Here is a 115,343-nt window from a genome sequence, read left to right as displayed (position 1 = left end):
TCATGGACATGATTGACACCAGAAGAAAGCTCAACAAGGAGGATGATATTGCCAAAAGAGCCAAAGGATACTGTGATAATGTCAAAGAAGCTTACTTTGATAAAATCAGGTATGCAGTGGACAAGCTAGAACTATTGGTTGATGATGAGTATTGGCCACTTGTGAAATACAGAGAGATGCTTTTTATTAAATAGACAAATAAACAATTCAAATTTAAAGCCTGTGGTTATTTTTTGCCACAGGCTTTTTTTTGATAAAATTCATTTTTGTTACCTGACTAATAAGAATAAAATAATTTACTTTTAAATCTTTTAATAAAAAAATAATTTATATGATTAGGTTTTAATAAAAATTCAATAAAGTTAAAACCTTCTAAATCACTCTAAAATTATTCACTAAATCGTTTTACTAATTGAAATATATTTTTTTATATGCAATACTTAATTAAAAAATTTAGTCAATATGTTTTTATCAAATATTATTTTTTATATTTTTACTAATACAAAATATCGTTTAATTTTCTCTCTTTTAAAATAAAATTCTCTTATAGAATGTTTTTATAAAATATAATACTACGTTAACACGTAAATGGCAATAAATTTGAATTTTAATAAGGATTTCAGACCACACAATAATTAATAGATCAAGTTAACCCTAAATTAAATTTTATGAACAAAGTTTTACTTATGATGTTCGTGATGTTTTTGGGACTTACTTTACACCAAGAAGTATATTCTCAGACACGCGTTCTCTCCGGAACGGTCCTAGATCCCTACGGAGAGCCTATTCCAGGGGTCAACATCCTGGATAAGCAAACCAATACCGGTACTACCTCAGATATGGACGGTAGGTATTCCATTACTGTGAGAGAGAATACAAGATTGTCTTTCTCATTTATAGGTTTTGATACGCAAGAGATTGTAGTTGGCAACCGAAGTACCTTGGATGTAACCCTTCAGGATGATGTGTCAGACCTGGCGGAAGTGGTGGTTACTTCCTTTGGTATGGAAAAGGATAAAAAAGCATTAGGCTTTTCAGTAACTCAGGTAGATGGAGATAAATTCACAGAATCTCGTGCTGTCAACCTGGGTAATGCCTTGACTGGTAAAATAGCCGGTGTTAATGTTTCTCCTCCATCATCAGGAGCGGCTGGATCAACGAGAGTAGTGATCAGGGGAGGGTCATCCCTGACAGGTAATGATCAGCCATTATATGTAGTAAATGGTATGCCAATCGAAACAGGCAACCTTGGAAGTGCAGGTATGTGGGGTGGTAATGATTCAGGGGATGGCCTTGCTTCTATCAACCCTGATGATATCGAAAGTATTTCAGTTTTGAAAGGAAATGCAGCCGCTGCACTTTATGGAGCAAGGGCAGCAAATGGTGTGGTATTGATCACAACTAAGTCCGGTAAGGCTAGAAAAGGAATCGGGGTTTCATTAAATAGCAATGTGACTTTTGATAGGGCTTGGGATTTGACAGATTTCCAAAGAGAATATGGCCCAGGCCGCGATGGTGTCATTCCAAGTACCGCGAATGAGGCTAAAGAAATTGGAATTGGACATTGGGGCGGTAGATATACTGGCAACAATTCCATTCAGTTTGATGGTGCTTCCAGGCCATATGCGCACACTGGAGAAGGTCTTAATGATTTTTACAGAACAGGAGTTACCGTCAATAATTCCGTTGCGCTTAGCGGAGGAAATGAAAATGCAACTTACAGATTTGCATATTCAGATCTTGTTAACGAAGACATTATGCCGAATGCCGGTTTCAAAAGAAAAGTTCTTAATGTCAACATCAACAGTAAGCTTGGAGAAAGATTGACTTTAGACTTTAGTGGTCAGTACTCTAATCAGCTTGGAACAAATAGGCCTAGATTATCTGATTCTCCAGGTAATGCGAATTTCTCTGTAATTACAAGACCTGGTAATCTGCCATTCTCAGCAATGAGAGGTCCTGGAGACAAGCTTGGTGCTAGAGAGGATCTTTTTGAATTAGGGTATACTGATAATCTATTTATGACCAACCCTTATTGGGCAGCACATCAGTTTTTCAGACAAGACCTTACAGATAGGGTTTTAGGTAAATTCTCCCTTCGCTATGATATTACTGATTGGCTTTATATCATGGGTAGGGCAGGTACGGATTTCCAGTCAAGAACAGATGATACTTCTGAGCCTTATGGTACAGCTTATAAGCCAAGAGGAGATTATAACGTTATCAAACGAACCCTAAGGGAAGATAACTTGGATTTATTCATAGGAGCCCAGAAAGATCTAGGAGATTTCTCTATTGATGCTATGTTGGGAGCGAATAGAATGAGAAGGACTTCAGAATCTTTATCAGGAGGTGGTAATGACCTTGTAGTACCATTTTTCCATAGCGTAAGAAATGTTGCCGCACCTCAAGTAGGATATGGATTTTCAGAATGGGGAATCAATTCTTTCTTTGGTTCTGCGAATTTCGGTTATAAAAATTTCTTGTTTATTAATATGACAGCAAGGCAAGATCAGTTTTCTACCTTGTCTCCGGATAACAGCAAGTTGTTTTACCCTTCAGTCGGTACCAGCTTTGTTTTGAGTGACATCGTCGAAATGCCTAATTTCATCACATTTACCAAGTTTAGAGCTTCATGGGGCCAAACAGGTGGAGGTGCTCCGAATCCATATGCGCTTAACTTGACTTATGGTTTGGTTGGTGCAGGCCACCTTGGAGGTAGCTTAGGACAGATCAACAATGGCTCTATTCCGAACTTAGGGCTTCAGCCTTATTTGTCTACAGAATATGAATTAGGATTTGACTTTAGATTCTTCAACAATAAAGTAGGTTTGGATGTAGCGTACTACGATCGTAATACTACAAATGACATTTTGGCCACAGGCATTTCAGCTACTTCTGGATTTGGTTCTACCATTATCAATATTGGTGAGTTGAGAAATAGAGGGGTTGAATTATTGTTAAATGTGAATCCTGTGAAAACTAGAGATTTCAGCTGGGATTTCTCACTAAACTACGCCAACAACCAAAGTATGGTACTTAGCCTTGGCAACAATGCTGCAGGTGACCCAATTGAATTTATCAATTTAGATGAGTCTAGAAGACAGAGAGAAAGAATAAGACATATTGTTGGTGAGCCGTTAGGTATGATTTCTGGTTTTAGACACTTGACCATAGACGGTCAAAAAGTCTACGATGATGATGGACTCCCTGTTTGGACTGACGGTTTAGAGACTTTAGCTGAAGGTAGACATCCTGTATCCGCTGGTCTGTCTAACAATTTTACCTACAAAGGCTTCAGATTAATGGTATTGTTTGATATGAGGTATGGAGGGAGCATTATGTCAGGAACAAATGCTATCGCCTATGCCAATGGTTTACACAAAGAAACTTTGCCTGGAAGGGAAAATGGCTTGACCATAAACGGAGTTGATCGAAATGGTGAAGCAAGGACTTGGAATATCCCAGCGACTCCTGGAGACCCTGATAATTATTGGGTAAATAATTATTACTCCAGGTACGCAATGGTTACCGAAAACGTGGTATATGATGCTTCATTTATTCAATTGAGAGAGCTGTCGTTTGGATATTCACTTCCAAATAGCATCCTGGCAAAAACACCTTTTGAGGCAGCTTCAATTTCAGTGGTAGGAAGAAACCTTGCCCTACTTTGGTCTAATGTACCAAATATTCACCCGGAGTCAGGTTATACGGTGTCAGGGAATGCGCAAGGATTGGAATACTTTGCTATGCCTTTGACTAGGAATCTAGGATTCAATATTAATCTTAATTTCTAAGCTGGATTATTTAAAAATTAAACTTGAAAAAAATGAAAGCTATACATAAAATAACAGGACTGTTCTTGGCGATTGTGTTGGTATTTTCTTCATGTGATGAAGATGCCTTGCTAGACTTGAACATTGATCCCAACGCAGCTACAGAAATGGATATGCAGTATCTGTTTTCCTTGGCTACATTGAGGATAGCTGGAGAATATGAAAATACCAGGGCTAATATGCTATATGCTGCACCTGCAATTCAGCATACGTCATCCTTGGCCGCCTTTTTTAGCGGAGATAAGTATTTCTATAACGCCCAATACAGTGGTGCCTACATGGAGACCCATTATACTGGTGTGATCAGGTTATTGGCTCATGTTATTTCAGAAACTCAGGATGATCCGAATGAAGCCAATGTACATGCCGCCGCTTCTATTCTAAGAGTTTTTGACCTTCAAAGAATGACAGACCTCTATGGTGATGTGCCATATTTTCAAGCAGGAAGAGGCTTAGAAAGTGAAGACAATTGGTTTCCTGCCTACGATAGTCAGAGGGATATTTACTATGATATGGTAGAAGAATTAAAGTCTGCCAGAGATCGTTTTAGTCCTTCGGCTAGAGGTCTTGGAAACCAGGATTACATATACAACGGCAATATTGATCAGTGGAAAAAGTTCGCCAATTCGCTGTTGTTGAGAATCGCCATGCGAATGAGCAATGTAGATCCAGAGAAGGCAAGGCAGGTATTTACTGAGGCAGCAACGAGTGGAGCTTTTGCATCCAATGCAGACAATGCCATGATTAAATTTGATACAGGTCCAATCGGGGTAAATAGAAATGGCTTGAATGATGGTTATTGGAATACATATAAGTATTCAAGGTTTGCCAAAGTCAGTAAAACGTTCGTTGATTGGATGAAGGAAAATGATGACCCTAGGCTGATGATTGTTTCAGGAGGTATTGGAGATCCTGATGCTGATCCAAGTACATGGAATACCGATCCTGCAGCACAAAGAGGAATGCCTAATGGTTACAACTCAACAACAATCAAAAATGTATTGCCAGCTGGAGACATACCTCTTTTTGATGAAGTAGGTAACAGAATGTTCTCTATGCTTAACCTTAAATATATGGATTGGGAAGATCCTTATTTTCTAATTACATATGCTGAGACAGAATTAATGAAAGCTGAAGCGGCAGTAAAAGGATGGATATCTTCAGATGCCAGTGTACACTTTGAAAATGGTGTATCAGGAGCCATTAATTATTGGACTGCTTTTGATGCTTCTTTTGCAAGAACAGGAGCAGAGGTAGATGCTTATATACAGGGAAGAGGTTTTGCATCCGCTTCCACTGAGGATAAAATAAGGTTGATAGCCGAAGAGTATTGGGCAGCTACTTGGTTGAATGATATTGAATCTTGGTCTAATTGGAGAAGAACAGGATACCCTGTTCTAGAACCTACTCAGGATCCAAACAGATTTGAGGCCAATGAAATTCCAAGGAGACTTCGCTACTGGGAGGCTGAAATCGGAGCAAACCCTCAAGAATATGAGCAAGCAAGAGCTAGAATAGGTGGTGACTTTCTGATGACCAGAGTATGGTGGGATGGAGGCAATTAATCTTAAAATTTACACTAATCAAAAAGGTGCTCAAGGGCACCTTTTTTTATTAAACCAGCACTATGAAGACATTTAATCTTTCAATAATTTTAGTTTTGTGCATCAGTTTTGGCTCCTGCTCAAATTCAAACAATAAATCGTCGGAAAAGGCGGAAAAAAGTCTTTCTAACAAAAAAATCATAGGGTATGTGGCTGGTTGGAAAGGGGTAGATACTTCCTTGATTCAAGCAGAAAAGCTCACTCATATCAATTATGCCTTTGCCAACGTAGTAGATGGTCTGGTGACAGAAGGTGAAGGAAGGTTTGATCAAGACAAAGAGAATATTGAAAAACTCCACTCTTTAAAAATCAAAAATCCAAACTTAAAGATTTTGATATCAATCGGAGGATGGACTTGGTCTAAGGGTTTTTCTGATGCGGTTTTGTCTCCTGAGTCCAGACAGGTTTTTACCAATTCTGCGATAGAGTATTTGATACGCCATGACTTAGATGGTTTAGATTTCGATTGGGAATATCCGGGGATGCAGGGTGATGGGAATGTTTACAGAGAAGTAGATAGAGAGAATTTTGTCTTTATGCTACAGTCCGTAAGAGAAGCGCTGGATAGTTTAGAAGATATAAGCGGCAAATACTACCTGAGTACAATCGCTTCCGCTGGATTTAAATCATACCTTGATGTCAATGATTTAAGAAGTGCCCAGCAATATCTTGATTTTATAAATATAATGACTTACGATTTTGTCGGTCCAGGTACAGATACGACAGCACATCATAGCAACCTTTTTAATCCAAAAGAAAACGGTAGATCTGCAGCTCAAGCGGTATTTGATCATGTAGAAGCGGGAGTACCTATAGAGAAACTGGTTTTGGGTATAGCATTTTATGGGAAAAGTTGGAAAAATGTACATCCGGAAAATAATGGGCTCTATCAGGTAGGGGAATGGAACAGGACTTTCCCTTTCAAAGAAATCCAAACGTTTGAATCACAGGCTGGTTTTCAAAGATTTTGGGATGATGAATCCAAAGCACCATTTTTATGGAATTCAGCTCAGAAAATATTCCTCTCATATGAAGACCCAGAATCAATAGCAGCAAAAGTCGATTTTATTTTACAGAATAATCTTGGTGGCGCGATGTTTTGGGAGTACAATGAGGATTCTGATGACAAATCATTGCTCAATGCCATATACCAAAATATGCATAAACCTTAATCCTTTCTCTTTTGATTTTAATTTATTAAAACCCCATATTGCTTTATTAAGTGAATGGGGTTTTTATTTTATGGCAAAAAAGAGAGTTTCAATAAAGGATATTGCAAAAGCCTTAGGTGTTTCAATTACTACGGTGTCTTTTATCATTAATGGCAAGGCCAGAGAGCAAAGAATCAGTGATGAGGTAACTCAAAAGGTCAAGAAGTATATCAAAGAAGTTGGCTATAAGCCGAGTCACATTGCCCAAAGTTTAAGGCTCGGTAAATCCAAGATTATTGTTTTTATGGCAGAGGATATCTCCAATCAGTTTTTTGCTTCGATTGCCAGATTTATTGAAGAAAGAGCATATAAGAGTGGATATAAAATAATCTATTGTAGTACGGATAATAACTTTGAAAAAGCCAAAGAATTGATTTCAACTTTTAAGAGGCGGAATGTAGATGGCTTCATCATCACACCAACCCCAAATATTGAGGAGTCCATACATGACTTGATTGAAGAGGAGTTTCCTGTAGTTTTGTTCGATAGGTGGCTGCCTGAAGTTAATTGCAGTTATGTAATTGTAGAAAACAAAGAAAGTGCTTATGAAGCTACCCAGCACCTTATTGAAGAAGGTTGTAAGAATTTGGCATTTGTTACTGTAGAGTCTGATCAGACTCAAATGATGGATAGATCTAGCGGCTTCACAGAAGCTGTTAAGGAAAGTGATGTGAACGCTTTTGAGTTTCGATTAAAATTCCATAACCTTTCAGAAGTAGGTCCTTACGAGGAGTTATTGGACTTTTTTAAATCTAAAAAAGAGATAGATGGGGTGTTTTTTGCAACAAACTACTTGGCCTTTGAGGGCCTTCAAGCACTAGACACTTTGCAAAGGAGTATACCTCATGATGTCAAGGTGGTTTCCTTCGATGACCATTATTTTTTCAATTTGTATAAGCCAAAAATAACTGCAATTGAACAGCCGCTTGAATTATTATCTGAAAAATTAATGGAAACCATGTTGTCTCATTTAGATGAGTTAAACCTTGGATACTCACCAGTTAGGCTAGTACTTCCAAACAAGCTTAACAAAAGAGAGTCTACCGAAAACTAAATTAGTTGAACAATTTTCAATTAGTAAAATGAGAAATTAATTATTTTTTATAATTTTAGATAAAACCTTTTAGCATACTTGTTAGCTAGGTATGTTTATTAGGTTTTAATGACCCAAAGTAACTTTTAATTATTTTAAAATGACATATAATAAAATTTTGGCGGGGGATATTGGAGGATCGCACATTTCTATCGCACTGTTTGAAAATTCAAATGATAAAATATCATTAATTAATATGGGGAGGGAGGGTGTAGACTCTCAGGGTTCCAAAGGAGAGATTTTAGACGCTTGGGCCAGCCTTATGTTGAAATTTGTAGAGCCTAAAAGTAAAGTGATGCTGGGTTTGGCCATGCCTGCACCATTTGATTATGATAAAGGAATATTCTGGATCAAAGATCAAGGTAAATTTTTGGCACTTTACGGAGTAGATCTAAAAAAGGAAATTTCAGAAAGACTTGAAATTTCGACTGACTGTATTTATTTCGTTAATGACGCGGAAGCTTTTTTGAAGGGTGAGAGCAACTACGGTGAAGGAATTGGTTTTGAAAATATACTAGGCATGACGCTTGGTTCAGGGCTAGGTTCGTCCTTCAAATTCGGGAATAGTTTTGCTGATGCAGCCCTTTGGACGGAACCTTTTAGGGACGGTATTGCTGAGGATTATCTAGGTACTGTGTGGTTTGTTGATTGGGCTGAAAAAAACCTCAAAAAAAAATACAAAGGTCTCAAAGAAATACTTCTTGATGTGAAAGATAAAGAAATGATCAAATCAGCATTTCAAGAGTATGCATCCAACCTAGCCGAATTTATTTTTGAATATGATCAAAAATATAACTTTGACCATGTAGTCATAGGAGGTAATGTTACAAAAGCAAAAACCCTGTTTGAAGAGAATCTCAATTTGAATCTAAAAAAATTAGGGTTTGAAAAGTCTGTGGGATTTTCAAAAATGGGAGAAAAATCTGCACTTTATGGTGTATTGGCTTCACTAGAAGATGAAAACAATCAACTTATAAAGTCTGTGTTCTAAGAATATTTTGACTTTAGATTAATTACCTGCGAGTGTAGATTTTATGGAAATCACTTTTAGAATTGAATTGCCAATGGCTGTTCCTTGGTGTACCCCTTCTTCGATAGCATCTCTAAAGTGAATTCCTCCATAAAGTCTCGAAATAGCTGCTTCTCGTGCTGCTTCATCAAATGAGTTGAAATGGCGCTCGGGCAAACCAAAGTATACTTCCGATGTATCCAGAAATTCAAAATTGTCCCCAAAATATGCTGTCAGAATCAATGCACTGGTAGTAGAAATGACAGAATGTCCGCTGGTGTATTCTGGGAATGGGGGTGTTTGAAGCAAAGGTCTCCATGAGTTATCTAGGTATTTGGTGATTGCTGACTCTGGTCTTATTCGGTCAGAATCATATTTTTCTTCCCAACAGCTTACAAATGCATCGTGGAGACTCATAGCTAGTAATGCATGGATATAAAGGTTTTGAGACCAATCCAAATCTGCTTTTTGAGCAGCAATTCCTGTAATGCCCATCCAATGGCCACCTGGTGAAATCTTTTTGATACCGATGGCCATATGCCCAGAGTACTGTACCATAAAAGGATTGCAATCCCAGAAATTAGCAATTAGTTTTTGGGTATCATCAAGTTCAGAAGTGACCTCATATACTTCCTTAAGTTGTTTATAAAAGGCACTATTGGGATCGAGTGAAAATTCGGCTGGGGGAGAAGGTTTGTATTGTTTTAGATCTGATAGAAAAAATGTTTTAATTGTTCTCCATTCTGGTTCAATTGCTGCCATGTAGGCAGGAGGTGTTGGGTACCAATACCCTTCTCCTTTTTTTGGGCTGTAGCGATTGAGTGTGCTTAATTGTGAGTAGTTGTCATTTTTAGCCAATTCCAAAACTTTTTCTGCAATGTCAAGAGCAAATGATTTGCTCTTTTCAAGATGCTTTTTTTTAATCCATTTGTTTTTTTTAGCCTCCTTTTCTAGGTCATCGATAGCTTGTGACAGCAAGTAACCTGATGGCATAGATCTTTTCCCAACCTCCAACATCGCATACACAGATGCAAAGTGAGGGTTTACGCCATTTGTATCATACTTTTCAAATGAAATATGTTGGTTGATGGCCGATAAGAGACTGTTATCCGGATTTCCGTTTTCAATTATTTCCCAAGTCAAGTGTGCAGCAAGGGTAGGATAAGCATAAAACCTTGCGGCAGCTGGAGGTGAGGCCACATCTGTCACCATTACCTCTGTGATTTTAAATAAATTGTCTATATATAAATCAATTTCAGGATTACTTTGAGCATGTATTCCATTACTGAAAAAGGAAGCAAGTAGTAATGTAAATAAGAAATTGCGGAGATTAATTGACATAAATTCTATTGAAAGTCAAAGACTTTTACACTTTGGTTGTTGATTCCAAAATATAATCTTTTTGGTTCTGAAGGCAAACTTAATATGGATTTTACATCACCTTTAACATCTAATCCTGAAATTGATGGAGGAATAAACTCAAATTGTCCTTTTCCATTTCCTTTGAAGAGCTGTCCAAAACTAGCATCAATTACCCCGAGCCGGAGTCTGATTTGTGATTGGTTACCAGCTAGAAGGAAATCCAAGTTACCATCTTCATCATAATCAAACACATGAATAGCATACGTAGGAGCAAATTGAGCTTCTATTGGTAAGGGTATAACTTCAAACTTTCCTCCTTGATTTTGAAGCATCACAGAGCGTAATTCATTTGCATGTAATTTGGAGGCGTTTTTAGCAACATCTTTTCCAAGTACTTTTTCTATACTGGCTATGGAATATGATTCATAATCAGTGAATTTGCTCCTCATGCTATACATTTGATCCAGTAATTCATCCCTGCTTGGAAATGGATACTCTTTTCCCTGAATATAGTAAGTAAGAATAGGATCTATTGAAGAATTCTCATCAAAATCACCATAGTAAAGTGTCAAAGGTTCTTGGTCAGAAGGCTGGAACTGTGAATTAAGTCCAAAATTTCCAATTATAAAGTCTATGTTTCCATCGTTTGTGAAGTCCCCAGCTTCTATCTTAGTCCACCATCCTTGTGGGTTATTTGGTAAGTACTTGTCACTTTGGTCAACTAACATTCTACCACTTTGATTTTCGAGAAATATGATGGGCGTGAATTCTCCGACAAGGATCAGATCCATGAACCCGTCTTGGTTCAGGTCTATACTAAGCACATCCCGGATCATCCCTACTTTTCCATTTTCCGGAAGATATTCTTCTGTACGGTCGGTAAAATTCCCTTCCCCATCATTTATTAAAAGATAGCTTTGAGGAGATTCAGGATATTTACCGGGGACAATCCTTCCAGCAATGAATAAATCTGGATATCCATTGCCATTGAAATCAGCACTGATAACCTTAGAAGCACTAGATCTTAATCTTGGCAGCTTTTCAATATTGTGTCGTAAATTCCCTTCCCCATCATTGATATAGAGTCTATCTTGTAGGGATTCGTCTTTGCTTAGATAGTCGTGATAGCCACCGCTAGCAAGGTAGAGGTCTAAATATCCATCACCATTGGCATCAAAAAATAGAGCTGAAGCATCTGTAAACTCATCACCTGAATCGAAATTTTTCATGGGTTTCCAATCCTCACCTTCTTGGTAGTATATTTTCCCGGGGTATCCCTTAGAGCCGCCAACGAAAATCTCTTCTTTTCCATTACCTGTAATATCTCCAGCTGCCATCGTGGGGCCCAAATAAGTGGGCATTTCTAAGAGAAGTGGTTGTCTTTTAAAATCATTAAATCCATACTCTTCATGAATGAATGGCAGTCTGGCTTCGGACTCTGTAAAAACTCGACTGGTCTCAGCAATTGAATAATTGTTTTTATTGGCGACAGATGCATCTATGGTGATTTGTTTGTCTATTTCAGGATGTATTGCGATGGAGGAATTCCCTCCAGGCCAGATGACCACCACAGAATCTATGACGGTAGTATTTCCAAGGCCAAAATGCAATGTGGAGGATACAGAAGATTGAAAACCCCTGACAGGACTTTGTTCTTGAAGATACACTCCATCTTGAGTATAAACCTTCACTTTACTCCCAAAACCAGAAGTATTTCCTTTTTCACCCTTTAGTTGTATTTTGAGGAAATGACGTTCTTTTTGGCCGGTGTTTTTAAAGATAGATGCCGTCTGATTGATATTATTGACGACCAAATCCAAGTGACCGTCATTGTCTAAGTCTACATATACTGCACCACTCGAAAAGGAAGGTTGGCCTATACCGTTTTCTTTGGATTTATTTTCAAATCGTAGGTTTCCTTTATTTTCAAAAAAATAGTTTGAGAGTGGGGTAGAACTCATAGAAGTGACCAACTCAAGGGTATCTGCCTTATTTCCAGCCACGGCGGATTTGAAGTAATAATCTCCTTTATATTTTAAAAAATCCCTGTTGGTGTAATCTCTGTAGTAACCATTACTGACAAACAAATCCTTGAATCCACTATTTGTTGCGTCAAAAAACAGTGCTGACCAAGACCAATCTGTATTTGAAATCCCAGCTAATTGACCTATTTCGCTGAATAGGCCATTACCTTGATTCAGGTGTAGCATATTGCGCATGTTTTGATGGTAAAAGCCTCTGTTTACCATCAGGGCGTATTGTTCATAGTTTTCTGGACCATACAACAGCTTCTGTCTCTTATTGTCTTCTGGAAGCATGTCCAAAGTAAAAATGTCTACAAGACCATCATTATTGATATCTGCAATATCCAAGCCCATAGAGAAATGGGATATATGTTGAAGATAATTGCTGAGCTGATCTGTAAATGTACCATCTCCATTATTTATATAAAGGTAATCGGGCTCGATATAGTCATTGGAGACATATAAATCAATCCAGCCGTCACCGTTTAGATCCGAAGCTACAACCCCAAGTCCAAAGCCTAGGGCAGAACCTTTGATTCCGGCTTCCTGGCTGATATCAATGAATTTGCCATTGTCATTTCTGAATAGCTTGTCACCGGCAAATGGATGTCTTTTTCCCCTAGCTTCATCGAATTCAATTTCATTGATGACTTCGATATGGTGATTAAGAAGAAATAAATCAAGGTCTCCATCATTGTCAAAATCAAAGAATATCGCTTGTGTGGAGTTTGAAGGGTCATCTAGGCCATACTCACTGGCAGATTCTTCGAAAGTCAGATCGCCTTGGTTGATGTAAAGCTCATTTCTTCTGCTGTCTAGATTGCCATTTCCTGAATAGCAAACATAAATATCCAACAGCCCGTCCCCATTGATATCTACTACACTGACACCAGTAGTCCATGATTTTTTGCCAGCTACTCCTGCGGTTTTGGTAATGTCCTTGAATTTAAAATCCCCCAGATTCTGATACAGTTTGTTGTCAGTCATATTGCCGGTGAAAAAAATATCTTCCAACCCGTCATTATCAAAATCGCCAATGGCTACTCCTCCACCATTGTAAAAATACTCGTAGGTGAGAATGTTATTGCTTTTATCCTCAGTCAGTTTGTTATTGAAATTTATGCCTGATTTTCTCGCTGGTATAGACTCGAATAGCGGAGTTTTATTATTTGATTCCTGCTTAGGTGAAAGAAGGTTAGCAAAGAATAAAAACGGAATAAATAAGAAAATCTGTAAAGATTTCATATTGTATTTCTTTCATTTTGAAGCGTGGAAATTATCTTAAGCTTGGAAAATTTCCTCAAATATTTTTTCATTTACAACCGCTACCCCACCCAAGAGCCCTACTTCTTTGCCTAATTTATATGTTTTTAACTCAGTGCTTTCTCTGGTCTTTGGCATACTATAGATATTTAAGGCCTGTTGTATGGGTATAGTAAGGTATGATTTCGCCTCGGCAACCGATCCTCCTAAGATTATCAGTTCTGGATTCAGCAATTGTAAAAGGATGGAAATGCCTCGTCCTAAGAAAAGACCAGCTTCAGAAAGAATTGTTATAGCTCTTTGATCTCCAGTCAAGGCAGCTTCTACTACAAGTGCTGGTTCGATTTCGTTATTGCTTTCCTTTACCATTCTTGCAAGAATTGAATCTTCATCCAATTGAATGGCTTCTTTTGCCATTTTTACAATAGCGGTTCCTGATGCTACAGTCTCCAGACTTGTGTTTTTATTGATTAGATTATTGTCATGGCTTTCAAAAATAGGGGAGTGGCTAAATTCACCTGCAAATCCGGAGGCTCCATGATAAAGTTTGCCGTCTATTATGATTCCAATACCAATGCCCCAACCGATAAAAATTCCCAAGACATTTTTGTATTCCTCATTCTGACCAAATTTGAATTCAGCTAAAGTCATCGCTCTGGCATCGTTTTCCAAAAAGACCTGCCGACCGAGTCTTGTTTCGAAGTTTTCTACCAAACTTTTTTTCCCAAACTTGAGGTAAGTATGGTTAATGCCATTTGCAGAATCGATCAAGCCAGGCATTGATATGCCTATTGCTATTATTTTTTGATCATCTAAACCTGATTTTTCTTTGTATTGAAGTATAAAATCACAAATGGTATCAAAGGTTTCTTTCTCGTTGTTCAGTTGAAGTTTAAGAATTTCAGGTTCAGCAACTGATTTGTTGAGACTATTATAAATAGAAACTCGAGTTCTGAATTTATTGATGTCTATTGATATAATATAAAAGGCATCTTCGGCAAGTCGATATAAATCAGGTTTTCTTCCGCCTTGGGATTCAGCTCTGCCATGTTTGATGATCTCTCCTGAGTTCATTAGGTCACCGAGAAGCGAGTTGACTGTAGGAAGGCTAATACCTACTTCAGTGCACATTTCTCCGGCGGTGTTACTGCCTTTGGTATAGAGGTTTTTGATCAGCTTGAGCTTGTTTATGTAGCTTTTCATTTCGACTACACCACCGATCTTTTCTATTGATTTTTTTGGGTTGATTAAATTCATAAATAAAAATTTAAATAAAATAAGTAAAATTTTTAGATAAATAAAAAAGCTTTAGTAAAAAAATAGGTGATATATCCTTAATGAGGGTAAATATATGTTCTAATTTTATTGAACTTTTAGATTATAGCGAAAAAATTGAAGAAGAAACCTAAAAAAGCTATCCCAGCATGGGATAGCTTTGATGTTTAATTACCTCCTCTTCCACCTCTGCTTGAAGATGATCTGGAAGTAGTTCCCCCAGAAGAGCTTCTACTTGGTGCTGATCTTACTGTAGAGGAACTTTGCCTGCTTGAAGATCCGCTTCTCACAGCGGGACTACTTTGCCTGCTTGAAGATCCACTTCTTACAGCAGGGCTACTTTGTCTATTTGAAGATCCACTTCTCACAGCAGGGCTACTTTGTCTGTTTGAGGATCCACTTCTCACAGCCGGACTACTTTGTCTGCTTGAAGATCCACTTCTTACAGCCGGACTACTTTGCCTGTTTGAAGAGCCGCTTCTCACAGCGGGACTACTTTGTCTGTTTGAAGAACCGCTTCTCACAGCGGGACTACTTTGTCTATTTGAAGATCCGCTTCTCACAGCAGGGCTGCTTTGCCTACTGCTTGATCCTGAATTAACGGCTGGCGAATTTGACCTTTGGTTTGTGCCTGACTGTACCCTCGCGTTACCTCTCTGAGCAGGAGCATTGATAGTTTGATTGCTTCTACTGTTTGCATTACCCAAGTTTGCATTTCTATTCTCTGTTCTTGCATTGGGTTCAGCAGTTCTTGTTGGGGCTTGTCTTGCACTTTGAGATCTTGTAGCCGCACTGTTTCCCAATGTAGTAGAACCTGCACTCCTTGTACCTTGGGTATTTCTGTTATTTACAGCGGCACTATTTGCTCTACTTCTTGCTTCAGCCTTATTATAGTCTTCAGCCCTTATCGCTCTTTGAGGCCTTGCAGCTTCGTTTGCAGATCTCGATGTCGCTATCTGTGGCCTGTAGACATTAAGTGAATTATTGTTTAAACTAGCTCTACCAGGTCTATCAGAGTTGTTAACTTGATACACAGGAACATTGGATCTAGTGGCTCTCTGAAGTTCTGTTCTAGAAGGCCCAGTGTAATAAGTTGTGTTGTTGTTAACGTATGTATTGTTGATGATTGTGGTATTGTTATACACATTGACCACATTGTAGCTTGGAATAAAATACCTGTGGAAGTATCTGGCTCTGAATCTTCTTTGGGGAAGGAATACCCAGTGTCTTGCAGGAAGATAAATTCCAACATTTACATGCATTCCTGGACCTAAAGGAGCCCACCCATAGTAGCCGCCTCCAGTTCTCCAGCTTACCCAAGCGGGTCCCCACTCATATCCAGGTACCCATGCCCAACCATAGAAGTCACTCCAAAACCACCTGCCATAATGAAATGGAGCCCAGCCCCAATTGTAATTGGATACCCAAGTGTTGCCGAAATTAGTCATCGTCCAGTAACCATTGGTGACATATGGTTGAAAATTAGCTTCTACGTAAGGTACCCAAACATATCCATGATTTGGATCCATTACCCAATCTCCAAATGGCGCTAACTCATTGTAGAATACTTGAAATGAAACACTTCCATTATGAGGGGATGCATGAGCCCTGTTTACCAGAGCAATACCAATGCCTAGCATCAGCACTATGCTTATTCGATATAGGATTGTAGTTTTCATGATAATAGGATTTTGGTGTTTGATTGTTTTTACGCTAAAAAAAGAAATTAAGTTTTGATAAAAATTCAATAAAAAGAATAAAAATTTAGCAAAACCGTTTTAGCAAAATTTTTATATTGCAACCTGTTTTAAGGTCAAAAGATTTATATCATCTGATTGTTAGGGTATTGTGTGTCTTTATTTCTCTATAAAAAAGTTCCCAAAAAAAATGCCATTTTTACAAAAAAAGACCGGCTAAGTGCCGGTCTACATGTTATTTTTTCTTCAGAGCATCTATTTTTAATGCTACTTCCTCTGCCTCTGCCATTAATTTATCGGCTTCGGTTCTGTTACTATGGGAAATTTTATGAGATTTCTCTAACAGCTCCTTATATTTTTCCTGGAGTTTTTCCAGTTCTGTCTTCTTTTTGAATAGTCCAAACATATCTTTTTATTTAATAACTCCTATTGGCCTGTTTGGTTTATTTAATCAAAGGTATTAAACCTTATTTCATTTCGCATTTCATCTTCCTCGGTTACAATTTCATCATCTTTAAAGTTGATAATTTGCTCTAATCTGCCATTAAGATTGTAATACCTCCAAGCGCCTTCTTTTTTCCCTTCTACCATTTTTCCTTCAGAGGCTTTGTTTCCATTTTCATGAAAATAAGTCCATGTCCCTTCTGGCTTTCCTGACTCATAGGTACCCTCTGATTCTTTTTTTCCATCTGTATAATAGGTGATTCTTGTGCCATTACCATCTTGCAAGGTCCCTTTATCCAGCGTAGAAGTACCATCATAAGTATTGTATTCTGTAATGTTCATCAATCTCCCATTGCTCCAAATCTCTTCTTGGGTCAATTGCTTGTTGTCATAAAAAAGCCCCCAAACGCCATCCTCAAATCCGAGAAAATAACTACCAACAGATTTCAATTGACCTCCATCGTAATAATAGATCCATTGACCATTTTCCGACCCAAGGTTGTATTCTCCCTCAGCAATCAGAACACCTATTTTATTGAAGTATTTCCAAAGACCGGTTTTGAGGTCATTCCTATATTCACCAATCGAATAAAGGTTACCTTCTGGGAAATAATTCCGCCACAATCCATCCTTTACACCACTCTTATATTGGCCTTTAACAGAGATCTTACCATTAGGATGGAATTCCTCGTATTCTCCAATCGGCAGACCCAGTTCATATGTTTTTTTCTTGGAAAGGTTTCTGTTTGGGAAGTATTCTTCCCACACCCCTACAGGGATATCATTTTCATATCTTTCAATCCTTGCCCTTCGCCTGTTTTCGTAGAAAAATTTCCACTCGCCTGTTTTATTACCTCTTTCGTCATAATTTTTTTCTGATTCCAACACCTTCGTTCCAGGGAAAAAGGACTCCCATTTGCCAACTCTCCTTCCTTCATTGTACTCTCCTCTTTCTTCTACGATCTTGTTGAATGAATACCTCACGAAAGGACCATGAGGTCTGTTGTTTTTGTAGTTGACACTGACAAGCAGATCGCCTTCGACAGAGAATTCCTGATAGGTTCCTTCTTGATTTCCTTTTTCAAAATTCTGAATGACAGCAGGCTCCCCATTATTGTAATAAGTGACCCATCTACCTTGTTTTTTACCTTCCGCATACTGCCCTTCGACTTTAACTTGTCTCGGGTTAAAAAAATCGGGGTGGCCGACTCTTCCATAGTATTCTTTGTATGGTCCTATAGCTACACTGTCCTTAAATACCCTATCCAATTTCATGGCTCCCGTGGAGTCGTACTCCCTAAAAACACCATTAAGCTTATTGTCCCTGTATTCAGCCTCTAGTTGCCTGTTACCGTTGCTATGAAAAACTATTGCTAAGCCATCCCTACTTCCGGAGCGAAAAGTGATGGTTTGAATGAGCCTGTTTGTTTTTGGGTTTTCAAATTTCCATAGGCCTTCCATTAGTCCGTTATTCATTATTCCAGTCCCCATTAAGGTGGAATCTGCATTGTAAATAGACACAACATTGGAATTTCCCTGTCCCCATGCATTTAAACAAATGAAACAAAAGGACAGAATACCAAAAATATATTTCATATAAGGATGTTCTTTGTTTGATTATGATTACGAAAACTTCGCAAGCCGGTTCTAAATTAGGTTAATTTGTCGGAAAAATGAAAACTTAACGGGTATATTCAAAGGCTCTATTTATCTTATCTACCAATATATTTAGGTTTTCATCGAACCTTTCTTGTAAATCAATTGATTCCCAAAAGACTGATATATCTTCTTGGTTTGACTGATCTATTGTTTTTTTAGTTTCCTTAGATTCCCTGATGATCTCACTGTACCTGAAGGGGTGAATTCCCAAGTAGGCATTTGGCAGGTCTTTTGAACCTGAAAGGTTTTCCAAAAAAGACTCAGTCAAATCCCATCCAACATACACAAATATAAACAGACCCTTGCCCACCCAATTCATTATCCTGACATTGAAACCCTGTTGACTATCAAAATCTCGGACAAGGTCCAAAACTTGGTAGGGAAACCCATCAAGATTATAGCCTTGACTCACTTTATTTCCTTTGGTAAAAGTGAAATACTGTTTTTGATTTTCTACAGGAAAGGAATTCGATACTTCTTCAAATAGCCTTAAGACCTCATTTTTTTGTTGGTAGTATTTTTTGAAAAAAGAATAAGAACTTTCCCAAAAAGCAAGGTCAAACTTCTTTTCATTGTTCATTTACCAATTGAGTAAAGCGGAGGCCCATGTAAACCCACTGCCAAAAGCTGCCAGACACAACAAATCACCTTCTTTGATTCGGCCTTGCTCCCAAGCTTCACTTAAAGCAATAGGTATAGTTCCGGCGGTTGTGTTTCCCAAATGCATGATGTTATTGAATACCTTTTCATCAGGGAGACCCATTTTTTGTTGGATATAATTGCTTATCCGGAGGTTAGCCTGATGAGGGACAAGAAGATCAATGTCTGATTTATCCTTTCCATTGGCATCTAAAGCTTCCTGAATCACCTCAGAAAAACGGACTACGGCATGTTTGAAAACTGCATTCCCATTCATTTTCAGAAAAAAGTCACCTGCATCGATCATTTCTGGGGAAATCCGGACTTCTCTACTGCTTCCCGGATCGCTACAATATAGTTCTTCTGCATGGTCACCATCTGCATGCAAGTGTGTAGAGAGTATCCCTGACTTGTCAGAATCACTCACACTCAAAACCGCTGCTCCTGCTCCATCTGCAAAAATTACAGCGCTAGACCTTCCTTCATCGCTTTTATCCAGAGCTGAGGATTGTATTTCAGCCCCGACCACAAGTATGTTTTTGTACATGCCGGTTTTGATAAATTGATCTGCTATCGAAAGTGCATAAATGAATCCAGAGCATGCGTTTCTAATATCCAATGCGCCAATACCCTGTAATCCCAGTTCTCTTTGAAGTAGTACCCCGTTGCCTGGAAGAAAGTAATCAGGAGTGATGGTAGCAAAAACTATAAAATCAATATCAGAAGTCTGTAAACCCGCCCGTTCGATAGCCATTTTAGACGCCTCTACAGACATGCTTGTAACGGTGTCCTTTCCAGGAGTAAACCACCTTCTTTCTTGGATGCCTGTTCTTTCAACAATCCAATCATTGTTGGTATTCATGATGGAAGAAAGGTAATCATTGGTAATGACACGATCAGGGACATAGTGTCCCACTCCTTTTATTTTGGATCTATTCATATATCAAAGTTATTTGGGTCAAAAGACTGAAATGATTGTTACACTACAAATATCCCATTTAAAGAGGGTATTCGCAAAACAGTGAGTTGTAATAAGGAATTCATATTTTACCCAGACTTTTTAGTTTCCAATATCTATATAGTCCAGCCACGGACATCCAGCTGGGATTGGCGTACTCATACACTTGGATCAACTCTTTATTACAACCTTCATCCCTTAATTGTTGTTGGGTAAATTCCATAAAAATCGGGATCACTTCCTTTTGGTCAGTATTTTTTTCGAAATGAGGTTTGATCCAATTTGACCAACTGTCTAGCATCTTCTCCAGATAATCCAAATGATCTTTTACATTTGAAATTTTCCCGAAATGTGTCAAATATAGGTGTTCTGGATTTTCATCTTTGATCAGCTGGATTGAACGCTTCCAGTCATCCAAGTTGATGTCAGGTGGAGGACAAGGGGGGACTGCAGGCCCATCGGCAATTTTGACTCCTGCCACATCTCCTGTAAAAATACAATCATCAAGTTTCCATGCAATATGGTGACTGGCATGCCCAGGGGTATGTATGGCTTTGATAGCTAAATCTCCAAATTTCAGTACTGATTGATGTGCTACCGAGACAAGTTGATTGAGAGGGATTGATTCCATGTTGCCCCACAAGTATTCCATTTGGTCGCCATAGATCTGGGCTGCCGAATTCCATAGTTTCGAAGGATTTTCTAAATGAGGAACTCCAACAGGGTGGACGTAAATTTTTGCTCCCAAGGATGCGAACTTCCAAGCCGCACCTGCATGATCAAAATGAATATGGGTAAGCAACACATGTTTGATGTCAGTCATTGCAAAGCCAAGCTTTCTTATACCACTTTCAAGTTGGTCACTTGTACTTGCAGGACCTGTCTCTATTAAAATCGGACCCTCTGAAGTTTCTACCAAAAAGCTGGCAATTGCTTCATTGGTTTTTAAAAATTGCAAGTCTATAGTGTGTATTTTCGTCATTATCCAAATAAAGTATAGTTTCCGAATTGATCCATAGGGGAAGTTTTTTTGATCAATGTAGGGTTGTCATTTTTGATTTGATTAACCTGTTGTGACACGGTGTAGCTATGCATCAAATCAACAGGATATGTTTTAAGCATATTTAGCAAATCGCTTTCTGATGCATATTTATCTAGCCATTTTTTCTCATTTTCCTTATCAAGGATTACAGGCATTCTGTCGTGGATATCACTCACAAGTGAATTGGGTTCGGTTGTCAAAATAAGGAAAGTATGTTTGATTTTCCCTGATTCATTCTCGTACTCTTCCCAAATTCCTGCAAAAGCGAATGTTTCTTCCTCTCCGACAGTAAAACGATAAGGGATTTTCGTCTTTTTACCTACTTTTTTCCATTCATAAAAGCCATCGGCAGGTATCAAGCATCTCCTGGACTTAAAAGAAGACTTGAAAGATGCTTTTTGGTCTATTGTTTCAGCTTTTGCATTGATAAATTTTTGTGAAACAGGTTTATTTTTGGCAAAATCAGGAGTGATTCCCCAATAGAAAAAGGAGAACCCTTTGGGACTATCTGAGGTGATTACAGGCACCAATTGGGTTGGAGCAATATTATATCGAGGCTGAAAGTTACCCAGCATTTCTGCCTGAAACCTTTCCTCGAGTTCGATTTTACTTTTGCTTAGAGAGTATCTTCCGCACATGTGTTTGATTGGTTTTTTGAAAATTAACGATCTCTTGTGATAAATTCAAATGCCCGCTTTTCTGACCAGTAGATGTCTTCTCTTTTCCTAGGGCTAAATCCAACGTGACCTCCAGTCCTCGGGAATTCCATCCAGACCAGGTCTAGTTTTCTGCCCAGTGATACAGGGAAGCATTTTTCACTCAGGAAAGGATCATTTTGCGCATTCAGAATGAGAGAAGGAACCTCTATTTTGTCAAGAAACTTTAAAGAAGAATTTTTCTCATAATAGTCATGCGCATCATCAAAACCATGCAGGGGGCCTGTGAAATGGTCATCAAAATCTTTGAGCGTTTTAATGTTCCTCAAGATGCCTAGGGGAATGTCATTCGGGAATTTTTGTGCTTTAAGAACCACCTTTTGTTTGAGCGTACGAAGGAATCTTTTCGCATAAATAATATTTTCCCCTGTAGATATTTTGATGGAGGAGGATTCCAAATCCAAAGGCACACTTATGCCAATACCTTTTTTTATTTTGGGCGTCCGATTTCTTAGTTCACCAAGGTATTTCAAGGTCAGGTTGCCTCCCAGACTGAAGCCAATGAGGTAGATTTCTTTGTATTTTGGCTCTGCATGGGTGACCACTGTATCTAGGTCATATGTGGCGCCTGAGTGGTAAAATATTGGCTTTTGGTTCATTTCCTCACCGCATCCTCTGTAGTTCCAACTCAATACATCAAAGCCATTCAAAAAAAAATGTCTTGCCATTCCAATCATGTACGGTCTCCGGGTATTGCCTTCCAAACCATGACTGATGATGACCAGTTTTGAAGCATCATTTTTTAACCAATCCAAATCCAAGAAGTCACCATCAGGGGTATTAACTCTTTCTCTTTCAAAAGGTAAGGGCAAGGATGTTCTGAAAATACTCGGTATTATTGTTTGAAGATGGCCATTGAATTGCCATCGCGGATGGTCGTATTCAGTTTTTTTTACAATCGGCATTTGAAATCAAAATGAGGTAAGCTGGTGTTTTCAATCCTGAAAATACTACTATTAAATTTGAATGTAGACATTTTAAGAACTATTTTTGGGTTGCTTAATTTTAAGAATTGGATACAAATATCATATGGCCGAGATAATACGAATGCCCAAAATGAGTGACACCATGGAAGAAGGTGTTATTGCAGCATGGTTAAAAAAAGTAGGTGATTCTGTAAAGCCTGGAGACATACTAGCGGAAGTAGAGACTGATAAGGCAACTATGGAGCTTGAGTCCTATGAGGAAGGAATCCTACTGCATATAGGAGTTCAAGAAAAAGACGCTGTGCCTGTCAATGGAGTCATTGCTATCATTGGGGAAGAAGGTGAAGATATAGAAGCTTTACTGAAAGATGTGGAAAGTGGTGATTCTGGTTCTTCCGATGCTTCTGAAAAGGAAGAGAAGAAAACAGAAAAAACTTCAGACTCATCTGATGAAAAGAAATCAGAAGTTAAAGAAGAAGCTTCTAAAGAGGAAATTGATACTTCTGGTATCAATGCCACCGTGATCACAATGCCAAAGATGAGCGATACCATGACCGAAGGTACCATCGCTTCTTGGTTGAAGAAAGTAGGTGATGACGTAAAATCAGGAGATATCATCGCAGAAGTGGAAACTGACAAAGCGACAATGGAGCTTGAATCATACGAGGACGGAAATTTATTGTACATCGGTGTGGAAGCTGGTGACTCTGTAGATATAGATGGTGTCATCGCTATCATTGGTGAAAAGGGTGCTGATTATGAGACTTTATTGAAAGCCCATAAATCAAAATCAGAAACCTCCGAACCATCGTCTAAAGCGGATAAGACAGAAGAAAAGAAAACGGAAAAGGCTGATTCTCCGAAAGCAGAAGATAAAAAAGAAGAAACAAAACCAAGTCTCAGTTCTTCCACTACAGAAGATGGAGCTCGTCTCAAGGCTTCTCCTTTAGCCAAAAAGATGGCATCTGATAAAGGGATTGACATTTCTTTAGTCAAAGGATCAGGTGAAAATGGCAGAATTGTCAAAAGAGATATAGAGAACTTCACACCAGCGGCAGCACAGTCTGCTACGCAAAGTGTTGAAGGAAGTGCCGCTCCTGCAGTAGGTCAAGAGTCATACAAAGAAGAGAAGGTTTCTCAAATGCGTAAGGTGATCGCAAAAAGACTTGCTGAAAGCAAATTTACGGCACCGCATTTCTACCTTACCATGGAAATCAACATGGATAAGTCGATAGAAGCCAGAAAAAGCATGAATGAAGTAGCACCTGTCAAGATATCATTCAACGACATGGTGATCAAGGCTGCAGCTGCAGCACTACGTCAGCATCCTAAGGTGAATGCGGCTTGGTTGGGAGATAAGATCAGATACAATGACCACATCCACATTGGAATGGCTGTAGCTGTGGAAGAAGGTCTACTTGTACCTGTCATCAGGTTTGCAGATAGTAAGTCGCTTTCTCAAATCTCCAATGAAGCCAAGTCCTTAGGTGGTAAAGCCAAAAACAAGGAGCTTCAACCAAAAGATTGGGAAGGAAATACTTTTACTATTTCGAATCTAGGAATGTTTGGTATTGATGAGTTTACAGCCATTATCAATCCACCTGATGCCTGTATTCTTGCTGTCGGAGGTATCAAAGAGACTGTGATTGTCAAGAATGGTCAAATGCAAATAGGAAACGTGATGAAAGTTACGCTTTCTTGTGACCATAGGGTAGTGGATGGTGCTGTAGGATCAGCTTTCTTGCTGACGCTTAAAGGCCTTTTGGAAGATCCTGTGAGAATTTTGATCTAATAGAAAATATAATCTGTCAAAAAGTCCTGAATTTTCAGGACTTTTTGCTTTTAGTACAGTTATTGGAGAAAATTACTTCGTGATATATAGTTGAAATATACGTCGGGAAATAAAATTGAAATATGGTAGAAATAGGCCTTGTACGATACAAGGTTGAAATATACCGTGTGAAGTAAAGTTGAATTACATTTCAGGAAATAGTATAATTGGTTTTTAGTTAAATCTCAAAGGCTCCATAATATTTAGACTTATTTCTATTGTATTCCGTCACGGGCATATATCCAACTATTTCATTTCTTTAGTCAAAAAATTAATATGGAAAAATTAAAATCAACAACCGTAGTTGCTATCAAGCACAACAATGAAGTTGTCATCGGTGCGGATGGTCAAGCTACTTTAGGGAATACTGTTGCCAAAAGCTCAGTCAATAAAATCAGAAAGCTACAAAACGGTAAAATCGTTACTGGCTTTGCTGGATCAACAGCTGATGCTTTCACACTTTTGGAAAAATTTGAAGAAAAACTCGGGGCATACGGAAACAATATGAAACGGGCTGCAGTAGAACTAGCTAAAGAATGGCGAACAGACAGGATGTTAAGCAAGCTGGAAGCCATGATGATTGTCGCAGACAAAGAAGATATTTTAATCATCTCTGGTACAGGTGATGTGATTGAACCGGATTTGGGAATTGCTACCATTGGTTCAGGAAGCATGTATGCACAATCAGCTGCAAGGGCCTTAAAGAAGTTTGCACCAAATCTTTCTGCGGAAGAAATGGTAAGAGAAAGTTTGGGTATCGCTGCAGATGTCTGTATCTATACCAACCATAATTTGGTGGTGGAAAAAGTAGTCAATTGATATCAAAAAATGATCAAAAAGCCTTCTGAATTGATTTTTGGAAGGCTTTTTTTATAAAAAAAATGATTGTGAATTGATTGCTTAAAAACATTGGTAGTGATTTTTAGCATAATGAAACCTTTGAATTTATGGATTTTCAAATAAATGTATGCTTTCAACAATAGGGGATAGCGGTCCTAAATAGAATGATATCATCTATGTTATTAACATCTCATTTATATAACTAAACTATTTTTTAATAATCCAAACTGATTTATTAAGGTTTTCTAAACTTCATATCCCTTTTCTAGGTTATGTCTCTAGTAAACAAATTCAACATGGAAAAAGCAAAGCCAAATAAAACTACGAAAGTAGATTATAGGACTAAAATAATTACTGGATACGTCGAATATATCTTGGAACATGGCCAAGAACCGGCTTCGGTATTTAAGTTTGCCAAGGAACTGAAAATGAAAGAGGAGGATTTTTATTCCTATTTCACTTCTTTCGAAAGTATTAAATCAGCAGTATGGACTAAACTTTTTGATGACACGCTAAGCAATCTTGAATCTCAAGAGGTTTTCAGAGAGTACAGTGCTAGGGAAAAGCTACTGGGTTTTCTATTCACCTGGATAGAAGAACTTAAGAAGAATAGGTCTTACGTACTTGTCTTGTATCAGAACCCCCAAATGCTAAAAGGCATGCTGCCAACAGAAGTGAAGGCATTTCGAGACAAATTTAAGGATTTTGCCAATGAGATTATTCTAGAGGGTAAAGAAACTGAGGAAATCGCCAACAGACCGATTATCTCTGATAGATACGATGAAGCATTATGGTTGCAGGTTTGGTTTGTATTCCAATTCTGGTTAAAGGATACTTCACCTGCTTTCGAAAAGACAGATGCTGCTATTGAAAAATCAGTAAACCTTGCTTTTGACCTGATGGGTAAAAGTGCATTAGATACCTTCGTAGATTTTGCGAAGTTTTTATACCAAAACAAATAAGAATTGTGAAGGAGAATAAAGTGAAAGAGCAAAGCAGCATCCCAACATCAAAGGTGCAACGTGCTGCGAAATTTATCAGTACTGGTGCCAAAGTAGGAGGGAACTATGTAAAGCACTATGCAAAAAAGGTAGTAAACCCTTCTATGACCAAGGAAGAGTTGCATAATAACAACGCGGAGGATATTTACAACTCACTCAGTCAATTGAAAGGCTCTGCCCTGAAGGTAGCTCAGATGATGTCCATGGATAAAAATATTCTGCCCAGAGCATACCAAGATAAGTTTACCATGGCGCAATACAGTGCACCACCATTGTCTTATCCTTTGGTAGTGAAAACCTTTCAAAAATACTTTGGTAAAAGTCCTGAGCAGATGTTCGATACTTTCACCAAATCAGCTGTAAATGCAGCTTCTATTGGTCAGGTACATCAAGCTACAAAGGATGGAAAGAAACTAGCGGTTAAAATCCAATATCCGGGAGTCGCGGATTCCGTAAGTTCTGATTTGAAATTGGTAAGGCCTTTTGCCCTGCGTCTCTTGAATATGAACGAAAGGGAACTTGACCATTATATGGAAGAAGTTGAGAATAAGTTGCTGGAAGAAACTGATTACGAGCTTGAAGTTCTTCGCTCTAGGGAGATTTCAGAAGCTTGCAGCCATATTGAAAATCTTAATTTTCCTGGTTATTATGAAGACATGAGCTCCCAGCGAATTATCACTATGGACTGGATTGAGGGCAAGCATATCAAAGAATGGTTGGACACTAATCCGAGTCAAGAAGATAAAGATAGAATAGGCCAAGCCCTGTGGAATTTCTACCATCATCAAGTACACAACCTGATGAAAGTCCATGCAGATCCACATCCAGGTAATTTTATTATCCAAAGCGATGGTAATCTGGGCATCATAGACTTTGGCTGTGTGAAAGTAATTCCGGAAGATTTCTATAAAGGTTATTTCTCACTGATCAAAAAAGATCTTTTGATCAACGAGGAAGAGTTGAATGAAATATTCTATAGCTTGGAGTTTATCAGTGACAAGGATACAGATGTAGAGAAAGTTTATTTTATAAGTGTGTTTAAAGAAATGATATCTCTGTTAGGGAAACCGTTTCATGTAGATTCCTTTGATTTTGCAGATGACGATTACTTTGAACAGATCTTTAAGCTTGGGGACAGAATATCTAATGATAAGATGTTCAAAAAATCAAGACAGGCACGTGGTTCCAGACATGGTCTTTATATCAACAGGACTTATTTTGGATTGTACAATCTATTGAATCAACTTCAAGCAAATGTGAAAACGACCAAACCGGAGTGGTTGGAATCTCATAAAACTGAAAATGTTGAAAGCTGATTTGAAAACCTCCCATTGTGGAGGTTTTTTTATTAAAACCCTCTTATGGAAAATAATATGGCAGTGATCACCAGCAATACACCCATCAGGTCAGCGACTCTTTTTATGGTTCGGTAAAGGATTTTTGTGTGTTTCTTCATATTTATACAAAATCAAATCTTTCGGCGTATATGTTTTTCCAGTCAACACCAGAGTCCCTAAAGGTCAATTCGGCTTCATCCATCATAGGTGCTGGACCGCATATATAATAGTCAAATTCATTACAATTTTCAGGAAGGTATTTGCGTATCAATTCTTCAGAAATCAGCCCTTTTTCACCTTCCCATCCTTCATTTGGTTCTTCTAATACATGGATCAATTGAAGGTTGAGTTTCTTTTCCAAAGTAGCTAGCTCATCTCTAAATGGAATCTTTTTCCAGTTTTCATTTCCATAAATCAGGATGCACTTTCTATCATCCTTTCTGTCGTACAATGTTTTTAAGATAGAAATTGCTGGAGTGACGCCAATGCCACCCATAACCATAAAGCAAGGCTTGTCTTTCAGGGTAAATGAGCCAAAAGGACCTTCTAAGAATGCAGTCTGTCCCGGTTTGAGGTATTTCCAAGTTTTGGTAAAATCTCCGAGCCTTTTCGCAGTGATTTCCAGAAGCCCAGATGCTGCACTGGAGGAGAAGGAAAAAGGATGTTGTTGCATGGAAAAAGAAGTGTCGGCTATCGTAATCCACGTAAACTGTCCAGGTTCAAAGCTGAATTTCTTTGAGCCATTATTTTCAAGCTTTAAGGTATAACAATCATCTTTTTTAGGAACTACCTCTCTGATGACAAATGGATTTTTTCTGGATATCCAAGGCCTTATTATCCTTGTATGGAATACAAAATAGACCATTGGTAAAAAGAAGAGAATCAAGAGACCCACCTTTAATGGACTGTTGAGGTAATGGCCTACTTGAATGCTGTGGACAACTCCTACGAATACCAAGCCAAAACCCAAAATGCCATGCAATAGGCGCCACCATTCATAGTTCAGCCCAGAACTTACCCGCCATAGGCTGGTATAAAGTAAAGTAAGCATTCCAAAAGTAGCAAACACCAAGGCCGAGGCTCTAGGTAAATTTTCTCTGGGATCGTAAAATGCAGCATAATCCCAGTCTGACCATAAAAGCATGATCGGGTGGCAAAGTGTCAATACAATAGCAACAATGCCAATTTCTTTGTGGAATTGTACTACGTTATCGGTTCCAAAAACAGGCACTATTTGCTTGATTCGTCCGGAAAATATAAACTGTAATCCAAATAACGCCAAACCAATGAATCCCAGTGACACACCAAGCTCTTCGAGAAAAAGTCTTTTTGGAGGTATAGTTCCAGAGTAAGCGATGGCAATTGGCAAGATGCTCAATAAGAAAAATAAGGCTAACCAAAATATCCCATTAGATAGGCTGTATCTGTAAGGTTTTTGTGACATATACGAAAAATAAATTTTGTAAGTAAAAATGGATGATTTTGTTTCCTTTTAGCTAGAGGAATCCCTCCTTAAAAAGGAGGGATTCCATCAAAAGTTAAGAACCCTTGTAACTGATTTTGTAAATGCAATTGGCCATATCATCAGAGACCATCAAGCTGCCGTCTGGCATTTGCATGACATCTACAGGCCTTCCCCATACATCTTGACTGTCATGGTCAAGCCAGCCTTCTGCAAATACCTCTTCTTTGACTACATTTTGTCCTTCATCCAAGACCACATTGGTCAACTGGTACCCGATTTTTTTGCTCCTATTCCAAGAGCCATGCTTTGCGATGAAAATATTGTTTTTGTATTCGGATGGAAATTGGTTTGCCGTGTAAAACCTCATACCTAGAGGAGCAACATGTGGCCCTAACTTCAATGCCGGTGCAGTATAGGCAGATTTATCTTTTCCTTTGTTTCCAAACTCAGGATCCTTGACATCACCCGCATGCCAATATGGATAGCCAAAATGCATCCCCTTTTCAGGAGCATGATTGAGTTCACAATCCGGTATGTCATCACCCATCATATCTCGCCCATTATTGGTGAACCAAAGCTCCTTAGTATCAGGATGCCATGCAAATCCTACAGTATTTCTGATGCCATGAGCAAAGATTTCAGGCTTGATATTACCTGAGTTGACATCTATCCTAGTGATACTAGCAAAAATCTCTTCATCTGGATCGCAAATGTTGCAAGGTGCTCCAACAGGTACATACAAGTGACCATCGGGTCCAAAGGCAATAAATTTCCAGCCATGATGCGCTTTGTCTGGATACTTATCAAAAACAACTTCATACTTAGGGTTATCCAAAGTGTTGACGATATCTTTGAACTTGAGTATCCGACTTACCTCAGCCACATATAAGTCACCATCTTTAAAAGCTACCCCATTTGGCATCCGAAGTCCTTCGGCCAAGGTGTATTTTTGATCAGCCTTTCCGTCACCGTTGCTGTCTCTTAGGGCGTACACATTTTTCCCCTGTCTATTTCCTACGAAGACCACATTGCCATCATCACTCATGGCAAGTGAACGTGCATCTGGAACATCTTCTGCCCAAACTTCAATTTGGAAGCCAGGTGGAAGTTTAATGGTCTCCAATTGGATAAAATTATCTTTGCTTTGACCTGTACATGAAATATATATCAGGGTAAAAGCGAAGAAAAATAAAATTTTAAAAATCCCGGTATTGTTCATTTTCATTGTTTTATTTATTGCTTGATTATTTGAAAGTAGGTTTATGCCATTTTGCTACAAAACTGAATTTTGAATCAGTATCAACTTCATCAAAAATGTATTCATATCTGACAGAGTGGGTTCTATTGCTGTTTTATTTTAATAGCGGCAGCCATGCATATAACTTCAAGATACCCAATTTTTCAAAGAGAAACACTTTCTCAGTAATAATCCTGTATAAATCCTTTATAAATGGGAGAATACTTATTTTTGCAGAATGTTATCAATAAATAATCTCTCTTACTTCATAGGGGGAAGAGCATTGTACGAAAATGCCTCCCTACATATCAAACCAAAAGACAAAATAGGACTGGTAGGTTTAAACGGGACCGGCAAGTCCACCTTGTTGAAAATTATCAATGGAGACTATCAGCCAACTTCAGGTGAAGTACAAAAAGCAAAAGATTGCACGATTGGATTTTTGAATCAGGATATGCTTTCCTATCAGTCCGAAGATCCAATTTTGGAAGTTGCCTTAGAAGCCTTTAAAGAAACCTTGGCATTGCAAGCGGAAATAGATAGGGTTTTGAAGCAAATGGAAACTGACTATTCTGATGCTGTCATAGATAAATTGGCCAAGCTTCAGGATAGGTTTGAAGCCAATGAGGGATATACCGTCAAGGCAAAAGCTGAGGAAATTTTAGAAGGGATTGGCTTTAATACCGCTGACCTGATGCGTCCACTTAAGACTTTCTCTGGTGGATGGAGAATGAGGGTGATGCTTGCCAAACTTTTGTTGGAAAAGCCATCCTTGCTCATGCTCGATGAACCGACCAACCACCTTGATTTGCCTTCTATTCAGTGGGTAGAGAATTACCTTAAAAATTATGATGGAGCCGTGGTTGTAGTTTCCCACGATCAGGAGTTTTTGGACAATTGTATTGATACCACAGTAGAAGTCTCTCATGGTACATTGACGACCTATTCGGGGAATTATTCTTTTTATAAAGAAGAGAAAAAAGAACGGATGGAAATTCAACAAAATGCCTATGAGAACCAACAACAAATGATCAAGCAGACTGAAAAGTTCATAGAACGGTTTCGGGCCAAAGCTACCAAGTCAAACCAAGTACAGTCCCGGGTCAAGGCTCTTGAGCGTCTTGATAGGGTCAATGAAGTAGTGGATGATAATATTTCGGTAAATTTCAAATTTAAGTTTTCTCAAAAATCAGGCAGAGATGTCGTAACCTTGGATCATGTATCCAAATCATATGGAGACCTTAAAATCCTCGCCAATACCTCAGCACGAATTGAAAGGGGGGATAAAATAGCCCTGATTGGTGCCAATGGAAAAGGTAAATCGACCCTACTCAGAATAATAGGTGGAGGAGAAAAAATTGATGGTAAGGTTTCGCATGGTCACAACGTAATTAAATCCTTCTATGCACAGCACCAATTAGAAGCTTTGAATGTGGACAATGAGATCCTTCAGGAAATGGTGCAGGCAGGTTCCGGAAAGACAGAGACTGAGCTTAGGGGCGTATTGGGTTGCTTTTTATTTTCAAATGAGGATGTGTTCAAAAAGATCAAAGTATTGTCTGGAGGAGAGAAATCCAGGGTAGCACTTGCCAAAACGCTTATCTCAGAAGCAAACTTCCTCTTATTGGATGAGCCTACCAACCACCTGGATATGCAGTCTGTGAATATTCTGATTCAAGCTATGGAGCAGTATGAGGGTACGTTTATTACTGTTTCCCACGACAGGCATTTTATAAAAGGTGTAGCAAATAAAATCTGGTATCTGGAAAATCATCAGATTAAAGAATACCTAGGCACTTACGATGAGTACATATATTGGAAATCCCAAATTAAGGAAGAGGAATCTCCAACTAACTTTACTCAAAAGGAGAAAAAAGAGCAAAAGAAAAAAAGAACAAATACAGAGTTAGATGAAGCAAAAAGGGAGCTGAAGAAAAAAGGCCAGTTTCTTGCTGATGTAGAAGATCGTATTCTTAAACTTGAAGAAAGAAAATCTACTTTAGAAAAAGAAATGTCAGATGCTGACGTTTACTCTGACGCGGACAAACTTGAAAAGATCAACCAAAAGTATCAAGTTATAAAAGCTGATTTGTTAAAACTGAATCAATCTTGGGAGAGTTTGGTGGAAGAGATCAGCACCTTGGAGGAAACCATATCATAAAAAGAAATGAAGATGAGACGACTTGTATTTTTGATGTTTATTGTATTTGGTCAGATTGCCCAAGCACAAGATGCTTACTATGATAGGATTTTTGAAGAAAATATTCAGTCAGTGCGCCTGTTTCCAAATTCCGGTGACTTCGCAGCTCAGATGAATTCTCCAGTACTTGAACTCAATAGTGGCGTATCTTTCAACCTGACTTTTGATGATTTGGCCTATGATCCGGATATGTATTCAGCCAAGATTATCCATTGTAATTTTGATTGGACTCCTTCAGATTTGAAGGAGAATGAATATCTCAATCAGTATAATGAGTTCAATGTATTGGATTATGAATACTCTATTGATACGAGAATCCCCTACATACATTACAATTTTGTATTGCCTGCGGTGACTAAAACCGGGAATTATGTAGTCATGGTCTATAGGGGGAGAGATCAAAATCAACCTATTTTGATCAAAAGATTCATGGTATACCAAAGAGCCATTAACCTAGCTGCAAGGGTCGTGCCTCCGAGCCAATCTGAAGACAGGCGACGGGTACAGCAGATCAATGTTACTGTCAATTATAAAGGCAGGGAGCTCTTTGACCCAAGAAATAACATAAAAGTCATGATCAGGCAGAACCAAAGGTGGGACAATGCAAAAGTGCTGGGCAACCCTACTATGTTGAGAGAAGACACCAAAACCATCGAATACAACCTTTTTGATGGTAGCAATACATTCAAGGGAGGAAATGAATTTCGATTTCTTGACTTGAGGTTTGTAAGAGCCAGAGGTATGAATGTGAAATCAGTCAGGATGGAAGAAGATGTAGTATATGCAGAAGCCGGATTGGATAAGACTAGACCTGATGGCGTGTATTCAGAATACCTGGATATGAATGGGCAGTATGCAATCATGAATCTAGAAAGGCAAAACCATGAAAGGGAAAGTGAATATATTGTAACTACTTTTTATCTGGATCCGGAGGGTGTTACCGAACAGCCGTATCTAATTGGTTCATTGACTTCATGGGGTTTTTCACCAGATGCAAAAATGGAACTAAACCCCAGCACTAATAAATATGAGACCACTTTGATACTCAAACAAGGATGGTATGATTATCAGTATGCCTACAAAACAGATGGAGGTTGGGAAATGAGTCCATTGGAAGGGAGTCATTTTGAAACCGAAAACGAGTATGAGGTTTTTATCTACTACAGAGATATGGGTTCGCGATATGATGAGCTGATTAGTTATTTCAACCTTAATCCAAATAAGCGCAGGTTGTAAAAAAAAAATAAAAAAGCCGATCCTAACAGATCGGCCTTTTATTTTAGTTTTCTTCTTGACTATCGTCCGAATCCTGAGGTTTGACTTTCTCCCTGTCCTGTTGGGACTTGTAAGGAATAAAACCCTCTCTTTTGAATTTGTACGGTTCTGTTCTTTGGCTTGGAGCATGGTTTGCAAGGTCTAGCATACCAAAACCTTTGTGCGTAAAGGCTCCCAATCCACATTTGAAAACAAAATCCTGTACCTCCGGCGCTGCATAGAGTGTGAAGGGAAGCGTATAGCCCCTTACTTCATATTTCACATCCATGTCATAGACAGAATAGATTCTTGCAAATTTCTTTTGCTGTTCTCTGAGCTTATTTACATAATTCATGTCAGGTACCACCTGAAACTTGTAGAAGGACTCCATTTGCTCCTGATTGTACCAGCCGGATCTTTCCATTCTAGTCAAAGTAGATTCATACAACAAATCTGAAAACTCGTCTGTGTCCGGATTGATGAATCGTTTTCCCGACTCGTCATTGAAAGAAGGTGTAAGCAGCACAAGGGGTGAAATACAAACAAACTTGTTGGATGTTTCCAATTCTGGCTCAAACTCCTGCTCTGTGTACTCTGGAGAAATGATAAGGTTTCCTAACTCAATTTTTGGAGTAGCAAATACTTGTTCCAATAAATAGTCAATAAAATCTTCATTGGGTGATGAAAGCACTAATGTGACTAAACTGGAATAGTAATGCAATCCACTTCTACTTACTTTGGTCTGACCTTTAAGTCCAGAGAAGTTGAAGTAATTGTAGTTGAAAAACTCTTCACGTCCACCTTTCACGATCAATCCCTTCAGGAACTGCGCCAAGATGTACTGATGGTGGAAAGGTAAATAAGCACCTTTGTTTTTTAAGGAAAATATTAATCTTACTCTCACGGTGTTAAAAATAAAATTTAAAACAATTATTTAACTCAATCATATATATTTACTTTATATCTGATTTCAAGCAAAAGTACAAATATTTTTCACAATTTATTATACATTGAACCTAAAATGCATAATATCTCCATCTTTTACGATGTATTCTTTGCCTTCTATCGCAATTTTTCCATTTTCTCGGCAAGCTGCTTCTGTTTTGAAATTTTCATAATCATGTAATTTGATTACTTCAGCTTTGATAAAACCTCTTTCAAAATCCGTATGAATTACTCCAGCTGCTTGTGGAGCCTTCCACCCACGCTTGATAGTCCAGGCACGAACCTCCTGAACTCCAGCTGTGAAGTAGGTGATCAAGTTAAGTAATTTATAGGCTCCTGAAATAAGTTTATTCATGCCACTTTCATCCAAACCGTATTCAGAAAGGAACATTTCTTTTTCCTCGGCATCATCAAATTCTGCAATCTGTGATTCAATTGCAGCACACAGAATGATAACTTCAGCATTCTCGTCCTTGATATCCTCCTTGAGTTTGTCAACAAATGCATTTCCCGTTAAGATACTGCCTTCATCAACGTTAGCTACATACAATACTGGTTTGATTGTAAGAAGGTGTAAGTCTCTCAGTACTTCCAGATCTTCCTTTTCAGCTTCTATGGCACGTGCATTTTTTCCAGCTTGAAGTCCTTCTTTAAACCTCATGAGTACTTCAAGCTCCTTTCGGGCTTTGGCATCACCTGATTTTGCTATTTTTTCCAATCGGGCAATTTTTTTATCTACCGACTCAATGTCCTTGAGCTGTAACTCAGTATCTATGACTTCTTTGTCAAATACAGGGTCTACACCACCCGCAACGTGGACTACGTTGTCATCTTGAAAACACCTTATAACATGAACGATAGCGTCTACCTCTCTGATGTTGGCCAAGAATTTATTGCCCAGGCCTTCTCCTTTGCTTGCACCTTTGACCAGACCTGCAATATCTACAAATTCAATCACGGTAGGGATTACCTTATGAGGTTTTACAAGTGATTCTAGGGTTTTGAGTCGGCTGTCAGGTACTGTTACTACGCCTACGTTAGGTTCTATTGTACAAAAAGGGAAATTTGCTGCTTCTGCTTTAGCACTTGAAAGTGCGTTGAATAGTGTTGATTTTCCTACGTTGGGTAAGCCAACGATGCCACATTGTAATGCCATTGAAGATGGTTTTTTTAAACTTTGAATATTCTATATTCCTTATATCCTCTGAAGAATTCCAAAAATGAAACTCTAAAAATCGTATAAACAGGAATTGCAAAAATCATCCCGAGTATACCGGCGATTTTTGCACCGGCAAAGATAACAACAAATATTTCAAGTGGATGTGCTTTTACAGATTTAGAAAAAATAAGGGGTTGTAAGATCACATTGTCAGTAACCTGGACTACAGAAAAAACCGCCAAAATTCTGATGATCATGAAAACTATTTCATTTGATCCAGTATAATCGCCCGTAGAAAGACCTACAATGACCCCGAAAGTGGCACCTAAGATCGGCCCTGCATAAGGTATCAAGTTCGCGACGGCCGCAAACATGGCTATGGTCAAAGCATATTCTATCCCCACCAAAGTCAATCCAATTGCTGCAATGGAAAATATGCAGATCAACTGAATAAATAATCCCACAAGGTAATTTGACAGCAACCGCTCTACTTTGTTGAATGTGGATACAGCTAACTCAAAATATGAATTAGGTATAAGGTTCATGATGTTTCTCCTCAAAAGACCATTTTCCAATAGCAAAAAAAACGTTATGAAAGTGAGGGCCATCACAGCAATGAAAAATGAGCTGGTTGTATTTACTATCGTGTTTAGTATACCCTGAATATTGATAGCTGAAAAACTTGATATCAGTGTCTCCCTTACTTGAGTGATCAAGAAACCGGGTTCGCTGGAGACAATGTCATAACGAATCAATATATCCTCAACTTTTCCAACAGGATTTTGTATTTGTTCGTAGATGTAATCCATGTCATAAGAGGCAATATTTTTGACCTGTGCACTTATCAATGGAATAAATAGAAGACCTACAAAAAATATGAAAAGTGCAATGAATAGGAAAGAGATGATAATTGCTATCCACCTTGGGACATTCTGACCCAAAACATGAAAACCATTGATCTTATTGGTAAGCGGCCTCAGGATGGCAGCTATTACCAATGAAAATATGAAGTATAGCGTGATGTTGGAAAAATACCAGCCTACTATAAAGAGCAGCAAGATGGTGACAAGTAGATATACAATGGGTTTTTTCATATACAAGCAAAAAGAGAAAGAATTTCAACACTACCTAATTTATGCATTAAGTGATCAAAGACAAAACGAATTTGTCAATGTTGAAATTCTTTCTCTAAAGATGAACAAATACAGGAATTAATCCCACTTTAATTCATCGTCAAATTCTGTTTCTGATTCTTCTTTGTCAAATTGTGAAAAGTCAAAGTCTGACATCAAGTCGTTTTTCACATGATCCACAGCGTCTTGAAGGGCTTCTAGAAATTTACCAAAATCTTCTTTGTAAAGGAAAATTTTGTGTTTTTCGAAAACAAAACCATCATCTTTTAGCTTTCTTTTGCTTTCTGTTATTGTCAAATAGTAATCATTTGACCTGGTTGATTTAACATCAAAAAAATAAGTCCTTTTACCGGCTTTAACCCTTTTAGAGAAGATCTCTTCTCTGTCATTTCCTCTGTTATCTTCCACTTTCCAAAGAATTTTGTTGTTTGTGTTTGGTATAAATTGAGCTCCAAGTTAAACCAATTCACAAAATATATTCAAGGTATTTTATAGTTTTTTTAAATGAAACAGGCATTAGGTGGAATAAACAGCTTAAAATCAGGGGTGTTTACACCGTTTATTTAAAAAAATAAAAGAGGCTAAGCCCCTTTTATTCACCATGCATATGTATTTTCTTCGCAAGAAGCGATTCTTCACTTTCTCGGTGATCTGGATCATCTACGCAGCAATCTACTGGGCAAACAGCAGCACATTGAGGCTCTTCATGAAAGCCAGTACATTCTGTACACTTATCAGTCACGATGTAATAAAATTCATCTGAAACAGGTTCTTGCTTTTCATGAGCATCTACCACCGTACCATCTTCAAGAGTTACCTCTTTCAAATTGGTGCCACCAGCCCAAGTCCATTCTATGCCACCTTCGTAGATTGCTGTGTTTGGACACTCAGGTTCGCATGCACCACAATTGATACATTCGTCAGTTATCATTATAGCCATATCAAATTCTTTTTTTATATCAGCGCAAAATTAATAATCAAATAACCAATGAAGCAAAAAAAAAGTTGTCATGCTAACTAATTTATATTGATTCTAGCAAAGTACGGTTTCTTTTATAATCAATATCTTTGCAACTCAATGTTTCAAAATATGCTTTTAAAAGAAAGAATCAATGCTTTTGCAAAACTTGGAGATAGGGTTTCCACTCTGTCTGGAGAAGAGTTTGAAGAGCTTTCAAGAAGAATCAAAAATAATAATAGCTGGTTTACACAAGAAAATGTGAAGGAAGCTTTTTCAGGTTTACAGTTATTTTTGAAGAAGGAAAGCCTGGAGGATTGGATCAGTCCATACAAGCTCAATCCTGATATGGAACCAAAAACCATAGGTTTGATGCTGGCAGGAAACATTCCTGCCGTAGGGTTCCATGATTTACTTTGTGTGTTGATTACTGGGCATAGGGCAGCGGTAAAACTCAGTTCTTCTGATTCTGAATCCATAAAATGGTTGGTGTCAACCCTGATGGAAATTGAGCCGCAGTTTGAAGAGTTGGTAACTTTTGAAGAAATGCTGAAAAATAAAGATGCCTACATTGCTACGGGAAGTGATAATTCTTCAAGGTATTTTGATTATTATTTCGGGAAGTATCCTCATATCATCAGAAAAAACAGGACATCGGTAGCCGTGCTGAATGGAGAAGAAAAACCAGAAGATTTTCTATCCTTAGGGAAAGATATTTTCCAGTACTTTGGTCTTGGTTGTAGAAATGTATCTAAGGTGTATATTCCAAACAGAGATATTCTAAAAGATCTGTTAGACGCTGTTGAGGAATTTAACTCTCTAGCAGACCATCACAAATACAGAAATAACTACGATTACAATAAATCAATTTATTTGGTAAATGGCGAAGATCATCTAGACAATGGATTTTTGCTCCTGAAAGAGAACGAAGAATTGGTATCACCAATATCTGTTTTATATTTTGAAGTGTATTCAGATCAAAACAGTCTAGAAAAGAAAATGAAGGAAAAGTCCACCAAAATCCAGTGTATTGTCAGTAACAAGGCTTGGTATCCTGGCAGCTTTGATTTCGGACAGGCCCAGTGTCCTTCTTTGTCTGACTATTCCGATGGAATAGACACGATTTCTTTTCTGAAGGATTTATAAGTCAGAATTGGAAGTGTTTTTGGGAAGACGGAAACTGAAAAGACTTCCTTTGTTCAATTCACTTTTGATAATCAGATTACCTCCATTTTTTTGAACATACTCCTTCACCAGGATCAAGCCTAAACCAGTTCCCATTTCCTGATTTTTCCCGGAAGTCGTAAACGATTCACCGGAATTCAATTTTTGCAGGTTACTTTCTGAAATTCCCATTCCAGTATCTATGATTTCTATCAGCACATCATCGAGTGCCTCAGAGGCTGAAAAGAGGATCTGATCTCCTAAGCCTGAGAATTTGACCGCATTACTTAATAAGTTTCTAATTACCAGATCTATCATGTTTCTGTCTGCAAATACTTTAAGATTCCCTGCTTTTTCTAGCTTGAGGTTGATTCTTTTTTCTTTTGCTTTTTTATGAAATAAGGAAAAATGGTGATCAAGTAATGGTCCTAGGTCAAATTCTTTTTGGTCAACAAACTCACCTCTCAACTGCGAAGAGGTCCAAGCTAGAAGATTTTCCAGCAGGGTGGATACGGAATTTATATTCTTCGATATATCAGGTATTATTTCAAAAAACTCGTCTTTACTGACAGAGCCTTCCTCAGTCAGTTTGAGCAGTTCCTGGATTCCGAATATAGGCCCCTTCAAGTCATGGGAAATAATGCTGAAAAGCTTGTCTTTCAGCGAATTCATTTGTTTTAATTCTTCGGCATTAGTATTAAGCTGTTTTTCCTTTTTGCGGCTTTCCGTAATATCATTAAATATGACCAACAAACCTGTAAATTCATTTTTCCGGTTGAAAATGCAGGATGTATCTACAAAATAGCTCAATAGCTGACCATCATTTCTTAGATCAATGTTTGTGTTCGAACTGGTCTTTGAGTCTAACAGGTTTAAAAATTCTATTTGATCGGGAAAATATTCCTGAACGTACATACCAATAGGTTTTTCCGGGTTGTTTAGAATGCTGTACATTTTAGGGTTTAAGTCGATTATTCTATTTGTACTGTCAAGGATCAAAACTCCCTGCGCCATGACCTGAATCACTTTATCCCTGGCTATAGGTCGAATATTGAAAAGCCTATACCTTAACAACCCAATAGCGACAATAATATATACAAACAGAAATGCAAATGGTGTGAAATCTATGTGATCAAATAATCGATAACCTAACATATAAGCTAGATTGACTGTCCATGGAATGACCCCTGCCGCAATAAGCAGATAAGTCTGTTTTCTGTACAATGAATCTGAATTTTTAAACCTAAAAAATAGAAATACATTGCCGGCAAGAAGGCACAAGTAGAAAAACAGAATGTGAATGTAGTACCAAGGTCCAGGTATGATGGCCAGTAAAGGGAAAGGACCTTCCGTTGCCAAACTGAGCTCAGCATAATGAAAAAGATGCCAGTTATTGGTGAGCACCATTCCGTATGTGATCACCGGAACAACAAATATCCCAATAAAGTGATTTCTACTGGTCCACCTCTCTAGTCCTGCATAATTGATACAAAACCACAGCCAAATTCCTGGCGCAAATGAAATGCCGATATACTCGATTTTGATCCAAAACAACATCATATCCAGTGTGTCACTGGCCAATTCGAAACCGTAACCGATCGCCCAGATGGCCATGGCGATCATCATAAGGGCAAAAACTCTTGTGTAGTCTTTGATTCTTTCAAAAATAGCCAAGGAAAGAGTAATTACCGTGGCGCCGGAAATCAGCAGGACCAAAGAAAAAATATTAAATTCCATTAGTAGATGTGGGTGCTGCCCGACACAAATGATTATTGCAACAGACAGAGATTTTTAATTATTTTTTGTTTATGCTTACAAGATAAATCACCTTGATTAATTCTAAGTGTTTTTACTATGAAAATAAATTTGAAATTTCCCTCAACGTTTCAGATTGCACTTTTACTAAGCTTAATTGTCTACCTTTTGGCATTGGCGTTGACGCTTCCTCCTGATTCCAATTTGGCAAGATACTCTTTTGAAGTTCTTAGCTTTTGGAAAATGGGTTTTTGGGAACTTTTGGAGTTTACCATGCAGATGATTTTGATCTTGGTTTTGGGGCACACCCTTGCCATGTCTGGACCGGTAAATTCACTTTTGGATAAAATAGCTTCTACAATTACAAGCAATACACAGGCGGTTCTTTTTACGGGAATGGGAGCAATAGCCGGAGGTTACCTGAATTGGGGTTTTGGGTTGATATTTGGTGCTATATTGGCGAGGAAGATAGGAGAATTGGCAGAGGTGAATCGATTGGCGATCAATTATCCACTAGTCTCAGCTTCAGGGTATTTGGGGATGTTGGTATGGCATGGGGGATTTTCAGGTTCATCTACTTTAAAAGTGGCTGAAGAGAACCATTTTTTAGTTGATACAATAGGTATTGTAACAGTAAATCAGACGATTTTTTCAAGTTTCAATATTTGGGTAAACCTTAGCCTTGTGACCTCTTTGATTATAGCACTTTTTCTCCTTTCTAAAATCACCTTCAAGAGCGGTTATGAAAGTGTAAAAGGCAAAAAAGTAAGTAAAGTGTTGGCAAAGGATAAAGATAAATTGGGACTTGTTGTAGGAGGTTTGATTTTAGTCCTGGTCTTGGTAGATTTTTTCAAAATCGGGAGCAGTGGTTGGGGTTTCTTGGATTTAAATTTCGTCAACTTTGCCCTTTTGGGATTTGGCTTACTGGCTTTCGGTAGTCTCAATAATTATGTAGCCCACCTTAGTGAAGCTGTAAGAGGCGCGACCGATATTTTGATACAATTCCCGTTTTATGCGGGGATATTGGGAATCATGAAATACAGCGGCCTACTTGTTTTGATTGCAGATGATATGGTGATGCGATCAGGTCCAGACACCTTTCCATTGCTTTCTTTTTTTAGCGCTGCTTTGATTAATTTCTTTGTACCATCAGGAGGAGGGCAGTGGGCTATACAAGGTCCTGTAATAATGGAAGCTGCTGGTAAGATGGGGATAGATATCTCCAAAATGATTCTGGTTTTTGCATATGGAGATCAAGTGAGCAACATGTTGCAGCCTTTTTGGGCTTTACCATTACTTTCAATTACAGGGTTATCTGCCAAAGAGATTTTGAAATACACTTCAGTTTTCTTTTTGGTGGCTTTAGTGGTATTGTGCTTATTTGTATGGTATGGGGTCACTTAGGCCTTTTTATAATCTATATAAATACCAAGCCAGTGAGGGGTATCGCTTCCAAATTTGGCCTATATTTTTATCTTTGCGTTCGATTTAGAAATTCTTTTCAACATTTAATAAAATTCAATTCCCAATGGCATTTGATATAGAAATGATCAAGGCAGTTTATGCTAAATATCCGGAGAGGATAGCGGCTGCCAGAAAAGCAGTAGGAAGACCACTTACATTGACAGAAAAAATATTGTACGCGCATTTGGCTCAAGGTGAAGCCAATCAGGCTTACGATAGAGGCGTTTCTTATGTGGACTTTAAGCCAGATAGAGTAGCAATGCAGGATGCTACTGCGCAAATGGCACTTTTACAATTTATGCAAGCCGGAAGAAGTCAGGTGGCTGTTCCTTCCACTGTTCACTGTGATCACTTGATCCAAGCTGAAGTAGGAGCTACCGAAGATTTGAGCAAAGCCAAAAACAAAAACAGAGAAGTTTACGATTTTCTAGCTTCTGTTTCCAATAAATATGGCATCGGATTCTGGAAACCTGGAGCAGGCATCATCCACCAAGTAGTGCTTGAAAATTACGCCTTCCCAGGTGGAATGATGATAGGAACAGATTCCCATACGCCAAATGCAGGTGGATTGGGCATGATTGCCATTGGTGTTGGTGGTGCTGATGCTTGTGATGTAATGGCAGGCTTGCCTTGGGAGTTGAAGTTTCCAAAGTTGATCGGTGTGAAGTTGACTGGTAAACTATCAGGTTGGACTGCAGCCAAGGATGTTATTCTTAAAGTAGCTGGAATCCTTACTGTAAAAGGTGGAACAGGCGCAGTAGTAGAATATTTCGGAGAAGGTGCCAACTCCTTGTCCGCTACAGGGAAAGGAACAATCTGTAACATGGGTGCAGAAATTGGAGCAACTACTTCTATTTTTGGCTACGATGAGAAATCTGAAGCTTACCTAAGAGGTACAGAAAGAGGAGATATTGCTGATATGGCAAATGGTATCAAAGCACACTTGAATGGAGACGCTGAGGTGTATGCTGAGCCAGAAAAATACTTTGATCAGGTGATTGAAATCAATCTTTCTGAACTTGAGCCACATATCAATGGTCCTTTCACTCCTGATTTGGCTTGGCCTCTTTCCAAGTTTGCAGCAGCTGTGAAAGAAAACGGTTGGCCATCCAAATTGGAAGTAGGACTTATAGGTTCTTGTACCAATTCTTCCTATGAAGATATTTCCAGAGCTGCATCTCTGGCACAGCAAGCTGTGGATAAAAAACTTGTAGCCAAATCAGAATATACAATCACACCAGGTTCTGAGTTGGTGAGATATACTGTCGATAGAGACGGCTTTTTAGATACTTTTGGCCAAATGGGTGGCGTAGTCTTGGCTAACGCTTGTGGACCATGTATTGGTCAGTGGGCTAGACATGGAGCAGAAAAACAAGAAAAAAACTCTATCATCACTTCATTTAACAGGAACTTTGCAAAGAGGGCTGATGGTAATCCAAATACGCACTCATTTGTAGCTTCTCCTGAAGTAGTTACTGCAATGGCTATTGCGGGTGATTTGACTTTCAACCCGATGACCGATACGCTTACCAACGAAGATGGACAGCAAGTAAGACTTGACGAGCCAGCTGGATTGGAAATGCCTACAAAAGGTTTTGCTGTAGAGGATGCAGGTTACCAAGCTCCAGCAGAAGATGGATCTCAAGTTGAAGTAATTGTAGATCCAAAATCGGAAAGACTTGAATTGCTAGAGCCATTCTCTCCTTGGGAAGGTACTGATTTGACTGGATTGAAACTGTTGATCAAAGCTAAAGGGAAGTGTACCACTGATCACATCTCTATGGCAGGTCCTTGGTTGAGGTTCAGAGGTCACTTAGACAATATCTCCAATAATATGTTGATTGGCGCTGTAAACTCTTACAATGAGGAGACAAACAAGGTCAAGAACCAACTTACTGGAGAATATGCTGAAGTACCTGCTGTACAAAGGCAATATAAGCTTCACGGAGTAGGTTCAATAGTCGTAGGTGATGAAAACTACGGTGAAGGTTCTTCTAGGGAGCACGCAGCCATGGAGCCAAGGTTCCTAGGAGTAAGAGCGATTTTAGTGAAGTCTTTCGCTAGAATTCATGAAACCAACCTCAAAAAACAAGGCATGTTGGCTTTGACTTTTGCCAATCCTTCAGATTACGATCTGGTACAAGAGGATGATAACATTGACATCGTAGGTTTGACTACTTTCAAGCCAGGTGTGCCATTGACCGTTGTATTGAATCATGCTGATGGCAGCAAAGACGAAATCAAAGTGAATCATACTTACAATGCTGGTCAGATTGAATGGTTCAAGGCAGGTTCTGCATTGAATTTGATCAAAACTGGTATTTAAATTATTTCTAGTATAAGATTTAAAGCCAGGTGAAATTTTTCACCTGGCTTTTTTTTTGGAAATAAGTTTAACTTTATGGCATATTCATTCAGAATTAAATTAGCAAACCTATATGAATCACTACGAGTTACGAATCTTATGCTTTGGTATTTGCTTAACTTTTTCATTTTTTTTCAGCATTTCAACTCATAGTCAGACAGTAGAATCAGATGAAAGGGCATTATTGAATGTGGGAGAAAGCGAGGGGATTAGCTTTTCTAAAGATTCTCTTTTTCTAATGAATCTAAGGTTCAGGATGCAAAATAGGGCTGGCTTCAATACCTTAGAAGGAGATGCTTTTGAAGTAAGTGAGTATGAAATGAGAGTGAGAAGGCTCAGGTTAAGGTTTGATGGATTTGTGGGCAACCCTAGGTTTCAATACTACATTCAATTGGCATTTTCAAAAGCAGATTTAGATTTGGAAACAAGTCTGGTCGCCCAGCCCATAAGAGATGCCATTTTGTACTATTTCATTAATGAAAATCTATATATTGGATTTGGTCAATCCAAACTGCCGGGAAATAGGCAGAGGGTAATCAGTTCCGGTAATCTTCAGTTTGCTGACAGGTCCACTGCCAATGCTATTTTTACTTTAGACAGGGATTTTGGGTTTTTTCTTTATAAAACTATTCCATTCAAAAATCAATCTATTTTGCAATTAAAAGGGGTGGTATCAACAGGGGACGGAAGGAATGCATCTGCCATAAATGACGGACTTGCTTACACGGGTAGAATCGAATATTTGCCTTTTGGGCGATTTTCAAACAGTGGGGATTATTCTGAAGGTGATTTTGAATTCGAGCCTAAGCCAAAGCTGGCCTTAGGACTTACCCTTTCTGAAAATCAAAAAGCTACAAGAACAGGAGGTCAACTAGGTCAGGAGTTGTTTGATGCCCGAAATATGAATAGCTTTATAGTAGACGGAATCTATAAACATATGGGTTGGGCAGTGATGGGGGAGTATCTGCATAGGTCCTCAAATGATCCCATTACTGTAGATGAGCTGGGTGAAATTAGGTATGTATTGGTTGGTTGGGGTTTCAATACTCAAATAAGTAAAATGCTGGACAGGAAAAATGAACTTGCTGTTCGTTATGCAAACGTGACACCAAATGCTCAGATTAACCAATTCCAGCAGCGTGTTGATGAAGCCTTGTTGGGATTTACCCATTATGTGAATGGCCATAGGATAAAAATTCAGGCCAACCTTGGTTATAAATGGCTTGAAGGATTAGCAAAGTTTGAAAACACAGGTAATTCTTGGACCGGAATGTTTCAAGTTGAGTTCGGGATTTAGAGATGATTTAATCAAGTATTTAATTTTAAAAGCAAAAAATTTGTTATAAAAAACAATTTACTGTATGTTTACGAAACAGTATTTGAATCACCCTATTCAATTTTCTAAATTGTAAAACTATAAACTGCCTTCTATGAAAGAGAGAGGTATTAACAGTACTTTTAAGAAAATCATCTACGAATCCAGCGAGATGGTTTTTTTGGCGGATGATACTTATCCCTACAATATTTTTTATAGCAATCAGGCTTTTGAAAGTTTGATAGGACAGTTTTTAGAAGAAAAGAGTTTGGTTGGTTTAGGTTTGGATATCAATTCTTACATTTTTAATGAGGAGATGATCCTTAATTTTATGGGTGTGGAATACACCTTTTTTCTTGAGCTTCCACAGGAAAATGCTTCCAATTACTTTTTGTTTTACAAGGGTAAAGAAATGAGAGGGCAGGGCTTGCCTACAAAAAAAGACTCACAATACTTTTTTAGGAATACAGTAGACCTGATTGGAATAGGTCAGGAAACTTATCTTACATGGGTCAGTAATTCGATCAAACCGATGCTGGGCTATTCTCCCGAGGAAATTGTCAATATAGAACTTTGTAGTTATTTTCATCCTGATGATATCGAACATGTGAGGGCACTTACTTTTGATATCCGGCAAGAGAGAAAAAACAGTCAGTTTGTGGCTAGGCTGCTTTCAAAAGGAGGAGAGTACAGATGGTTTGAATTTCATGTTCATTTTATAGTTGGGAAGTTCTATGCTATGGCCAGAGATGTGACAGCGCTTAAAACTGAACTCCTTGAAAAAGAAAATTTGAACGAATTTTACGCCTTGTGCGAGGGGGTTACCAATTTAGGGTTTTTTGAAATTTCGACTCAGGCAAATACTGTTGCTTTAACGGATTCATTGAAACAACTCTTGGAAGTTAAGACTGAAGGAGTCTTGACTTTAGAAGAAACCATTCAAATTTTTCAAGATTCTGACAGACAGCTTTTGAAAGATTCCTTATCCGAAATGATGGTCACTGGAAAAGGTATTGAGCTGACTCTTGAGGTACCGGTAGAGGGTGCACGCTCAAAATGGGTCAAATTAATCGGGCAGACCAAGCAAGAAAATAATAGGGAGACAAGGGTTTTTGGAACTGTACAGGATATAACTGCGACATTCGAAGAACATAACCAGCTCGATGTATACCGTGAGCTGTTCTATTTAAGCCCTGACCCGATGGTCATCACCGATCTTTCTGGGAAAATCATCTATTCCAATCAGGCTGCCAGAACTAAGTTTGCTCCAGATGATCAGATTGGTTTCCCTGATAAAATTTCAGGTTTTGAACCGATTTTAGCTGAAAAAGAAATATGGGATTCCCATGTAGAGCAGTTGACTTCCTCAGGTAGCAAAGTATACCAAAGTGCTGTGATCAATTCTGCGGGGAAAGAAATGTTGTCAGAGGTAAATGCGAAGTTTATCCAGATTCAGGGAAGAACTTTAGTGGTTTCCATTTTTAGAGATATTTCAGATAGAGAGGCTCCCGTTAAGACATCCGCAGGACCTAGCGATTTCCTACACCATCTCACAGAGCATATTCCAGGAGCACTTTATCAATTTGTGTTGGACAAAGAGGGAGAGATGAAATTTTCTTACCTAAGCCCAGGGATCAAAAATCTTTTGGATCTGGGTGAGACAGAGTTTGCTGAATTCAATGATGTTGGAAAAGCCATTTCAAAAGTGCACCCAGAGGATATTGCCAAAGTATTGACTTCGACTGTTTCATCTGCCAGAAAATTGAGCCCTTGGACTTGCAAATTCAGGATTCAAGAACCTGGTACCTCTGACTTTAAATGGGTACAAGGTGCAGCTAAACCCGAGTTGCTTGAAAATGGAGATGTCGTATGGTATGGATACCTGACTGATATCACCGACCAGAAAATGTTTGAGGATAGGCTTCATGATGCTAGAGAAGAGGCTATGAAAGCAAGTCAGGTCAAGTCTGAATTTCTTTCCATCATCAGTCATGAATTAAGGACTCCTTTGAATGCCATTTCGGGATCTTTATACTCTTTGTTACAGGATGAACATACTCCAGTTCAAAAGTCAGCTTTTAATACCATTAATTTTGCGGTGGAAAATCTGATCACGATGATCAATGACTTGTTGGATTTCCAAAAAATAGAAGCGGGTAAGCTGACTTTGGAAAAAAGCCCAATGAACCTGGAGACAGTCGTCAAAAGGGTGATAGAAGGGCTTCAATTTCATGCTAAAGATAGCGGCAATCAGCTCCAGTTAAAGTTTAAGAATAATCTTGATTTGGAGGTAAAAGGAGATAAAGTAAGGATAGCGCAGGTTTTGAACAACTTGATTTCAAATGCTTTGAAGTTTACCAAAAACGGAAACGTAGACGTCATCATTGAACTCAAGTCACAGACTGATTCAAAGGTAAGGGTGTATTTTGAAGTGAGTGACAATGGAATTGGAATAGCAAAAGAACATAAGGACAGAATATTCAACGAATTTGATCAAATCCAACATTCCTTCAGTAAAAAATATGGAGGTACCGGATTGGGACTCTCCATTACAAAGAAATTGTTGGATTTAATGAACAGTAAGATTGATTTACATTCTGAGCCAAATGTAGGTTCGTCTTTCTTTTTTGAAATTGATTTTGAAAAAGTATATGTACAGCATTCTGAAATAGATAATATTTCCTCCTCAGAAATATCTATCGCTTCAAATGGGGAACTCAATGTGCCTGAATCTTCCCAAGGTGGTTGGGGTGAAGGTAAACCGACAAAAAAAGGTCCATCAGCACTTTCTGAAGTACGGCTTTTGATGGTAGAAGACAACGATGTCAATGCTTTGGTACTGGGTAAAATCATTAAAAAATGGGGAATCCAGTACGAAAGGGTCAATAATGGAAAGCTGGCAGTAGAAGCCATGGAGCAAGGGGAATTCAACTGTGTTTTGATGGATATTCAAATGCCTGTAATGAATGGATTTGAGGCTACAGAGAAAATCAGGGAATTTTCAACAGTACCAATTTTGGCTTTATCGGCTGCGGACAAAGTCGAGGTAATGGACAAAATCGAACAAACGGGTTTTGCAGGATATGTCGCCAAGCCTATAGATGCAGCTGAGCTGTTGAAGAAGATCAAAGAGGTTCTTAATATTGTCAATCAGAGCGCTTGAGCTTTTTGTAAGTAAATTTCAACCAATTCCATTTCAGGATCTTTTTCTGCAACCTCTTTAAGGTAGCGCAATGCAAGTTCTCTTTCCGATTTCATTACATAGTAGATTCCCTTATTTCTAAGTGCAAATAAGTTTTTAGGATTTTGTTTGAGGCTGTAATTGATATCTTCTAATCCTTCATCCAGATTTTCTTTGTAAAGCTTATACAAACCCCTGTTATTGTAATAATAGGCCTGTCTTGGATTAATTTGGATGGCTTTTTCTACCCAGTCCAATGCTTCTTGATAGTTTTCTTTTTCAAATGCTATCATGGAACGCAAGTTGAAAATGTTTGCTTCTGAAGGGTTCAAGGTTTCAGCTTTTTCTAAAATCTCCGTAGCCTCATCATACATTTTAGCATAAAACAAAATTGTAGCTTTATTGACCAGGAGATCTGGATTGGAAGGCTCAAGTACGAGTCCCCTTTCAAAAGCTGATAATGCCTCATCATGATTTTTGAACTGATCCAGTACAAGTCCATGAAGGAAATGACCTTGCCAATTGAGAGGAAATTCCTCAGTTAGTTTCTCTGCATCTCCTAAGGATTTATAAAATTCTCCATTATCCAGATAAGATAAGCCCCTTTGGAACAAGGTCAGGCTGTCATTGGGAGATTTGTTGATGATATGGGTGTAGTCATTGATGGCATCATCCAACCTAAAGAGTCGCTGATATACAATTCCACGATTATACCGGGCATCTTTGTAATCAGGGTCAATCTTGAGCGCTTCTGTGTAGAATTCTAAGGCGGACTTGGTGTCATTTTCTTTCAGTTTTTCATTTCCCTTAAGTAGAAATCTTCCTTTTTTATCCCCATCATTATCGCAGGATGAAAGGAGTAATAAGCTCATAAGTAATAATACTATTGAAAGTATGGGTGACTTCATGTTTTCTTTTTGTCTTTGTCTCTTTCTTCTTCTCCAAACAACAACGCAAAGGCCTTTGTTGATTCATCCAAAGTGAAAATTTCTCTTAATAATGCTAAGGTAGGAATTATGACAATCATACCAGCTATCCCCCATATGGCAGAACCCACCATCAATCCCAAGAAAGTGATAAATGCATTTAGATTGACGTTACTTCCGACAATTTTCGGAGTCAGAAAATTACTTTCAATAATCTGTATGATCTGGAAAGAAATAACTACTCCAAAGGGATACCAAAGACTGTCTTTTGTCAGAAAAGCAAAAATCGTTGGTAAAATAGCCCCTAAGAATGGTCCAAGGAATGGGATAATATTTAAAATTCCGGCAAAAACCCCGAAAAACACAGCATGTTTGATACCTAATCCAAATAAGACGGCTGTGTTTACCACAGCTAAAATGGCCATTACTTTAAATACACCTATAATATATTTTTGAACCACTTTTTTTAATTCACGAATCTCAGCTTTGACATTTTCGGGGTCATGTCTGTGGAAAATCATGGCCACAAATTGAGTAAGGTGTGACCTAAACAAAAGGAAAAAGAAAATGAATACGGTTAAAAGTAGAAAAGAGGTCAAAGAACCCAATGTGCTAAAAATGACATCAGCTACACTGCCTGAATTGGTTTCCAATAATTCGATGATGGATTCATTGTCTATTCCATTCTTTAGACCGGTTTCAATACTGAATTTATCTGAAATATAGCCATCGATATCTTCCAAATATGTATTGAGCTTGTCTCCAACATTGTCTAAATCCCTTGTAAAGCTTGCTACCTGAAGGCCGATAAAAGTCAAGATACCTAGAATACTTATTAGACCGGTCAGCAATGCAATAATGGAACTTAAAGTTCTGGGAAACTTTTTACTTTCCAACCAATCACTGATAGGAGTCAACAAGGCAGAGATGTATCCTGCCAGCAATAATGGAATCAGCAGGTTTCGACCTATAATCATGATGAATACTATAGCAATGATGAGTAAGAGTATTGCCAGGATTTTCAAATATTTGGGTAAACGTATGTCTTGCTGTTCCATGTCGTTAAAAGTTAGCCGATTATGAGAAAATTGATTTAAATTATGATCATTCAAGTTATAGGATAGAATTTTAAATAATCTGTTTTCAAAAAACTTTCTATTAAATAAATTCTATTTTTGAACCTTAAAGAAGAATTGTGGAAAAGGAAAAAGCGCATTGGATTAGACTTGCATTTATCATCAGTTTAGTATTACTGGTTGTTAAATTTTACTCTTATTACATTACCAATTCTACGGCTATATTGACAGATGCCTTAGAGAGTATAGTCAATGTAGTTGCTGCTGCTTTTGCTTCATTCAGCATTTACCTCAGTTCAAGGCCAAGAGATGATAACCATCCATACGGGCATGGAAAGATAGAGTTTTTCAGTGCAGGTGTGGAAGGTACATTAATCATCCTTGCTGGATTATTTATCATTTATCAGGCCATTTATAATTTCTTCTTTCCAAATGACCTGGAAAATCTCTTCGAAGGAATACTCTTGGTTACTTTTTCAGGTCTTGTGAATGGTATTTTTGGAATGATTTTACAGAAAAAAGGCAAGCAACTTAACAGTTTGACTTTAGAAGCAAGTGGGAAGCATTTACTCACCGATACCATGACAAGCTTACTTTTGGTTTTGGGAGTAGGAGTGATTTATATGACCGATTATGAATTCCTTGATTCTATTATCGCTATTTTCTTCTCGTTCTACATTATTTTTTCAGGATATGGATTGGTTAGAAGGTCTGTGGCAGGTTTGATGGATGAAGCAGATCCAGTTGCTGTAACCTCTACAGTACAATTGATCAACGAAAACAGAAGGGCCAATTGGATAGATATTCACAATATGCGTGTCCAACAGTATGGTGGAGACAGGCATATTGACCTTCACCTTACTTTACCTTATTACCTCAATTTGCAGGAAGCACACGACGAAGTGGAGAAACTTGAATCCGTGCTTGAAGACAACTGGCCTGGAGTAATGGAAGTCTTCGTTCACTCTGATCCTTGTATCCCGGAAAAGTGCTGCCATTATTGTCAAATCAGTAATTGTGGGGTTAGAAAATACCCGGTCAACAAGAAGATTGAATGGACTGCGATAAATATGTCCAAGAATCAAAAACATTACCATGAGTTGATTGAGTAAATTCTTCTTTGGGAAGCTGTCGAATAGCAAAATATTAAGTGGATAAATTGAATTCAAACAGAATAGTTTGTATATTCATCAAAAAAACAGCTATGAACGAGGACAAAAAATTCCGGCTTTTACTGGCAGTATCGTCAGTGGTTTGGTTGATCCTTGTTGGGTTCCTCATTGTGATCTGACATGGATCCCAAGAGAGTGCACATGTTGTTAATAACAGCTAATGCTTTTCAAATGGATTAAGGATTTAAAAAGGGATATGTAAAAACATATCCTTTTTTCTTTTATCGGCAATGGTTATTATAATTCTACTTTTATTTAAAATAAGCAAAGCTTATTTTTAGGAGCATATTTTATACAAACTATTCGCCAATCACTTTATGAAAAAATCATTTCTTTTCTTCCTAGCTTTTGGAATGTGCTTCCTAAGCTATGCGCAAGAACCCAATCATGAGTCCTTCATTGTCCGTCAATTGGATTCAAATACCGAAAGGTATAACAAGATAGCACGTGAAATATGGGAGAATCCCGAACTTGGTTATTTGGAGTTTACCTCATCCCAAATTTTAATAGATGAATTGAAATCTGCTGGATTTGAGGTGGAGACCGGAGTAGCTGGCTTGCCTACTTCATTTGTCGCTACTTACGATAGAGGAGGTCCTGTAATCGGATTTTTGGCAGAGTACGATGCTTTACCTGGCCTTTCTCAGGATGCCGTTCCTTTTAGGATGGAATTGGTAGAAGGAGGGAATGGTCATGGTTGTGGTCATAACCTTTTTGGAACTGCTGTGGTCGCTTCAGGTGCAGCATTGAAGGAATGGATTGATGAAAACAACATAAAGGCAACAATCAAAATATTTGGTACTCCTGCCGAAGAAGGAGGAGCTGGAAAAGCCTTTATGGTTAGAGAAGGTCTCTTTGAAGGTGTAGATGCTGTGATCAACTGGCATCCATCTGATAGAAATGCCGCCAATGCATCTACCTGTACTGCAGTAATGCAAGGGTATTTCAAATTCAGAGGTCAATCAGCGCATGCCGCTGGCTCTCCAGAACGTGGAAGGTCTGCCTTAGATGGTGTGGAGGCAATGAACATGATGGTCAATATGATGAGGGAGCATGTGGATCAAGAAAGCCGTATCCATTATGTGATTACCAATGGAGGTTTGGCAGCCAATGTAGTGCCGGATTATGCTGTAGTAGAGTACATGGTGAGGCACCCTGATGTCAAAGAAGTGAAGGATATCTGGCAGAGGGTAATCAAAGCTTCCGAAGGCGCCGCTATGGGAACAGGCACAGCTGTAGAAGTGGAATTGGTTTCTGGTATTTATGGTCTCCTTCCCAACGAAACCCTCGCCAAGACCATGCACAAAAACCTTTCTGCCGTTGGTGGTGTAGAGTATGATGATGAAGAAATTGAGTTTGCCAAGAAAATTCAGGAAACGCTCAACATGTCAAAAGTTCCCTCGCTTACAGTTGCAAAAGAGGTTCAGCCTTATAAATTGACGCATTTCCCAGCTTCTACTGACGTGGGTGATGTCAGCTATGTAACGCCCACTGTTGGCTTAGGAACCGCTACATGGGTACCTGGTACAGCTGCACATTCTTGGCAAGCTACTGCAGCAGACGGCATGAGTATAGGATACAAGGGGATGATGGTAGCTGCCAAAACAATGGCGCTTACAGGAAAGGACCTAATCCTCAATCCATTGTTGATCAAAGAAGCTAAAAAAGAGTTTGATGAGAGGTTAGATGGTTATGTTTATGAGCCTTTGATAGGAGATATTGCACCGCCTTTGGATTTCAGAAAAGCTCAGAATAAAGTGAAATAATAAGGTGTTTCATTATTGCTTGAGAACATTAAATTAAAGACCCATTTTGAATATCAATTAGGTACTATTTGACTTTAATTGATATTTATCACAGAATCGCATCAAATAGAGAAGTTACCATAACCCTCAATTTAGCGTCAAAACATTATGTTTAAATTCAAAAAAGCCTCTGAAATTCATCAGAGGCTTTTTTGAATTTATATCAGTCCTGCCCTTTTGAGCAAGGCTTCGGGTTGAGGTTCCCTCCCTCTGAATCTTTTGTACAGTATGGTAGGGTCTTCTGTGCCTCCTGCCGAAAGTATATGCTCTTTGAAAGAAGTGGCAGTATCTGTATCGAAAACCCCTTTTTCCAAAAACAACTCAAAAGCATCTGCATCCAAAACCTCTGCCCATTTATAGCTGTAATATCCTGCAGCATAGCCACCCTGGAAGATATGTGAAAAGGATGTACTCATCATTGTCCCTTCTACATCAGGAAGTAGCTTGGTTCTTTCCATTATTTTATTTTCGAAAGCCGGAATATCTTTGATTTTTTCAGGGTTTGTTCCATGGAAAGCCATATCCAATAAACCCAAACTGATCTGACGGACTGTTTGATATCCTTGTTGGAAATTTGATGCTTTCTTAAGTTTTATTACCAAATCCTCTGGAATTTTTTCGCCTGTTTCATAATGCTTCGCAAACAAATCGAGACACTCCTTTTCATAGCACCAATTTTCGAAAATCTGAGACGGAAGTTCTACGAAATCCCAATAAACGCTCGTACCTGTCAATGACTCATAAGTGCCTTTGGCCAGCATCCCATGTAGGGCATGTCCAAATTCATGGAAAAGTGTAGTTACCTCGTTGAAAGTAAGGAGGGAAGGTTTGGTTTTTGTAGGCTTGGTGAAGTTACAGACTATAGAGACATGGGGCCTGACTTCAATGCCGTTTTTTATCTTTTGCCCCCGATAGCTTGTCATCCAGGCGCCGTTTCTTTTTCCAGCTCTAGGAAAAAAGTCTGCATAGAACACCGCAACATGTTTGTCAGAACTATCCAAAACTTCATAAGTGATTACCTCAGGATGGTATTTTGGTATTTGCTTGTTTTCTACGAATTTGATTCCAAAGAGCTTTTCGGCAGATTGAAAAACCCCATCTATTACTTTTTCCAGTTGAAAGTATGGGCGTAACAACTCGTCATCAACGGCAAATTTCTTTTTCTTAAGTTTTTCTGAATAATAGCCGAAATCCCACCTTTCAAGCTTCTCCAAACCGTCCAATTCATTTGCAAAAGCTGTCAGTTCTTGGATATCTTCTATAGCCTTTGGTTTTGCTTTGTCCAGTAATTCTTCTAAGAAGCCCATTACCTTTTGAGAACTTTTTGCCATGCGCTCTTCCAATACAAAATCAGCATGGGTATCATAACCTAAAAGGTTGGCCCTTTCATTTTTGAGTCGCAGCATTTCATGGATGTTGTTTTTATTATCCAATTCATCGCCCTTGCAGGATTTCGTGTTGTAGGCTATGAAAAGCTCTTTACGTAATTCTCTATCCTTGGCATAGGTCATAAATGGGATATAGCTTGGGAAAGCGAGGGTGAAAACCCATTTTCCATTTTTGCCTTTTTCATCGGCTGTCTGTGCTGCAGCTTCTTTTATGGCGTCCGGTAGCCCTTCAAGTTTGGCTTCATCCTCTATTACCAATTCATATTTATTTGTCTCAGCAAGGACATTCTCTCCAAATTTCAAACTCAGTTTCGACAGATTTCTGTCTATTTCCCTTAGTTTGGTTTTTTGGTCATCATTTAGGTTGGCTCCATTTCTGACAAAAGCCTTGTAAGTTTTATCTAAAAGTGTCTTTTGTTCAGCATTCAAGTCAAGGTTTTCCCTTTGTGCATATACTTGCCCAATCAAGGAAAAAAGTTGCTCGTCCAAAAGAACATCATTGCTATGAGCTGTTAAAAGTGGGGAGATTTCCTGAGCGAGTTTTTGGATTTCTTCATTGGTTTCGGCACTGTTGAGGTTGAAGAAAACAGAACTTACCACGTTTAATCTTTCGCCTGCGTTATCCAATGCGACGATGGTGTTTTCAAAGGTTGGGATTGCTGCTTTTTTGATCTCATTAATATCCTTTCTCGCTAGATCGATGCATTCTTGGATAGCTGGTAAGAAATGCTCGTTCTTGATTTTGTCAAAAGGTGGGGTATCAAAAGGGCTTGAAAATATTTCTAATAAAGGATTCATTTATGTTGATTTTTGTGAATTTTTTGAATCGTAAGCTTACAAATTTAAGGATCTTATTTTCTATAAGTTGGTCGGTGGCATTAAGATTGGATTTAATTGAATAGTAATGAATTCTAAAATTTAACCAAAAAATAACAACGATATGGAAAATCCAGATGCAACCATTTTATTATCAGCCTCATCAGTGGTTGGTACCAATGTCAAAAACCTTAGAGATGAAGACGTAGGGGAGATCAAAGAAGTTATGTTATACACTGACACAGGCGAAGTGGCTTATGCTGTACTTTCGGTGAACAGTGGATTCTTAAACCTTGGAAGCAAATATTTTGCAGTCCCATGGGAAGCACTGTCATTTGTAAGGGCACAAAGCTCGGGTGAAGAAGTCATCACCTTGGACGTAGACAAGGAAAAACTGGAAAATTCACCTGGATTTGACCAGAAGGAATGGCCTGTAGCACCACAATCGGGTGTAATTGCTGCTGCTTTTAAATACTACGGTGTACCTACCAGAAGTCAAAGAAGGTCATTGTAAAAAGTAAAAAGCCTCTCTTTTTAATGGGAGGCTTTTTTTTTGAACTTTGCTTTATCCTCGATAAACTAAAATATAAAACAACAACCAAAGTAAAAACAATAAAAAGTAGCTGCACACCACTACTATTGATGATTCCCTGATAGATCTATAACTCAAAGTGTGAAAACCCAATACAAGTACTGCCACATAGAGTAACTCAAAGAAATTTATAGCTTGAAGGGGGTAAAGGTATTTCGCCGAAATTTCACTTGCATCAAATAGTTGAAGTAGAGATAAAGGGTAGTAGTTTTTGATTTCGATATAAGAAGTGCTTTCTGCCGGATTGATAAATACAAGCATCCGGATTATTTCAGGAAAAAGAAAAACCAACTCAGCCACCATCACAAATTGCCAGAGTGCCTTGAAAGAAACTTTGTGTCCAAAGGCAAAGGCACCCGTCCATATCACAAATGCTGTGAGGGTAAACTTCCACAACAGCGAAAATGGTGTCCATAGGTAATTGAGTGTATTGAAAATATGCATGTAAGAAAAAGCCCCGTCAGCTTCCAATTCTTCATACCCTGGAATTGATTTTATGATAATATCGTTTGTAATGATTCTAATGGTCAAAAATAAAATAACCAAAATCAAAAAAAACACACGTTTATCGAAATCTAAAGATGATTCTATTCGTTGAGAAATTGGGCTGTGCGTTTTTGGCATAATTCTAAATAAATATTACCAAATCTAAATGATTGTTTGGAATTGACTATAGTTTTGCCTCAAAATTGAAATATGTATGTTGAAAACCCAATTCTTCATTGTCTTATTCCTGGTATGTTCCAGCTTTCTTACAGAAGCCCAAGAGCCACCTTTAGATGATTTTGTAAATGATAACTCCCCTTATCTCTTGTTGGATAAAGGGCTTCAGTTTAGGATTACCGAAAATGTCAATTCGCTTTATAACTTTGACTTTGAGAATGCAGAACGTGGGTTTAGGGTCATGCAATACCAATATCCGGAGCATCCGCTGCCTTATTTTCTGAATGGACTGAGTACTTGGTGGAAGATTGCCCCTGACATTGAAAATAAAAGGTACGATACCCGATTTTTGAATCAGATGGATATTGTGATCGATAAGGCAAAGAAAATACTTGATGAAGATCCTGAAAACAAAGAAGCAGCATTCTTCTTAGCTGGAGCATATGGTTTTCAGGGCCGCTTACTGAGTGAGCGTAAGAGTTGGACCAAAGCCACTTTTGCAGGGAAAAACGCATTGAAATACCTCAATTTGAGTAGGGGAGAGGATGAGTTGAACCCGGAGCTACTTTTAGGTGATGCACTTTTCAACTATTTTTCAGTTTGGATCCCTGAAAATTACCCCTTGTTGAAACCTGTAGTAGCTCTTTTTCCGAAGGGAGATAAGAATCTTGGGCTTCAACAGCTAGAGGATGTTGCTCAGAATGCATTTTATGCCAGGGTAGAGGCCCAATACTTCCTCTTTAGGTTGTATGGAGCAGAAGAAAAGCAGCCATATAAAGCTCTAGCGATCACTGAATACCTTCACAATAAATACCCCAATAACCCTTACTTCCACAGGTCATATGCCAGACAGTTATATACTGTAGGTAGGGTGATGGAAGCCAAAGAAGTATCAGAAGTTATATTAAATAGGATAGATGAAAATTGGACTGGGTATGAATCCAACAGTGGAAGGTATGCGGCTTTTTACATAGCTCAATTTAATGAAAGGATCAATAATAAAGGCGAAGCCAAGAAGTATTATTTAAAAACCTTGTCATATGGAGAAGAGTCCGAAAGTCAGGAAAGCGGTTATTATTTGTATTCGCTGATTGCGCTTGGGAAAATGGCAAATGAGGCCAAAGACAAGAAAATGGCGAAGACATATTTCAATCAAGTGAAGAAATATGCCAAAAGAAAACACCCCGCTCACAAGGAAGCCAGAGAATACATCAAAAAGAATAAACTTTAATGGAGATATTCCGTACTTGGTCATATAAACACAGGAGATAATTTGAAAATTTCTCAATACTTGGAAATTTTGCCCTGTTACTAGCACAAAAATCAAGCATTCAAATAACAATATTTCGAAAACTCGCTCGTTTTTTGTTGAGAATTGTTTTAAAACAATTTTAAAAAATATTAACTTTGCACAACATAAAATTTTGTAAATAATATAATCATGGATAATAGCATAAGAGTGAAATTCGATAAAATAGACCGAAAGATTCTTGAAATCTTACAAGCGAACGCCAAAATCACCAACGCCCAGCTATCCAAAGATATTGGACTTTCTCCAGCGCCTACATTGGAAAGGGTTAAGAAATTAGAGCAATCAGGAATTATTAAAAGCTACCATGCAAAGCTTGATCCAGAGAGAATCGGCCTTGGTGTAAGTACTTTTGTGTTGGTCAGCTTAATCGGACACAACAAAGGAAACATCGACGCTTTTATGAGAGAAATCAATCAGATTCCTGAGGTTATCGAATGTCACCACATTACAGGAACTGGGGATTTTATTTTGAAAATCATCGCTAAAGATATTACCGCCTATCAGAAACTCATGTTGGAAAAAGTTTCAGAAATCAAAGAAGTTGACTCTATGCAGTCTATGGTAATTCTTTCTACTTTTAAGGACAGTAAAGTACTTCCTATACCAGCATAAGCAAAAAAAATCGATACTTGGGGTGGCTGATAAGTCACCCTTTTTTTATGTCTAAGAATATGCAAAACCCTTGGAAAACCAAATCGACTAAAGAAATTTATCAAAATCCCTGGATCAAAGTGGAAGAACACCAAGTAGTGATTCCTTCTGGGAAAGATGGCATTTACGGCAAAGTCTCTTTCAAAAACAAAGCTTTGGGAATAATCCCTGTCGATGAGGAAGGTAATACATGGCTGGTGGGTCAGTTTCGCTACACATTGAATGAGTACTCCTGGGAAATACCAATGGGTGGAGGTCTTTTGGAAAAGGATATCTTGGATTCGGCAAAAAGAGAACTAAAAGAAGAAACCGGTATTACTGCAAGAAAATGGACAAACATCATGAGAATCCATACGTCCAATTCGGTGACTGATGAAGAAGGTTTTGTGTTTTTGGCGGAGAACCTGACCATGGGGGAAACTGAATTTGAAGAAACGGAAGACCTTCAGGTGGTGAAATTGTCCTTGAAAGAGGCCATTCAACAGGTGATGGATGGAAAAATAACTGATGCAATATCTATTGCGGGGCTATTGAAAGTAGCACGGTTGAAAAATCTCTGATAGCTTGCGTAGGAAACCTACAGAGAATGAATAACCTATTTTTGGACAAAACATGAATCAATTATGTTTTACCTATTGTTTTGATACCTAGGCACTCTGTTCAGCCTGCGGAGAGTTGTCGCGGTATCTATCACTAAAGAGTACCTATTTATGCAGAATTCGGTATAAATTTGTGCTCAATTATTTACAGGTATTCCAGCCTGTATCATATTAAAGGGTAAATGATGCTCAATTTCAAAGAAAATTTTTCCAAAACTTTTTACTTGGCTTATCCAGTCATGTTGAGTCAGCTAGGACAGGTATTGGTGGGTGTTGCCGATAGTATGATGGTGGGAAGACTTGGAGCCGAACCTTTGGCTGCAGCCTCCTTGGCCAATAGTATTTTCTTCGTCGTCCTGATGTTTGGGATAGGTGTATCTATGGCCATTACACCATTGGTGGCGATGGCAGACGGAAATGGAAGGCCTAAAAGAATTTCTAGAATTTTCAACCATGGCTTTGTAATTAACCTGCTTACAGGGGTGATGCTTTTTTTGATCATTGTTCTTTTTTCACCAATGCTCAATTTTCTGAATCAACCTGAAGAAGTAGTGGTATTGGCCATTCCCTACTTGGCTATCATTACCTTATCTCTGTTGCCATTTATGTTTTTTCAGACATTCAAACAGTTTGCAGAAGGATTGTCTCAAACCAAACAAGCCATGTACATCACCTTGGTATGCAATGGGTTAAATGTTTTTCTGAACTGGGTCTTGATATACGGTAACTTAGGTTTTCCTGCTATGGGACTAAATGGCGCTGGCTGGGCCACTTTAATCTCAAGGGTACTCATGGGTATAGCCATTGCATACTATGTATGGAAATCCAAACGATACAAACCATTTGAACTCAATTTTGGATTTAAGAATTTAAGTTTTCCAATGCTTTCAAAATTATTGAGGATTGGAGTGCCTACAGGTTTTCAGTTTATTTTTGAAGTAGGAGCATTTAGCACAGCTGCAATCATGATGGGTTGGATAGGGGTCAATGCGCTTGCTGCACATCAGATAGCCATCAATCTGGCATCCGTAAGTTATATGATGGCTTCTGGCTTGTCTGCGGCAGCTATGGTCAGGGTAGGAAATCAATTGGGTAAAAAAGATATCATCAGTTTGAGGGAGGTAGGTTTTACAATATTTGCGATGGTGACCATGTTTATGAGTGTTACAGCAATATTTTTTATCGCTTTCAGAGAATTCCTCCCATCCTTGTACATAGATGATGTAGAAGTGATCAAAATGAGCGCTACATTACTTATCATCGCCGGTTTGTTCCAACTCTCTGATGGCATTCAGGTGGTTGGATTAGGGGCTTTGCGGGGGATGTCAGATGTGAAAGTACCGACAATAGTTACGTTGATCGCCTATTGGGTGATTGGCCTGCCTTTGGGATATGTATTTGCCTTTTATATGGGTATGGAAGAAGTAGGCATTTGGATTGGGCTTTTGGTGGGACTTACAGTGACAGGCATCCTTTTACTATATAGATTTCATTCTCTAAGCAACAAATTACTGAAAGTCCAAGAAAGTAACTTCCGTCCTGTAACTTGACTTTTTAATTCTGGTATTCTTTCCTATTTTCCGAATAATTTATGGAAAAAGACAAAGCAAAACCGGTAAGTTTTTCACAGACTACCATTACAGAATTAATGATACCATCATATGCCAATTTCGGTGGTAAAATTCATGGAGGAATATTATTGTCTCTCATGGATAAAGTGGCATTTGCTACAGCGAGTAAACATAGTGGTGCTTACTGTGTCACCGTGTCGGTGGATACAGTGGATTTTTTACAGCCGGTAGCCGTTGGTGAATTGGTTTCACTCAAAGGTTCAGTCAATTATGTAGGGAATAGCTCAATGGTAATCGGGATCAAGGTGATAGCAGAAAATGTCAAATCCGGTACTGTCAAGCATACGAATACTTGCTATTTTACGATGGTGGCGAAGGGAGACGATGACAAACCTACTCAAGTTCCCAAACTGATTCTGGAAAGTAAAACAGATGTCAGGAGGTTTGTGGAGGCGATTTTTAGAAAGAAGCTTAAAAAAGACCATAAGGAAAAAATGGAAGCCATGAAAAAAAGTTGGGATAAGGATGAAATGTCAAGGCTCCTAGAAAATGAAAGATGCATCATCGAATCATAAACTATACTATACATGAAAAAAATCACGCTATTTACTTTATGTTTAATTTGTCTTTCAGGACTTGCTTTTGCGCAAAAGCATGACGTCTTGACCCAGAGACAACAAGCTACTGTGGTCGATCAGTGGCTGAATGAAAGAATAGAAAATATTCTTCCGGAATTGATGGATAGGGCAGATATTGACATGTGGGTGGTAATCTCCAGAGAGTATAACGAAGACCCCGTCATCAGAACATTTCTACCAGGTACATGGCACGCTGCCAGGAGAAGGACAATGTTAGTGATGTACAAGGCTCCGAATTCTACAGAAGTAGAGACCTTGGCAGTGGCACGATATGATGTAGGAAAAGCATTTAAAAAAGCATGGGAACCAGAAACTCAGCCAGACCAATGGAAGGCCTTGATTGACCTAATTGTAGAGCGAAACCCTTCCAAAATAGGTTTGAATATTTCAGACAATTATGGACACGCTGATGGGCTAAATGTTACTGAATATAATTCTTTTATGAAATACCTTCCAGATGGTTTTCATGACAGGGTTAGTTCTGCAGAAAAGTTAGCGGTTGGATGGTTAGAGACAAGAACTCCATCCGAAATGGCAACTTACCGTCATATCCAATCCTTGGCAAACAGCATCATTCAGGAAGGACTTTCTGAAGCCGTAATCACACCTGGAGTGACTACTACAGAAGATGTGCAGTGGTGGTACAGGGAAAGAATCAAGGAATTGAAATTGGATACTTGGTTTCACCCAACTGTAGATATCCAAAGACCTGATGCAAGCTCCAAAGAGCATTTGAGGTCTTTTGCAGTAAATGCCGATAGCCAAGTGATCATGCCGGGAGATATGTTACACATAGATTTCGGAATCACATACCTGCGCCTCAATACAGATACCCAACAACTGGCCTATGTGTTGAAACCAGGAGAAAATGAGGTTCCTAAATATCTTGTAGATGCTTTTAAGGTAGGGAATAGACTTCAGGATATCCTTACATCCCAATTTAAGACAGGCCGCACTGGAAATGAAATTCTTAGAGAAACAAGAAGGATCATGGAAAGTGAAGGGATCAATGGTAGTATTTATTCACATCCTTTGGGTACTCATGGACATGCTTCAGGTCCTACAATAGGAATGTGGGACAACCAAGGCGATACACCAGGTGCAGGAGACTATCCATTGTATCCAAATACTGCCTATGCCATAGAACTCAACGCTGTAGTGTTTGTACAGGAGTGGAATAAAGATGTTAGAATTATGTTAGAAGAGGGAGCTTTCTATGATGGCGAAAAAGTGATTTATTTCAACGGTAGACAGAGTGAAATAATGCCAATTCCTCGTAAACAATTTTATCTGAAAAACTAAAAAGTATAGACGGATTATATCAGTTAAAATGATATCCGATAGAGGATAATCAAATCAGTTTATAAAGGCATCCAAATCGGATGCCTCTTTTTTTGTATCCTCTTTAATTTGTTGGGAAATACCACTGATAATTAAGTAGTGGCCTGATGCAAATGACAGTATGATGAGGACATGGATTAAAGTATTTGTCAGCTCCAAATCCAAGCCAGCCAAGATATCGCTGATATAAAAAAGCACAAGTCCACAAAACACAGTATAGTAACTTTTCCTTGATACATAAAACCTCCTGTCGAGCGCCAAAACCATACTTATGCATGCGATAATTCCATAAATAACCCCTAACAGGAAAAACTCCTCCATTTCAGGCGCTACCAAAAATATAAGAAAACCAATAACTAGAACTGAGAGGAACTCGGGCCATCTCTTTGCCAAAGGGATAGAAATACGCTTTTTATTGTATTGAAATGAAGTGTAAAACATATAGGCATACCCAGCCTGAGCCACAAGGAAACTACTCAGACTAAGCATTTTGAAGAAATCTTCGTCTTGTATCACAATCAGGACGTCTCCTAAAAAAGAAAAGAATGTGGATACCAAAAGAATAGGTACAAGTTTATGACTTGATTTTTGGTAATACCTGAATATCAAAACCATCATTGAGGGTAGTATGAATAGCTTGGAAACCAAGAAGATTTGATATTGCCCTAACAGGAGAAGTATGATACTTATCAATACAAACAAAAAATATGATTTTACTGTATTTTCCTTTAAGCTTAGCATGTGGGTGAATAATCAGGTGTTTAAAATTAATCTTAAAAATTTTAAAGTAAAACCCTGATTTTCAGTAAAAATTAAGGTGAAATTTCTTTAATAAAAATTCTGTTAAATTTTATCTCTTAAACTGAAAGCATCAATTGAATTGTAAATATTCCAATAGGGAATGGTATAGTCAATTTAAAAAAAACTTACAATTTATATCGTTCCACAAAAAATGCTGTTTTCCTATTTCCATCAACATCATTGATCCTTCCTTTTCCAAATACCAATAAAGAACCTTCATGATCAAAGATCAGCTTAATACTGCTGGGTTCTATGTTTTTTTGATCATGATAAAATGGGATAGCTTTATTCAAATAGAGCTTTACTCCATCTTCAAAAGACGAGGCTAGTATATCTCGGCCATCAAAATAACTGTATTTCACCTTATTGTTTGTTTGAAAAAATGATCCTGATGGAATCGGTAAAAACTGCATATCTGAGCTCAGGGGAATCCTGAAATGATTGGTGACCTGATGGCTTTCATCCACATGTATCAGGTGTGCTGCGTATGACAGGTATTCACTACTTAGTCTAAATGGCTTGGTGCCCTCTTTATACCCACCGGGTATTTGAGGAAGTTCTCTCGTGAATCGGTTGCTGGGGAAATACTTGTTTTGCCGCGTAAAACTGTTGATGAATTTGCGTTGGTAGTCGGACTCTTCTTTAAGTTGAGCGCTAAATTGCTCGTAATGTTGCCAGACACCATTCACCGTCGGTTGCAAAGCCCACAGTTGTAGCGTTTCATTCAGTACTGGTACCCGACCGATTTTTAGCCGGCGATCCATTCTTTTCTTTCTGCTAAGAGGGCTTGGGTTGTTCTCTCCTTCAAAAAATCCCGGTAATTCATTAAGATAGGTCCGCCATAGTGTGAATTCTTCAAATTCATTGAAAAGGGCATTTACCAAGCCAGAACTGTGGTTATTGTTGCGTGGACCAAAGACCCCGGCGTAAAATCTTTCGCCTTTGAAGTCCAATACTGAAGCATACCTGAAATTGGTTCTTTTGTCTTGTAGCAAATCATAGCTACCCTTTTCTATTATTTCACCCTTTTCCGACACTGTAAGCATGTGGAGAATATCCTTTTGCCAGTAATCTTTTTTACTCACTAAAACAGTCAGGCTTTTGTCTTCCGCCCATTTATTTACTGATAAAAATTTATATGAGTTGTCGAAAAGAATTTTTCTATCGAGAATTTCTGGTTTGAGATGGTCTACTGTCTGTAGCATGAGCCCTGCGGCATTTCGACCAAGAATAAGACTGCTGTTTTCGAATGAATGAAAGTCTTCAATCTCGGAAAGATCAGCACTTATGAATGGAACCATACTCAGTTGACCCGAAGCCGCATCAATAGTTACTATAGTAAGCTCGTTGATGGTTGATTGTATGACTTTTAGTGGATAGTGGGTCAATAAAACCAGCTTATCCCCTGATACATCCACCCATTGAAAGTCCTGATTGTCCGGAAGTGTGAAAGTATTTTGGATCTCAGGGCTTAGGTCATTTTTAAGCACAAAATACTCCGCGTCTCTATTGTTGCCCAGGGTCTTTTTTCTAACGCTTCTAATTCCTACAATGTGTGATTTCACTAAGTGTAGACTAAAATTTTCACCATAGCGATCCACTTCTATTTCAAACCGGGTGTCAAATTCTTGACATTGGACGAAATGAGAGAAAGAAAAAAATGCAAGAAGGATTAGAATCTTTTTCAAACTTACTTTTTAAGCAATTTAAAAGGATTTTTTAGATTTTTTGAAACATGGAGTGTATTCCTTATTAATTTTTATCCGCTGGGACCAAGTATTTTTGTTGCTTTGGAAGTGTGAAAAGGTACAAAAATGCTAAAATTGATGTCACCGCAGAAATAGTGAATACCAAAGGGAAGTTTTCAGATTTGTTTGCAAAAACATAACCAGAAACCAAAGCGCCTATTCCAATCCCGGCCTCTAAAGCAATATACATGGTTGCCAAAGCCCTTCCTCTGAATGCGTCCAATGATAGGTCTATGGTCCAGGCTGAGATGGTAGGAGAATTCATACCTACAGAAGCACCAAATATCACCCCGCCAAAAAGTAACATGCCTTTGGTCTGCGCAAATGCTATGATCAGCATGGCAATGGCCATGGATAAGGTAGCAGCTTTCATGACTGGAATTCGCCCATACCTGTCTGAAGTTTTTCCTGCGATAATCCTGATCCCCAATGATGATAGGGTAAATACTGCGAAAAAGAGGCCTTTATTTTTGATACCTAGGTATTCGGAGTAATCTGGGATGATGGTAAGTACTGTCCCAAATGAAAATACGGTCAACAGCAACACCAATGAAGGAACCAATACTCTTTTTTCAATGATTTCGTGACGATTTAATTTAAAAAGACGGATACTCATCTTTTCTGTATCGGTGACAGTTTCTTTTAACCTGATGATAACCAAAATTGAGAGAATTGAAAACCCAGCCGAGGTATAGAACAATGGCTGTATTCCCCAAATACTGGCGATATACCCTCCTAAGGCAGGCCCTGCGGCCATTCCCAAGGATCCAAAAAGAGATTGAATACCCATAGCTTCGCCCCTTCTGTTGAAGGGAACTATATCTGCCACATAAGCGGATGTCCCTGTAGGAGTAAAGCCTGTGGAGAACCCATGCACGAATCTCAGAAAAAGAAATCCTGCGACAGAAGTTATGATTGGATACATCAAGCTTACCAAAAAACAAATCGCTGCACCTACCACCATGACAGGGATTCTTCCAATCTTGTCCGCTAGCTTTCCGCTAAAAGGCCTCGATAAACCTGCGGTCAATGTAAAAAGTGAAATGATCAAACCCTTATAATCTTCCCCTCCCAAAGAGGTTAGATATGCAGGTAATTCGGGGATGATCATATTAAAGCTGGCAAAAAACAAGAAGGAGCTCAGGCAGAGCACAAAGAAATTCAAATTGAAAAAAGGAGGCAATAGTTTCATCAAAGGTGTAATCAGGGCATGAAAATAAATAAAGCTAAAAAAAATATTTCCAGAGCTTTTGCCCTGGAAATATGAAAATTTAATCTTTGTTTGCTTCTTCTTCGCTTTGGGCTAAAAGGTAAGCCTTGATAAATTCATCCAATCCACCATCCAAGACACTTTGCGCATCTGAAGTTTCATGACCAGTTCTAGCATCTTTTACCAATTTGTAAGGATGAAGTACATAGTTTCTGATCTGTGAACCGAAGTCAATTCTCATTTTACCGGATTCGATTTTTGCCCTTTCGGCATTTCTCTTCTCCATTTCCATTTGGTAAAGCCTGGACTTCAACATCTGCATGGCCTTTTCTCTGTTCGCAAGCTGTGACCTTTCGATTTGACAGACTACTACTATACCGGTAGGTTTGTGGGTAAGCTGTACCTTGGTTTCCACCTTGTTTACATTTTGACCTCCTGCGCCTCCTGATCTTGAAGTATGCAGTTCCACATCTGATGGATTGATATCAATTTCTATAGTATCATCTACTACTGGATAAGCATAGACAGATGCAAAAGAAGTATGCCTTCTGCCATTACTGTCAAAAGGAGAGATTCTTACAAGACGATGTACGCCTGTTTCGGATTTCAAGAATCCATAAGCAAGTGGTCCTTCGAATTCCAGAGTTACAGATTTGATTCCGGCAACTTCACCTTCCTGCAAATCCACCTCACGCACTTTGAATCCGTTTTTTTCACCCCACATGATGTACATCCTCATCAAGATAGATGCCCAATCATTGCTTTCAGTTCCGCCAGCTCCAGGATTGATTTCAAGCAAGGCATTGAGTTGATCCTCTTCTCCGCCAAGCATTTTTTTGAGCTCAAGCTCTTCTACTGCCTCTAAGGTTTTTTTGTATTCTGATTTGATTTCTTCCTCAGAAACCTCATCCATACTGTAGAAATCATACAAGACCTCTAGATCCTGAATGTGTGTTTCTACGGTTTCATAACCACTTGTCCAGCCTTTTCTAAGCTGGATTTGCTTCATGGATTTTTCTGCTTCTTCCGGGTCGTTCCAAAAATCGGGCTGAGCTGACACAGCCTCTAAATCTTCTATTTCAGCTTTCTTCTTGTCGTAGTCAAAGATACCTCCTCAAAGCCGAAACGCGGGCTTTCAAGTCTTTCAACTGGTCTGATGTCATAATTGGTTTATTTTTTTGATTTGCAAAATTCGCTAAAAATATCCTCTTAACCTATTTCTTTTCATTCCTCATAAAGAATAATCAACTGGATTTTGTTCCGTCCTTTATGGCGAAATGTCTTATACCTGACAAAGGACATTGCCAAGCCTGCTCCAAACAGGGCAGCTGGCAAAGGCCAAGAGCTTTGCAATTGGCTGAAGTTTCCTTCCTGAATCAAACTAGATACCGTAAAGCCGGTCAAAAAGACCACACCACCACCCATTCCTAGATTTGAGATGTTTCTCAGGGTCCCGTTTCGTTCATCTTTGGTTAGGATATTTACCGCCAGAATGTCTTCTGGCTTCAGGATATTTTCTTTCAGTACAATGATGTCTTTCTGAATGTCAACAATCACATCTTCAAAGAAAAAATCAAAATCCTTGGTTTTGTATACGAATAGCTCACCCACCCGGTACTTGATCTGGTTTTTTTGTTTAGCTCCCCGCTTTAAAAGAATGAACTTTTCTGAAACCTCCTGAGCCCAAACTTGTGATTGGATTTGGCTCAAAGGGAATACAAAGCAAAGGAGTACGAAAATTCTAAGGTATGCTGATTTCATAAATTTAGAGGAGACGGGTACACAACCGAATCAAACGTAAAAGGCCGTCCATAAAGGAACGGCCTAAAACATTTTAAGTTTTTTATTCAATTAGACTTTTTGTATCCATTCGTGCGTGTCTTCCTCAAGTCCATACTTGATGGCGTCCAACTTTCTCAACACCTGATTGGAAAATGCATTGTCAGTTTTTTCCGGTAAGGTATAATCTTTACCGTTGACATTGATTTTGGCAATGTGCGCTATAGTAGCGGCGGTGCCTGTCCCGAAAGCTTCTTGAAGTCTTCCTTCTTTCAAAGCATCTTCAAGTTCAACTACCTTGAGAAATCGCTCCTCCACTTTCATTCCGCTTTCTCTTGCCAAGGTAAGGACGGAATCTCTGGTAATGCCCTTGAGTATAGTGCCTGTATTCACAGGAGCAGTGATAAGTGTGTTGTTGATGACAAACATGACGTTCATGGTGCCACTTTCCTCTATGTGCTGATGGTTCTTGCCATCTGTCCAGAGCAACTGGTCGAATCCTTGCTTTTGTGCCAATAATGCAGGGTATAGGGAGCCTGCATAATTGCCGGCCGCTTTTGCAAAGCCAGTTCCACCTTCTATCGCACGTGTATATTTGGTCTCTACTTTGACACTTACAGGCTTAGAGTAGTAATTGCCCACAGGGCAAGTGAAAATCATGAATTTATACTTTTCTGAAGGCCTTACGCCCAAGTAGTCATCTGTGGCGAAAATAAATGGCCTGATATAAAGTGAAGCTCCGGCTTTAGCTGGTACCCAATCCCTATCTAAGTCAAGTAACTGGAAAAGTCCTTCCATAAATACTTCTTCAGGAACCTCTGGAATACACATTCTTTCTGCAGATTCATTCAGCCTTTTTTGATTGGCATCGGGTCTGAACAAAAGGATTTCCCCTTCCACATTTTTATATGCTTTCATACCTTCAAAAATGGATTGCCCATAGTGAAGGGTGGCGTTGGCTGGATTGAGGTGCAAGGGTGCGTATGGTTCAATCCTTAAATCAGTCCATTCTCCATTAACATAGTCAGCGACAAACATGTGGTCACTGATTGATTTACCAAAAACCAAATCGTCAAAATCAGTCTCAGGTAGCCTAGACTTCTCGGTTTTCTTGATATCTATTTGCAAAGTTGTTTTCATAAGCGTTTAAATTCTGGGCTTCCAAGTGACTTCCTCTACTCCAAGTTCTTGGGCAATTAATCTTCCCAACACAAAAAGATAGTCTGAAAGTCGGTTCAAATATTTAACAATGGTTTCATCGACTACTTCTATTTCCATCAAATCAATGACGCAGCGTTCGGTTCTTCTACAGATAGTCCTGGCGATATGGCAATATGAAACTACAGGATGTCCTCCTGGTAGAATGAAATGCTTGAGTTGTGGCAATTGCGATTCCATTTCATCGATTTCTTTTTCAAGCAATACCAAATCCTCTTCATGAAGGTCTGGACGCTTCACGTTTTCCTTGCCAGGTTCTGTGGCTAAGGTAGCTCCGATGGTGAAAAGTCTGTCCTGAACTTCTTTCAAGAGACTTTCCCTCTTTTGGTTGATCTCCTGATCGCGAAGTAAGCCAATAAAGCTGTTGAGCTCATCCACAGTGCCGTAAGCATCTATCCTGAGGTCAGCTTTAGACACTCTTTTACCTCCCAAAAGTGAGGTTTTGCCGGTATCGCCCGTTTTTGTATAAATTTTCATAATGGATTTTTTCCTGATGGGAAAGAAAATAAGAAGTAATACAGGCGCAAAAATAACAATCTATTTGCAAAAACTGTAATCGGACTCTATTCTGTTACGACAGCCACTTTTCCTCTCGTAGGACTTGGATTGATGGTGTCTGTTTCTACCAATCCATCTCTTAGCCTTACTATTCTGTGGGCATAATGAGCGATGTCATCCTCATGTGTGACCATGATGATGGTGTTTCCTTTTTGGTGAAGTTCATGGAAAAGCTCCATAATGTCATAAGAAGTCTTTGTGTCCAAGTTACCTGTAGGTTCATCAGCAAGGATAATACTTGGGTTATTCACCAAAGCACGGGCTATGGCCACACGCTGACGCTGACCACCGGACAATTCGTTGGGTTTGTGGTGAACCCGATCTCCAAGACCTACACTGTCCAGTGTTTTAAAGGCCATTTCTTCTCTTTCGCTTTTGCCAAATCCAGCATAGATTAGCGGGAGGGCTACATTTTCGAGACAACTTGCTCTTGGTAGAAGATTAAAGGTCTGGAAAACAAATCCAATTTCTTTATTCCTGATTTCTGCAAGCTCATTCTCAGTCATGTCACTGACATCCTTGTTGTTCAATATATAGGTGCCTGCAGTGGGAGTGTCCAAACATCCAATGATATTCATCAAAGTTGATTTCCCTGAACCGGAGGGCCCCATAAAGGCTACATACTCACCTTTATTGATCTGAATGGAGACAGATTTAAGTGCTCGCACTTCTTCACTGCCCATCACATAGGTCTTTTGAATATCTTTGGTTTCTATGATTTTTTTCATGTGTATATAGTTGTTTTTTTAGCAGGCTATGGAATCTTCGCATGGCATCCCACTATGTGTCGTTTTCGTCATGCCTGTCTGCTTCAGGCAGGCTCGATTTCATGATTCAATATTTTAAAACAAGTTAATGTAAAAGTAACTAAAGATAAAAGGATTTGAACTATTTACGACAGAAGGTTTTATAAGTTCTCCATCTGAAGTTTTTCTATTTGGTCGGTACTCAGCCATTCTTGCATATTCTGCAAGGCATTGCTTGCATAATTATCCAAGCCCATTTTTCTACTCTGTTTGACAAAATGAATCCAGATTTTTGGGTCTTTGTTGAACTGAATAGCTTCTTGTAGTATTTCATATTTCAACATATCATCTTCTGTCTCTTGATATTTTTTCCAAATCAAGGGGCCCAGATAAGCATTTCTTGTGAGTCCTGACTCGGGTTTGATATTTTCAGCTATTCTCGAAGAAATATTGCCATCACGATGGATGAAGTCATACCAACTTTTTAAGTCTTCAGTATCAAATATTCCGGCCAAAGCACTACCTAATGCAGGAAGTATTTGTTCAAATGTATTTTTATCAAACCAATGGAGTTTATGGCTCAAGATGGCATTGGCATATTGAGCTTTGAGTTTCGGGTCTTGTATTTGATCAAAATCCACTAAAATATCTGATGGTAAAGCTCCATGAAACCTGCCGACCATTTCAAAAAATGCAGTAAGTTCATTTTCGACCAATTTGCCATCTTCTCCCCACCTCATCCAATCCGGAAAAGACATTTCGAAATTGTTTTGAAACCCTACCGCTTCTATTGGTTTTCCACCATAATATAAAATCGCCAAGTGATACGGCTGAAGGTTCTCAAAGCCTTTTTCTACGGCTACCAGTATGTCTATTGCAGCTTTCTCCAAGTCCCATTGACCAGCTAATATCTGCGCAGCCATGGAATGGTAATAGCCTGCTGAGTTTGGGTAGGCCATGGCCATTCCATTTAGGTTTTTCAGGCTTTCATTGAGCATACCTTCCTGAAAAGTCCTCAACAAACGTGTTTCTTTGAAATTCCTTTCCTCGAAACTCATCTCCTGAGTGGCTATCAAGGTGTCTAACAAGGCAAGATCTTTTTCAATCGGGCTTTTTACCTGATTGCTCCATTTGTTTCTGAGAATGGCTGTCTTCAGGTGAAAATTGTCAGGCAGCTCCGACACATTCAAGTCAAAGGGAGCAAAATCCCCTCTTTTGTTTGCGTAAACCAAGTAATTGAGGCGGTAAATATCTTCCGAGGAACTTGCTTCGATTTCTTCGTAGAATAGTCCATGCTTGACCTCAAGTCCGAGTGCGTTTGCTTCTGCTACAGGATGCTTGCCCGAGATGGACTGCATGGTAGAAATCGCATCTACAGGTCTGTTTAGCTTAGAATAGAGTAGCGCCAGGTTATTTTTGAGTATAGGATTGTCTTCATATACTTCGAGTGCTTTTTCAAGGTAGAAAACAGCCTCAAAAACTTTATCTCTTTGGTGCAGCTTCGAACTCAGAAGAATGGTATTAGGAATTGTGGGCATTGCGTCAAATGCCTCATAGAGATTTTCTAAAGCCAGATCCGGTTCTCCCAGTTGAAACCTTAAATGCGCAGCTGCATTCTTGGCTTTTTGATTTCTTCGAAATTGATCCCAGCTGTTTTCATACATGATGGCAGCTTCCAAGGGTTTGCCCGTTTGGTAATAATAATCCGCATTGATATTGGTACTGGCAGAGGAAAGCTGTATGGCAATAATGGCATCGGCAAAAACCACCAAAATCACCAAACCCATGATGGAGCCTATTTTCATATGGAAATAGGCGAAAAACTGGGGCTTAAAGAGTATTTTTTCTACATCAGTACCAGAGTTGAGCACTTGAGAAAAATTGGACATCAAATAGATAAAAAACAAAAGTGTCAATGCTACCTGCCCATAAAGGAAGAAATGGTTGAAAAATTCATATAGCGCCTGATTTTCTGAAAAACCTGCTTTGCCCCAAGTCCACAAAGTGATAGCGAAGGAAACCAGGTAAAGACTCAATGCCAATTCGGGATTTCCATAGCTGTTGTCTGTTTGTGATAGTTTCAGTTTTAGCACAAAATACCCCAAAATTCCTGATACAAGCATCAGTAGAATCGGAGGCAGGGTAGGGAAGGGGAGGTTGACTTCTCCCATGATATCGAGAAGGGTAAACAGTACAAGTAGAAAATAAAGGATAAACACAATCAGCATGTGCCAGGTGATTTTCAAGGAGGTACCTTTATTGAGTTTGATCAAAAAAACTGTGGTGCCTGCGATAAAGGCATTTCCTATGTGCAGTAAAAAGATTGCAGCTATGATGGCTGCAGGAATACTGGCGTTTTCACTCAGCCAAAGAACAGGCTGCTCGATATCTGAAATAGAAATCAGGATTGTTAAGGTGGTGGTACCACTGAGAAAAATCAGTCCAAAACGCCTAAGCCATGACCAATGGGAAGCGTAAAATGAGATGAACACTACGGGTAAAATTGTTCCTAGGATCAGCCCGATCAATGCATAATTGCTTGAAAGCCCGCCGATATTCAGGCCATTGATGCCACTGAAAGTCCATACAAAAATCAAAAGAGCGGTCGCTCCAATGAAATACATTTTTTTCAAATCAGAGACTATTGCAAGAATCAAATTGAACAATACCCACATCGCAACACCATATATCAGTGTCACAATAGGGAAAGCTGAGGGTGCAAAGGATTCGAAATTTTGGAAAATCAAAAAATTATCCAACCCCAAAGGAATTAGTTCATAGCCTAATTGAATCAAATCGAGCGGTACTTCTGTCGCTTCAGTAAAAATCCCGGGTACCACCGGCATGATACCTTTATTCCAGATGAAAAAGGCAAATAAGGTGAAAAGGCCTCCGATAGTTGACAGAACTATTGGGAGGCCTTTGAATAATATTTTATCCATTTATGGAAAGATTATTTTCGTGATTTTTATTCAAGAACTTTTGGTACCCTGAAGTAATCGGAGTCTTTTTGTGGCGCATTGGATAGGGCTCTGTCGTGAGAAAGGTGCTCTCCCTCTTCGTCTTCCCTAAGTACATTGACTTCAGATGACATGGTTGTCAAAGGCTCAATTCCTTCGGTATCCACTTCATTGAGCTGCTCTACCCAATCCAAAATCTGGGTCATGTCATTTTTGATTTTTTCTGCACCAGCTTCATCAAACTCCAAACGAGCCAAGTGAGCTATTTTCTTGACAGTATTTAAGTCTACTTTCATGTGTTAATAATTGTTTTTTAGCGGTCACCCCGATTAGTCGGGGCAGGCTATGGAATGCCTTAAATAATCATCACAAAATGTGTGAACGAGTTCTCATGGGCATTTCATATTGTCTTACGCTTTTGTTATGCTTTTATTGCTTGTGAATTGTCTTTTAACAATTGTTTTTGAATTATGTCGAAACACTGTTGCCTGAGCTCAGGAACTTGCCTCGAATTCATCCCTTCTGTGGGTATCGGCGGATGGATCACGATTTTGCCTCTTTTAAAATTTAACAGTAACCTCCCGTCGTCCGGTAAAATTAAATGATTATATGATAAGGTGACAGGAATCAGTGGGATTTGTTTGTCTATGGCAAGATTGAATGCTCCGTCCTTGAACTTACTCATGAAAGGTGGGCTGTCAGCGGTGATTCCTCCTTCCGGATAAATCACGATGCTGGATCCTTTACTGATATGTTTTTTTGCCCTTATCAATACTTCGCCCCGGCTTTTGAGGCTGGACCTGTCCACAGCGATATGTAACCTACTGAAGTAATACCCAAAAAGAGGCACTTTTCGAATGGAGCTTTTCCCTATATACACCACGTCTCCAGGTAAAAAACCACTCATCGCAATGTCCAAATAGGAAAAGTGATTTGCTGCAAATACATAAGACTGCCCTTTTTGAATATGCTCTTTCCCTTCTATTTTGATTGGGAGAAAAATCAGAGTGAAATAAGCTTTAGCCCAGAATTGATTTACTTTTCTTCCATAAGTTTCCCAATTTGGTATCCATATACAGATAAGGAATACAGGAAAAAGTATCAAGAAGGTCACCAAAAACATCAGCCCTGCATAGATGGTGTAAAATCTTCGCAAAACTATCATTCCTTATTGATCATATGGTTGGCTACTTTGATAAAATAAGACATCATGGATTCCCTGATGTTTGTATCCATTTCAACTTTGTCCATGGCTGCAAACATACAGTTAAGCCAAAGGTTGCGCATATTGCCATCTATAGCCCACTGGAAATGCCTCCTTCTCAGCATGGGGTGACCTCTTTTTTCCAAATAGGTATGTGGACCTCCAAATACATGTATCAAAAAGAGAAAAAGCCTCTCTTCTGCTTCTGTAAGATCTTCATCAGGATACAGTTTCCTTAAGTCCGGCGTATCCCTGACCTGAATATAAAACTCCCTGACAAGGGCCTTGATTTTCTCTTCTCCTAAGGATTCAAAAATGCTCTCTCCTGAATTCATGCGACGAATGTAGGAAATGATTGTTTTTTATGGAAATATTTTTGCTTTACCAAACATTCCAGTCTTATCATTTCAAATTGAGGAATACTCATTCAGACTGAATTTTTATTCACTCAGTCTTATCATTCAGCTTTATTTTTGGTAAATTTAACAACACCAAGTGTTTGATTTCCAATTTATTGTTCCGATTTAGACTTGAATTCTTATGGAAAAGTATTTTGATTCCCACCTTCACATCACAATGAAGAGCCAGTTTTCACTGCAAGATGAACCTACCAATCCTTGGAAGACCATTACTTTCGCTGATATTTCAGAAGGTCTAAGTTTTCTTCAGAAATGCCTTGGAAAAGCAATGTTTGAAAAGACTTTTGTGTCCCAATCTTCACCGGATCAGCTGCTCAATGACAATTACCAAATTATCATGGCCGCACTTTTTTATCCCGACAAAGGATTACTGAAGGCCATAGAACAAAAGACAGTTTTTATGAACCTCCTTAAAAGCAAACAAAATACGGGGTTTGGGAGGATACTGAGCTTCAAAAGGTTTGTTGAACTCATCAAGGAGGAAAATCCTATCAATGTGGTAAGAAATGACCTCAAACTCCTTGAAATAGAGGACCCCAAAGGCAGGACTTATAAACTTTTGGATAAAAAAACTGACTTTGATCCACAGGCGAAGGGCGTTTTAAATTTGGTTTTCACTGTAGAAGGACTACACTGCCTGGCCTCGAATCTTAAAGACGGTGAACTGGCAAATAACGCAGATGAGACCATCAAGAATTTAGATGAACTTTTGGATGAATATCCAATCAAAATCATTTCCATTAATATCACCCATATCGATAATAGCAATCAGGTTTTTTGCAATCAGGCATACGCTATGGACGGAATGCGGGCAAGTGGGTTTAGGGAAGTAGAACTTCGCCCTACGGGTAATGGATTGACTTCAGAGGGTAAAAAAATCATCAAAGCTCTTGATAAAAGAGGTATTCTCACTGACACCAAGCACATGAGTGTGGTAGCAAGAAAAGAATTCTATGAGTTCCGTAGAAGAGAAGGGATTAACTCACCGATCGTCTGTTCCCATGGAGGTTTGACAGGGATTTGGTTTGACCAGTCTGATGAAAAATTCACGGATTATATCCTCGAAACACGAAAAATTGGAGAGCATCAAAGACTCCGATTAGGTAAACCCATCAAATACAAACTAGGTAAAGTATACGATCAGATAGGCTTCAATGCCAGTACCATCAACTTGTTTAACGAAGATGTAAAAGAGATTTTTGACTCCAATGGACTTTTGGGCATTTCCCTTGATCAGAGGGTCTTAGGTTATTCTGGAGTCTATAAGACAGGCACAGGCCACGTGACCAATAATGTTCTGACTGGTTCGGCTGGCATCTGGTCCGATATCAACTGGGTGACTGATACAGAGTTCGTCTCCCTTGCTGAATTTGAGGATAGGGGGTTTCGCAGTGGTAGGCCATATGGCTTTGCTTGGAGAGATTGTGTGGATGCAGATGCCTTGGACAAACTCATCAACAAAAACGTCAACAATGTCAGGGAAATGCACTTTTTGCATTTCGCCTTTCATATCCTGCACTGTATGGTCTTGGGAAGGCAATGGGACAGTAGAAATGGGGTGGAGAAAATGCTTGGACAAGTACTCTGTATAGGATCTGATTTTGATGGAATGATAGAAAGTATTTCGACATCAAGAGACGCTTCTGAAATACACCTTCTCAGAAGAAAATTCATCCAGGATTTCCCCAAGATATTAAAGGAAAACAAAGTGGAATTACCTCAAGGGATGAGTATTGAGCGTGCTGCGGATCGCTTGTTTTTTGAAAACGGAAGGGATTTCGTGCTGGGGAGGTTGTAAAACAGTACAATCATCCCTTTTTTACCTTCAGAGAAGTACCTTCCGTACTGATTACCTTGATTTTTTCCCCTCTATCTATAAATTCTCCTCGGGAATAGGCGTCATAAATCTCATCTTCAATTTCGATCTTTCCACTTGGCATCAGCCGTGTATGGGCTATACCCTCTTTTCCCAATAAATTATCTCCATAGGAAGTGGAAGTATAACCTTCGTCTCTCCTGTGGGTGGAGGCAAGTGAAACGCTGCTAAAGGCACTCCATTGATTGACTTTAGGCGCAAAGAAAAAGATCAAACCTATGGCTGTGACTGCAGCCAAAATCACAGTCAAAAGGGCTGCGAAAAGGTCGCCTGATGGCACAAAAGTAAAATCAAAGGCGTCATTGGGTACCATCCCTAAGGTGAGTCCTGTCAGGATTCCGATGATGCCTAATATACCGAAAACCCCAAAGCCTGGCAGCACAAATACTTCAACGAGAAGCAAAATGCATCCAACAATAAAGACTGCGATTTCCCAATTTTGGGCCAATCCGATCAGGTAATATGGGATAAAATAAAGGACAATTGCTATTATAGATGCCGCTAAGGGAAACCCAACTCCAGGTGTCTGTATTTCAAAATAGATACCCGCGAAGATGATTAAAATCAGAAAACCACTGACCGCAGGATTCAAGAAAAAGGCTATAATATTCTCGGCGTTGGAAGTTTTATAGGCGATCAATTCATAATCTTCTATCCCTTGCTTCTCGATCACTTCTTCTATTGTGTTTGCTTGCCCCTCAGAAAAACCGTTGGCAATTGCTTCAGAAACAGAAAATGTGATTACGGTACCTTTAGGACTTACTCCTTCTACTTCAAGGTTTTCATCCACCATGGCTTCGGCAATTTTCGGGTTTCTTCCTTTTGCTTCAGCCGTACTTCGCATCATAGACCGCATATATGATTGGTACTTATCCGGAGCGGCATCTCCTCCGCCTCCCATCACCACTGTAGCGGCACCGATGCTGGCACCAGGTGCCATATAGATACTGTCACATGCTATGGAAATCAATGCCCCTGCGGATGCCGCATCCTTGTTTATCCAGACATGAATCGGTTTTTTTTCTTCCAAAATCATCGTTCTGATGTCGTCGGCATCATTTACTGCACCTCCATAGGTATCCATTTCGATGATGATCAAGTCAGCCTTTTTTTCCTTGGCATCTTCCAAGGCCAAGCGGACTTTTCTGTTCATTCGTGGATCTATGTTATCATCAATTTTAAAAGTATAGACTTTTTTTGGACCACTTTCCAAGCTGTCGGCCTCTTGGGCCAAAAGTGAAAATGGAAGAAGAAAACAGGAAAAAATCAGGGTTATCAGAACTTGCTTCATTGAATTTTTATTTGATAATTGAAATATACTAATAATCGTGGATATCCAAATTTTGGAAACTACCGTTAGACAGGTATAAAAGGAACCAATCCCTGCAATGCTTGTTCATTTCCTTGCAATTGATAAAATTAATCTGAAATTTGTGCATAATTAATACCCATTTAAAGTTTATGAAGAAATTATTGGTTTTCAGTTTTGCGGTACTTTCATTTTACCAAGTAAATGCCATGGAACTTATCCCCATGGATTCAGTAGGTATCGAAAAGATCGGTGACAAAACTTTTATAATCCACGAAGTCGCGCAAGGCGAGACACTTTTTGGTTTGTCAAGAAGATATGAAGTTGCGGTCAACGACCTTTTACAGAATAATACCAGTCTACAAGAAGGCTTGAAACTGGGTCAGAGGATCAAAGTCCCTTACGTAGCCAAAGAAGCGTTGCCAGAAGGGGCAACATTGCACAAAGTGTCTCCTGGAGAGACCCTCTTTTCCATATCCAAAAGGTATAATGCCTCTGTGAGTGAGGTGATGGAATGGAATAAGCTCAAAGGCAATGACCTAAGTGTTGGTCAAGCTTTGGTGATCAAAAATCAAAAAGTGGCAGAGGCCAAACCTGTAGAAACTCCAGTTGCTGCGACTCAGCCTGCCGCTGGCACGAACCCGCCGAGCTCAGCACCTCCCGTTACCAGCCCCGCAAAAGAAACAGCAAGTACAACTCCACCAGCAGTAGAAAAAACCAAAGAAACCGTAAAAGGGGAAGTAAAGAAAGAAGTTCCGGCAGCTCCTTCCACTCCTGCATCTTCAACGGCTTCTCCAAATACAACCAAAGCCCTTCCAGGTGATTGGATCACACATACCGTGGAACAAGGGGAAACCTTGTTTTCCATAGCTAAAAAATACGAGGCAAGGATAGATGACGTGATCTCTTGGAATGCCCTTTCCTCTAATAACCTGGCGACAGGTCAGAAACTCAAAGTGGGCAGAGAGCCTGCAGAAGCCTCAAGTGTACCGGTTGTACCTTCCTCAGTCCCTATTGTGGTCAACAATGAGAAAAAAGAAGGGCAGCTGGTAACTAAAACGGAGGAGGAAGAAGAAGAAAGTACGGCATACAAAAACGTGAAACAGAATGGATTAGCAGAAGTCATCGAAGGTACAGGAAACCACAAAAAGTATCTTGTATTGCATAGAGATGCTCCTGTAGGCACTATCATGAGGGTAAGAAATGAAGAAAATGACCAGACTATCTTTGCAAGGGTAGTGGGTAAACTGCCTGACACGGGAGACAACAACCGTTTGGTTATCAAACTTTCAAAGGCAGCTTATGATCAATTGAGGGCAGTTAATACCCGTTTTCCAGTAGAAATATCTTATTGAAATTGAGGAGAACTTAGTTAAAAGCCTGACCTGAAAGTATTTGGGTCAGGCTTTTTAGTGGGCTGAGAATTACGGGATTTTGTTTATCCCACTTTCAGCATGTACCTTTGTGGCAGTATTTCCTTTCTATGAACAAAATTTCCATCATCTTTCATCATATTTTTCGCTATATCTGGAATGGTTTATTCGTTATTTCCTATCCGGTTTTGGCTACTTTTGGATTGTTGTTTGTTGGTGTGACCTACGTTTTTTCTGCATTATCCAAATTGCTTACAAGGTTAAGACCTGAATCAAATGAGACTGAAGAGGTCTATGACGGCAGTTGGAAGATACTTCCCAATACCAACAACCTAATAGAGGCTAAAGTCCACAAACAGATCATGTTTGGACCAGCTTGCTTCCAATTAAGAAGAAAAGACGGTGTTCCTTCAGTTTTGGAAGACCATATTTTTGGAGGCAAAGTGAAGTTTATAGAAGAGGGTGTGCTGTTGGAAAAATGGCGGACAACTGACTCCAAGGATCTGCCTGATTTCGATATTTGCCTTTACGATCCGGACAGTGATAAGCTGAATGCCTTGACCAATATCAAGTGCTTTGATTGGCACCTGTCAGAAAGAGAAGAAAATGAATTGATGTTCAAATGGTTTGATGGGACTCAAGGGGGTGAAGTAAAAGTTGCACTTTGATGAATTTAAAAGATTTTTTGGATGAGAAGGTGGCGCAATACAATCGCCCTGATTTCATCGAGCTTGACCCAATATCTATTCCCCACAGGTTTACCCGAAAAGAGGACATAGAAGTCACAGCATTTATTGCAGCGACATTGGCCTGGGGACAAAGAAAAACCATCATCAACAAATGTCTACAGCTATTCGATATGATGGACAATGCTCCTTACGAATTTCTGTCCCAGCACCAAGAATCAGATCTCAAACCTTTTCTGGATTTCAAACACCGCACGTTCAACGATATTGATACACTCTATTTTATAGAATTTTTTTCATGGTTCTACCGCAACCACAAGAGCCTTGAGGAGGCATTTACCATAGGCTGGAGCGAGGATAAGGATGTCATGAGCGTATTGTTGTCTAATTTCCATGATTTCTTTTTCCAACTGGAAGATGCACCTGCCCGCACGCGCAAACATGTGGCTACTCCAAAAAGAAAAGCTGCCTGCAAGCGCATCAATATGTTTTTGAGGTGGATGGTGAGGAAGGACAAAAATGGAGTTGATTTTGGGATTTGGGAAAAAATCCAACCTTATCAATTGATCTGTCCATGTGATTTGCATGTGGATAGGGTAGGGAGAAAACTCGGATTGATTACCCGCAAACAAACAGATTGGTTGACTGCCACTGAGCTAACAGACGAATTGAGGAAATTTGATCCAAATGATCCTGTCAAATATGATTTTGCCTTGTTTGGCTTGGGAATAGAGGAGAAATTTTAAGAATATCTTTTTCTCAAAAACTATCGAGTATTTTGGTGAAAAGAAAATCCCTGGCATTTTGCCAGGGATTTTTAATTATAAGTTTGAAAATCAGTTTATTTGATCTCTACCTTTTCGATTTCTTTAAAAATGTCTATCGTGGTAGATGTCGCTTTTTCTTGGAAAGCCTTCCAGTCATTTTGCATAAATGTATTCCAAACATCCAAAGCCTCTTGAGCACTTTCCTTTGCCTGATCCAAGAGACGCTTTTCAGTTTCTCCCGGAGCACCATAAGAGGAAGAAGCGTAAGATCTTGGCGCAAATAGCCTGGTCATAGTTGTAGGGTAAAGGTTTCTGACGATTCCCTGACCTTCTCTCTTAGGTCCGTAGAAAGCTTCTCTGGTCTTGTCAATTTCTTTTTTGATCTCCTTGGCAGCATCGTTTAGCGCTTTGATATCCTCAGCATCAAGGTCTTTTGTATAAGCCATGATTTTGTCAACTGTTTCTTTGGCTTCATCCAGTTGTCTAGTGGCTTTCATGACCTCAGCACCCAATTGTTCTACAGATTTGACAAATGTTTCTCTAGCCTTGAGGTCAGCCAAAGTTGTTTTGACTCTTGGATCTGTGTGAACTTGGATGTTGGTTTCCGCGCGCTCATCTCCATAGTTGAATACTACCTTGTAAGTACCAGGTAAGGCAGGTCCTCCGCTAGGTTCAAAGAATCCTCTAGATCTTTCTCCACCACCTCTTCTCATTGGGGTGTCAGCGGATGATTTCCTGTCTAAGTTCCAGATGACCCTATTGACACCATGTTTCGGTACAGTCTTCAGCGTCCTGATTTGTTCTCCTGATTCATTGAAGATTTCTACGGTCACGGAGTCATATTTTTCTTTTTCGGGGTCGTTGAGGATGAAATGGAGTCTGCCTCCAAAATCTCTGTTTTCACCTGTATATTTCCCGTCAGCGGCGAACCTTTCGCCATGTGGTTGATGGATTTCGGCCTGATATGCTTCGGAGGGGTCAATTGCAGTTAGTTTGGCCGAAGGAGCTTTTCCTTGGTTTTTGGCAAAAGCCCTAAGAGGCCTGATGTCATCCAAGACATAAATGGACCTTCCGAATGTCCCGATAACCAGGTCAGCTTCCCTTTCTTGAATCACCATATCATAAGTAGATACAGCATTTGGATAGCCATGTCTCCATTGGTTCCATGTTTTGGCATTGTCAAAACTTACATAAAGTCCGAATTCAGTTCCTAAAAACACAAGATTTTGTTCTTCAGGATCTTGAACTAACGAAAGTGTATAACCCCAAACTTTGCTGTCATCGGCTATTCTTTCGTAACTGTTTCCGTAGTTTTTAGTCCTATAAGCATATGCTCCAAAATCATTGTTTCTGTAATTATTAGCCACGATCCAAGCTTCTCCTGCATCGTATTTGGATGCCTGAATCTGAGGGATCCAACTTGCGGCTGGCAGTCCGGTAAGTTTTGAAGCAGTGTTGGTCCAGGTTTTTCCTCCATCCCTGGTGACTTGTACATTTCCATCATCTGTACCTACCCAAATCACATCCTTGTCCACAGGGCTAGGAGCAATGGCTATGATAGTTGTGTGGTTTTCAGCTCCAGTGATGTCAAAGGTCAGACCACCTGTCTCTTGTTGTTTTTGTTTTTCAGGATCATTTGTGCTCAAGTCAGGAGAGATAATCTCCCAAGTTTCACCTCTGTCTGTACTTTTATGTAAAAACTGGCTGCCATAGTAAATAGTAGCCGCGTCATGAGGACTTTGAGCGATGGCTGCATTCCAATTGAACCTCAAGAAAGTGTCTTTATCAGGATGCGTAGGTCTGATCGTTCTCTTGTGACCAGTTTCTTTGTCAAATCTAGCAACATTTCCACCTTGGGACATTGCGTAGCCATATCGGCTGTCTTCAGGGTCTGAAATGACATCAAAGCCATCGCCAAACATGATTTCTTGCCAGTAAGTATTCCTTACACCATCTCTTCTCCATACATAAGAAGGTCCTACCCAGCTGCCATTATCCTGAAGACCACCATAAATGTTGTAAGGAACTTCATTGTCTACATTGATGTGATACCATTGACCTACTGGGATGTTTTCAGCAAAATACCAAGTCTTGCCGCCATCCCTTGTGATATTCAGACCGCCATCATTGCCATCGATCATGAAATTAGGATCATTAGGATTGATGTACCAAGCGTGGTGGTCAGGATGCACTCCCGCATAGGTAAGCAATTGCTCGAATGTCCTTCCACCGTCTTCTGTCATGCCCACTCTTGAATACAAAGTGTAAAGCCTGTCTGCATTTTTAGGATCTGCATGTATTTCAAAGTAGTAGAAAGGACGGTCACCGATCTCTGGTTTGTCATTCACCATTTTGAAAGAGTCACCACCGTCATTTGAGACATAAAGGGCATTTTTTGAAGACTCGACCAAAGCATATACCTTGTCGCTGTTGGCTTTGGAAATGGCCAGACCCATTCTTCCAAGCTCACCTTTGGGCAAGCCATTTTTATCATCTAATTTTTTCCAATTTTTACCACCATCTATAGTAACATGTAATCCAGAAGATGGGCCACCTGATTCAAAAAACCAAGGATATCTTCTGTGTTGCCACATATTGACAAATAGCTTATTCGGGTTGTTAGGATCCATGATCATTTCTCCCACACCTGTTTTTTTGTCTATGTAGAGGATTTTTTCCCATGTTTGGCCTCCATCAGTAGTTTTGTACACGCCTCTTTCTTCTTGCTCTCCCCAAGGAGATCCGATTGCGCCTACATAAACAGTATTGGGGTCATCAGGATGGATAATGATCCTGTGCACAGCCCGGGTTTTCTCCAAGCCCATCATTTCCCATGTTTTTCCAGCATCTAATGAGCGGTAAACACCATAACCCATGTTCAGTGAGTTCCTTGGGTTTCCTTCACCAGTTCCCAGCCAAATGATATTTGGGTTTTTTTGGTAAATAGAAATCGCACCGATAGAATGTACTTTTTCTTCATCGAATATAGGCGTCCAGCTTATTCCTCCGGAAGTAGATTTCCAAAGGCCGCCTGATGCTGATCCAGCATAGATGATGTTGGGATTCTCGTCCACAGCATCAATGGCTGTGATTCTACCGCTCATGGCTGCGGGGCCTACAGACCTGGCTTTCATGACTTCAAATTGGGACATGTCTACTTGCTGAGCAAACAGGGGGAAATTATTTCCTCCAATAAACAGCAACAGCAAACATGCAGTCAATAAAAGAGACTTCATTGGGTAAAGTTTTGTTTTCATATGTGTATAATTTGGTTTTTAGTTGTCATCCCGATTAGTCGGGTCAGGCTATGGAATTCCGGCCTACTGCAGGCAGGTCGGAATGATGATTGTCCCGCCATGTGACGAGTACGTCATTTCTGTCTACTTCAGGCAGGCAAGCCTGCCTCAAGCAGGCAAGCCTGGTTTCATGTGTTAATCTTTAGGGTTTGATATTATTTCAAATAATTATATAAATACCAATGAAAATATTTTTTTGATTCCAAAGGGAAAATTCGGTTTTGAGTGGTTTGAAGGCTTAAGAATTATCAGGTATTCCCAATTGATTTTCTTTTGAGGCATTTTGATGACAGGTTTGGGCAGCTTATCTTTTTGATTTATTTTACAAGCAAAAAACAAATAACATATGATAAAGAGATTAGGGTTAAGTGTCTTTTTGATTGCTTTGGTAGGGTTTTTTTCTTTTACCAATGCCCAAAAAGACCGCTGGCAGCAAAAAGTAAAATATGAAATGGACGTCACGATGGATGTGGATGCCAATACTTATCAGGGAAAGCAAAAATTACATTATATCAACAATTCTCCTGATACGCTTTTTAGGGCATTCTATCATTTATACTATAATGCCTTTCAGCCAAATAGCATGATGGACGTAAGGTCCAGAACCATAGCAGATCCGGACAGAAGGGTAGGCGATAGGATTCAAAACTTAAGTCCAGAGGAGATTGGCATATTGAAAGTCAATTCGCTCAAGATGGAAGGTCAGGATGCTAAGTTTGTCCATGAAGAGACGATTTTGGAAGTGGATCTACCAAGACCTATTTTACCGGGAGAAACGGTTGTTTTTGATATGGACTTTGAAGGTCAAGTACCTCTACAGGTTAGAAGAGCAGGACGGGACAATGCAGAAGGAATCCGTTATTCTATGTCGCAGTGGTACCCCAAAATGGCTGCCTATGATGTCAGGGGTTGGCATGCCAATCCATATATTGGAAGAGAGTTTTATGGCAATTTTGGTGAATTTGATGTTAAAATCACCATCGACAAAAATTATACTTTAGGGGGCACTGGTTATTTGCAGAATGCCAATGAAATAGGACACGGATACGAGGATGAAGGTGTTACTGTGCCTTCCCCAAATGGAGAAACCCTCACTTGGCATTTTTATGCACCAGATGTGCATGACTTTATGTGGGCCGCAGATCCTAAGTTTACACATGACAAATACCAAATGGACAATGGGCCAATGGTACATTTACTCTATGTGAAAAATGAAAAAACAGAGGAGAATTGGGGTGAACTTATGGATTACACCGTAAATGCCATCAAGTTTATGAGTGATAACTTTGGCAAATATCCATACGATCAGTTTTCTGTAATCCAAGGTGGAGATGGAGGGATGGAATATCCTATGTCAACTTTAGTCACTGGACATAGAAATCTAAGGAGCTTGGTAGGAGTGACAGTGCATGAATTGATTCACAGCTGGTATTATGGTGTTCTTGGATTCAATGAGTCCTCGGAACCATGGCTGGATGAGGGATTTACCACTTGGGGTACCAATGTGGTCATGGATGCTGTTTTTGACAAAAACGAAAACTTTATCCAAGATGGAAACTACAGGTCTTATTTTAGGTTGGCTTCGGCTGGCTACGAAGAACCATTGACTACACATGGTGACCACTACAACCTCAATTCTGCCTATGGTCCAGGTACCTATTCCAAGGGTGCTGTATTTGTTGAGCAATTGACCTATGTCATGGGTAAGCAGAACTTTGACCGTGCCATGTTGAGGCTGTGGGATGAATACAAATTCAAGCATCCTAATGGCAATGACGTGATCCGAGTGATGGAAAAAATAAGTGGATTGGAGTTGGATTGGTATTATGACTATTTCATTGCATCTACAAAAACCATTGACTATGGGGTGAAAAATGTGGAGGCAGCTGGAGCTAATAGCACCAAAATCGCCCTTGAAAGGATAGGTCTGATGCCAATGCCTTTGGATGTGGTAGTCACCTATCAAGATGGAAGTCAGGAGACGATCTATATGCCTTTGGTAATCATGAGAGGCGAGAAGCCTGAAGAGGAAGGAATGCCAAAGAGGGTGAAAACTCAAAAATGGCCTTGGACGAGTTTATCAACAGATGTAACCATTGATAGACCAATATCAGATATCAAATCTGTGGAAATTGATCCAAGCCAAAGATTGGCTGATATCAATAGAGCAAACAACAAGTTTGAAGTCTCTGTCGAGATGGAAAAAAAGTAAACCTATATAAAGTGTTTTAAGAGCCGTTGGAGAGAAATCTTCAACGGCTTTTTAATTGGAATATAGCATGAATTAGACATTCGAGGACATAAAAAAAGGTAATCATTAGATCACCTTTTTTTATGTTTTTAGAAAAACTGAGATTATCCGGCATTTTTCATATCCTGGACTTCTTTTCTAATGTCTTGTGCCATTGTTTTAAGGTCCTGCATACCTTTTCTAACTCTGGTTCCAGCTGCTTGGTTTCCTTTGTCATAGAATTTTTCAAAGTCATCTTCTAGGCCCATTACAAGACCTTTCAATTCGTCAAATCTGCTCATAATAAAAATTACTTTTAAGGTTGATGATAAGTTTAATTTTTCGTTCAATATAGGTAAAATGTTTAAAAAACAACAGTATAACGCCCTTTTTTGACGGTTTATTCCCCGAAAGAGATGGCCAATTCAGTTGTTTTGTAATATCCACTCGTCAATTTTTCTTTGATAGCTTCGAAGGCTGCAATAGTTTCAGCCACATCTTCCAAGGTATGTACGGCAGTTGGAATCAGCCTTAGGATAATCATTCCTTTGGGGATGACTGGATAGATGACCACCGAACAGAAGATGTTATAATTTTCTCTAAGGTCCTTGCTTAAGGTGGCTGCTTCACCCACGGTGCCGTTAAGTACCACAGGCGTGACAGGAGAATTAGATTTACCCGTACTGAAGCCTTTTTCTTTTAGACCGTTTCTCAAAGCATTGACAATCTTCCAAAGGTTATCTTTCAATTCAGGTTTTGTCCTTAGCAATTCCAGTCTTTTCAGAGCTCCTTCTACAAATATCATAGGAAGGGATTTTGCGAAAATCTGGGAACGCATATTGTATTTTAAGAATCGGATCACGTTTGCGTTTCCTGCAATGAATGCACCTATTGAAGCCATTGATTTGGCGAAGGTTGAGAAATACAAGTCTATCTGATCTTGTACGCCTTGTTCTTCACCAGCACCGGCGCCTGTTTTTCCAAGTGTGCCAAAGCCATGTGCATCATCTACTAAAAGTCTAAAAGTATATTTCTCTTTTAGTTTACAGATTTCAGCCAGTTTTCCTTGATCACCTGTCATTCCGAATACTCCTTCAGTAATGACAAGAACTCCACCTCCAGTTTCTTCAGCAAGTTTTGTGGCTCTTTGAAGTTGTTTTTCACAGTTTTCGATGTCATTATGAGGAAAGACGTATCTTTTTCCCAAATGCATTCTAAGTGCATCGATGATACATGCATGGCACTCGCTGTCATACACGACTACATCTTTTCGGTCAAGCAAAGAATCGATGACAGACATGATACCTTGGTACCCGTAGTTAAGTAGGTAAGCGCTATCTTTTCCTACAAATTCAGCAAGTTCACGCTCCAACTGCTCATGAAGATCAGTTTGACCGGACATCATTCTTGCTCCCATGGGGTAGGCAGCTCCCCACTTGGCAGCAGCGTCAGCATCTGCTTTTCTGACTTCAGGGTGATTGGCAAGTCCCAAGTAATTATTCAGACTCCAGGTCAATACTTCCTTACCCTTAAACTTCATTCGAGGGGCAATTTCCCCTTCGAGTTTGGGGAATGCAAAATATCCTTCAGCGAGTTCTGAATGCTTGCCCAATGGGCCTAAGTTTGTTTCTAATTTCGCGAATAAATCCAAGATTATAGATGTTAAGGTTTTACAAGTTTAAAGAGGGTAAACTTCCCTCTTAAACCCGCCAAAACTAACACTTTTATACCATCCTTGCAAAAATCCCTTTCCATTTCAAAAATTCTTTCTATTACTCGTTTTAATTTGTTTACTTCGTGAGTGAAGCTTTTTAGACAAAAATAAACCCTTTTATGAGTAAGATTAAAAAACTATTGGTTGCCAATAGAGGAGAAATTGCCCTTAGAATCATGAAGACGGCCAAGCAAATGGGGATTACCACTGTGGCCGTTTACAGTGAAGCAGATAGAAATTCCCTGCATGTCAAATTTGCTGACGAGGCTGTCCTGTTGGGGCCACCTCCTTCCAATCAGTCCTACCTTCTTTCTGACAAAATCATAGATGCCTGTAAAAAGCTCCAAGTAGATGCCATACATCCCGGATATGGATTTCTTTCTGAAAATGCAGGCTTTGCCAAAAAAGTAAGTGATGCCGGAATCATCTTCGTCGGCCCTTCGCCCGAAGCAATTGAAGTTATGGGAAGCAAACTTGCTGCTAAAAATGCGGTTTCTAAATATGGTATCCCGATGGTTCCAGGTACGGATGAAGCCATCACTGATATTCCAGCTGCCAAAGTGAAAGCCCTTGAAATCGGCTATCCGATTTTGATAAAGGCAAGCGCCGGTGGAGGTGGAAAAGGTATGCGTATTGTAGCCTCAGAGGAGGAGTTTGAAGAACAAATGCAAAGAGCTATTTCAGAAGCTGAATCTGCTTTTGGCGATGGTGCTGTATTTATTGAAAAGTACATTACTTCCCCTAGACATATTGAGATTCAAGTGATTGGAGATCAGCAAGGAAATGTAGTGTACTTGTTTGAAAGGGAGTGTTCTGTACAGAGAAGGCATCAGAAAGTGATAGAAGAAGCGCCTTCAGCTGTGGTGTCTCCCGAAATGCGAAAAGCAATGGGTGAAGCGGCAGTCAAAGTGGCCAAAGCTTGCGATTATTATGGAGCAGGTACGGTAGAGTTTATTGTTGATGAAAAACTCAATTTCTACTTTTTGGAAATGAATACGCGCTTGCAGGTAGAGCACCCTGTCACTGAAATGATTACCGGTAAAGATCTCGTAAAAGAACAAATTCATGTCGCAGAAGGTCATTCACTTCCTTTCAGCCAAGATGACTTGAGCATCAATGGTCATTCAATAGAAGTAAGGGTGTATGCAGAAGATCCAAGGAATAATTTTTTGCCTGATATTGGTAACCTAAAAACTTATATCAGACCTCAGGGGCCTGGTATTAGGGTAGATGATGGATTCGAACAAGGTATGGATATTCCTATTTACTACGATCCAATGATTTCCAAACTGATCGTACATGATGAGAATAGAGAAAAGGCTATTCAGAAAATGGTTTCTGCAATTGACGATTATCAGATTACAGGAATAGAAACCACATTGAGTTTTTGTCGCTTTGTATTGGAGCATGAAGCCTTCATTTCTGGAGATTTTGATACCAAGTTTGTGGAGAAATATTTCAGCCCCGAGAAACTAGACATCAAATGGACTGAGGAAGAAATGGAGTTGCTCGCAGGCTTGGCTGTAGAAATGTATGAGAGAAGCAAAAACCAGTTGATTCCAATTGGAAATGAAAATGGGGGCAAAAGAACAAACTGGAAAAACAGGTTGATCTGATGGCTGAAATTTTACCAATCAAAGCTTGGCGCTATGACAGTGGCTGGGCTAAAAAGATAGACGAACTTATTTCTCCTCTTTTTGATGTTGTTTCCAAAAAACAGAGAGAGGCACTTTACGCTAACCCTTACAACAGTATCCACTTATCTGTTCCTCTAGGCCCTAATCCAGTAGAGAGTGCCAGAGAAACCTTGGCAGGCTGGAAGGAAGAGGGGGTCATTTCACAGGATCAAATCCCGGGCATTTATGTTTATTACCAATATTTCAAATTCCTAGGACAAGAGGAAGAGTCATGTCGAAAAGGATTTATAGCTCAGATCCGTGCTTACGATTGGGATGAAAAAGTAGTGCTCAGGCATGAAAATACCATTGCAAAAGCCGTAAATGACAGAATTGACTTATTAAGAGCGACTCAAATACAAAGTAGCCCCACGCATGGTTTGTATGAAGACCCTTTGCATGAATTGGAGCCTTACATGGATGAAGCCATTGAGGATCCCATATATGATTTGGAAGATTATCAAGGCGTAAGAGAAGTAATGGCTGTAATTCATGATGCAGGAATTATTGCCAAGTTTCTGCATGTGATGAATTCCAAACATGTGATATTGGCAGATGGGCATCATCGATACCAGGGTGCTATTGCTTACAGGAAGGAGATGATGGAAAAAAATCCTCAACATAACGGGGATGAAGGCTACAATTTTCATCTGATGTACTTTACCAATGCCTTAAGCAAAAACTTGCGAATATTGCCGACACACAGATTGTTTTCGGAAAGTCAATTGAACGAAAAAGAGGTTTTAGAGCGTTTGGAGCCATTTTTTATTGTTAAGAAGCTGAATGATGTAGAAGAAATTTCAGAGCTTATTCTCCAGAAAAAGTGGGCCTTCGGATTGATTTTTAAAGAAAATGCTTATAAAATCAGGTTGATCCCTGAAAAAATTGATGATATGGATTTACCCATTCCCAAATTGGTCAAAGAGGTGGATATGATGGTGCTGCATTATTTCTTTATCGATAAAGTGTTGGGGATTCCAATGGACGAGCAACGTTATTCGGATAAAATTGAATACGAAAGAAACCTTATCCGCTGCCTGGGGAAAGTCGAAAATGGCTCAGCCTCTTTTGCAATAATCACAAAAGATGTTGCCATGACCCAAGTGTTGGATGTATGCAAGAGTGGTTTTACAATGCCTCAGAAATCAACCTATTTTTATCCAAAAGCCTTGTCAGGATTGCTTTTTGCCTCAGTAGCTGAGGAAGATTTCGTGTTTCCATATAAGGCGTATCATTTATGATGAATCTTAAAGGGTATAAATTGATCTTGGCGTCTAAGTCTCCAAGAAGAGCTGAATTGCTCAAAGGGTTGGGGTATGAGTTTGAAATCCGAACCAAGGAAGTGGAGGAGAGTTTCCCTACAAATCTCCCTGTATTGGACGTAGCTGCATATCTTTCTCAAAAAAAGGCGCAGGCTTTCCTTGCTGAACTAGGTGAAAATGAGATCATTCTTACTTCCGACACAGTAGTGTTATTGGAAGAGAAAGTTCTGGGTAAGCCATCAGATTTAGTGGAAGCCAAAGAGATGTTGAGAGATTTGTCTGGAAAGACCCATAAGGTTATCTCAGCGATCACTCTCAAATCCAAGGAAAAAGAGGTCACTCAATCCGATATTGTGACTGTGCATTTTAAAAAGCTTACCGACCAAGAAATTGACTACTATGTGCAACAATTTCAACCACTTGATAAAGCTGGTGCCTACGGTATTCAAGAGTGGGTTGGCTATATCGGTGTAACAGGAATAGAAGGGTCATACTTTACAGTGATGGGCTTGCCGGTACATGTGGTGTATGAGCTTTTGAAAGAATGGTGAACATTTTAAGGAGACTATAAATTTCGACTTTAATCAATCAGTGAGATTACTGGTTTTGAAACTAAAAAAAAAATACCATTTCCCAATATTATTTGGGAAATGGTAAGTAATTGTAAAAAAAAATAGTTGGCAATTGAATTTTTTTGAAATCAAGCCAATTGATTGGCTCTTGGAAGAGAATCTTGAGTTAGATTAAAATCCAAACCCTAGATACAATTGCGCGACTGAATTTCTGGAACGGTTGGTGAGATTTGCTGCCAAACCTTCTCTTCCCACCTCTCTAAGACCGTAATTGTACCTGGCTCCGATCGTTACATTCCTAAGGTCAAAACCAATACCTCCCACTAAACCATAGTCGATTTTGTTGAAATCATCATTGTTAAGGTCAATCGTGTTGGTTGTGGTCAGGTCAGAAGTTCTAAGGTTTTTAACGTTTGCAGAAACAAGGTATGATAGGTAAGGTCCTGCATGGATATTGACTGGTCCCAAGTTGACTGAAAAGGCCAAGGGCAGTTGTATATAGTTGAGGTTATACCTGACCTCACCCTCTCTGATTCCCAATAGACTTCCGACTTCAGTTCCACCATAGGCAACTTTAGACCCAGTATTGCTATACAACAATTCTGGTTGAAATGCCATAAAGCTAGAGATTGGGATTTTGGTGAATATTCCAAAATGCAAACCTACTTTGATGTTCTCATCTTCTACTGTGGGTTGATCCACAAAAAACTGAGAAAAATTGAGTCCTCCTTTGATGCCAATTCTTGGGCCAGGATTATCGCTTTGCGCTGTTACTTGTGGAGAGAAGAAAAACAGTAAGGAAGCTATCCCTAAACCTGTTAAAAGACGATTCGTGATTTTTTTCATGGTTTCAAGTAGTTTAGTTTTTCGATTATTTATCACTTGAAGCCTGATGCTCAAAATGATTTATTCAATATTTAATCACAAAATTAGGTAATAGGACTACGTAATGACTTATATAAGTCAAATAGTATTTTGTATTATTTACATATACTAAATCTTTCTTATGATTTAATCTGATCTTGTCAAGTGAAAAAAAATGCAGCTTGGCTGTTTGAAAAAGGTGGATTATTGATAAAACGTGAGGAATGAATTTTAACTAAAAAAGACAGGGTTGATTGCCCTGCCTTTATTAATTTTTAAAGTGATTTGTGGTACTCAATTTTCATTATTTCCCCTTATTCTGAGGTAGCATTGCTGAAAGATAAATCTGATGCCAATACTTTTTTCAATAGCTTGGGCAAAAGAGATGCTACTACCAGAATACTTCCTATCAAAAGGACATTCAAATAATTGGTAAAGTAAGTGCCTGATGAAAACACACCAACTATCAGAAGGGTGCTGAAAGGCATTGAAACGGCTAAAAGGTTGATGCCCAATTCAAGATCAAAGGTTGGAGTTTTCTTTAGTTTGTCTTGTTCCAACTCAAGCTTCCTTACAGCTGACATATGTGCAAAAGGCCAAAAACTTACTGCACTCTGAGGGAATACTACAGCCAATAAAACTGCAGCTTCGGTAGGTAAAGGAAGCAACATGATCAATAGGCCACTCAGGAGAAATGTCACACCCGCCCTGAATACCAACATGGATGTAATCATTTTCAATTGGTCCCATTTTAGGATTACAGCAATTCCTATAAAAAGGAGAACCAACGGAGTCATCATGTCTTTCATCATCAAAATAGACTCACTCATAAATGTGGGCAAACTTTCAATTCTAAGCCCAAAGGACAGTAGAATTACCGCAATTATGATGACTAAATTGATAGGCTCCTTTACCATGGCCAACAATAGCTGCTTTACTTTTTGAACATTCGATTGCTTATTCATCCCATGATGTTTATAAAACATGGACATTGCTACCAAATAGGCAAATATCAAAACAAATAGCTTGTTTCCGATATCCGAAAGTGCAGCCCAAGCAAGTACATCATCTCCTAAGTAAGCCACTACAAATGGGAAACATGTAAGCCCAGGTGCAAGTGATGGTATCAAGAGTATCATCGTCCGCATTGCGGGAGAATCTGTCTCTGCACCAAACCAAGGCATTAAATATTTGGTAGTGACCATCATCAGAAGGTTAAAACCTATCGCGAGAATAGGTAAAATCAGTAAGTCTGGATTGATGTCAATTTTCAGAAGGGCAACAAAAATCATTGCTGGTAAAGCGATGTCCAATATGATTGACTTGATACCTTTTACCTGATCTTCATTGATTATTTTACCCTTCAAAAATATCCCTAACCCAATTAGTACTATTAATGTAAGTGTTTTTTGGAATGCAATACTCATAACCTAATCTTACGCCGAAACGCTTTTTACAGTGTCTATGAAAAGTTTCATTTCCTCCATCGTTCCCATACTCACGCGACAATAAGGTTGATCATTGATGGTAAAAACCCTGATTCCCACACCTCCGGCATACATTCCTTTCATAAATGTCTCACCGTCCATATTCAGTGGAAAAAGTAAAAAACTTGTGTGAGAAGGAATGAGCTCGTAGCCCAAAGCGGTGATTTCTTCTGTGATATAACTCCTGCATTCTGCGTTTCTGCTTTTACAACTTTCCAGAAAGGCTGTCTCTTGCAGACTTGCAATAGCTCCTTTTAAGGAAGTAACACATAGACCCATTGTACTGCGGACTTTACTGGTGATACTCTTGATGCGCTCTGGTTGTGCTACTATATAACCAATACGCAAACCGGCCATTCCATGAAGTTTGCTGAATGTTCTTGCAACAATTACATCATTGCCTTCCGCAATCAAGCCAACCATAGAATGGTCTTCAGGCTTGTCTAAAAATTCAAGATATGCTTCATCTACAAATACTGGCGTTTGCTTTGATACTTTGGAACAAAAAGCTTTAAGCGCGACCGGATCTGTAATTGTTCCGGTTGGATTATTTGGATTGCATATGTAAACCAGCTTTGTATCCTGATCTACGGCTTTTTCCATTGCTTTTAAATCATGCGCATAGTCACTTGTCAAAAGAACAGGTTTCCAGGTTGCTCCTAGAGATTCGGCGGTTTGTATAATGGACATGTAGGCGGGATCGGCAGAGACAATGTTACCTTTACCTTCCATAAAACGTACAAAAGCAGTTTTCTCCAACAAATCTGATGAGCCAGGGCCTAGCATAATATGCTCAGGAGACACTCCTTCTTTTTCGGAAATCATTTTAATCAGAGTTGCTGCGTCACTATGTCCGTACCTGTTCCCTGCACTTATGGAGGAGCTGACAGCTTCAATCACTTTCGGAGATGGTCCATAAGGGTTTTCATTGGCAGACAATCTTGCCATGATGCGGGTTTCATCTATGCTGAAACTTGGGATAACCTCTTTGATTATAGAGGTTCCTGATTTGTGGGAAGTACTGCGAGGAAGTGCTATAGCTGGAGCTACTGCCATGGTTCCAAGTGTCATCAAACTGGATTTCAACCAGTTTCTTCTATTCATTGAGATACTCATATTTTTTTGTTTTATAGGTAATTATTAAGCTAAACCATTAAATAATAGATACACACCAACCACCATACATGCTACATGATAGGTTTTGATTGACTTGGATTTTGGGTTTTGCTAATCTCAGAATAGGAGGTGATTTCAATTTATTACGTCTCCATAATTAAATAGTATTATGGTTTAAATATGATGTTATAAATTGAAATACACATGTTAATTTACAAAGTATAGTTTAAAAATAAACTATATTTTATGAAATAAATGTTTAAAAATTAAAAATTGGTTAAAATTTAAACCTTGTTATTGTTTTTGATAAAAGTGAAAATTAAGGGTTCAAGGATATTTTAATGCTTACAACAGTTCTGAAAAACTGCTTGAAACGTACTTCTTGGATTTGAATTCAGGTGAATACCCAAAAAAAAATAGCAACGGGGTAAAACCCGTTGCTATAGTGAAATTTAAATTTTTGTGTTCGATTATCAGAATTCAAGAAATGATGTTAAAGGCCTTACTCGTACAAGTGGTTAAACAACATCTTGAAGGTTCCGTGTGATTGTGCCCTATAAGTAATTTCGGGACCATACACATAGAGTTTTCCTTTTCCTACAGGAGCTGAAAATGCAGTGATTCCATCTTCTAGGTAGGATTGTCCCCAAGCCCAACCACTTTTTAAAGGTGTTTTGGTATCAAACCAAGACAAGACTTCAAAGCCTTGCAACTTAGATTCAGGCTTTAATTTAAATACAGGGCTATTGTTGAAAAGCACATCAACGTGTTCGTTTAAGCCCCAATTGGCATTTAGTGAAGTGTCCACACGGGAAACCAATACCGAGCCCGGTACATAATACTTTTCACCTGCCAAAGGCTTTTCGCTGCCATCTCTTTGTATTTCTACTAAAGCATTTTTTATTGGGAGATTTAAGTGGTAGGCCAAATTCGAGGCGCTTCCTACAGCAACTACCTTTCCTCCGTTTTCTAAGAAGGATTTTATTTGAGGGATGGATTTTTCGGGACTTATACTTCCAAGCATATGTCTATAGGCCTCCGGAATATCTTTTTCCTCAGGTGCAGGACCACCCCATCTTGGTTCACCTGATGCTCCCAAAGCTGGAATGCCACCACTGATGAATAGAATAGCGTCGTATTTTTGGTTTAAATTTCCTTCATCTATTTCTTTTGCAAAAACAAGTTGGAAGTCAAAGTTATATTGCTCTAAAATCCATCTTACCCAGCCACTCGGCATTGAACCGCCATAGGTGTCAAACAGGGCAATTCTGGAAGGTTTGATTAACTGGGTGTCAGTAGGTATTGATTTTGCCGCTGTAATGGAAAGTCCATATTTTGCCGCCTTTTCTGAAAGTGAAGGAGCTGCACTTGCTGGAATGAAAAAGGAGCCCAGTGGCATGTTTTCAGTGACACTTTGGATTCTTGTGACACTTATTCCTTCTTTCAATAATTCATTGACAAGAGAGAAAGCATCATTTTCCTTGCTGCTTAAGAAGAAACCCACATTGGACTCAGGGGTCTCTACACTCGGAACAGGTTCCAGTTCACCATAGGTCAAAGTCTCGAATGGCCCTGAGAATTCATCTAAAATCCTATCAAACTGTATTCCCATTTGATAAGCCAGTGTCCAACCCGCAGCATCGTAAGGGCGGATAGGAGGGCCTCCAGGATATTGGAAATCGTTGGGATAGTCCTGCGGTTCAAACATGTCTATCAGGTGCGGGCGGAAAGCCTGATCTGATTTGACTATGTAAGATCCCTTAGGGTAATTTTTACCTCCCACTTCAAATGAATCAGTCGCTTTTTCTATACGAATCCCTGTTTTTACCAAGGCATTGATGAATTTCACCATTGCCCCGGGATCTTGCTGATTTTTGGAAATAATAAATCCTCTCGGATCCCGCTTTTCCTTAGCAAGATATACCTCATCATAAAATTCTGCCGGTATTGCGCCGCCTCTTCTTGCAAAAGGACTGTCGGACATTTTGTATTTGTCCTTGTTGTTTTCGTAGGCGGTTTTGATTTCATCGATTTTACCTGGGAAAGGTGTCCAGTAGTCATCACTTCCTCTTTCGATCGAGCCTTTGCCCATACTGTAGATGTTGTACAATAAGTGGTCACTATTACGGGCTGCATAATCCAACACAGCAAAATTCATAGAAACTGAATAATCTATGGATTGTTGGAAGTGCCAAGACTTCTGTGGAGTGACAGGAAAAGGAGTGTTGCTGTTAGGTAAAAGTCGGTCTGGAACAAGTGGTACTTCCTCAGGATTTGGACCACCTATTATTTCAGTCAATATGCCTATGATGTTATGGTAGTGGGTAGTAGTCCTAAGTCCTCCATTGTACCAAGTAGAAAAAGTAGAGCCGTTCATCCTTGTAAAGCCGGGCTTGTTTTCGGCATTTAGCCTGTTGTACATAGCGGCGCCTACAGCATCTATTCCCGTCACCATCATAGGATCGAAGACATAGTTGAAAGGGTCTCTGTATGGAGGTCCGGCCAAAACAGAACCTGCAGGACCTCTTTGGTGGTGGTTGTACATGACCTGGGGAATCCATTCTACAAACAATTGTCTGCCTAGGTTGACGGATTCTTTCATGTTTTGAATGTAGAAATCCCTGTTGTTGTCATGACCAATGTATTTCTGATACAAAACAGGCAAGTTAGACAGGCTTCTGTTTTCAGGGATTGATTCCCTCATGTACCAGTTACCGATCTTTTCATGCCCGTCTGGATTAGCATGGACAAATAAGATGACGACATTTTCCAGGATCCTTTTGGTTTCTATATCATCTCTGCTCAGTATTTCATAAATGGTTTCTGTAAGTTGGTGTATACCCACTGTTTCCGTAGAATGTAGGCCTCCATCTATCCACACCACTGCCTTTCCTTCTTGAGAAAGTCTCCTGGCTTCACCTTCTGTAAGACCCTCTGCCCTTGCCAGTTTCACAGAGATATCTTTGAATTTATCCAAGTTTGCATGGTTTTCAGGAGATGTGACAATCATCATCCATTGATCTCTATCCTCCTCAGTTTTGCCAATAGATACCAGTTTGGCTTTATCTGAGATTTCAGCTACTTTTTTGAAGTAGGCTTCAGTGTCTGTGTAGTTGCTGACATGGTAATCATCTCCCATTCCAAACCCAAAATGCTCCTTGGGTGTAGGGATTTTCTGTGCGAAAGCGTGGCTTACAGCAAATAGAATCAGTGCAAGAAATGTAATCCCTTGAACTGAATTCTTCATTTTTTTTATGTTTTTCATTTAAAGTGATTTGGGATGTTAATTCAGTAGATTTTATAAATATTAAAAGGATTAGACTGAAGGGATGGAAATAGGTATGTTGATTTCCATCCCGTTTTCAATCTAGATACTGTTATTCTTCTATCTCACTTCCAGTTTCAATAGGGAAATTTGAAAGCTCCAAGGCATTCAGTTTAGATACAATTCCTTCCCATGTTGACTTTAGGTGTTGTAACTGTTCGTATGCATGGTTGCCGGGTTTTTGATCAGCGGAACTCATCATTGACCTCAGGTAAGAAAATTGATTTATAAGCATAGGTTGCATGTAAATACCTTCCTGCATTATAAGTTCAGAGGAGATGGCATTCAGCTGATTGACTTTGTCTTTTTCACCTATCTTCTCTAGTTCCATTTTACTTTTCTTGATGCCGGATAAGGCCATTTTTGCAGCATTTTCCAATTCTATTACTTGCTTGAGGAACTCATTTTGAATAGCGATGTCTTCCAAAGATATATTGGCATTTTCTAATCTAGGATCTATTTTTATTTCAAATTTCTCCTCGGTAACAACTCCGTTATGCGTCATTTTCGCGGTGTAAACTCCTGGAGTTACCAATGGGCCTCTTTGAAAACTTCTTTCTGGATCTTCGTCCCATGGTCCGGGCATTCTCATATCCCAATTGAACCTGTTTAGTCCTTTTTCAACTGTCAAGGGGGTTTTTGAGTCTCTGTAATAAAAACCGGTTGACATATCTACATAGTCAGGTTCTTCTTTTCCCAAGACTATATCACTTGAGAAAGACCTTACTGGATTCATGTTTACATCCAAGATTTCCAGGGTTACTGTATTGTCCACTGAATCTTCCAAAAGGTAATCGAATTGTACAGAAGCTACTGGATAGTTGGGTGCTTCCTCAGCACTTGGACGGTACCTGAATCTGTAAGTGTCTTTTGGCTGAAACAGAGATTTTTTGGAGCCTGAACCTAATTCGGCCAATTGATGAAGTGGTGTGATATTATCCATGATCCAAAAAGACCTGCCCATAGTAGATAAAATCAAGTCCCCTCTAAAAACCTTGATATCCGTAATTGGCACAATAGGCAGGTTTTGCTGAAAGGGTTCCCAGCTTTCGCCATCATTCAATGAAACATAAAGGCCATATTCGGTTCCTGCAAACAAAACCCCTTCTTTGTCCGGATCTTCCCTGACTACACGGGTAGGATTGTCACTTGGAATACCATTGTTGCCATCAGTGAGTAGGGACCAAGTATCGCCATAGTCATTTGTCATGTAAATGTAAGGCTTCCAATCTCCCAGCTGATACCTGAGAATAGCAGCGTAGGCCTTTCCTTTTTTATGGTAGGAAGGACTGATGCAATCTACTCTTCCACCCGCTGGAAGGTTTGCAGGTGATACGTTGGTCCATGATTTTCCACCATCCTTGGTGACATGTATAGGCCCATCATTGGCACCAATCCAGATCACACCTTCTTCCAGGGGGGATTCATTGATTTCATAAATGGCACTATAGTATTCTTCACCTGTGACATCCCTGGTGATTGGTCCACCTGAGATCACTTGCTTGTCAGGTTCAAATGCTGTTAAATCGGGAGAAATAATTTCCCAAGTGAGTCCATCATTGCTTGTTTTGTGCAGGTATTGTGACCCATGGTAGACTACATTGGAATTATGCGGAGACACGAATATTGGTGCAACTCTTTGAAATCTAAAGTTGAGATCTTTTGGATTGTGGCCATAAATATTGCTTGCTCCGACATAGAATTGCATTTCTTGACCAGTCAGCTTATTGTACACTCCGAATCGCCCTTTACAGTTAGAGTAGACGATGTTTGGGTTGCCTGGCTTAGGTACAGCCGGGCCTGTTTCACAACCTCCGATGTCCAGCCAGTATGCCGCAGGGCCTCCGGGGCTTGGGAATGGAGGAAGGCTTGGCAAAGCAATAGTAGTGTTGTCTTGCTGACCGGCATACAACCAATAAGGATACTGGTCATCCACTTCAACTTGGTATAATTCAGCTGTGGCTTGATTGTGCTGGGTAGACCAACTTTTTCCGCCATTTGTTGTGACATTGACGCCACCATCGTTGGCTTGAATAAACAATGACGTGTCTTTGGCACTCATCCACATATCATGGTTGTCGCCATGAGGTGTGCGCATGGTTTTCCAGGTTTTACCTCCATCTTTTGATTTGAAGAAATTGGTTGCCATTGAAAACACTACGTCTGCATCCAAAGGATTGGCTTTGATATTGGTATAGTAAAATGGCCGATCCAAAAGGCCTTTTTGGTTGCTAACTAAGGAAAAACTGTTTCCGTAATCGTCTGACCTGTAAAACCCGGCATCATCACCTGTAGCTTCGATCAATGCATAGAGGCGCTTTGGATCCGCCGCTGATACAGCTAGGTCAATTTTTCCAATAAGTCCCTTGGGCAAGCCTTGATCTATTTTCGACCAAGTATCTCCACCGTCTTCAGATTTATAAATTCCTCCCTGACCATCAGCGCCGCTTATGACAGTCCAAGGTTTTCGTTCGGTTCTCCAAAGGGCTGCATAGACAATCATCGGATTGTCCGGGGCAAATTCCAAGTCTACAGCACCTATGCTGTCTGAATGAAATAATACCTGTTCCCAGCTTTCACCTCCGTTTTTGGTGCGATAAACACCCCTTTCCGGATTGGTCTGAAAGGGTTGTCCAATAGCTGCGACGAAAGCAACATCTGGGTTGTCAGGGTGTATTTCCACTGCACCGATCAAGCCGGTTTTTTCCAATCCAATGAAATCCCATGATTTACCACCGTTGACACTTTTGTATACCCCTTTTCCTGCAATGACGTTGGACCTGATGCCATCTGACCCTGTGCCCACGTAAATGATCTCTGGATTCTTTTGGTATACACTTATAGCGCCGATTGAGGGCGATTCAAAGTAGCCATCCGAAAGGTTTTCATAGGTGATTCCGTAGTCTGATGTTTTCCAAACACCACCACCTGTACTTCCCATTAGAAAAGTACCGGGCGAATTTTCTACTCCCGATACTGCTGTTACCCTTCCTCCTCTGGTGGGACCTACATTTCTAAATTTTAAGGCTTTTATGGATTCTTCAAAGCTCAAGGAATTTTCCTGTGCATAGCCAAAAAAGCAAATTACAGTAGAAAATATAAGCGCCATTGATAAGCCACGCCGGTATGATTTTTTATTTCGAATCATCTTTAGGTTATTTTTACAGTGGAATGTTTTTAAATCTTGCGCCAACTCTGCAGTCACATAATTCACCCCTGGTTTCATCACAGGATTTGGGATCAAATAGGACAATTCTTTGTCCGTCCTCCATGGTGACTACAAACTTGAACAAAAAGTAATCATTTGTCCTGACAGTAGAAAGGTCAATACCTGTGATTTCAGCCAAATCTTCTGGAGTGAAGCTGTACTTTTTCGGAAAAGTAGTAACCCTATCAAAGAAGATATCATTGGGCATAATCCTACTTGGTAAAGGAAATTGTGGTTGAGTAGGAAATACTCCGGCTAAAGAGAGTACAATAGGGTACACGGGAGCTGTGTTTTCGGATCGGTAAAAGTTGACATACACTTCAATATCCAAAGGCTTGGCCCTGCCCTCAGCGTCGTAATAGTCCAGTTCCCATTCAAACTCCTGCCCAGTAGCAAAATCAGGGTCAGCAAGGTTGAAAAAAGATACTTTTGCAGTTTGCTCTGTCGGTAAGGCAGATTTTGCAACGTTTAAAGTCACCTTGGGAGTTGCAGTGAATACAAAGTTTTCCCAATCATAATCGACTGTTTTGCAAGAAAACAGGATCATCGCAATCGCATATATAAGAAGGTGTTTTTTCATGGTTTTGATAGTTATTTCTTCCAAAATACTGGAGTGATTTGTTGGTTTCTTTGTAACTCTTCCCTGATTTGAACTACTTTTTCATTGGTATTGAGTTCGTTTTCAGAATAGAAGAATCGCTCAGGGAATACATCAAGTGGTGCAAGAAGGTCTTCAAGTTGTGGGAGGCCTGTTCTTCTGTAGTCATTGTAGGATTCCACGCCATTACCGTACATAGCGATCCATTTTTGCATCATTACCAATTCTAATTGACCGGCCGGATCTGTATTTAAAAACTGCATCACCAAATTGTCTGTAAAAGCTTCAATGACATCTGAGGTCAATGGAAATGCAGGCGAAACCCTGTTGATTTCTTGCATTTGTGCCATTACTGCTTCTTTCAAAAGCATACTGGCATCTTCTCCTGTACCCAAAGTAAGAGCCGCTTCAGCCCTATAAAACTTTACCATGGAGTGTGTCAGTAGTGGCTGTATTCCTGCGCCGGTTCCATCCCCTTGAGCAAACAAGACCACTTTGAAGGAGTTGGCTGTGGTGCCAAAAACTGCTCCTTCATTTGTCAAAAACATATTGGAGGCAGGTAAAGAAGGGATCTGACCATTGTCATATACTCCCCCACTTGGATACACTCCTACAATAGCCCGTGTATTGTTGTCTGCAGGAGAGGAAGTGCCATCACCTGGATAGCGACCATAATATCCCTCACCTACAGTAGAATTGGCAAGTCCAGCCCTTTCATTTAACCTGAAAATATAGTAGCGAAGCCGTGGGTCATCCTGAGCCATCAACCTGTCCACTACCACCATGCTGACGTAGCCATCTCTACCTGGCGCATAGCCAGTAGCATACCAAGGATGCCTTGAGTTAGGGGCAGTATTTGTTCCAAAAAGAAAGGTAAAGTCGTCCTCATTGCTATCAATCAAATTGCCGCTTTGGACCAAAGAAGCTATTTCTTGCGCAGATCTGGTAGGGTTAGTTTTTCTTGCTTGTAGGTGAAGCTTCAGTTTCAGGCTGTTTGCCATTTTCTGCCATTTCACTTTGGATCCTTGGTAAAAAAGATCGGCAGATGAAGAGACAGAAAAGCCAGTTTCCATGTCAAGCAATGCCTCATCGAGTAATGAAAGCAACTCCTCGTAGATCACAGACCCTTCATCAAAAGCCGGGTTAGGGGAGGAGCCTGCTTCAAAATATGGAACGTCTCCCCAGATATCCACCATCATACCAAAAAGGAATGCCTTTTGGATTTTTGCAATGGCTACATAGCCCCAAGCTTGTTGTGTTGTGCCTGAAGTGATTATGGTGTTCAGATCCGGTAAAGCACTGGTGTAATACCCAAACCATGTGTTTTGGAAGGTACTACCTGTCTGATCATACCTGTTTAAGCTACCGGATCCCCTGTGCTGTACTACAGCTGAGGCACCTCTATTGATTGCATCAAAACTACCAACCATGGAAAGTTGGGTAGCAGGCAATAAAAGGTTCAATTGTGGTACTGTCGGGTTGTTTGGATCTGCATTGATATCGACAAATTCTTCACAGGAAAAATTCAGCAACATGACTAACCCCAGCAGTATGTATTGGATTTTATATTTTATGATTTTCATAATAAAGTCTTTTAGAAGTTTACACTCAGGTTAAAACCATATCTTTTGGTAGCTGGAACCCCTAACTGGTCATACCCCATGTTATTTGCCCCTTGGGTACTTAATTCCGGATCATAATTCATGAACTGAGGAGCATTAGGTGCCAAGTACCACAGGTTTCTGCCACTGACGGAAAGGAAAGCACTTCCGAAAGGAGTCCTTGCTAAAAAGCTTTTGGGTATGGCATAGCCTAGGGAAATTTCTCTCAACCTAAATACAGTGCCGTCAAACACATTGGCTTCAGCGATGCCTCCAGGACCAAATCCTCCGGCAAAAAAGTAATCATTGTATCCTATTGCAGTGTTGTTTGGGATGGTGTTACCATTTTCGTCAAATAGGGGAGTTCTGGTAGATGGATTTCCCAAAACACCCTGAAACACTCTATGTGCTATCCTGTCTTCAGAGTCTTTTATGATTCCCCTTGCATAAATTTCCCCGATGGTGGTCGAAAGGATATCGCCGCCTTGCTTCCAATCAAATAATACATCGAGTGTAATCCCTCTCCAAGACCATCTGTTGTTCAGACCTGCCATAAAATCAGGGTTTGGGTCTCCAATAGGCTGGTCAACAGCAGCGGCCAAAGGCTTTGCTGTATTTGGATTGACCAAGATCCTCCCTGCATCATCTCTGGCAAAGGCAGTCCCAAGAATTTGCCCATACGGTTGACCGGCTATATGTACATTCCCGCCATAGGAAAGTTGTGCAAAGCTTCCTATATCCAAGACAAGGTTTCTATTTCTCGTGAAATTGGCGTTGATGCTCCAGTTTAGTCCTCTGTCTGAAATAAATGGATTTGCGGTGAACCCAATTTCTATACCTCTGTTTCTCGTTTCACCCAAGTTGATGATCCTGGATAAAAAACCTGAAGATGGTGCGGCGTTTACCACAAACACCTGAGAGCTGCTCAGCTTGTTGTAGTAAGTGAAATCCACAATAAACAGGTTTTGGAACATTCGAAGTTCTGTACCCAATTCAAACTCAGTAATAAATTCAGGTTGCAGGGTAGCATTCGTAAGCAATGTGGACAAGGTCTGTGTACTTACATTGGAGTTGTTGGCATTTGAAAAAGGAGAGCCTAAACCACCAAAATTTGAATTGGCGTTGAATACATTGATGGTTTGATAAGGATTTGCTTCATTTCCCACTTTGGTGTAGCCCATTCTAATGACCCCAAAATTGAGCGAAGAGTTTTGGAGGTTAAAGGCTTCTGTGAATATGAATGATCCGTTGACTCCTCCATACAAGTAGCTTCTATTTTCGGCAGGTAGTGTGGAGGACACATCATTTCTTCCTACAAAGTTAAGTGAAGCATAATTTTTATAGTCAAATGTCAAATCCCCAAAAAAGGCATAGTATCGTTGTTGAATAAAGGCTTGGTTGCCGGGGATATCAGCCAGGGTAATCGTGGTAGTATTTCGAATGTCATCAATTCCCCTTACAATGATACCGTCACCGGAAAATGCCGACCTATTGGTAGTTCTCTGGTTGATATTGTTACCAATGATTGCTCTCAACTTCAAATCAGGATTGAGCTGGAAATTCATGGTTGCGATCAAGTTGTTGTCAAGTTCCTGACGGGAAATATTGTCAGTATTGATGGTTCCGTCAGCATATACACTGGAGCCTTTGCCCAAGACGCTGATTCTACGGTCTGTATACCCATTAAATCCGAACGTATTTTGGATATTCAGCCAAGGTGTGATGTTTGTTCCTACAACAAAACTTCCAAAATACCTGTCTACTGTGCTGCTTGATAAACTGTTTTTGGCTGACCAATACGGGTTGTCCAAAGCACCCCTGTAATAAATGCTTGCACCTGTTTCAGGGTGTTCGAATGGAAGGTTGGTAAGGTCATAACTGCTCGGCATATAGAGTAAGGCGTTCATGATTGAACCCGAACCTCCCATAGGGGGAGCTTGCTGATCTGTCCGAACGTAGTTTAATGTTCCTCTGATGTATAATCCATTTTCAAGGTTTGCATTGCCGCCTAGGTTGAAGGATGTTCTGCTGACCTCATTATTGGGTACCACACCTTTGTTGCTGGCATTGCTAAAACCTACCACAAGCCCAGCCTTTTCAGTGCCGGCATTGATTGACAGCCCATTCTCAAGTAAGTATCCGGTTTGGAAGAAGTTTCTTTGGTTAGGACCCGAATAGTTTTGATAAGGAACTTCAATAGGTGTAATACCATCGGCTTCAAAGAACTGCGGGAAAGCACTGGAGTTAACCATATTTGCCAGAGGGTGCGGTATGGTAGCTCGTGATGAATATGGGCTTCCATAGGAACCAAAGACACCTGGTCTATAATCTCCACTAGTACCTTGACCAAATCTTGTCTGGTATTCCGGGAGTCCTGAAATCTCTTCAAAAGAGTAAGAGGTGTTGTAAGTAACTTCCATCCCTTTTCTTCCTTTGGAGCCGGATTTGGTGGTGATGATGATTGCGCCATTTGCTGCTCTTGATCCATAGAGGGCGGCAGCGGCGGCACCTTTAAGTACCGTGAGGCTCTCAATATTATTAGGATCAATGTCAAAAGCCCTGCTCGGAGTAGACTGACTTGATTGGGTTTGTCTGGTACCTGTTTGTTCAAAGGTGGAATTGTCAAAGGGAACGCCATCTACCACAAATAAAGGCTGGTTATTATTGCCCAATGATGAATTCCCCCGGATGGTAATATTGGTGGCTCCACCGGCCACACCACCACTACTTTGAATATTGACACCGGCTATTTTACCTGTTAAGGCCCTGACGGCGTCAGATTCATTTCTTTGTGTCATTTGATCAGATTTGACGGTAGAAACGCTATACCCTAAAGTATTGGAATTTCGTTCGATCCCTGCTGCTGTAATGACTACTTCGGACAGCTGAAAGTCCTCAACAAGTGTTATAGTGACTTCTGACTGATTCGCTACATTTACCTCTGATTTTTGATAACCGATGTAAGAAATCACCAGGACATTCTCAGATGATTCCATTTCGATGTTAAAGATCCCATCAAGATCAGTGATGGTTCCTCTTGATGTCCCTTTGACAAGGATGTTGGCTCCCGGTATTTCCATTCCGGTTTCGTCGTAAACAGTACCTTTGACTGTTCTTTGTTGAGCATAAAGCTCATTTTGAAAGCCTATCAGCAAAAATGCTAAAATAAGCAGGTGGATCCTCCACAGGTTTTTGGGAGGATTTTTTCCGGTAAGATTTACCTTCATAGTTTTTTGGTTAGTGGTTAGAAATAGGTTTCGCATTTGATTACAGTTGCCTGAATCAACATGGATTGGAATGAAGGTTATTTGTGGGAGGGATGTTAAGGACTTCAGATGCACTTTGATATTGGTTCAAAGTGGATGTGTTTTCTCAACTGTTTCCTATAAAAGTATATACTTTCAAAAATATTCGATATACCATTTAAATAAAATATGGTCTATTTTATAACCAATTTTTAAATTAAACATGTTTGAAATTAAAAAATTGGTATAAATTTTAACTGATAATTATTGATATGACATTAAAAATTTGAATAATGGTAATAATTTAAACTAGTGACTTTGTCTTTAGATGGTTTTGATAATACATTCTGTTTGGGCTATGATGAGGATCAATTCAAAGAGTACTTGTTTTGAAATTCTGTTTTATTCCGATCTACTCTGCCTTTTCCGATTTTACAAGTAGCACAGATTTTTCTATTGTGATTATAGGATAGTCAAAAACAATCCTGGAAATAAAGCCTACCTTTGTCAGAAAATATACGATTCATGAATTTTTCCGACCTAGGTTTATCTTCCCAAATTCTCGAGGCCATTCGTAAAGCCAATTATGAAAAGCCATATCCCATTCAAGTAGAAGCTATTCCAGCTATTCTTCAGAAGAAGGATGTCCTGGGAATTGCCCAGACAGGATCTGGAAAAACAGCTTCTTATATTTTGCCGATTTTGGAATTGATTCAAAAAAAGGAATACAATCCTGGAAGGAGTATCCCTGTGTTGGTCATTGTTCCCACAAGGGAACTTGCAGCTCAGGTGGAGGAAGTAATCAGGGTGTTCAGTGAGCATTTGCCGAGAAAAGTCAAAAGTATGGCTGTATTTGGAGGTGTTTCCATCAACCCTCAAATGATGAAACTTCATGGGACTGATATTTTGGTGGCTACTCCAGGCCGTCTTTTAGACCTACTTTCCAAAAATTCAATTTCTATTTCAGAGCTGAATACACTGGTGTTGGATGAGGCAGACAAGGTACTGAGTTTAGGTTTTAAGGAGGAGATAGATGAAATATTGTCCCGTCTGCCCAAAAAGAGGCAGAACATTCTTTTCTCGGCAACGATGGAAGATCCTGTTGCCCTTTTGATCGATAAATTACTGAAAAAGCCTTTGAAAATTGAGATCAAATCTGAAGAGATCACTCCAGATCTTATCTCTCAATCGGCTTATTTGGTTAGCCAAGAAAGAAAAGGTCCTCTATTGAGGCATTTGATACTAGAAGGAGATTGGAATCAGGTTTTGGTATTTACCTCTTCAATAAGGGCTGCTGATAATTTAACAGCAAAATTAAACAAGAACGGAATTCAGGCAATGTCTTTTCATGGAGATAAAACCCAAGGAGGAAGGACAGAGGCCTTGAAACAATTCAAGGGCGGATCTTTGAGGGTCCTTGTTGCGACAGATCTAGCTGCCCGGGGAATTGACATCAAGTTTTTGCCTTATGTGGTCAATTTTGAATTGCCAAGATCGCCAAAAGATTATATCCACCGTATAGGCCGCACAGGAAGAGCAGGATCAGAAGGTGAAGCCATTTCCCTGATCACAGAGGAAGACCAACATCACTGGAAAGTGATTCAGAAAAAGATGAAAAGATGGGTGGAGATGATAGATTCAGAAAATATTGATTTTTGAAAAGTGAGTTTTAAACAAAAAAAATCCAGCCTCGATTATCTCAAGGCTGGATTTTTTTTACTTAATAATTGCTGTCATTATTTATTTCTTCTCTGTTTCCATTACTTTGATCAAATCACCGTCTTTCAATTGGCGGCTGACCACAAAGTAAGGGCCTGAGATGATTTTTTGACCTTCTGTGATGCCTTCCAAGACTTCTATGTTGTCAAAATCAGAAATGCCGGATTTGATCTCCACCATTTTTGCTCTGCCATTTTCACTCACAAAAACCAGTTCTTTTGCTTTGGTACTTCCATCGGGGTTTGTGGTGGTTTCTTCTTCCCTAGTCGTAACCGCTGCGAGAGGCACAGCCAGCACATTGTCCTTTTTCTGTGTGATGATGTCTACACTTGCTGTCATCCCAGGTCTGAATGGATACCTGTTGCGCTCTGTGATCAATTCAGCATAAGATTCATTGAGTATCCTGATTTTTACTTCAAACTCAGTAACTGCATCTGTGCTTACTTTTTCATTGGCTGAATTGGCAATGGATGTTACAATACCTTTGAATTTCTTTCCTGCAGTACTGTAAGAATCCACGTCAATCATGGTAGTGTCACCAAGACTTAAACGGATGATGTCATTTTCATTGACATTTACCCTCACTTCCATGCGGGTAAGATCCGCTAACCTCAACATTTCTGTACCGGCCATCTGTTGGGTTCCTACGACCCTTTCACCTTTTTCTACCAAAAGCTTGGATACAACTCCATTAAAAGGGGAGTAGACATTGGTAAGTCTGAGGTTTTCGGCTGCTTCATTGACAGTTGCCTGGGCGGATTTGATGATGTATTCTGCAGCCAATACTGACTGTTCTGCGGCGTCAAGGTCATTTTGAGCGGTCAGGAAAGTAGACTGTATTTGCTCCCAGTCCGCATCAGAGATTACTTTGTCCTTGTGAAGTTTTTCGTTCCTTTTGAATTCAAGTTCGGCTCTTACAAACTGCGCCTCGGATCTTTTGAGGTTGGCTTTTGACTGGGCAAGGTTGGCTTGATTCTGATTCAAATTTGCCCTTGCACGGTCCAGTGCAGAGATGAAGTTGTCAGGGCGGATTTTCACCAAAAGGTCACCTACTTGGACTGAATCGCCTTCCATTACGTTCAACTCTATGATCTCCCCAGCCACATCAGGGCTTAGTTTGACTTCTGTTTCTGGTTCTATTACTCCGGAAGCACTCACTTTTTCGGTTATGGATAGTTTGGAAGCTTCTTTGACTTCTACGGATACTTCTTTTTCTCCGCCGATCCATCCGGCCGATTTACCAATGATGGCGAAAATAATAATTACGCCTAGTACTCCTAATAAGATGTAAACCAGCTTATTTGACTTTTTCTTTGCCATTTCTAATATTATAAAGTTAGTGGGTTGCCTAGGTAAAAATCAAGAACTTTTACCCTGAAAATATATGTGTATTTGGAGGTGATTAAATCCGCCTGTGCATTAAAGAAATTGTTTTGCGCCAATTGATAATCTGCAAAGTTGATGGCGCCTGCATCAAAACGCTGCTGTGATATCCTAAAAGCTTCTTCAAGGGATGAAACCCTTTGTTGAGATGCTCTATAGGAAAGTCTTGCGGCATTTGCATTTGTATAAGCAGACTCTATATCCTGTCTCAATTGGTTTTTGGTCTCTACTTCTTGGATTTCAGAAAGCCTCTTTTGTAACCTTGCCTGTTGTACATTTGCCCTGTTTCTGAAGTTGGAAAGGATAGGGATATTCAATTGAATATTGGCAGAATTGGAGAAGTTGTTTCTGATTTGTGTTCCAAACTCCTGTCTTTCCCCAAGGAAAAATTGGTCTATATAGTTAGAAAAAGCACTAGCCCCTATACCTAAAGTAGGCAGGTAACCTCCTTTTGCAATCTTGACTCCAAAATCCGCACTTTCGATCCCCAGCTCAGCAGCCCTTATTTCCGGCATAATGTCCAATGCTACATCAAAAATTTCGTCAACATTGCTGTCTGTCATGGTGAAATTTTCAGCTTCAAGTTCAGGAGCAACGATATCCATATCCTCACTAAACGGAACCTGCATGGCCTGGGCCAAGTTGAGTTTTGCGATTCTAAGGGAATTGATTGCATTGACGACTTCCAGTTCATTGGTGGCATTCTGTGCCTCAAGGTCGAGCCTGTTGGCCAAGGGGAGAGCACCGGCCTCTACCAATCTGATGGTATTGCCTACTTGTTCTTTGGTGGTGGCAAGCTGATTTTCTGCAATTTTCAATTGCTCTTTGGCAAAAACCACATTGATGAATAGGTTGATCACATTCAGCGTGATATTGTTCTGGGTAGCCAATACATTATACTGTGCAGCTTCAATTTCCACTTTGTTTTGCCTGATGGTATTGTCAATCTGTTGACCGGCAAAAAGCGTCATGTTGGCATTGGCAAACAAATTGACGTTACCAATACGGTTGTTCTCAAAAAGGTTGGTTACTGGGTTGATGGATCGACCCCATCTGTAACCTGTACTTCCTCCTGTAGACAAGGTTGGAATCCTTTGTCCTACATTTCCGATGAGACTTGCTTCTTGTGAAGCCAGGTTAACTTGGCTTCTTTGAAGTTGTAAGTTGTTTTCGAGAGCTGTCTCAATTACTCCTTCCAAATCCATTGCCCTGTAATCAGTGACCTGAGCATTTACTTCGAAGACTGAAAGAATGGCTAAGACTAGCCCGCATGCGTAAATTTTTTTCATATTATAAATCTATATCTGGAATATAAATAAGCTCCTTGACCCAAGTAAGGCTTCGTAAGTACTGAATGGTAAGTGGTTCTATGCCTGAGTCCATTTCTATCACATGACAGGCCATATCATTTTTGCCTTTTCTGGATACAGACATGGTGGCAATATTGGCTTTTTCTTGAGCAATGACCGATGATATAAATGCGATCGCGCCGGAGATATCTTGCGCTTTGATGATCAAAGTGTGTGATTGTGCAGAGAAATTCGCGTGGAAACCGTCGACTTCGGCAATGTTGATGATGCCGCCACCCAAACTTTCACCAACTACTTCAGTCTTTTTATCACCTTTCGTCAAATTCAATTTAATGGTGTTTGGATGGTAAACCGAAGCATTTCCAATTGATTTGAAGGTGTATTTTAGACCCTTTTCTTTGGCTAATTCAAAAGATTTTTTGATGTTGGCATCGTCAGTCTTGTAATCAAGCAAACCGCCCAAAATCGCCAAATCGCTTCCATGTCCTTCGTAAGTGCGGGCAAAAGAATTGTAAAAAGTAATCACAGCTTCATCGGGTATTCCACCTAGTATTTTGATGCAAGCTCTCGCTATCCTCACTACGCCTGCCGTATGTGAAGATGACGGCCCAATCATTACTGGCCCGATCATATCAAAAACACTACTTTTTGTACCCATGCCTCTTAGTTTCCAATTAGTGTGCTAAAGTAATGAGTTATTTGAAAGAGGTCTACAATAATCGACGAATCGACAGATAAAGAAGATAAATTCTTAAAGATTTAATTATTTTTAACCAATGTCTAATAATGCAAATGTTAATATTGTCCGTAAATGAACGGTAAGATGAACGAAAACAGTACATTCTCTTTTTTTAAGAATCTAAATGGAACATGGCAAAGTGACCCAGGAGAATTCCATAACCGTGGTTTTCTATTCGCTGATGGCCTCTTTGAAACAATGGTTTTGAGAAAGGGCAAAATATGGTCTTCGAAATTGCATCAAGAAAGGATGCTTTCTGGATGCCAAACCCTTATGATGGAAACTAGCCAACTTTCCGAAATCACTGAAATTGAAGATTTTTTAGCAGATCAAAACTTCCAAAGTGCCCCTTTGAGGGTTCGCTGGAACGTGTACAGAAGCGGCCAAGGAAAATACACTCCCATTCAAAATGGGATTGTGGAAAGTCTGCAAGTAACATCTTTTTCAAAATCCATTCAGATTAAGAAAATTGCTGCATTTTCAGATAATGTGACTGTACCTTCAAGCTATTGGAGTCACTGCAAAACCCTCAATGCGCTTCATTATGTGATGGCCAACTTAGAAAGGAGTCAGCGTTATTTGGATGAAGTCATTTTATTGAATGCAAGTGGTTACGTATCTGAGGCCGGTTCCAGCAATATTTTTTGGGAAAAAGGAGGTGTATTTTACACACCCTCTTTAAAGGCTTCTTGCATTGCAGGAGTAGGTCGGAAGGTGATAATTAAAGAATTGCATAAACTTGGCAAAAAGGTAGAGGAAGGTTTGTTCCAAAAAGAGGATCTCCTGAAAGCAGAGCGTGTTTTTACCTCTAATGTGACAGGGGTCAGTTTGATAGAAAAAATTGAAGGCAGCACCTTTGATATATCGGGGCTGCCTTCGGAAATCATTTCATTATTTGAATAAATCAAACTGCCACTGCAGCCTTGATGTGAGGGTGGGGATCGTAATTGACCAATTCAAAGTCCTCATATTTAAAAGAGAAAATATCTGTCACCTCAGGGTTGATTTTCATAGTGGGAAGAGGCCTGATTTCTCGGCTCAACTGCAAACGGGTTTGCTCCAAATGGTTGCTGTAAAGATGGGCATCTCCGAAGGTATGCACAAAATCACCCGGTTGTAGTCCGCATACTTGGGCTACCATCATGGTGAAAAGAGCATAAGAAGCGATATTAAAGGGAACACCAAGAAAGACATCCGCACTTCTTTGATACAATTGGCAGGAAAGTTTGCCATCTGCTACATAAAACTGAAAAAGGGTATGGCAAGGAGGAAGAGCCATATTATCTACATCTGCTACATTCCAGGCACTTACAATATGTCTTCTGCTATCGGGTTTATTTTTAATCTGTTCGATCAGATTTTTGATTTGATCTATTTCACCACCTTTTCCATCAGGCCAATGTCTCCATTGGTATCCATACACGGGTCCAAG

At 39.5% G+C, this 115,343-nt stretch carries 87 protein-coding genes (2 of these 87 cut by a window edge); 36 read left to right on the top strand and 51 right to left on the bottom strand.

All coding sequences use genetic code 11. The features are described from left to right. The 6 genes from CLW00_RS08490 to CLW00_RS08465 form a co-directional block, all read left to right on the top strand. Nucleotides 1-194 carry the end of a glutamine synthetase III family protein gene (locus CLW00_RS08490; protein ID WP_106133248.1) on the top strand. It extends 1,969 nt beyond the left edge of the window, so only the last 194 of its 2,163 coding nucleotides appear in the window; its start codon lies off the left edge, out of view; it ends in the stop codon at nucleotides 192-194. 474 nt (nucleotides 195-668) lie between these two features. Continuing rightward, nucleotides 669-3,797: a SusC/RagA family TonB-linked outer membrane protein gene (locus CLW00_RS08485; protein WP_106133247.1), complete on the top strand. Its 3,129-nt coding sequence runs from the start codon at nucleotides 669-671 to the stop codon at nucleotides 3,795-3,797. 32 nt (nucleotides 3,798-3,829) lie between these two features. After that, complete coding sequence (locus CLW00_RS08480; RefSeq protein WP_106133246.1) at nucleotides 3,830-5,401, top strand: SusD/RagB family nutrient-binding outer membrane lipoprotein; 1,572 nt, start codon at nucleotides 3,830-3,832, stop codon at nucleotides 5,399-5,401. 62 nt (nucleotides 5,402-5,463) lie between these two features. Continuing rightward, entirely contained in the window at nucleotides 5,464-6,612 is a 1,149-nt protein-coding gene (locus tag CLW00_RS08475) for a glycoside hydrolase family 18 protein (protein WP_106133245.1), read from the top strand. 70 nt (nucleotides 6,613-6,682) lie between these two features. After that, nucleotides 6,683-7,705: a LacI family DNA-binding transcriptional regulator gene (locus CLW00_RS08470; protein WP_106133376.1), complete on the top strand. Its 1,023-nt coding sequence runs from the start codon at nucleotides 6,683-6,685 to the stop codon at nucleotides 7,703-7,705. A 139-nt stretch (nucleotides 7,706-7,844) separates the two neighbouring features. Then, nucleotides 7,845-8,735, top strand: coding sequence for an ROK family protein (locus CLW00_RS08465; RefSeq protein WP_106133244.1), 891 nt, complete (start codon nucleotides 7,845-7,847; stop codon nucleotides 8,733-8,735). Nucleotides 8,736-8,753: 18 nt separating this feature from the next. Here the strand turns inward: CLW00_RS08465 and CLW00_RS08460 are convergent, their stop codons facing one another. The 11 genes from CLW00_RS08460 to CLW00_RS08410 all read right to left on the bottom strand — a co-directional run bounded on the left by CLW00_RS08460 (nucleotide 8,754) and on the right by CLW00_RS08410 (nucleotide 22,737). Further along, a complete protein-coding gene (locus CLW00_RS08460; protein ID WP_106133243.1) occupies nucleotides 8,754-10,094 on the bottom strand; it encodes a vanadium-dependent haloperoxidase in 1,341 nt (446 codons plus the stop codon). A gap of 5 nt (nucleotides 10,095-10,099) precedes the next feature. After that, nucleotides 10,100-13,384, bottom strand: coding sequence for a VCBS repeat-containing protein (locus CLW00_RS08455; RefSeq protein WP_106133242.1), 3,285 nt, complete (start codon nucleotides 13,382-13,384; stop codon nucleotides 10,100-10,102). Between the two features lie 36 nt (nucleotides 13,385-13,420). Continuing rightward, nucleotides 13,421-14,659, bottom strand: a complete 1,239-nt coding sequence (locus CLW00_RS08450) for an ROK family protein (protein ID WP_106133241.1) — start codon at nucleotides 14,657-14,659, stop codon at nucleotides 13,421-13,423. A 185-nt stretch (nucleotides 14,660-14,844) separates the two neighbouring features. Next, nucleotides 14,845-16,356, bottom strand: a complete 1,512-nt coding sequence (locus CLW00_RS08445) for a DUF6600 domain-containing protein (protein ID WP_106133375.1) — start codon at nucleotides 16,354-16,356, stop codon at nucleotides 14,845-14,847. 253 nt (nucleotides 16,357-16,609) lie between these two features. Then, complete coding sequence (locus tag CLW00_RS08440) at nucleotides 16,610-16,780, bottom strand: Lacal_2735 family protein (protein ID WP_106133240.1); 171 nt, start codon at nucleotides 16,778-16,780, stop codon at nucleotides 16,610-16,612. 41 nt (nucleotides 16,781-16,821) lie between these two features. Further along, complete coding sequence (locus tag CLW00_RS08435) at nucleotides 16,822-18,414, bottom strand: toxin-antitoxin system YwqK family antitoxin (protein ID WP_106133239.1); 1,593 nt, start codon at nucleotides 18,412-18,414, stop codon at nucleotides 16,822-16,824. Between the two features lie 85 nt (nucleotides 18,415-18,499). Further along, complete coding sequence (locus CLW00_RS08430) at nucleotides 18,500-19,057, bottom strand: hypothetical protein (protein WP_106133238.1); 558 nt, start codon at nucleotides 19,055-19,057, stop codon at nucleotides 18,500-18,502. Beyond that, entirely contained in the window at nucleotides 19,058-20,056 is a 999-nt protein-coding gene (locus CLW00_RS08425; protein WP_106133237.1) for a 3-oxoacyl-ACP synthase III family protein, read from the bottom strand. It lies immediately after the preceding gene. A 100-nt stretch (nucleotides 20,057-20,156) separates the two neighbouring features. After that, nucleotides 20,157-21,056: an MBL fold metallo-hydrolase gene (locus CLW00_RS08420; RefSeq protein WP_106133236.1), complete on the bottom strand. Its 900-nt coding sequence runs from the start codon at nucleotides 21,054-21,056 to the stop codon at nucleotides 20,157-20,159. Beyond that, nucleotides 21,056-21,754: an SOS response-associated peptidase gene (locus tag CLW00_RS08415; protein WP_106133235.1), complete on the bottom strand. Its 699-nt coding sequence runs from the start codon at nucleotides 21,752-21,754 to the stop codon at nucleotides 21,056-21,058. The genes CLW00_RS08420 and CLW00_RS08415 overlap by 1 nt, the downstream gene beginning before the upstream one ends. Nucleotides 21,755-21,777: 23 nt before the next feature. Further along, a complete protein-coding gene (locus CLW00_RS08410) occupies nucleotides 21,778-22,737 on the bottom strand; it encodes a YheT family hydrolase (RefSeq protein WP_106133234.1) in 960 nt (319 codons plus the stop codon). 124 nt (nucleotides 22,738-22,861) lie between these two features. Between CLW00_RS08410 and CLW00_RS08405 the strand changes: the two genes are divergently transcribed. The 4 genes from CLW00_RS08405 (at nucleotide 22,862) to CLW00_RS08390 (ending at nucleotide 27,746) form a co-directional block, all read left to right on the top strand. Then, a complete protein-coding gene (locus CLW00_RS08405) occupies nucleotides 22,862-24,550 on the top strand; it encodes a pyruvate dehydrogenase complex dihydrolipoamide acetyltransferase (RefSeq protein WP_106133233.1) in 1,689 nt (562 codons plus the stop codon). Nucleotides 24,551-24,865: 315 nt separating this feature from the next. Further along, nucleotides 24,866-25,408 carry an ATP-dependent protease subunit HslV gene (gene hslV, locus CLW00_RS08400; protein ID WP_106133232.1) on the top strand — a complete coding sequence of 181 codons (543 nt, stop codon included), beginning with the start codon at nucleotides 24,866-24,868 and terminating at the stop codon, nucleotides 25,406-25,408. 317 nt (nucleotides 25,409-25,725) lie between these two features. Then, nucleotides 25,726-26,391 carry a TetR family transcriptional regulator C-terminal domain-containing protein gene (locus CLW00_RS08395; RefSeq protein ID WP_106133374.1) on the top strand — a complete coding sequence of 222 codons (666 nt, stop codon included), beginning with the start codon at nucleotides 25,726-25,728 and terminating at the stop codon, nucleotides 26,389-26,391. A gap of 5 nt (nucleotides 26,392-26,396) precedes the next feature. Next, complete coding sequence (locus CLW00_RS08390; RefSeq protein WP_106133231.1) at nucleotides 26,397-27,746, top strand: ABC1 kinase family protein; 1,350 nt, start codon at nucleotides 26,397-26,399, stop codon at nucleotides 27,744-27,746. A 142-nt stretch (nucleotides 27,747-27,888) separates the two neighbouring features. Here CLW00_RS08390 and CLW00_RS08385 read toward each other — a convergent pair whose 3' ends face one another. Then, the gene (locus CLW00_RS08385) at nucleotides 27,889-29,211 is read right to left on the bottom strand and encodes a ferredoxin reductase family protein (protein WP_106133230.1); all 1,323 of its coding nucleotides are present in this window, start codon (nucleotides 29,209-29,211) and stop codon (nucleotides 27,889-27,891) included. A 94-nt stretch (nucleotides 29,212-29,305) separates the two neighbouring features. Continuing rightward, a complete protein-coding gene (locus tag CLW00_RS08380; RefSeq protein ID WP_211300172.1) occupies nucleotides 29,306-30,457 on the bottom strand; it encodes a PQQ-dependent sugar dehydrogenase in 1,152 nt (383 codons plus the stop codon). Between the two features lie 250 nt (nucleotides 30,458-30,707). Here CLW00_RS08380 and abc-f point away from each other — a divergent pair, with 250 nt between their 5' ends. After that, entirely contained in the window at nucleotides 30,708-32,630 is a 1,923-nt protein-coding gene (abc-f, locus tag CLW00_RS08375; RefSeq protein WP_106133229.1) for a ribosomal protection-like ABC-F family protein, read from the top strand. 12 nt (nucleotides 32,631-32,642) lie between these two features. After that, on the top strand, nucleotides 32,643-33,905 hold the full coding sequence (locus tag CLW00_RS08370; RefSeq protein WP_106133372.1) for a type IX secretion system plug protein: 1,263 nt from the start codon (nucleotides 32,643-32,645) through the stop codon (nucleotides 33,903-33,905). Between the two features lie 43 nt (nucleotides 33,906-33,948). On the opposite strand, the gene cas6 is transcribed toward CLW00_RS08370, so the two are convergent. The 5 genes from cas6 to CLW00_RS08345 all read right to left on the bottom strand — a co-directional run bounded on the left by cas6 (nucleotide 33,949) and on the right by CLW00_RS08345 (nucleotide 38,100). After that, nucleotides 33,949-34,827, bottom strand: a complete 879-nt coding sequence (gene cas6, locus CLW00_RS08365) for a CRISPR-associated endoribonuclease Cas6 (protein WP_106133228.1) — start codon at nucleotides 34,825-34,827, stop codon at nucleotides 33,949-33,951. Nucleotides 34,828-34,926: 99 nt separating this feature from the next. Next, a complete protein-coding gene (gene ychF / locus CLW00_RS08360; protein ID WP_106133227.1) occupies nucleotides 34,927-36,024 on the bottom strand; it encodes a redox-regulated ATPase YchF in 1,098 nt (365 codons plus the stop codon). A 14-nt stretch (nucleotides 36,025-36,038) separates the two neighbouring features. Beyond that, nucleotides 36,039-37,121, bottom strand: coding sequence for an AI-2E family transporter (locus CLW00_RS08355; protein ID WP_106133226.1), 1,083 nt, complete (start codon nucleotides 37,119-37,121; stop codon nucleotides 36,039-36,041). A 117-nt stretch (nucleotides 37,122-37,238) separates the two neighbouring features. After that, entirely contained in the window at nucleotides 37,239-37,568 is a 330-nt protein-coding gene (locus tag CLW00_RS08350) for a DUF3276 family protein (RefSeq protein WP_106133225.1), read from the bottom strand. Nucleotides 37,569-37,752: 184 nt separating this feature from the next. Beyond that, nucleotides 37,753-38,100: a 4Fe-4S binding protein gene (locus CLW00_RS08345; protein WP_106133224.1), complete on the bottom strand. Its 348-nt coding sequence runs from the start codon at nucleotides 38,098-38,100 to the stop codon at nucleotides 37,753-37,755. A 150-nt stretch (nucleotides 38,101-38,250) separates the two neighbouring features. Between CLW00_RS08345 and CLW00_RS08340 the strand changes: the two genes are divergently transcribed. Next, complete coding sequence (locus CLW00_RS08340; RefSeq protein WP_106133371.1) at nucleotides 38,251-39,264, top strand: aldehyde dehydrogenase family protein; 1,014 nt, start codon at nucleotides 38,251-38,253, stop codon at nucleotides 39,262-39,264. Here CLW00_RS08340 and CLW00_RS08335 read toward each other — a convergent pair. Continuing rightward, a complete protein-coding gene (locus CLW00_RS08335; RefSeq protein ID WP_106133223.1) occupies nucleotides 39,259-41,019 on the bottom strand; it encodes a sensor histidine kinase in 1,761 nt (586 codons plus the stop codon). The two genes, CLW00_RS08340 and CLW00_RS08335, sit on opposite strands and share 6 nt — an antisense overlap. Before the next feature lie 117 nt (nucleotides 41,020-41,136). Between CLW00_RS08335 and CLW00_RS08330 the strand changes: the two genes are divergently transcribed. From CLW00_RS08330 to CLW00_RS08315, 4 genes are all read left to right on the top strand, one after another. Beyond that, nucleotides 41,137-42,441: a TIGR00366 family protein gene (locus CLW00_RS08330; RefSeq protein ID WP_106133222.1), complete on the top strand. Its 1,305-nt coding sequence runs from the start codon at nucleotides 41,137-41,139 to the stop codon at nucleotides 42,439-42,441. A gap of 124 nt (nucleotides 42,442-42,565) precedes the next feature. Next, complete coding sequence (locus CLW00_RS08325) at nucleotides 42,566-44,827, top strand: aconitate hydratase (RefSeq protein WP_106133221.1); 2,262 nt, start codon at nucleotides 42,566-42,568, stop codon at nucleotides 44,825-44,827. A gap of 112 nt (nucleotides 44,828-44,939) precedes the next feature. After that, a complete protein-coding gene (locus tag CLW00_RS08320; protein WP_106133220.1) occupies nucleotides 44,940-46,163 on the top strand; it encodes a porin in 1,224 nt (407 codons plus the stop codon). A 133-nt stretch (nucleotides 46,164-46,296) separates the two neighbouring features. Beyond that, nucleotides 46,297-49,344 (top strand): PAS domain-containing hybrid sensor histidine kinase/response regulator, encoded by a 3,048-nt coding sequence (locus CLW00_RS08315; RefSeq protein WP_106133219.1) that lies wholly within the window; start codon nucleotides 46,297-46,299, stop codon nucleotides 49,342-49,344. Here the strand turns inward: CLW00_RS08315 and CLW00_RS08310 are convergent. Together CLW00_RS08310 and CLW00_RS08305 are read right to left on the bottom strand one after the other, a co-directional pair. Then, nucleotides 49,332-50,234, bottom strand: a complete 903-nt coding sequence (locus CLW00_RS08310; RefSeq protein ID WP_245917200.1) for a tetratricopeptide repeat protein — start codon at nucleotides 50,232-50,234, stop codon at nucleotides 49,332-49,334. The two genes, CLW00_RS08315 and CLW00_RS08310, sit on opposite strands and share 13 nt — an antisense overlap. Nucleotides 50,235-50,266: 32 nt before the next feature. Beyond that, on the bottom strand, nucleotides 50,267-51,346 hold the full coding sequence (locus tag CLW00_RS08305; RefSeq protein ID WP_106133217.1) for an AI-2E family transporter: 1,080 nt from the start codon (nucleotides 51,344-51,346) through the stop codon (nucleotides 50,267-50,269). Nucleotides 51,347-51,483: 137 nt separating this feature from the next. Between CLW00_RS08305 and CLW00_RS08300 the strand changes: the two genes are divergently transcribed. Beyond that, nucleotides 51,484-52,476 carry a cation diffusion facilitator family transporter gene (locus CLW00_RS08300; RefSeq protein ID WP_106133216.1) on the top strand — a complete coding sequence of 331 codons (993 nt, stop codon included), beginning with the start codon at nucleotides 51,484-51,486 and terminating at the stop codon, nucleotides 52,474-52,476. Between the two features lie 377 nt (nucleotides 52,477-52,853). Next, entirely contained in the window at nucleotides 52,854-54,302 is a 1,449-nt protein-coding gene (locus CLW00_RS08295; protein ID WP_106133215.1) for an amidohydrolase, read from the top strand. Nucleotides 54,303-54,499: 197 nt separating this feature from the next. Here CLW00_RS08295 and CLW00_RS08290 read toward each other — a convergent pair whose 3' ends face one another. Further along, nucleotides 54,500-56,527: a M3 family metallopeptidase gene (locus tag CLW00_RS08290; protein ID WP_106133214.1), complete on the bottom strand. Its 2,028-nt coding sequence runs from the start codon at nucleotides 56,525-56,527 to the stop codon at nucleotides 54,500-54,502. Between the two features lie 142 nt (nucleotides 56,528-56,669). Between CLW00_RS08290 and CLW00_RS08285 the strand changes: the two genes are divergently transcribed. Beyond that, a complete protein-coding gene (locus tag CLW00_RS08285; protein WP_106133213.1) occupies nucleotides 56,670-57,059 on the top strand; it encodes a PRC-barrel domain-containing protein in 390 nt (129 codons plus the stop codon). 51 nt (nucleotides 57,060-57,110) lie between these two features. Here CLW00_RS08285 and CLW00_RS08280 read toward each other — a convergent pair whose 3' ends face one another. Further along, nucleotides 57,111-57,761 (bottom strand): sulfate ABC transporter permease, encoded by a 651-nt coding sequence (locus tag CLW00_RS08280; RefSeq protein ID WP_106133212.1) that lies wholly within the window; start codon nucleotides 57,759-57,761, stop codon nucleotides 57,111-57,113. Between the two features lie 76 nt (nucleotides 57,762-57,837). On the opposite strand from CLW00_RS08280, the gene CLW00_RS08275 reads away from it, so the two are divergent. The 6 genes from CLW00_RS08275 (at nucleotide 57,838) to CLW00_RS08250 (ending at nucleotide 63,873) form a co-directional block, all read left to right on the top strand. Beyond that, nucleotides 57,838-59,031 carry a tetratricopeptide repeat protein gene (locus CLW00_RS08275; protein ID WP_106133211.1) on the top strand — a complete coding sequence of 398 codons (1,194 nt, stop codon included), beginning with the start codon at nucleotides 57,838-57,840 and terminating at the stop codon, nucleotides 59,029-59,031. Between the two features lie 210 nt (nucleotides 59,032-59,241). Further along, nucleotides 59,242-59,724: an Lrp/AsnC family transcriptional regulator gene (locus tag CLW00_RS08270; RefSeq protein WP_106133210.1), complete on the top strand. Its 483-nt coding sequence runs from the start codon at nucleotides 59,242-59,244 to the stop codon at nucleotides 59,722-59,724. Between the two features lie 47 nt (nucleotides 59,725-59,771). Continuing rightward, the gene (locus CLW00_RS08265) at nucleotides 59,772-60,323 is read left to right on the top strand and encodes an NUDIX domain-containing protein (protein WP_245917199.1); all 552 of its coding nucleotides are present in this window, start codon (nucleotides 59,772-59,774) and stop codon (nucleotides 60,321-60,323) included. Between the two features lie 221 nt (nucleotides 60,324-60,544). Then, nucleotides 60,545-61,912 carry an MATE family efflux transporter gene (locus CLW00_RS08260; RefSeq protein ID WP_106133208.1) on the top strand — a complete coding sequence of 456 codons (1,368 nt, stop codon included), beginning with the start codon at nucleotides 60,545-60,547 and terminating at the stop codon, nucleotides 61,910-61,912. Nucleotides 61,913-61,953: 41 nt separating this feature from the next. After that, nucleotides 61,954-62,508 carry an acyl-CoA thioesterase gene (locus CLW00_RS08255; protein WP_106133207.1) on the top strand — a complete coding sequence of 185 codons (555 nt, stop codon included), beginning with the start codon at nucleotides 61,954-61,956 and terminating at the stop codon, nucleotides 62,506-62,508. Nucleotides 62,509-62,520: 12 nt separating this feature from the next. After that, on the top strand, nucleotides 62,521-63,873 hold the full coding sequence (locus tag CLW00_RS08250) for a M24 family metallopeptidase (protein ID WP_106133206.1): 1,353 nt from the start codon (nucleotides 62,521-62,523) through the stop codon (nucleotides 63,871-63,873). Nucleotides 63,874-63,927: 54 nt separating this feature from the next. Here the strand turns inward: CLW00_RS08250 and CLW00_RS08245 are convergent, their stop codons facing one another. The 12 genes from CLW00_RS08245 to CLW00_RS08190 all read right to left on the bottom strand — a co-directional run bounded on the left by CLW00_RS08245 (nucleotide 63,928) and on the right by CLW00_RS08190 (nucleotide 76,471). Continuing rightward, complete coding sequence (locus CLW00_RS08245) at nucleotides 63,928-64,653, bottom strand: lysoplasmalogenase family protein (RefSeq protein ID WP_106133205.1); 726 nt, start codon at nucleotides 64,651-64,653, stop codon at nucleotides 63,928-63,930. A gap of 185 nt (nucleotides 64,654-64,838) precedes the next feature. Next, nucleotides 64,839-66,401: a hypothetical protein gene (locus tag CLW00_RS08240; RefSeq protein WP_106133204.1), complete on the bottom strand. Its 1,563-nt coding sequence runs from the start codon at nucleotides 66,399-66,401 to the stop codon at nucleotides 64,839-64,841. Between the two features lie 64 nt (nucleotides 66,402-66,465). Further along, complete coding sequence (locus CLW00_RS08235; RefSeq protein WP_106133203.1) at nucleotides 66,466-67,653, bottom strand: MFS transporter; 1,188 nt, start codon at nucleotides 67,651-67,653, stop codon at nucleotides 66,466-66,468. A gap of 79 nt (nucleotides 67,654-67,732) precedes the next feature. Continuing rightward, nucleotides 67,733-68,834, bottom strand: a protein-coding gene (prfB, locus tag CLW00_RS08230) for a peptide chain release factor 2 (RefSeq protein ID WP_106133202.1) whose coding sequence is annotated in 2 segments (ribosomal slippage) — nucleotides 67,733-68,773 and nucleotides 68,775-68,834 — 1,101 coding nt in all. Because the reading frame shifts where the segments join, the coding sequence is not laid out codon by codon here. A 61-nt stretch (nucleotides 68,835-68,895) separates the two neighbouring features. After that, entirely contained in the window at nucleotides 68,896-69,432 is a 537-nt protein-coding gene (locus CLW00_RS08225; protein WP_106133201.1) for a hypothetical protein, read from the bottom strand. 90 nt (nucleotides 69,433-69,522) lie between these two features. Beyond that, complete coding sequence (locus tag CLW00_RS08220) at nucleotides 69,523-70,590, bottom strand: branched-chain amino acid aminotransferase (RefSeq protein ID WP_106133200.1); 1,068 nt, start codon at nucleotides 70,588-70,590, stop codon at nucleotides 69,523-69,525. Nucleotides 70,591-70,596: 6 nt separating this feature from the next. Continuing rightward, nucleotides 70,597-71,145 carry a cob(I)yrinic acid a,c-diamide adenosyltransferase gene (locus CLW00_RS08215; RefSeq protein ID WP_106133199.1) on the bottom strand — a complete coding sequence of 183 codons (549 nt, stop codon included), beginning with the start codon at nucleotides 71,143-71,145 and terminating at the stop codon, nucleotides 70,597-70,599. 86 nt (nucleotides 71,146-71,231) lie between these two features. After that, nucleotides 71,232-71,954, bottom strand: coding sequence for an ABC transporter ATP-binding protein (locus CLW00_RS08210; RefSeq protein WP_106133198.1), 723 nt, complete (start codon nucleotides 71,952-71,954; stop codon nucleotides 71,232-71,234). A 179-nt stretch (nucleotides 71,955-72,133) separates the two neighbouring features. Beyond that, complete coding sequence (locus tag CLW00_RS08205) at nucleotides 72,134-74,914, bottom strand: tetratricopeptide repeat protein (protein ID WP_106133197.1); 2,781 nt, start codon at nucleotides 74,912-74,914, stop codon at nucleotides 72,134-72,136. A gap of 26 nt (nucleotides 74,915-74,940) precedes the next feature. After that, on the bottom strand, nucleotides 74,941-75,228 hold the full coding sequence (gene gatC, locus CLW00_RS08200) for an Asp-tRNA(Asn)/Glu-tRNA(Gln) amidotransferase subunit GatC (RefSeq protein ID WP_106133196.1): 288 nt from the start codon (nucleotides 75,226-75,228) through the stop codon (nucleotides 74,941-74,943). Nucleotides 75,229-75,353: 125 nt separating this feature from the next. Next, a complete protein-coding gene (locus tag CLW00_RS08195; RefSeq protein WP_106133195.1) occupies nucleotides 75,354-76,097 on the bottom strand; it encodes a lysophospholipid acyltransferase family protein in 744 nt (247 codons plus the stop codon). After that, complete coding sequence (locus tag CLW00_RS08190; RefSeq protein WP_106133194.1) at nucleotides 76,094-76,471, bottom strand: globin domain-containing protein; 378 nt, start codon at nucleotides 76,469-76,471, stop codon at nucleotides 76,094-76,096. The genes CLW00_RS08195 and CLW00_RS08190 overlap by 4 nt, the downstream gene beginning before the upstream one ends. Before the next feature lie 205 nt (nucleotides 76,472-76,676). Between CLW00_RS08190 and CLW00_RS08185 the strand changes: the two genes are divergently transcribed. Then, entirely contained in the window at nucleotides 76,677-78,353 is a 1,677-nt protein-coding gene (locus CLW00_RS08185) for an amidohydrolase family protein (protein ID WP_106133193.1), read from the top strand. 10 nt (nucleotides 78,354-78,363) lie between these two features. On the opposite strand, the gene CLW00_RS08180 is transcribed toward CLW00_RS08185, so the two are convergent. Then, entirely contained in the window at nucleotides 78,364-79,722 is a 1,359-nt protein-coding gene (locus CLW00_RS08180; protein ID WP_106133192.1) for an NfeD family protein, read from the bottom strand. A gap of 170 nt (nucleotides 79,723-79,892) precedes the next feature. Here CLW00_RS08180 and CLW00_RS08175 point away from each other — a divergent pair, with 170 nt between their 5' ends. The 3 genes from CLW00_RS08175 (at nucleotide 79,893) to CLW00_RS08165 (ending at nucleotide 82,545) form a co-directional block, all read left to right on the top strand. Then, on the top strand, nucleotides 79,893-81,095 hold the full coding sequence (locus CLW00_RS08175; protein WP_106133191.1) for a LysM peptidoglycan-binding domain-containing protein: 1,203 nt from the start codon (nucleotides 79,893-79,895) through the stop codon (nucleotides 81,093-81,095). 128 nt (nucleotides 81,096-81,223) lie between these two features. Next, nucleotides 81,224-81,781 (top strand): hypothetical protein, encoded by a 558-nt coding sequence (locus CLW00_RS08170; protein ID WP_106133190.1) that lies wholly within the window; start codon nucleotides 81,224-81,226, stop codon nucleotides 81,779-81,781. Continuing rightward, a complete protein-coding gene (locus CLW00_RS08165; protein WP_106133189.1) occupies nucleotides 81,781-82,545 on the top strand; it encodes a TIGR02757 family protein in 765 nt (254 codons plus the stop codon). The genes CLW00_RS08170 and CLW00_RS08165 overlap by 1 nt, the downstream gene beginning before the upstream one ends. 95 nt (nucleotides 82,546-82,640) lie before the next feature. Here the strand turns inward: CLW00_RS08165 and CLW00_RS08160 are convergent, their stop codons facing one another. Then, nucleotides 82,641-85,823 (bottom strand): WD40/YVTN/BNR-like repeat-containing protein, encoded by a 3,183-nt coding sequence (locus tag CLW00_RS08160; protein WP_425437946.1) that lies wholly within the window; start codon nucleotides 85,821-85,823, stop codon nucleotides 82,641-82,643. Between the two features lie 385 nt (nucleotides 85,824-86,208). On the opposite strand from CLW00_RS08160, the gene CLW00_RS08155 reads away from it, so the two are divergent. Further along, a complete protein-coding gene (locus CLW00_RS08155; protein WP_106133187.1) occupies nucleotides 86,209-88,074 on the top strand; it encodes a M1 family metallopeptidase in 1,866 nt (621 codons plus the stop codon). 143 nt (nucleotides 88,075-88,217) lie between these two features. On the opposite strand, the gene CLW00_RS08150 is transcribed toward CLW00_RS08155, so the two are convergent. Beyond that, nucleotides 88,218-88,394, bottom strand: a complete 177-nt coding sequence (locus CLW00_RS08150) for a histone H1 (RefSeq protein ID WP_106133186.1) — start codon at nucleotides 88,392-88,394, stop codon at nucleotides 88,218-88,220. A 98-nt stretch (nucleotides 88,395-88,492) separates the two neighbouring features. After that, nucleotides 88,493-89,743, bottom strand: coding sequence for an aminotransferase class I/II-fold pyridoxal phosphate-dependent enzyme (locus tag CLW00_RS08145; RefSeq protein ID WP_106133185.1), 1,251 nt, complete (start codon nucleotides 89,741-89,743; stop codon nucleotides 88,493-88,495). Nucleotides 89,744-89,925: 182 nt separating this feature from the next. Here CLW00_RS08145 and CLW00_RS08140 point away from each other — a divergent pair, with 182 nt between their 5' ends. Genes CLW00_RS08140 through CLW00_RS08130 form a run of 3 tightly spaced genes read left to right on the top strand, consistent with a single transcriptional unit; the run spans nucleotide 89,926 to nucleotide 93,295 of the window. Next, complete coding sequence (locus tag CLW00_RS08140) at nucleotides 89,926-91,422, top strand: acetyl-CoA carboxylase biotin carboxylase subunit (protein WP_106133184.1); 1,497 nt, start codon at nucleotides 89,926-89,928, stop codon at nucleotides 91,420-91,422. Continuing rightward, nucleotides 91,422-92,723: a DUF1015 domain-containing protein gene (locus CLW00_RS08135; RefSeq protein ID WP_106133183.1), complete on the top strand. Its 1,302-nt coding sequence runs from the start codon at nucleotides 91,422-91,424 to the stop codon at nucleotides 92,721-92,723. The genes CLW00_RS08140 and CLW00_RS08135 overlap by 1 nt, the downstream gene beginning before the upstream one ends. Then, nucleotides 92,720-93,295, top strand: coding sequence for a Maf family nucleotide pyrophosphatase (locus CLW00_RS08130; RefSeq protein WP_106133182.1), 576 nt, complete (start codon nucleotides 92,720-92,722; stop codon nucleotides 93,293-93,295). Before CLW00_RS08135 ends, CLW00_RS08130 begins: the two co-directional genes overlap by 4 nt. Before the next feature lie 192 nt (nucleotides 93,296-93,487). Here CLW00_RS08130 and CLW00_RS08125 read toward each other — a convergent pair whose 3' ends face one another. From CLW00_RS08125 to CLW00_RS08090, 8 genes are all read right to left on the bottom strand, one after another. Next, nucleotides 93,488-94,162: a porin family protein gene (locus CLW00_RS08125; RefSeq protein WP_106133181.1), complete on the bottom strand. Its 675-nt coding sequence runs from the start codon at nucleotides 94,160-94,162 to the stop codon at nucleotides 93,488-93,490. Between the two features lie 332 nt (nucleotides 94,163-94,494). Then, complete coding sequence (locus CLW00_RS08120) at nucleotides 94,495-95,607, bottom strand: AEC family transporter (RefSeq protein WP_106133180.1); 1,113 nt, start codon at nucleotides 95,605-95,607, stop codon at nucleotides 94,495-94,497. 9 nt (nucleotides 95,608-95,616) lie between these two features. Continuing rightward, a complete protein-coding gene (locus tag CLW00_RS08115) occupies nucleotides 95,617-96,783 on the bottom strand; it encodes a pyridoxal phosphate-dependent aminotransferase (protein ID WP_106133179.1) in 1,167 nt (388 codons plus the stop codon). 502 nt (nucleotides 96,784-97,285) lie between these two features. Next, the gene (locus tag CLW00_RS08110; RefSeq protein ID WP_106133370.1) at nucleotides 97,286-100,030 is read right to left on the bottom strand and encodes a M14 family metallopeptidase; all 2,745 of its coding nucleotides are present in this window, start codon (nucleotides 100,028-100,030) and stop codon (nucleotides 97,286-97,288) included. Nucleotides 100,031-100,160: 130 nt separating this feature from the next. Then, nucleotides 100,161-103,217, bottom strand: a complete 3,057-nt coding sequence (locus tag CLW00_RS08105) for a WD40/YVTN/BNR-like repeat-containing protein (protein ID WP_211300171.1) — start codon at nucleotides 103,215-103,217, stop codon at nucleotides 100,161-100,163. 52 nt (nucleotides 103,218-103,269) lie between these two features. Beyond that, entirely contained in the window at nucleotides 103,270-103,896 is a 627-nt protein-coding gene (locus CLW00_RS08100; protein WP_106133178.1) for a hypothetical protein, read from the bottom strand. An 11-nt stretch (nucleotides 103,897-103,907) separates the two neighbouring features. Beyond that, nucleotides 103,908-105,497 carry a SusD/RagB family nutrient-binding outer membrane lipoprotein gene (locus tag CLW00_RS08095; protein WP_106133177.1) on the bottom strand — a complete coding sequence of 530 codons (1,590 nt, stop codon included), beginning with the start codon at nucleotides 105,495-105,497 and terminating at the stop codon, nucleotides 103,908-103,910. An 11-nt stretch (nucleotides 105,498-105,508) separates the two neighbouring features. Continuing rightward, entirely contained in the window at nucleotides 105,509-108,742 is a 3,234-nt protein-coding gene (locus CLW00_RS08090; protein WP_106133176.1) for a SusC/RagA family TonB-linked outer membrane protein, read from the bottom strand. A gap of 543 nt (nucleotides 108,743-109,285) precedes the next feature. Between CLW00_RS08090 and CLW00_RS08085 the strand changes: the two genes are divergently transcribed. After that, a complete protein-coding gene (locus tag CLW00_RS08085; protein WP_106133175.1) occupies nucleotides 109,286-110,419 on the top strand; it encodes a DEAD/DEAH box helicase in 1,134 nt (377 codons plus the stop codon). An 81-nt stretch (nucleotides 110,420-110,500) separates the two neighbouring features. Here CLW00_RS08085 and CLW00_RS08080 read toward each other — a convergent pair whose 3' ends face one another. From CLW00_RS08080 to sdaAB, 3 genes are read right to left on the bottom strand one after another with little or no spacing between them, the layout of a single operon-like run. Then, nucleotides 110,501-111,799, bottom strand: a complete 1,299-nt coding sequence (locus CLW00_RS08080) for an efflux RND transporter periplasmic adaptor subunit (protein WP_106133174.1) — start codon at nucleotides 111,797-111,799, stop codon at nucleotides 110,501-110,503. 8 nt (nucleotides 111,800-111,807) lie between these two features. Further along, entirely contained in the window at nucleotides 111,808-113,151 is a 1,344-nt protein-coding gene (locus tag CLW00_RS08075) for a TolC family protein (RefSeq protein WP_106133173.1), read from the bottom strand. A 1-nt stretch (nucleotide 113,152) separates the two neighbouring features. Next, nucleotides 113,153-113,830 carry an L-serine ammonia-lyase, iron-sulfur-dependent subunit beta gene (gene sdaAB / locus CLW00_RS08070; protein WP_106133172.1) on the bottom strand — a complete coding sequence of 226 codons (678 nt, stop codon included), beginning with the start codon at nucleotides 113,828-113,830 and terminating at the stop codon, nucleotides 113,153-113,155. A gap of 165 nt (nucleotides 113,831-113,995) precedes the next feature. Here sdaAB and CLW00_RS08065 point away from each other — a divergent pair, with 165 nt between their 5' ends. Further along, on the top strand, nucleotides 113,996-114,814 hold the full coding sequence (locus CLW00_RS08065; RefSeq protein WP_106133171.1) for an aminotransferase class IV: 819 nt from the start codon (nucleotides 113,996-113,998) through the stop codon (nucleotides 114,812-114,814). Nucleotide 114,815: 1 nt separating this feature from the next. Here CLW00_RS08065 and CLW00_RS08060 read toward each other — a convergent pair whose 3' ends face one another. After that, nucleotides 114,816-115,343: the 3' portion of a thymidylate synthase gene (locus CLW00_RS08060; protein WP_106133170.1), read on the bottom strand. 267 nt of this gene lie beyond the right edge of the window; 528 of the gene's 795 nt are visible here — the last part of the coding sequence; its start codon lies off the right edge, out of view — the gene reads right to left on this strand; its stop codon occupies nucleotides 114,816-114,818.

The organism is Mongoliibacter ruber, assembly GCF_003003005.1.
Lineage (GTDB): Bacteria > Bacteroidota > Bacteroidia > Cytophagales > Cyclobacteriaceae > Mongoliibacter > Mongoliibacter ruber.
Note: the sequence above shows the minus strand (reverse complement) of the source record. Positions and strands in the feature narration are given on the sequence as shown.

What these genes read in the sequence shown, in the direction of transcription:
- CLW00_RS08485 (WP_106133247.1), top strand. Translation starts at nt 669, where the DNA reads ATGAACAAAGTTTTACTTATGATGTTCGTGATGTTTTTGGGACTTACT.
- CLW00_RS08480 (WP_106133246.1), top strand. Translation starts at nt 3,830, where the DNA reads ATGAAAGCTATACATAAAATAACAGGACTGTTCTTGGCGATTGTGTTG.
- CLW00_RS08475 (WP_106133245.1), top strand. Translation starts at nt 5,464, where the DNA reads ATGAAGACATTTAATCTTTCAATAATTTTAGTTTTGTGCATCAGTTTT.
- CLW00_RS08470 (WP_106133376.1), top strand. Translation starts at nt 6,683, where the DNA reads ATGGCAAAAAAGAGAGTTTCAATAAAGGATATTGCAAAAGCCTTAGGT.
- CLW00_RS08465 (WP_106133244.1), top strand. Translation starts at nt 7,845, where the DNA reads ATGACATATAATAAAATTTTGGCGGGGGATATTGGAGGATCGCACATT.
- CLW00_RS08460 (WP_106133243.1), bottom strand. Translation starts at nt 10,094, where the DNA reads ATGTCAATTAATCTCCGCAATTTCTTATTTACATTACTACTTGCTTCC.
- CLW00_RS08455 (WP_106133242.1), bottom strand. Translation starts at nt 13,384, where the DNA reads ATGAAATCTTTACAGATTTTCTTATTTATTCCGTTTTTATTCTTTGCT.
- CLW00_RS08450 (WP_106133241.1), bottom strand. Translation starts at nt 14,659, where the DNA reads ATGAATTTAATCAACCCAAAAAAATCAATAGAAAAGATCGGTGGTGTA.
- CLW00_RS08445 (WP_106133375.1), bottom strand. Translation starts at nt 16,356, where the DNA reads ATGAAAACTACAATCCTATATCGAATAAGCATAGTGCTGATGCTAGGC.
- CLW00_RS08440 (WP_106133240.1), bottom strand. Translation starts at nt 16,780, where the DNA reads ATGTTTGGACTATTCAAAAAGAAGACAGAACTGGAAAAACTCCAGGAA.
- CLW00_RS08435 (WP_106133239.1), bottom strand. Translation starts at nt 18,414, where the DNA reads ATGAAATATATTTTTGGTATTCTGTCCTTTTGTTTCATTTGTTTAAAT.
- CLW00_RS08430 (WP_106133238.1), bottom strand. Translation starts at nt 19,057, where the DNA reads ATGAACAATGAAAAGAAGTTTGACCTTGCTTTTTGGGAAAGTTCTTAT.
- CLW00_RS08425 (WP_106133237.1), bottom strand. Translation starts at nt 20,056, where the DNA reads ATGAATAGATCCAAAATAAAAGGAGTGGGACACTATGTCCCTGATCGT.
- CLW00_RS08420 (WP_106133236.1), bottom strand. Translation starts at nt 21,056, where the DNA reads ATGACGAAAATACACACTATAGACTTGCAATTTTTAAAAACCAATGAA.
- CLW00_RS08415 (WP_106133235.1), bottom strand. Translation starts at nt 21,754, where the DNA reads ATGTGCGGAAGATACTCTCTAAGCAAAAGTAAAATCGAACTCGAGGAA.
- CLW00_RS08410 (WP_106133234.1), bottom strand. Translation starts at nt 22,737, where the DNA reads ATGCCGATTGTAAAAAAAACTGAATACGACCATCCGCGATGGCAATTC.
- CLW00_RS08405 (WP_106133233.1), top strand. Translation starts at nt 22,862, where the DNA reads ATGGCCGAGATAATACGAATGCCCAAAATGAGTGACACCATGGAAGAA.
- hslV (WP_106133232.1), top strand. Translation starts at nt 24,866, where the DNA reads ATGGAAAAATTAAAATCAACAACCGTAGTTGCTATCAAGCACAACAAT.
- CLW00_RS08395 (WP_106133374.1), top strand. Translation starts at nt 25,726, where the DNA reads ATGGAAAAAGCAAAGCCAAATAAAACTACGAAAGTAGATTATAGGACT.
- CLW00_RS08385 (WP_106133230.1), bottom strand. Translation starts at nt 29,211, where the DNA reads ATGTCACAAAAACCTTACAGATACAGCCTATCTAATGGGATATTTTGG.
- CLW00_RS08380 (WP_211300172.1), bottom strand. Translation starts at nt 30,457, where the DNA reads ATGAAAATGAACAATACCGGGATTTTTAAAATTTTATTTTTCTTCGCT.
- abc-f (WP_106133229.1), top strand. Translation starts at nt 30,708, where the DNA reads ATGTTATCAATAAATAATCTCTCTTACTTCATAGGGGGAAGAGCATTG.
- CLW00_RS08370 (WP_106133372.1), top strand. Translation starts at nt 32,643, where the DNA reads ATGAGACGACTTGTATTTTTGATGTTTATTGTATTTGGTCAGATTGCC.
- ychF (WP_106133227.1), bottom strand. Translation starts at nt 36,024, where the DNA reads ATGGCATTACAATGTGGCATCGTTGGCTTACCCAACGTAGGAAAATCA.
- CLW00_RS08355 (WP_106133226.1), bottom strand. Translation starts at nt 37,121, where the DNA reads ATGAAAAAACCCATTGTATATCTACTTGTCACCATCTTGCTGCTCTTT.
- CLW00_RS08345 (WP_106133224.1), bottom strand. Translation starts at nt 38,100, where the DNA reads ATGGCTATAATGATAACTGACGAATGTATCAATTGTGGTGCATGCGAA.
- CLW00_RS08340 (WP_106133371.1), top strand. Translation starts at nt 38,251, where the DNA reads ATGCTTTTAAAAGAAAGAATCAATGCTTTTGCAAAACTTGGAGATAGG.
- CLW00_RS08335 (WP_106133223.1), bottom strand. Translation starts at nt 41,019, where the DNA reads ATGGAATTTAATATTTTTTCTTTGGTCCTGCTGATTTCCGGCGCCACG.
- CLW00_RS08330 (WP_106133222.1), top strand. Translation starts at nt 41,137, where the DNA reads ATGAAAATAAATTTGAAATTTCCCTCAACGTTTCAGATTGCACTTTTA.
- CLW00_RS08325 (WP_106133221.1), top strand. Translation starts at nt 42,566, where the DNA reads ATGGCATTTGATATAGAAATGATCAAGGCAGTTTATGCTAAATATCCG.
- CLW00_RS08320 (WP_106133220.1), top strand. Translation starts at nt 44,940, where the DNA reads ATGAATCACTACGAGTTACGAATCTTATGCTTTGGTATTTGCTTAACT.
- CLW00_RS08315 (WP_106133219.1), top strand. Translation starts at nt 46,297, where the DNA reads ATGAAAGAGAGAGGTATTAACAGTACTTTTAAGAAAATCATCTACGAA.
- CLW00_RS08310 (WP_245917200.1), bottom strand. Translation starts at nt 50,234, where the DNA reads ATGAGCTTATTACTCCTTTCATCCTGCGATAATGATGGGGATAAAAAA.
- CLW00_RS08305 (WP_106133217.1), bottom strand. Translation starts at nt 51,346, where the DNA reads ATGGAACAGCAAGACATACGTTTACCCAAATATTTGAAAATCCTGGCA.
- CLW00_RS08295 (WP_106133215.1), top strand. Translation starts at nt 52,854, where the DNA reads ATGAAAAAATCATTTCTTTTCTTCCTAGCTTTTGGAATGTGCTTCCTA.
- CLW00_RS08290 (WP_106133214.1), bottom strand. Translation starts at nt 56,527, where the DNA reads ATGAATCCTTTATTAGAAATATTTTCAAGCCCTTTTGATACCCCACCT.
- CLW00_RS08285 (WP_106133213.1), top strand. Translation starts at nt 56,670, where the DNA reads ATGGAAAATCCAGATGCAACCATTTTATTATCAGCCTCATCAGTGGTT.
- CLW00_RS08280 (WP_106133212.1), bottom strand. Translation starts at nt 57,761, where the DNA reads ATGCCAAAAACGCACAGCCCAATTTCTCAACGAATAGAATCATCTTTA.
- CLW00_RS08275 (WP_106133211.1), top strand. Translation starts at nt 57,838, where the DNA reads ATGTTGAAAACCCAATTCTTCATTGTCTTATTCCTGGTATGTTCCAGC.
- CLW00_RS08270 (WP_106133210.1), top strand. Translation starts at nt 59,242, where the DNA reads ATGGATAATAGCATAAGAGTGAAATTCGATAAAATAGACCGAAAGATT.
- CLW00_RS08265 (WP_245917199.1), top strand. Translation starts at nt 59,772, where the DNA reads ATGTCTAAGAATATGCAAAACCCTTGGAAAACCAAATCGACTAAAGAA.
- CLW00_RS08260 (WP_106133208.1), top strand. Translation starts at nt 60,545, where the DNA reads ATGATGCTCAATTTCAAAGAAAATTTTTCCAAAACTTTTTACTTGGCT.
- CLW00_RS08255 (WP_106133207.1), top strand. Translation starts at nt 61,954, where the DNA reads ATGGAAAAAGACAAAGCAAAACCGGTAAGTTTTTCACAGACTACCATT.
- CLW00_RS08250 (WP_106133206.1), top strand. Translation starts at nt 62,521, where the DNA reads ATGAAAAAAATCACGCTATTTACTTTATGTTTAATTTGTCTTTCAGGA.
- CLW00_RS08245 (WP_106133205.1), bottom strand. Translation starts at nt 64,653, where the DNA reads ATGCTAAGCTTAAAGGAAAATACAGTAAAATCATATTTTTTGTTTGTA.
- CLW00_RS08235 (WP_106133203.1), bottom strand. Translation starts at nt 67,653, where the DNA reads ATGAAACTATTGCCTCCTTTTTTCAATTTGAATTTCTTTGTGCTCTGC.
- CLW00_RS08225 (WP_106133201.1), bottom strand. Translation starts at nt 69,432, where the DNA reads ATGAAATCAGCATACCTTAGAATTTTCGTACTCCTTTGCTTTGTATTC.
- CLW00_RS08220 (WP_106133200.1), bottom strand. Translation starts at nt 70,590, where the DNA reads ATGAAAACAACTTTGCAAATAGATATCAAGAAAACCGAGAAGTCTAGG.
- CLW00_RS08215 (WP_106133199.1), bottom strand. Translation starts at nt 71,145, where the DNA reads ATGAAAATTTATACAAAAACGGGCGATACCGGCAAAACCTCACTTTTG.
- CLW00_RS08210 (WP_106133198.1), bottom strand. Translation starts at nt 71,954, where the DNA reads ATGAAAAAAATCATAGAAACCAAAGATATTCAAAAGACCTATGTGATG.
- CLW00_RS08205 (WP_106133197.1), bottom strand. Translation starts at nt 74,914, where the DNA reads ATGGATAAAATATTATTCAAAGGCCTCCCAATAGTTCTGTCAACTATC.
- gatC (WP_106133196.1), bottom strand. Translation starts at nt 75,228, where the DNA reads ATGAAAGTAGACTTAAATACTGTCAAGAAAATAGCTCACTTGGCTCGT.
- CLW00_RS08195 (WP_106133195.1), bottom strand. Translation starts at nt 76,097, where the DNA reads ATGATAGTTTTGCGAAGATTTTACACCATCTATGCAGGGCTGATGTTT.
- CLW00_RS08190 (WP_106133194.1), bottom strand. Translation starts at nt 76,471, where the DNA reads ATGAATTCAGGAGAGAGCATTTTTGAATCCTTAGGAGAAGAGAAAATC.
- CLW00_RS08185 (WP_106133193.1), top strand. Translation starts at nt 76,677, where the DNA reads ATGGAAAAGTATTTTGATTCCCACCTTCACATCACAATGAAGAGCCAG.
- CLW00_RS08180 (WP_106133192.1), bottom strand. Translation starts at nt 79,722, where the DNA reads ATGAAGCAAGTTCTGATAACCCTGATTTTTTCCTGTTTTCTTCTTCCA.
- CLW00_RS08175 (WP_106133191.1), top strand. Translation starts at nt 79,893, where the DNA reads ATGAAGAAATTATTGGTTTTCAGTTTTGCGGTACTTTCATTTTACCAA.
- CLW00_RS08170 (WP_106133190.1), top strand. Translation starts at nt 81,224, where the DNA reads ATGAACAAAATTTCCATCATCTTTCATCATATTTTTCGCTATATCTGG.
- CLW00_RS08165 (WP_106133189.1), top strand. Translation starts at nt 81,781, where the DNA reads ATGAATTTAAAAGATTTTTTGGATGAGAAGGTGGCGCAATACAATCGC.
- CLW00_RS08160 (WP_425437946.1), bottom strand. Translation starts at nt 85,823, where the DNA reads ATGAAAACAAAACTTTACCCAATGAAGTCTCTTTTATTGACTGCATGT.
- CLW00_RS08155 (WP_106133187.1), top strand. Translation starts at nt 86,209, where the DNA reads ATGATAAAGAGATTAGGGTTAAGTGTCTTTTTGATTGCTTTGGTAGGG.
- CLW00_RS08150 (WP_106133186.1), bottom strand. Translation starts at nt 88,394, where the DNA reads ATGAGCAGATTTGACGAATTGAAAGGTCTTGTAATGGGCCTAGAAGAT.
- CLW00_RS08140 (WP_106133184.1), top strand. Translation starts at nt 89,926, where the DNA reads ATGAGTAAGATTAAAAAACTATTGGTTGCCAATAGAGGAGAAATTGCC.
- CLW00_RS08135 (WP_106133183.1), top strand. Translation starts at nt 91,422, where the DNA reads ATGGCTGAAATTTTACCAATCAAAGCTTGGCGCTATGACAGTGGCTGG.
- CLW00_RS08130 (WP_106133182.1), top strand. Translation starts at nt 92,720, where the DNA reads ATGATGAATCTTAAAGGGTATAAATTGATCTTGGCGTCTAAGTCTCCA.
- CLW00_RS08125 (WP_106133181.1), bottom strand. Translation starts at nt 94,162, where the DNA reads ATGAAAAAAATCACGAATCGTCTTTTAACAGGTTTAGGGATAGCTTCC.
- CLW00_RS08120 (WP_106133180.1), bottom strand. Translation starts at nt 95,607, where the DNA reads ATGAGTATTGCATTCCAAAAAACACTTACATTAATAGTACTAATTGGG.
- CLW00_RS08115 (WP_106133179.1), bottom strand. Translation starts at nt 96,783, where the DNA reads ATGAGTATCTCAATGAATAGAAGAAACTGGTTGAAATCCAGTTTGATG.
- CLW00_RS08110 (WP_106133370.1), bottom strand. Translation starts at nt 100,030, where the DNA reads ATGAAGAATTCAGTTCAAGGGATTACATTTCTTGCACTGATTCTATTT.
- CLW00_RS08105 (WP_211300171.1), bottom strand. Translation starts at nt 103,217, where the DNA reads ATGGCGCTTATATTTTCTACTGTAATTTGCTTTTTTGGCTATGCACAG.
- CLW00_RS08100 (WP_106133178.1), bottom strand. Translation starts at nt 103,896, where the DNA reads ATGAAAAAACACCTTCTTATATATGCGATTGCGATGATCCTGTTTTCT.
- CLW00_RS08095 (WP_106133177.1), bottom strand. Translation starts at nt 105,497, where the DNA reads ATGAAAATCATAAAATATAAAATCCAATACATACTGCTGGGGTTAGTC.
- CLW00_RS08090 (WP_106133176.1), bottom strand. Translation starts at nt 108,742, where the DNA reads ATGAAGGTAAATCTTACCGGAAAAAATCCTCCCAAAAACCTGTGGAGG.
- CLW00_RS08085 (WP_106133175.1), top strand. Translation starts at nt 109,286, where the DNA reads ATGAATTTTTCCGACCTAGGTTTATCTTCCCAAATTCTCGAGGCCATT.
- CLW00_RS08080 (WP_106133174.1), bottom strand. Translation starts at nt 111,799, where the DNA reads ATGGCAAAGAAAAAGTCAAATAAGCTGGTTTACATCTTATTAGGAGTA.
- CLW00_RS08075 (WP_106133173.1), bottom strand. Translation starts at nt 113,151, where the DNA reads ATGAAAAAAATTTACGCATGCGGGCTAGTCTTAGCCATTCTTTCAGTC.
- sdaAB (WP_106133172.1), bottom strand. Translation starts at nt 113,830, where the DNA reads ATGGGTACAAAAAGTAGTGTTTTTGATATGATCGGGCCAGTAATGATT.
- CLW00_RS08065 (WP_106133171.1), top strand. Translation starts at nt 113,996, where the DNA reads ATGAACGAAAACAGTACATTCTCTTTTTTTAAGAATCTAAATGGAACA.